The sequence below is a fragment of the Fictibacillus iocasae genome (assembly GCF_042665465.1).
Classification (GTDB): Bacteria; Bacillota; Bacilli; order Bacillales; family Fictibacillaceae; genus Fictibacillus; species Fictibacillus iocasae.
This window is the reverse complement of the sequence record NZ_JBHTCP010000051.1, coordinates 57,547-172,889: the sequence shown is the minus strand read 5'-3', so window position 1 is coordinate 172,889 and position 115,343 is coordinate 57,547. Positions and strand designations below refer to the sequence as shown.

Genomic DNA, 115,343 nt, shown 5'->3' with positions numbered 1-115,343 from the left:
TTGTCTGCCAACACCGGATGCCTGAATCTTGCTTTTTTGCCGGTTTGTTCGTCATAAAGAATGACCGCTGTCTCTCCAGGGGAACCGGATAGCTTTTCAGCAACAGCATGTATGGATTCATCCTTACGGCCAGAAGAGAATTTGACATAAAGGGTTCTTTCATTCGATGCCTTTTTAGGCGGAAGCTTAGAAAGCGGCATCGCTTTTTTGATAATAAGCTGCACCGACTCATTACGCTTTTCCACACTTCCTTCAACAAAAAGCAACTCCCCTTTTTGCAAGACAGCATGATAAAGCTTGTACGTTTCTGGAAACGCCACCGCTTCCGTTTCTCCCGTCTCATCACTGCAGCCAATAAACGCCATCATGTCGCCTTTTTTTGTTTTAATGACTCTGACCTTATCAATCATGGCCCCCATTCGTATCTCTTGATTGGTCTTTACATCACCCATTTGATATACCGGATATGTGTTCCAGTCCTCCAGCAGAGGCCGATGTCTTTCGATAGGATGAGAGGAAAAGAAAAACCCTAGTGCTTCCTGCTCAAAGGCGAGCTTATCATTTTCCGTAAGAGGCGGAACTTCCACATAAGGAGGTTTCGGTAGGGTGTCTTTGTCTCCAAATAGCCTATATTGCTCCTGTGCCTGCAGCGCCTGCACCTTCTCACCATACTCCATTGCAGAATCCAGGGACGCTAGCAGCACGGAACGATCTTTGCCGAAGCCATCCATCGCACCGGCGAAAATGAAGGATTCTAGTGTCCGTTTGTTCACTTTCTTCGTGCTGCAGCGCGCACATAAATCAAACAAATCTACAAAAGGCTTTTCTCTGCTCTTTTCTAAAATGTGCCGGATAGACTGCAGCCCCGCATTTTTTATGGATAGTAACCCGAACCGAATCGCATCGCCTTCCGCCTGAAAGGAAATGCCGCTTCTGTTTACACAAGGCTGAAGTACAGCGATCCCTTTGCTTCTTGATTCCTTTATATACGCATTCAGCTTGTCCGGATTGCCGATGACACTCGACAGCAGTGCTGACATGAAGTCCTGAGGATAATTGGCCTTTAAATACGCAAGCTGATACGAAATGATGCTGTAGGCAACGGCATGGCTTCGGTTAAATCCATAATCGGCAAACATGACGATCAAATCATATAGGGCGTCGGCTGTTTCCTTGCTGTAGCCATTCGATAAACATCCATCAACAAAATGGGCACGCTCACGAAGCAAGATATCTTTTTTCTTTTTTCCTACGGCCCTTCGCAAGAGATCCGCTTCACCGAGCGAGAAGCCGGCAGCTTTTGACGCAATCTGCATGATCTGTTCCTGATAGACAATGACTCCATATGTGGGACTCAATATCGGTTCAAGATCTTCATGCAAATAGCTGACTTGTTTCTTGCCATGTTTACCTTCTATATAAACAGGAATGTTTTGCATCGGACCCGGACGATACAGCGCATTGACTGCTACAATATCTTCAAACTCTGTTGGCTGCAGCTGCTGCAATACGCGGCGCATTCCGTCTGACTCTAGCTGAAACACACCAGTGGTGTCCCCTGCTCCGAGCAGTTCGAACGTCTTCTTATCATCGAAGGGAATTTCATCCAGATGGATAGAAATACCCGTTCGATTTTGAACCGAAGTGATGATTTCTTCAATAAGAGATAAATTTCTCAGTCCGAGAAAATCCATTTTCAGCAGCCCGGCTTCTTCCAGCCATTCCATACTGAATTGCGTCAGTGCGATGCCGCCATGCCCTTCCTGAAGAGGGACATGTTCATGAAGCGGATCAGAGCTGATGACAACTCCGGCTGCATGAGTAGAAGCATGGCGCGGCAGCCCCTCTAAAGTGGCGGCAACATCGACCAGATGCTTCACTTCTTCTATTTCCTTATACGCTTTTTCAAGACCATATGATTCTTTCATCGCATCCTGCAGCGTGATGCCTGGCCGGGAAGGAATCAGCTTGGCTGCTTTGTCCACGAGTTCATTCGGTGTGTCCATTACTCTGCCTGCGTCGCGAAGTGCTGCTTTGGCAGCCAGTGTACCAAACGTAATGATTTGTGCGACATGGTCAGCACCATACTTATCAGCGACGTAGTTCAGCACTTCCTCACGCCGATTATCAGGGAAATCGATATCAATATCCGGCATTGAAATTCTTTCCGGATTAAGAAACCGTTCAAAAAGAAGTCCATGCTTCATCGGATCTACATTGGTTATTCTCAAAACGTAAGCGACGATCGACCCAGCAGCCGAGCCACGGCCAGGGCCTGTTATCATGCCTGTTTCATGAGCAAACTTCATAAAGTCCCAGACAACAAGAAAATAATCTTCAAAATGCATCCGGCTGATGATGGATAGTTCATACTCTAACCTTTCCATCACATCTGCTTTCACTTCTTTGTATCGCTGTTTCGCACCTTCCAGACACGTTTCTTTTAAGAACTCATGAGCAGAAGTTCCATCTGGCAGCGGATACCGGGGCAGCATCGGGATGCCAAGCTGTAGATCAAGCTGACATTTTTGGGCGATCTTTTCCGTGTTATGAACCGCCTCGATTTCATGCGAGAAGCGTTCTTCCATTTCAGATGATGACTTTAAATAATATTCATCAGTGGGCAACGCTATCTTACGGCTGTCCTTTTCCTTCGCTCCGTGCTTGATGCAAAGTAGAACGTGGTGAGCTTTCGCGTCAGATCGATCGATATAATACGTCTCATTCATTGCAGCGAGTGGAACATGGAACCGCCTTGACAGTGAAAGAAGCTCCATGTTGATTGTTTTCTCCCTGCCTGTTCCATGATCCTCGATTCCGATATAAAAATCGTCAGAGAACCAGTCCGTATAAAGAGATAACGTTTCTTCGATTGCTTGCGGATCTTCATTGAGTAAAAGCTGTATTTCGCCTTCAATACCTGAAGATACCGCTAAGAGCCCGTCTCGGTGATGATACAAAATTTCTTTAGGAACGGCACGGGAATTCCCTTTGGTATCACGCATGATATACGTGCTTAGCTTTAACAGGTTGGCATAGCCTGTTTCATTTTTTGCATAAAGAAGGAGATGTCCCGAAGAAGAGGTGACGTTCGAGATCACAGCGGTCTCGATCTCAAGCCCGATAATCGGGTGTATCCCCTTTTCTTTGCACGCTTTATAAAATGCGAGCGCACCGTACATGTTTCCTTTATCTGTGACAGCCAGAGAGGAGAAGCCTAGCTCCGACGCCCTTTCAACAAGATTCTTAAGCCTGCACGAGCTTTCAAGCAGACTGTATTCGGTATGTATATGAAGAGGAACGAACATGGCAGTACCTCACCCCCTTTATTGATTTGTATTCATTATAGTATATCGGCTGGTGACGAGTCTCAATATAAACGCATATGCCGTGCAAGAATACCATACATTGTTAGAAAGGGGGACAAGGATATGGTACGGGATTTCGTCTCTAACATTATTATTGATTTCTTTATTGCTTTTGGCGTGATACTAGGCGGTGCACTCATTGGGGGACTTGCTTCATTTCTCGTTGGCAAAGCACCTATGATGGAAACCGTGGAGCTGGCCAAAAAACTGAAAATCTGGGCGATTGTTGCGGCAATCGGCGGCACCTTCGACACGATTTCGAACTTTGAAAGAGGGCTCGTAGACGGGGCTACATTCGAAATATTTAAGCAGCTGTCGTATATCCTCGTAGCGATGGCAGGCGCCAACTCTGCCATGCTTCTGCTTCAGTGGCTCACACAGGAGAACTTAAGCTGATATGCGAATTCCGCCATATTTTCATAGAAAAGGGTATCAGCGCTTTTTTGCCGGCCTGGTCATCGGCACGATCCTAGGCTGGGTCTTTTTTTTAGTTCAGTTTGGGTTGTCACAGGAAAAATATATCGAAATTATACTGAGCCAAAAAGAAATCATCCGCAATCTCAAAAATTCGCAAAAGCTGATCATTGCTGACAATGAAAAGAACAACGAAGAAGTTGCCAAGAAACTGAAGGTGCAGGAAGTTAAAGTACAGGTGAGCAACGCCGATAAGCTAAAAGCCCCCCAGCTGGATCAGCTAATGGTCAAGCAGCGCGTAACAGAAGAAATGCATCATTTAATCGGACAAGATATTGAGACAGTAGCAAAAAGTGAGCGTTTATTGCGAAAAGCGATTGAAAACAAGACCTTTGTCATCGATGACCACTCTTATCAAGTACGCATTGTGAATTTATTTTTATACACAAAACTTGAGCTCCATATTCACATTTCTCCTCAAATTACTTTGTGATTCTGTTTTTCCGGAGGCTTTATTTTACTATTTGATGACACTTTTACGTTATACATGGAAATAGACAGACTTTTTTTATAAACTACTATATATAAAGAATGGGGGGAAAAGCGGACATGATCATCAATCGCAAAGAACTAGCACGTGCAAAAGTGAAAGAACTGCAAAACGGCTATTCAGCTTTTGCTGAAACGAAGGAAGTAGCTGATTTAATAAAAAAGGAAATTGAAAAATTGAAATTGGACGTCGATGAAGATGTGACAGATGTTGGCTCGTGGTTCATCCCTAAGAAATAGCAAGACCCCCATATGGAGGTCTTTTTTTGTGGCTGCGCGGTGTGATTCCTATTAAGAGACGGGTGTATATTCTTGCACAATTTCTATCAGGCCACGGATGACTTCTTTCGTCTCTTCTGGAGTATAGATGGTTGCACCTGAAGATCGCGGGTGCCCACCTCCGTTGAACTGGCGTGCCAGCCCGTTTACAACAGGGCCTTTTGATCGAATCCTCACCCTGATTTGGTCAGGTTCGTCAACAAAGAAAGCCCAGGCAAGCATTCCTTCTACATGAGAAAAGGCATTCACCAGAAGCGAGGCTTCGCTCACCGACACATTGTATCGTTCTAAAATCTCCTTTGTTAAATGGATGCTCCCCACTCTTCCTCTGCTATGCGTCTGAAAGTTCTCCATCACGTAGCCGGCAAGACGGGCGAGCGGCTCCGACGTTTTATACAGTCCTTCGTACAGTTCATGAACCTCCGCACCCGCCGCGAGCAGCTCGGCCGCATAACGGAATGTTCTCTCGGTTGTATTGGAATAAAGAAATCTTCCCGTATCCCCTACTATTCCAGAGTAGAGAAGCGTTGCCGTCTTCTTAGAAAGGACCAGCCCGTGTTCACGGCCAAAAAGATAGAAATCCATGATCATCTCACTCACAGAGCTTGAGGATGTGTCCACCCATAACAGATCACCATATGGGTCTTCGTTCGGGTGATGGTCAATTTTTATGATTTTCTCACCGCTTGCATAGCGCTGGTCGCTGATTCGGGGAGAATTCGCCGTATCGCAAACAATGACAAGCGCCCCTTCATACATGTCGTCAGTTAGTTCATCCATCCTTACGAGAAAAGTGAGGGAACCGATTTCTTCTCCCGCCATGTATACCTCTTTTTCCGGAAAGCTGTCTTTAATGATCTGAGCCAGTCCCCCCTGTGAACCGAGGGCATCAGGATCTGGTCTGACATGTCGGTGGATGATGATCTTGTTATATTGTTTAATGTTTTCTAAAATGGCTTCCTTCATTGATGCTCTCCTTTCATGAAACATTCTGGCAATGCGGCTAAAAAAGCAGTACAATATAAAGCGGATTACTTAATTGAAATCAATGACAGCTGAGGTGCGATAAATGCCATTATTCGTTATTCTTATCATTCTATCTTTTTCTCTTTATGCCTTCTTTAAAGTGCGGGAAGTACGGGCAAAAAATTTGTATATTAAAGGCTGGAACGCTGCCAAATCCAGACTGGCGTTAGGTTTATTCCTTCTTTCTTTCGGCATGAATGAATTATCAAGCATTGAAACGAAGCTTCAGCTTTGGGTAGCCATTATCTTTGTTATTTATGGTGCCGCCCTGCTGTACACAGGCTTCAAACGATACAAGCACTTTACACCTCTCGCACAAAAGGAAATGGAATAATAGTGATAGAAAAAGCCTTGCCGCCGCGCAAGGCTTTTTTTCTCTATGGCCTGTGATCGATTAATTGAGCCATAAGGAGAGCTTTTCCAACAAGGGTGTCTTCTAAATAAAGCTCAATATCCATTTTGCCAAACTTTCTGCTCATCTCGATGACTTTTGGGGTGATGGTCACGATATTTTCCATCTGCACCGGTTTAATGTAATAGAATGTGACATTTTCAACAACAAGGTCCCCTCTTTTTATCCTTCTAAGTGCCTTGCGTGCAGCCTCCGTCACAAGAGTCATCATCACACCATACGAAACAGTTCCAAGCGGATTGGTCATCTGCGGTGTGATGGTGCAATCATATTTCACATCATATCCTTCTTTTCTTTCTCTCATTTCAGTTGTGACCATGTCATCAAACGTCGCGGCAATCTGCGGCTGTTTCTGCATCATCTGCAGAGCCTTCAGCACATCCTGGCGAGTCAGGATTCCGATTAGTTTATGGCTCGCTGAGATGACAGGAAGCAACTCTATACCTTCCCAAATCATCATATGAGCACAAGAGGCGACAGACGTTTTCTCCGTTACCGTTAACGGAGACCTGGTCATCACTTTCTCAATTGATGTATCGACTGGCACACCGATAATGTCTTTAGATGTAACAACGCCAGTGATCCTCATTTGTTTATCCACCACAGGATAACGGCTGTGCTGCGTCTGCTCGTTTAATTCATGCCATCTCCGGACAGTGTCCTGCTGCCTTAGAAAATACGTGTCATCTATCGGTATCAGGATATCGGAAGCAAGGACGATTTCCTTTTTGATCAGCTGATCTGAAATCGCGCGGTTGATCATCGTCGCGACGGTAAAGGTATCATAAGAGGTAGAGATGACAGGAAGCTTCAGCTCATCAGCAATTCTTTTGACTTCCTCTTCTGTATCAAATCCACCTGTTATTAAAATGGCACTTCCCGCCTTCAGACCGAGCTCGTGTGCGTTCGTACGGTTTCCGACGATTAAAAGGCTTCCAGCTTCTACATATCTCATCATCGCTTCAAGCTTCATCGCACCGATCACAAATTTGTTCAGCGTTTTATGAAGGCCTTCTCTGCCACCCAGCACTTGCCCTTCGACAATATTAACTACCTCTGCAAACGTTAGTTTTTCAATATTTTCTTTTGCTTTCCGTTCAATTCGTATTGTGCCGACTCTTTCAATCGTGCTGACGAGCCCTTGGTTCTCTGCTTCTTTAATGGCTCTGTAGGCGGTACCCTCACTTACTGTCAGGTCTTTTGCCACTTGACGAACAGAGATTTTCGATCCGATTTCAAGCGTTTCAATATGCTGCAAGATTTGTTCATGTTTCGTTGACACCGGCATCACTTCTTTCCAACTGTATCTATCTGTTTCATTGAATTTATTAATACAGATTATACAAGGTTGGAAAGATATTCTCAACCTCCCGTAATTTCCCTGATCCCGCCTTGTATATTTTGACTGCGCTGAACCACTTTGATAACAGGCTTTTTGGCTCGTACAGAAAATTGGCCGGCAGCAAACAGCGCTGCCAATAACAGCCAGCATACTACAAACGTTATCGACATGCCCTCGAACGCTTGAATCATTGTGCTTCTTCCGACATACAGCAAGTAAGCTAACAAAAGAAACTTTAACAATGTGTAATTTGGCATAAAAATAACCTCCCTGCTTTCATATGTATGCCGCATAAGGGAGGTTAGAAGATTATATTGTGATGGTCTCTCCGCTCTCAAGAACCCTTCCTTTCACTTTCAGCTGCTTAACGAAAGCATGAGGGTCCTGCTTGATAGGCGGAAACGTATTATAATGTATCGGTACGGTCAGTTTCGCATTTACCCACTCGGCAGCATCTTTCGCATCCTCAGGCCCCATCGTAAAGTTATCCCCGATTGGAAGAAATGCGACATCAATAGCATTACGTTCTCCAATCATTTTCATATCCGAGAAGAGCGCCGTGTCGCCTGCATGGTAAATCGTCTTTCCATTCATAGTCAAGAGGATTCCAGCTGGCATGCCTGTATAAACTACCGTACCATCTTCTTCACTATAACTGGAGCCATGGAAAGCTTGCGTGAATTTCACTTTTCCCCAATTAAACGCGCGGCCGCCGCCAATATGCATAGCATGTGTTTGCAGCCCTTTGCTCTCTAAGTACTCCGCCAGCTCAAACGGTGCAACAATAAGAGCATTCGTCCGTTGTGCAATCTTAACGGTATCTCCAACATGATCGTTATGGCCATGCGTCAGCAAGATGACGTCGGCTTTTATCTCATCTGATCTGATCGTACATAGCTCGTTTCCACTTAAAAAAGGATCGACCCAAATGGAATGTCCTCCCTCTTCAACATGCAGAACAGAATGTCCGTGATAAGTGATTTTCAACTGCGTCAACTCCTTTACTATGTTGTTCGCTATCCTCTTCTGTTCCCCTTCCCTTTTCTTCATAAAAAAACACATGTAAACAAAAAACATCATCCGGTAAACTAACCAGATGATGTATCCATTTACATGGTTGATAGCAAAAATCCCGCTTCTTTATATTCAAGGCCATGTGCTTCGGCAACAGCGCGGTATGTGACATACCCGTTCAGTGTGTTGATTCCTTGAAGCAGTGCCTCATTATCAAGACAAGCCTTCGAATATCCTTTATTGGCAATTTGCAGTGCGTAAGGGACCGTTACGTTCGTCAGGGCTATCGTAGATGTTCTCGGCACAGCACCTGGCATGTTGGCAACCGCGTAATGCAAGACGCCATGCTTTTCATAGGTAGGATTGTCATGTGTGGTGATTCGGTCGACTGTTTCAAAAATCCCGCCTTGATCGATGGCCACATCGACGATTACAGATCCCGGTTTCATCGACTTAATCATTTCTTCTGTCACCAGCTTTGGCGCACGTGCACCAGGAATGAGTACCCCGCCAATCACAAGATCCGACTCTGCAACAGCAAGAGCAATATTTAGCGGATTGGAAATCAATGTATTGATCTCGGCTCCAAATATATCATCCAGCTGCCTCAGGCGCTCGGGATTTAGGTCAATTATGGTCACATCAGCACCAAGACCCATAGCGATCTTAGCTGCGTTTGTTCCAACGACACCACCGCCGATAATCGTCACTTTTCCTCGTTTCACCCCAGGCACTCCGCCTAAAAGGATGCCCATACCGCCCTTTGGCTTCTCTAAGAACTGAGCTCCGATCTGTGCTGCCATTCTTCCTGCCACTTCACTCATAGGCGTTAAAAGGGGAAGGGTGCGGTTAGGCAGCTGAACCGTTTCATAGGCGATCCCCACTACTTTATTATCGGCAAGAGCCTTTGTCAGTTCAGGTTCTGGCGCAAGGTGAAGGTACGTGAAAAGTATGAGGCCTTCATGAAAATATATATACTCTTCTGGCAGCGGTTCTTTCACTTTCATGACCATTTCCATCGACCAAGCCTGTGCAGCAGAATCCACAATGCTGCCGCCGGCTTGCTCGTATTCTTCATCTGAGAAACCGGAACCTTCTCCAGCACCCCTTTGAATAAATACTTCGTGACCGGATGCCACCAGGTTCAATACCCCGGCAGGTGTCATTGCAACTCGATTTTCATTGTTTTTTATTTCAGACGGCACACCTATTTTCATCAACAATCCCTCCTGTAAGAATACAATTAAGGAAATAACACGGTTCATATGCTGTTGGAAAATTTATGCTGATGCCCTTATTGTTAACATACCACCAATAATTTAAAATAAAAAGTTAATTTATTTTCGGTAACGGTTAATAACGTCACGGCCGCCAGTGACCGATATGACACTGCCTGTCACCATGTCGGAGTCTTCCTCACACAAAAATGTAACAAGCCGGGCAATGTCTTCCCCTGTTCCTGACCGGCCAACGGGCGTTTCCGGATCACGAATTTTTTTAGCATAGGAGATATCTGCTTCTTTCATCTCACCTAGTATATTCCCAGGGCAGATCATGTTTGCCGTGATGCCGAATTCCGCTTCTTCAAGCGCGATGGTTTTGGTGAGAGAGACGAGTCCAACCTTTGCGGCGGAAAAGGCAGATCGGTACATCCAGCCTGGTGCATGGTCTGCATCCTGAAAACCATATGTAACAATGCGGCCGAACCGCTGTTCTCTCATCGTGGGAACGGTCAGCTTAAACAAATAAAACACCGCGCTTAAGTTGCCCGATATCATCTCGTCCCATTCCTCTTCTGTATAATCAGCCAGCTTTTTTCTTGTGAAGATATAAGGGCCGGCGTTGTTGATCAGACAGTCAATCCGCCCGAAGCGAGCAAGTGAGGCGTCCGCAAGCCTCTTTAAATCTTCCTTTTTAGTCACATCACCTTTGACAAAGAGCAGCCTGTCACTATATTGCTCCCAATCAGAACGAAGCTTTTCAACCGTCATTTCATCGCTTCTGTAATTGACAGTCACTGCATAACCTCTCTGCAGCAGATGCTCTGTTACTTTTCTGCCCAATCCCTTCGTTCCCGCTGTTATTAGAGCATGTTTCATCCTAAAGCCTCCCGTTCTCCCTATCCTTTCATTAGTCTACTACAAAAGAAGCTTTTTTACGTGAATAACCCACTTCAGAACATCATGCACTTATCATAATTCTTTGAAGCGGTTGACGTTCATTGATGACCGCCTGCTCGCTCGACCTTTAAGAGGAACTAAATGAATGAATAATGCAGACTCTCCTGACGCTAAGACTTTAAGTCAGCCTTAATTGGACGTATACTTCGTTCCTGAAATTTTTGACTGAGCCCGACATTTTTGTTAAAGAGTTATGCTTTCTTAATGTACATAAAAACCAGCTGACAGGGCCATTCCCTGCAGCTGGCTTTTAGGTTATTGAAGGCTTTCTTCGTCTTCTGTTTTGCTGCGTTTTTCATGCTGATCGAGCATGTCCACCGCACCACTTTGGTAAGAGGCGCTGATCTGCTCATGAACGGTCATTTCTGCCTCTTGATCGAAATCCCATTCATTATTTTGCTTTTCTTTTGCCATTTTTGTGCTCTCCTTCTAAATAAGATGTTCTTATTTTTCGCCGTGAGAGCGGTTATTACCCTATTCAATCGCTGCCAATTCCAGCAAGGTTTCTTCCGCAAGCTTGAGCTGATCCCTTACAGCATCGAAGCCTGTGCCTCCTTCTGAGTTCCGTTTTCCTGCCGCCGTTTCTGGAAGAAGATCGTGATATACATCTTCTTCAAAGAGCGGACTATACGCTTTATACTCCTCAATCGGAACATCCAGTAGATAGATCCCTTTTTGAATGCAGCTGAACACCACCTTGCCGGTGATTTCGTGCGCTTCACGGAAAGGCATCCCTTTTTTCGCTAAATAGTCAGCCAGTTCCGTCGCGTTAGAATAATCCTTGTTTACTGCTTCCTTCATTTTGCCTGTGTTGATCGTAATCTCTTTCATCATGCCGTTGAAAATGGATAAACACCCGGTGATCGTTTCAATGGTATCGAAAACTGGCTCTTTGTCTTCTTGCATGTCTTTGTTATACGCCAGCGGCAATCCTTTCATAATGGTGAGCAAATGCATCAAGCTGCCATATACGCGTCCAGACTTGCCTCTTATGAGCTCCGCCATATCGGGATTTTTCTTTTGCGGCATCATGCTGCTGCCAGTCGAATAGCTGTCACTGATTTCGACGAACTGAAATTCCTGTGATGACCAAAGAATCAGCTCTTCACAAAAACGAGAGAGATGCATCATCAGCAGTGAAGCATTCGAGCAAAATTCAATCGCAAAATCACGGTCACTCACCGCGTCGAGGCTGTTCGGATACAAATCAGAAAAGCCTAGTTCATCTTGAGTCATCTTGCGGTCAATAGGAAATGTTGTCCCTGCGAGCGCTCCTGCACCAAGTGGGGAGATATCTGTGCGCTTCAGACTATCCGTGAATCGCTCTTTATCACGCTTGAGCATCCAAAAGTACGCCATCACATGATGAGCGAAAGAAACTGGCTGTGCTCTTTGCAGGTGAGTGTAACCAGGAACGATGGTCTCAACATGCTGCTTAGCCAGTTTCAGCAAGGTGGTTTGCAGGCTGGTGATATGACTGATGACAGACAACGTTTGTTTCTTCACGTGCAAATGTAGATCTGTCGCCACTTGGTCGTTTCGGCTCCTAGCCGTGTGAAGCTTTCCGCCGATTGGGCCAATTTCTTCTATTAACAGCTTTTCAATATTCAGATGAATATCTTCATACTCTGTCTTAAAAATTAACTCTTGATTTTCGGCACGCTTTTTCAGCACGAGAAGCCCACTTTCAATGACGCTGTATTCTTCTGAGGTTAGAATTTTGCATTTGTACAGCATCTTCGCATGTGCAAGGCTTCCTGTTATATCGACCACGGCAAGACTTTGGTCGAAACCGATTGATGCGGCGAACTCATCGACCCACTGTTCAGGGTGCTTCTCGAAGCGGCCTCCCCATAGTTTTGTCACACTTTCACCTCATTTTTCTGCACCATGCTGCTTACTTTTGTTGGCAAGCCCCATAAAGAGATGAAGCCTTTCGCAGCCTGATGATCGAATTCGTCTTCTGCTGTGTAGGTTGCCAGTTTCTCATTGTATAGAGAGAATGGTGACTTTCTGCCTTCTACGATCGCATGACCTTTAAATAGCTTGACACGCACAATGCCTGTTACATATTGTTGCGTTTCTTCCAAGAATGCGGCCAAAGGCTTTTGCAGCGGGCTGAACCAGAGCCCCTCATAAATCAATTCTGTGATTTTCTTTTCAATAACCGGCTTAAAGTGCGCGACTTCTTTAACAAGTGTTAAATCTTCAAGCTCTTTATGCGCTTTGATCAGTGTTAATGCTGCCGGACACTCATAGACTTCACGAGACTTGATGCCGACTAGCCTGTTCTCGACATGATCAATGCGGCCGACACCATGCTTCCCAGCCAGTAAGTTTAACTCAGCGATCAATGCATCAAGCGCCATATAGTGTCCATCTAAAGACACGGGCACTCCTTTTTCAAAACCGATTTCCACCATCTCCGGCGCATCCGGTGTTTTCTCTAATGGCAGAGTCAGTTCGTATGCCGCTTCAGGCGGAGCTGCCCAAGGATCTTCCAGTATACCGCATTCATTGCTTCTTCCCCATAAGTTCTGATCAATAGAAAATGGATTTTCTGTTTGGATGGGAATGGGGATGTTATGCTGTATAGCATATTCAATTTCTTCTTCACGAGACCATTGCCAGTCTCGCACAGGTGCGATCACTTCGAGTTCAGGTGCGAGTGCCGAAATTGATACCTCAAAACGTACTTGGTCGTTCCCTTTCCCTGTGCATCCGTGCGCAACAGCAGCAGCGCCATATGCCTTGGCTGTTTCCACAAGTTTTTGTGCGATCAGCGGGCGGCTTAGTGCAGAAACGAGCGGATACTTCCCTTCATAAAGTGTGTGTGCTTGAAGCGCCGTCAGTGCAAATGTTTCTGCAAACTCTTTCTTGACATCCAATACGATCGATTCTTCAGCACCAACCGTTAACGCTTTGCTTTGAATGAACGGCAGATCTTTTCCTTCTCCAACATCAAGACACAGTGCAATGACACTGTACCCTTTTTCCTTTAACCACTGAATCGCTACTGATGTATCTAATCCTCCTGAATAAGCTAATACTACTTTCTTTTCTCCCATGAGAAATCCCTCCAGACAATGTATAAAACACTACTTAATTTGAATTTTTATTCATTTAATTGCATAAAAAGCTGAGAACGTTTCGTTCCTTTCATCACATTCACATCTTACCAAACCCATTTCGTTTTTGCAATAATATTCTTTAACGTGAATAAAAATTCCTTTTTAGTCACTTTCATTAAAATTTGTAGCCATTCTCATCAGTGTCCGGTAAACTAGGCTTGAGGTGAAATGTATGAAGGTGACATTCAGGAAAGACCAGCGCTTAGGTATAACTATTCCTGTCTTGCAGCAAGAATGGGAGAATTATTCACCGGATGCACAAGAGGCCATTCTTCTAGAATGGGAAGCCGTTCGAGGCATCATCCCTGATCGAATAAAAGAGATTGAAGGCTATATAGACACCATGCAGATGCAGCTGAACACAGAAGAAAATTTTCAAGTGTCCTGCGATTTAAATGATAAAATTGCAGACCTTGCATCAGTGATTAATGATCTCTGGCTATGGTTTCGCTATAACGGTGCATCCATCAGTAAGCCGCATAACTGAATACATTAAAAACCGCCGGAAGTTCCGGCGGTTTTTTTTATTTGTTCAGCTGCTGCTTGATGTGCTGAAGTTCAGGCAGTATCAGTTTTTCCATAGCAAGCGTGACGGCACCTATGGAACCAGGTATCGCAAAAAGCGCGGTCCTGCCGGCTGTTCCGGCAGCTGCACGGCTCATGATTGCACTTGATCCGATGTCTTCCGTATAGCTGAGCATGCGGAAAATTTCACCAAATCCAGGCAGTTCTTTATCGAACAAAGAGGAGACGGTTTCTATGGTAATGTCACGAGCTGCGATTCCTGTCCCTCCGGTGATTAAGATAACATCAACACGTTTGTCAGCCAGCATTTCTTCGAGCTGCTGCTGCAGCAGAATAGCTTCGTCACGTAAGATGATATGATCGTTAACTGTGTGTCCAGCGTTTTTAAGAAGTTCAACTATCCGTTTTCCGCTTTTATCATTCTCTCGTGTCCTCGTGTCACTGACAGTCACAATGGACGCGTTGACGAAGGAAGGCGCTTCTCTTTTATGCTCAGTGGGTGTGCTGCTCAAAATGTCATACTCCTGTTCTCGCTTAAAAACCGTTTTTGATAGAAACGGTGTGCCATCTCGGTAATTCTTCTGGATTGCTGATAGTTGGATGCTGCACCAAGTGCCATGCCAAACAGAGGAATCCCTTGTACCAGCTTTTTTCTCAGCATGACGATCGCCAACGCTTTGATCCCCTGCTTCAACGGCTGTGACAGCCAGTTAATATCCGCGACTTCATCGTTACCAGCGTAAAAAATCGGGTGGTCTTCTGTTGTAGAAAGCTCATGAAACAGTTCGTCCCATTTTTCTCCTTGATGTTTTTTAGGCAGTGTTGCCATATGAAACACTTTTAACGAGCGCATCATCTCAGCAGGCTTTTGTATGTCAAATCCATAGTGAAGTGCGATAGATTGAACAGAGCGAACACCAAGCGTAACAGCAGCAGGAAAGTCACTTCCTAATAACAGCAGTCCTCCTGTCCCTGCAAGTCCTCCCTGTGCGAGGGACGTGAGCCTGTTTCTCGCAATTTCTTGATCTGCCATGTATATCAGCTGGTCAATCGTGCATTTTTGTAAATCTTCAATTTCATAAATATCCTCACGAAAGGTTCTCGCTTCAGAAAGGATTCGCTTACGGGTATCGAGCTGAAATTGTGAATTTTGAATGAGTGCATGAATGTGGAAGAGTGACGCATCAATCCATTCACTCACCGTTCCTCCCCATTCTGAAGGCAGCTTTTCGAGCTGTGATGACAGCCATTTATCGTATGTTCTGCCAAAGTCGGTCGGTTCGTATGTAAAATAATCATGTTCCCATTCCTGGATGTCACGCCATACTTGTTCATCTCTTTGAGTTCCGTTCACCACATCCGCCTCCTGATCTTTTTTACCATTATACCTTTATAAAGGGAATTGTTAAAAGCGGGGTGATAAAATGAGTAAAGAAAACTTGCCTGAAACCAAGCTTTTTCGTCAGCTCTCGTTGACCTTATCGTTTGTTCATTTGCTTGTTGACTGCGCCACTTTCCTTCACTTTAAAAACGTTACGCTTTCTTAAAGTAGAAAAAAAGAAGCCGTCATCAATGACCGCTTCTTTTTCTTACGTCTTTTATTTGGCTAAGCGAAGTGTATCGCGGGCGATCATCACTTCTTCGTTCGTAGGGATCACGATGACTTTTACAGGAGAGTGAGGGTAGCTGATGAACGCTTCCTTTCCTCTTACCTTGTTAAGTGCTGGGTCCCAGTATACGCCCATGAACTCAAGTCCTCTTAAGACGCGTTCACGCACAGCTGTACTGTTTTCACCGATTCCTGCCGTAAAGATAATGGCATCGATTCCGGCCATTCGCGCCGCATAAGAACCGATATATTTGTGAATTCGGCTCGCAAACACTTCAAGTGCCAATTCTGCGCGCTCGTTGCCGTTTTCTGCTTCATCTTCAATATCGCGAAGGTCAGAGGAGAATCCGGATACACCGAGCATACCGCTCTTGTTGTTCAGAACGTTCAATACTTCTTCAGCAGACTGTCCTGTTTTTTGCATGATATATGGGATCAACGCCGGGTCAATATTACCTGAACGAGTTCCCATCGTTACACCCGCAAGCGGTGTGAAGCCCATTGAAGTATCGATGGATTTTCCCCCTTCAATTGCCGCGATGCTCGCTCCGTTTCCTAAGTGGCATGACAACAGGCGAAGCTGTTCGATCGGACGCCCTAAAAGCTCTGCCGCACGCTCTGATACGTATTTGTGGCTCGTTCCGTGGAAACCGTACTTTCGGATGCCAAAATCTTTGTAATAGTCATACGGAAGGCTGTAAAGGAACGATTTTTCAGGCATAGACTGGTGGAATGCTGTGTCAAATACCGCAACAGCCGGTACATCTGGAAGTACTTCTTTAAACGCGTTGATGCCGACAAGGTTTGCTGGATTGTGAAGCGGCGCCAAGAAAGAAAGCTCTTCGATGTCTGCCAGCACTTCGTCATCGATTAATGCAGAATCATGGAACTTTTCTCCGCCATGAACAACACGGTGACCGATTCCTTCAATCTCGTTAAACGACGAAATGATGTTATGGTTCAGAAGCTTCTCAAGCAGCATCTTAACCGCTACAGCATGATCGTTAATATCTGTAACTTCCTTCACTTTCTCTCCATTCACTTCGATTGTGAAGATCGAATCGCTCATTCCGATTCTTTCTACAATTCCTTTTGTTAGAACCGTTTCTTCAGGCATATCAAGAAGCTGAAATTTTAATGAAGAACTTCCTGCATTGATTGCGATAATTTTAGCCAAACTCGCCATCTCCTTATAAATGAAAAGGGTGAGTGCAAGACGGCCACTCCCCTTACATATGATTTTTGACAATATCCTCCCTTATTTAATCATTCGTTCGTTTATATGACAAGGTGCTGAAACGCTTACATGATATATTCGTTATATTCAGACTTGATTGCGTTTTCAAGCGACACATATATAGCACCTTTTTGAGAAATTAATAAAGAATTCAATGAACTTGTTGATCTATGTTACAGGTGCTGTGTAACAAGACATCGCACGAACAGCCTATAAAAAACAATTAAATACCATAGTGGTAAATATGGTGGTTTATGTTATTACGAAAAGGATGTTTAGCAGATATCCATACTACTGTTTTATGTCAGCTTGTTCGAAAAGGTCTTTATAGCTTTATTATTTGCATAGAAAAAACAGCCAAGCATATGCTTCGCTGTTTATTTTTCACGTTTCCATTCCGTTTTAAACCAATCATCCATCTGCTTCATTACATTGTTGAGCGCTTCTTTGTTTGAGAAAGGCGGAAGCTTCACGAGCATTGCTTGTTTCGGTTTTACCATATCTTCCCCTATCTTTTGTAAAAGAAGGATGCTCTTAGCGTGCGCTTCTGATTTGAACAGTGAAGAGGGAAGCTCAATAAGCCCTAGTACAGCGGCATACTGCTTCAGCCAGTTATGAAGGAGCTCAGACTGTTCACTCTCAAACAGCTTGTTAGGCACAATGAATACGCCAAAACCAGAGCTTTTCACGTACTTCATCGCCTGCTCCATGATGAGATGATGTGCAAACGTGTGTCCTTTTGGATTGTGCACGTCAAAATCCTTAGCTGTCTCATCATCTGGATAATAGCCCACGGGCAGATCGGCTATCGCAAGATCAACCGGTTCAATATAGAGCGGCTTGATTACATCTTGATGAAAGAGCTCGATTCCATGCTTCTGTAAATTTGCACTGCTCCAAGAGAGACGAAGCAGCGTTTCGTCGATCTCCACACCAAATGAAGCAAGTTCTTTTCCTTCAAGAAGATTCATCACTGCTGTCAGCAGGTTTCCTGAACCGATAACCGGGTCGAGCAGTGATATCGCTTTGTCGGTTTCTTTCATTTTTCTGATCAAATACCCTACGAACAAAGCCACAGCATCCGGCGTCATCGCATGATTAGGCTGAATCGCCTCTTTCATGCCTTTGAGGACCGAGAGCTGAAAGGCTTTACGAATTTCTTCGTTTTCATATGAAGACACGTTTACCTTTTTATACTCTTCTTCTAATAACACTTTCAATTTCGTGCTGTAATCTTGAGGCAGTTCTTCGTAAAACAAGTTTTCCCCTGTTTCCGCGAGTGCGGTCAAATAAGGGGTATTATCTTCTTCTTTTATAGCTGAAGCAGTAACGTCCAGCACGGTGAACAGCTTTTCCATATTTTCAAATGTGCTCATCTGTCGTCCTCCTAATACCTACGAAACATTGTAGCAAATTGTGATAAAAGCGCAAGTTGATTGCTGATCCACGCAGAAAGCCCCAGCGGACATCGCGTCTGCCGGGGCTGCATGTTAGTTGGCTGCTGCTGCAGCTTCGATCGCTTTATCGTAATCCGGATGGTCTGTCACTTCACTCACATATTCTGCGTACGTGATTTTGTCTGAACTGTCGACAACGAATACCGCACGAGCTAAAAGGCGAAGCTCTTCAATGGCCGTTCCGTATGCTTTTCCGAAAGAAAGCTCGCGGTGGTCAGACAATGTTTGAACATTTTCAACTCCAGCTGATGCACACCAGCGCTTTTGTGCAAAAGGAAGGTCCACAGAAATTGTTAAGATCTTCACATTTTCAAGCTTAGAAGCGGCTTCGTTAAAACGGCGAGTCTGAGCATCACAAACGCCAGTGTCGACGGAAGGCACGACAGAGATGATTCTGACATGTCCTTTAGAGTCGGCAAGTGTCACTTCTGATAAATCATTTGCCAGTACTTTGAAATCTGGTGCAGCATCTCCTGCTTTTAATGGTGTTCCGATTAAGGTTACAGGTTTCTCTTTGAATGTTACTGACATCGGTATAGCCTCCTTCTATATGTGTATGTACTTCTTCATCATAAATCGGTCATACCGATTGCGCAACTTTTGTGCTGCATATCCAGCAAAAAGGCTGTCCCAATAAAGGGACAGCCCAATTCATTAAAAATCATTCTTCTCGCTTTGTCTTCTCATTTGCTGGCCTTTATTTTTGTTCATCATATGCTGCAGCTTATCGATCACACCTGGTGCGAGATCCAATATTTTTTCGTACAAGTGGGTGCTGTTGTCAAGGTGGATCGTTTTGATGCCATGATTGGAAACAATAAGAAATGCGATCGGTGTGATAGATACTCCGCCGCCGCTTCCGCCGCCAAACGGAATCTTGCTCTCATGGCTTCCTTGTCCGCCGGAGCTGTGTCCTGATGAGGCACCAAATTCCGATCCTCCAGCTGCAAAGCCGAAGCCAACTTTTGAAACAGTGAGGATCACACTGCCGTCAGGTGTCTCTACAGGATCACCGATAATGGTGTTTACATCAATCATTTCTTTCAGGTTTTCCATGGCCGTTTTCATCAGCCCCTGGATCGGGTGGTCGTTCATGTCTCTATTCCTCCTGTCATAGCATTTGAGCTGCGATTAGGTTTTATTCTAGACTGTCGCCGCGCTCTCATTAAGCGTAGCATCACGACAATAGCATGCCCGATTTTAAAGGAGAACATACCTGAGACATGGGTTTTCGTAAACGCATGTGAGAACAGAGGATGCACCTCGATTATAGGCTCCTTTTTCACAGAAAGAAACGTATGAAGCAGGTTGATGAACATGCCTTTCACCGACCAAAGCACCCCTGCCATCTTAGCAGTCGACGACGCATCTCCCGTTCCGATCACAGTCTCCCATTTAAACGAAGACACTCGCACATTTTGCAGAAAGCTCCCAAGTATTGCACCTAGCCTTTTCACATGCTGATATTCCGAATACATATGGTGAAACCGTGAAGCCAGGCGGGTATAGGTCGTTTTCTTTTTCTTCGTTTTTTCTTTATGACGAGAATTGATATCCTTCTCTGTATACCGAATTCCTTCTTCATCAAGTGCTGACCCTGATCCGCTAAAGCTTTTCGTGTGGCTGAATATCCGCCACATCCTCAAGGTGACCGTCATCTCCATGCTGGGCTGCCCGCCGCCCGCTAGATCAAATTCAACCGACACGCGGGAATGCCAAAGGACTATAAAAAAGATCACTGTCGTAAATATAGCCATCGTCCAAAGCATCATCCTCTTCCTTCCTCTTTACATTATGAACAGAGAAAGCCAAAATAAAACCTGCCACTCACGGTGGCAGGCTGATGATCACGATTATTCTTCTTTGTTATAAACGACGTACGTGTCAGCAAAGCGGTCATGAAATCCTTGCTTTCTTTTAGAAAACGCAGCTGCGATATATCCGAGAAAAAGAAATTTACTAATAAACTTTCCGACTACCTCACGGAAAAACAAATCTGGCCACGTAAGTGTTTCGTGTTCTTTCGCGATCACACGAATGTTGAAAACCATTTTGCCCAGTGTCTGGCTGAATACTTTCGTCATGACCATATAATAAGCATACAAAACGATAGCCGCAATCAAGCCCTCCAGGGTAAATATGCCGGCTGGACCGAATGACGGGTTTTCTGTGAAAAAAAAGGGAAACAGGATAAACCGGTTCAAGCTGGATACCACTGCAAAATCCAGCAAGAACGCCCAAAACCTAATCCAAAAGCCAGCATAATGATAGCGCTTCTCTTGTTTCGCAAGTGTCCAAACATGTGCTTCATTCTCCATCTGCTGACACCTCCTATTCTGTATACAAATATTTCAGCTGAGGCGCTTGCTGTTGATTCATCAGCTGCTTGATCCCTAAAAGATCCGCATCGGATCCGGAAAGCTTAGACACCGTCATCTGAAACAGCGATTCGAAGCCGATGCTCATGTCATATTGCACGAGTGTGGCATCATTATCGCCAATTTCTTTTTTCATTCCCAGCACCGCATCATCAAACGTGCCAAGACTGTCGACAAGTCCAAGATTTTTCGCCTGCTTGCCATTATAGATTCTGCCGTCTGCGAGCTTGCGGACATCCGATTCTTCAAGGTCCCTGCCACTGGCGATAACCGAAACAAATTCATTGTATGAATCATCTACCATACTTTGCAATATTTGCTGTTCTTCCTTTGTCATCTCACGCGCAGGAGACAGGATGTCCTTGTGAGGGCCGCTCTTGATCGTTTCCCATTTCACACCGAGTTTCTCGGCAAGCTCACCATAGTTCATTGATTGAATGATCACACCAAGTGAGCCAGTCATCGTGGCAGGATTGGCAAAGATTTTATCAGCAGGTGCTGAAATATAATAACCGCCCGAAGCCGCCATGCTGCCCATTGAAATATAGATCGGCTTGCGGTGTTTTTTTTGTGTTTCTATAATTTTCTTATGTATTTCCGCACTTTCGACGACTCCGCCCCCAGGAGAGTTCACTTTAATGATAATGCCTGCTGCAGCATCATCTCTTGCAGCCTGGTCAAGCATCTTAAGAAACTGGCGGTGATTATATCCAGGACTCTCGAAAAATGAGGAAGCATCTCCACTGTCCTGTATAACCCCTGTAATATCAAGTACGACGATTTTTTGATCAGATTCTCCTTGTTTAATCACGGTCTCAGTAAACTCACCGCCCTCCATTGAAAACAGTCCTTCTTCCATCCCGCCAAATAGTTCACCCGCAGCGAGTGTTCCTAGAAACTGAAACAAAGATGAGCTGATAAATAGTACGGCAGCAATGGCCAATGCGATCCATCTTTTTTTGTTCATGATTATCCTCCTTATGCTGTCTATTGTTCAGTTTACCTGTTTTTCCTTTAAAATTCCATTTGAACACCCAAAAGGATTCTTTCCCTTCATCTCGAACACCCTATAAGAGCACATTATAGAAAATGGAGGGGTATCAGCATGGAAGAGCGCAAACATTTGTATGTGTTTTACAAAGAGGAAGAACCTGTTTCATCCAAGGTCGAAAACATGAAATCCTTAGCTGCACAACAAGGGTTCACCCTGGTCGAGGATCATAAGGAAGCGAACATTATTGCATCAGTTGGGGGAGACGGAGCGTTTTTGCAAGCTGTCCGAAAAACAGGATTTCGAGAAGATTGCTTGTATGTAGGTGTAGGCGCACAAGACATTGGCTTTTATTGTGACTTTCAGCTTGATGATGTAGGCGGTATGCTGCAGGCAATGAACTCCGCGCAAATCGAGGTAAGAAAGTATCCAACGCTCGAGATAACGGTGGACGGGCACTCCAGCTTTCACTGTTTGAACGAATGCTCCATCCGTTCTTCTATTATTAAAACGTTCGTTATGGATGTTTTTATTGATGACCTATACTTTGAAACATTCCGGGGGGACGGGATGCTCGTATCAACACCGACTGGCAGCACCGCCTATAATAAATCTGTGAATGGATCGGTACTTGACCCGATGCTTGCCTGCTACCAAGTAAGCGAAATGGCTTCACTCAACAATAACCAGTATCGAACGCTCGGATCATCATTCGTTCTTAGCAGCGAGAGACAGCTAACGTTTAAAATTTTGCAGGATAACAGCCACTATCCGATCATCGGCATTGATAACGAGGCGCTCAGCATCCAGCATTGTGAAAATTTGCAATTTAAGCTGAGCAGCAAAAAAATAAAAACCGTGAAACTAAAGGACAACTCCTTTTGGCATAAAGTAAGGCGCAGTTTTCTATAATACACAAAGCAGAACAGCCTCCTGAAAGGGAGGCTGTTCTGCTTTGATCAGGCGTGTACGTGATCGCCTTTGAAAGCGATCACATCCTCGACAATGGTATAAAGCACTTTTGTTTGAAGGATGCTGCTAGGCGGAATCTGAAATAAATCGGCATCAAACACCGTAAAATCAGCAGTATAGCCTGGTGCGATAAGCCCTTGTTCATGTTCTTTTCCGATGGCGGCCGCACTGCCTTTTGTATAAAGTCCGATCGCTTCGAACATGGTAAGCTTTTGCTCTGGAGTATACCCTTCATGTGTCTCTTCCGGCTTCCTTCTCGTTACAGCTGCATAAATGCCGAGGAGGGGATTCACCGGTTCAATCGGCGCATCGGATCCTCCGGCACAAATCAGATGATTGTCAAGCATCGTGCGGAACGCAAACGCATTTTTAATACGCTCCTTGCCGAGCCGGTCGATCAGCCAAGGAAAATCTGAGGATACAAAACTTGGCTGAACATCAATGATAAGCGGCAGTTCTTTCATCCGTAATACCAGATCGTCCCTTATTAATCCTGCATGAATGACTCGGTCGCGTTTGCCTTCTGGTGCCGGGCTCTTTTCAAAGGCTCCTAGTACCATGTCTAATGAGTGGTCTCCGATCGTATGAACAGCAGCAGCCATTTTATTGCTTCTGGCCAGCTGCACTAGCTTGAATAACTCTTCCTCTGTATGAATCCTCACACCAGTTGTTTCTGGATCATCGTGATACGGTTCGCTCAGTAATGCCGTTCTGCCTCCAAATGCCCCATCGCTGAATATTTTCAGTGCACCATACTCCACATGCTTTGACGAAAAAGGTTCACTTTCCAGCCAGTCGCGAAAAGCTGCGTGATGCACAAGGAGATGCGCTTTAAAAGGGATCGCCTTTCTGCCTAGCACCTCTTTAAACGCTTCTTCTGCATAGCGGAAGCCGCCATAATAGCTTAGATCTTCAGAATGACCGCCAACGAGTCCTTTAGACAATAAGTCTCGCACCGAAGCTTCCAGTGCCCTATTTAAATAGTGCTGTTCTGCTTGCGGAATAACCGACTTTACCAGCTCTGCTGCTGTATCAAGCAAAAGGCCTGACAGCTCTCCGCTTTCGTCGCGACCAATGATACCGCCGGGTGGATTCTCCGTAGCATGGGTGATGCCGGCCGCCTCAAGCGCTTTCGTATTGGCTAAAAACGCATGGCGGCATATTCTTGACAAAAAAACGGGGCGACCTCCACTGATGTCGTCGAGCTCTTGACGAGTGACGATTTTGACATCTGGAAAGTTGTTCTCGTTCCAACCGTCACCTAAGAGCCATTCATCCTCAGCCAGTTGATCGGCTCTAGTCTTAATCACTTGAAGCAGATCTTTACTCGAAGAAATCACTGACAAGTCGAGCCTTATTAATTTTTCTCCATGTCCGATTAAATGCAGGTGGCTGTCTGTAAGACCTGGAAGCATCATCCCGCCCTTTAAATCCACAACATTTTCGATTTCGTCAATAAAAGCTTCTCTCAAGCGTTGTTCCGGCCCTGCTGCCTGAATGACCCCTTCATGACAATAAACAGACTCCACCGTTTCATTTTCTTTAACCATCGTATAAATAGCACCGTTCACATATAAGGTCCCCAAACTCTCACTTCTCCTTCTGTACTGTATGGCTCTATTGTATGACAAAAACGGCTCCTGTAAAAAAAACAGCTGTCACCAAATAGAAAAGAGCAGGCATCAGCAGCCTGCCTCCTTTCTTTATTGCATTAAAGCTTTCTTCATTTCCTGTTGACGAAGCTCGATTCTCCTGATTTTTCCTGAGGTCGTTTTCGGAAGCTCAGAAATAAATTCTATTCTTCTAGGGTATTTATACGGAGCTGTCAATTCTTTGACATGATTCTGAAGCTCTTTAATCAGTTCATCTGTCACGATTGTGTTCCCATCACGAAGAACAACAAACGCTTTGACAATGCTGCCTCTGATTTCATCAGGGCTTGCAACCACGGCACATTCCTTCACAAGGTGGTGCTTGACAAGTGCATCTTCTACTTCAAATGGGCCGATTGTATATCCAGAGCTGATGATGATATCATCTCCACGGCCTTCAAACCAGAAATAGCCATCCTCGTCTTTCTTTGCTTTATCACCCGTTAAATAATACTCGCCTCTAAAGGCCATCGACGTGCGTTCCCGGTCTTTATAATATTCCTTGAATAAAGCAGGTGAATCTTTATGAACAGCAATATCGCCGACCTCTCCTGCTTTGGCTGGTGCGCCCTCGTCATTGATGACTTCGACCCGGTTGCCAGGAGTCGGCTTGCCCATCGAGCCAGGACGGACTTCCATGCCTTTCATCGTACCGACAAGCAGTGTGTTCTCTGTCTGTCCATACCCGTCACGTACGGTCACACCAAAATGTTTGCTGAACGTCTCGATCACTTCTCGATTGAGCGGTTCACCAGCGGATACAGCACTATGAAGAGTACTCAAACTGTAATGGGAGAGTCCTTCAACCTTTGCCATCAGCCTGTATTCTGTCGGTGTACAGCATAAAACGTTGATTTGCTCGCTATCAAGGATCTCTAAATAAACAGCAGGATCAAACTTTCCATTATAAACGAAACCGCATGCACCCATCCCAAGCGTTGACACAAACGGACTCCAAATCCATTTTTGCCAGCCCGGGCCAGCTGTCGCCCAAACCTTGTCACCTTCTTTAATGCCGAGCCAGCCCTGTGCCGCCGTTCGAATATGGGCATATCCCCAGCCATGCGTATGCACGACGCCTTTGGGATTCCCGGTCGTTCCAGAGGTGTAGGATAAAAAAGCCATATCGTCGCGGTGAGTGTCAGGCGCTACAAAGGAAACGCTTTCATTTTCAGATTCAGCAATAAGATCAATCCATCCAGGTGCCGTCCCTGAACCTGTAAACTTACAGCGCAATGTTGGCAGCTGTTCCTCTATAGCATCTATACTTGAAATATATTGGCTGTCAGCGATTACAGCGCATGCTTCACTATGTTGAATTCTGTAGCTTAGATCTTTCGCACGCAATAGTTCAGAGCAAGGGATCACAGCGATCCCGGATTTCAGGCACGCTAAGTAAACCGCATAAGTTTCAAGCTTTCTCGGCATCAGAATGAGTGCTTTATCCCCTTTTTGCAGTCCGTTTCTTTTGAACGCATTTGCCAATCTCCCAGCTTGTTCAAACAATTCTTTGTATGTAACAGTCGACGTGGTCCCTGAAGCATCCTTCCAAATCAAGGCGGTCTTATGATGATCCGCAGCAAAGCGCTCCATTTCTTGTGATAAATTGTACTTTTCTGGTGCGATTAAGTTCATAGGCTAGTCCTCCTTGTTGTTTCGTGCTATTTTATTATAAAACATTTTAGAAAATTTGGAAAATGGAAGAAATCACAATAAAAGGGCGGGGATTGCCCGCCCTTTATTAGCCATGTTATTCAATTATTTGCGGTATCCGCCAAGAGCTTGAGCAACAAGACGCTTAGTGATTTCTCCACCTACAGATCCGTTCGCACGAGCTGTAGATTCTCCACCAAGGTTTACTCCGAACTCAGAAGCGATTTCATACTTCATTTGGTCGATTGCTTGTTGTGCACCTGGAACAACTAGTTGGTTTTGGTTAGCCATTTTGTTTCACCTCCTTTTAAGTTGGTACACTTAATTTGCGGCAAAAACGAAAAATCATGCTTGGAAATTGTTGTTTATTATTGGGAAGGCAAATCTTAAGAAAAAAAAGCTAAGAACTCACGGAAAACGATCAGTCATCCACAAGCCCGAAACAAAAGAAAAAAACTGTCCAAAAGCCTGTTAGGCCTTCATGGACAGTTTTATCATTGACTGCGGATATTCTTGTTTAATTATAAAAAATATTAACGACACAACTCAAAAAATGATTTAGAATAAATCACTGAATTCTTCTTTTGAATTATTTTCATCCAGCATAACGGTCTCCACTTTTTCCACCGCAGCGGCAATCAATTCATCCAAGTTCTCGATATATTGCTCGAACCTGATTGCTTTTTCTTTCTTGGGCTTTGTTTTCGGTGCAGAAGGAAGAAAAATGGTGCAGCAATCTTCATAAGGTCGAATCGAAATATCGTAGGTGCCTATTTTTTGGGCAAGGTCCATAATCTCAAGCTTGTCCATCGTGATGACTGGACGCAGCACCGGCATATGTGTCACTTCATTGATGGCATACATGCTATGCATCGTCTGGCTCGCGACCTGTCCTAGGTTTTCACCGTTTGCGATAGCAAGACAGTTATTCTTTTCAGCAAGTTGTTCTGCGATTCGCAGCATCACCCGGCGCATGATTGTCATGGAATAACTCGCTGGAATTTTATCTTTGATTATTTTTTGAATTTCTGTGAAATGGACAACATGAAGCTTGATCTTGCCGCCAAAACGTGTCAACTCTTGAGTCAGATCAACCACTTTCTGCTTCGCTCGTTCACTCGTGAACGGCGGGCTGTGAAAATGAAGGCCTTCAATTCTTACCCCGCGCTTTAAGGTTAAGTAGCCTGCTACGGGGCTGTCGATTCCGCCTGAGAGCATCAGCATCGCTTTCCCTCCCACACCGACGGGAAGCCCGCCTGCACCAGGGAACGTGATGCAGCTAATGTATGTTGCGTTTTCCTTCACTTCAATCCGCACATCAATATCCGGTTTATGAACATCTACAGTAATGTTTTCCGTGTTGATCAGGATGTGTGCCCCTACCTCACGGTTGAGTTCTTGAGAACCTACTGGAAAATGCTTATACGCCCGTCTTGCCGAAATCTTAAAGGTTCCTGGTCCTGTGCTTGCTTTCTGGAATGCCTGAAGCGCAGCTCCTTTGATTTTCTCGAGGTCATTTTCGGATTTTACAGCAAGGGAGATCGCATGAATGCCGAACACATCCTGCAATTTTTTTACGACCGGAGCATAATCCTCGCCATTCAAATCAATATTGATGCGGTCAAAAGCTTTTACTGCCGCAACAGCTGGAAAAGCACGCAATTTCTTTTTTACCGTCTCGAATAACTGCGATTCAAAGTGCCTACGATTTTTTCCTTTTAACGATAGCTCGCCATATCTGACGACAATATGATCATAGTTCATGATTTACCTCATCACTTCTCTTAAGTTTTTTACTGCGCTTTTTATGGCATTTACGGCCATTTCCGCTTCATTTATCGTGTTATCGAAAGAAAGACTTATGCGAATAGCGCTTGATGCCAGGCTTTCGTTCACACCCATTGAAAGCAGCACGCGGCTTGGGCCTGCTTTTTTCGAAGAACACGCGGAGCGGGTCGAAACGAAAATGTCCTTCTCCTCAAGTGTATGAATGAACACTTCCGGCTTAATTCCCTCGACCGAAAAGTTTAAAATATGCGGTGCTGTTCCGTTCACAGGTGTATTGATTTTGATGCCTTCAACAGATGATAGAGCATCCATTAAGTAGGCTTGAATCTCTTGAAGCATCTCGCGCTTTTCTTTTGCTTCGTCTAACGTCATCCTCATTGCTTTGGCAAGAGACACGATGCCGGCTACATTTTCTGTTCCAGCACGAACCCGTCCCTCTTGCTCACCTCCGGTAAACAGAGGAGATAAAGTGATTCCGTTTCTAACGAACAGTGCTCCGGTTCCCTTTAATCCATGAAACTTGTGGCCTGAAATGGTACAAAGGTCAATGTTGGCACCCTTTAACCCGAGAGGCACCTTTCCGACTCCTTGCACATGATCTACGTGATAGACAATTTTGGGATGTGCAGCCAGAATCTTTCCGATATCCTCAACCGGCTGAATAACACCTGTTTCATTGTTCACATGCAAAATGGAAACGAGCGTTGTTTGATTGGTTATGCTTTTCTCAAGATCCTCTAATGATATTTGTCCGTTTGGATATACCGGCAAATACGTAACGGAGTATCCAATCGTTTCTAAATAATGAAAGGTTTCATACACCGAGGCATGTTCTGCCATTGTAGTAATCAAGTGCATGCCGCGCTCTTTATGTGCTAATGCTGTTCCTTTAATCGCGATGTTGTTCCCTTCTGTTCCGCCCGATGTAAAAATGACTTCAGAAGGTTCAGCGCCCAAATATGAGGCGATATTTTGCCTTGCTTTGTTAAGAAGCCTTTCTGCTTCTCCTCCTTTGGAATGAAGCGAGGAAGGGTTGGCGAAAAACTGCCTTGAAACAGAAGCGAATGTTTGGACAACTTCTTCATACGGCCTAGTCGTAGCACTGTTGTCAAAATAAATCATAGCCATCCTCCTGATGAATGTTTCCGTGCTTTTTCACATTTTTTAATCATACCATAAACCGCTTGGCCAACCTACCACTTTTCTCTTTATAGCATGCCTAAAAACGTTCTGATTGTGCAGTCAGATATGTATTCATTTCCCAAAAAGCGGTTTAAAATCGTTTGAACTTTATTTCGGATGTATTTGTAAGCTGACATCAAGCGGTTCAGCTTAGGTGAAGGTGTACTTATACAGTGGACTTTTACTTTTTAGCCATGTTGTATCTTTTCGCAAAAAAGCGATGCTCCTTCAATGCTACAAAATCCAAATGAAAGAGGCTGCCCTGTTTTCAGCAGGACGGCCTCTTTTAAACGTGTGCCTTCATATTAATTTCCATTTGTTTCAGTACACCCGGATGTACGCTTTCAACTGCAGAGCCTGCAATTTGCAGCGCATCTTCATACTGGCAGTTGCGGAAGGCGATCTCTGCTTCAATAAGACGGATGGAAACGTTTTGATAGCTGCTTCTAAACCGGTTGCCATATTGTATCAGCTGTTCGGCCAGCTGAGCGGTCTCGATCATCTTAGCTGTCTCTTCATAGCCTTCTTCCACTGCAACGAGTGCCTTTTCAAGCACGTAAGATACTTCGGAGATCTCCAGCGGCTTTTCATCGAGCTTCTTAGACACCTCAATAATATACTCCTCAGCTTTTGCGATGGTCACGAGATAATGCTCAGGGAGGCCGGGAAGGTTGCTCTTTTGCACCATTCGACGTGCTTCCAGCAGTTTTCGGCGCAGTTCTTTTAATTTATCTTTCGTATGCAATTCGTCCTTTCGCAAGTTCAAAAGCATTTCCTGATAAATTTTCTGTGAGCGCTGCAGCTCGTCCAGCTGGCTTTTCATTTCCTCAATCATCTCGCGTATGACTGAGAATGAGTCCTTCTTTGAGACAATGGATTCTTCAATTAAATTAAAACGATTTTGAAGCTTGTTATACAGCTTTTCTATTTTTTTCTGCATTTCCGATTCATTATGATCGATCTGGTATGTGAGAGACACGATGTCCGTCTCCTCGCGCAGGTTCTCCATATTGATTCTCATATCATTCAAGATTTCGGCAATATGCTCTCTTTCTTTTAGAACAAACTGCTTAGATACGACTTCGTTTTCCAATAGCTCATACAGCTGATCCACTTTACTGAACATTTCATCGAGTTCTTTTTGTGAATCCTCCGTCTCGATTCGGTAAATCTTTTCGGTTACATCTGACAAATTGTTAGAAAGCTGCTCGATTTCCTTTTCGATGACAATATGGTTCAGCACATAGCCCTGCTGCTCCATTTCATGAAAGCCTTCTTTCAGGTTGCGAAGCTGGGAAGGAAGGTCTGACTGGACACTTACGAGCAGTTCTGGCACTGCCTGCATCTTAGTTTTTGTTACATGAAGACGGTTGGCGCTTTCGACTAAAATCTGGCGGGCTTCTAGATGGCTTCCCGCGCTCGTAAGCTGTTCAAATTCTTCAAATTTGTGCTGAATGTCTTCAAATTCTTTATCAAAGACAGATGCCGTCTGGCCAAGCGAGCGAAGGTGAGTCAAATAATATTTTTTCGCCTGTAAATACTGCTCCTTAGCCTCGATGATCTGTTCTCTGTTCAGCTCTTCACTCGTGATCAATTCGTTGATTTCTGCCGTAATGATTTGAATTCTAGATGAAATGCTGTCTAACGTGCGTTTTGCCTGGCGGGTAATTTCACGCGCTTTCCCGAACCGGTATTTATCTGCATATTCTTCCGCATCAAATAAATCTTCTTCAAGGCCTGGAAGGATAACGGTCACCATCTCATCCCATTCATTACGCCACGATTCAAATTTTTCTTCCGTTTCACCAATCATGACCAGCCCTTTTACTTTCGCGATTTCATCGGTGAGTGGACGGTTCATAATCTGGATTTTCAACCCTTCAAGGACGTCAATTTCGTTATAGATCTTGCGGCGCGACCATGCACCATATCCAATTAACAAAAGGACAGCGATTACTGCAGCAACGATAGGTAATGTCATAGGTAGCACCCTTTCTCTGTTTCCCCTATAAATATAAAAAGCCAGGCTGGCAGCAGCCAAGCTTACGATTGGTTTTATGTATATCACTGTGTTTTAATGTATTAAATATAACATGTAAACTAGATTTTGAACCAACAAAAATGCAAAATTTGATAAAAATTTTCCATATATAACAAAATTCATGAAAAGGAGTCGGATTATGCGATTTGATGGACATGTACACACACCGTTCTGCCCGCATGGATCGTCTGACACGCTGAATGAATATGCTGAGCGCGCCCTGTCACTCGGCTATTCTGGCATCACCTTTACAGAGCATGCTCCACTGCCATACGGCTTTACCGACCCTGTGCCTGAATCTGATTCAGCCATGAAACGAGAAGATCTTCCCCGCTACTTTCAGGCTTTGAAAGAGATCAAACAGGAATTCAAAGGCCGATTACAAATTTTCACAGGTCTTGAAGTCGATTTCATTGAGGGATTTGAAAAGGAGACCGATGCATTTTTGACAGATGTTCAAGATTATTTGGATGATGCGATACTCTCCGTTCATTTTTTACAGCATAAAGGGAAGTATTGGTGCATGGATTACAGCGAGGATCTGTTCGGTGAAATGGCTTCTGTCTTTGGAAGCGTAGACGACATATATGCCGCTTATTATAAGACCGTGAAGGATTCAGTCCAGTTCCGTTTCTCATCTTTTCAGCCAAGGAGAATCGGGCACATCACACTTGCGCGCAAATTCCATAAACGATATCCAGCTCAACGCACGTTCGCAGAGGACATCTTGTTTATTTTAGAGGAAATAAAAGCGAGGGATTATCAGCTTGATTATAATGGGGCAGGCACGGTGAAGCCAAACTGCCAAGAACCGTATCCTTCTGACTGGGTTGTTCAAGAGGCAGCCAAAAGAAAAATCCCGCTCGTGTATGGTTCTGATGCCCATACCGCTGCGGGATTACATCAAGGTTTCAGTGAGCTGCTTTATCGAGATAAATTAGCCTCCCCATTTTTCCTGGACGGCGCCGAATAAGACATTTGACAGAATGGAAGGTTTCTTTTCTGTCACACATACGAACTTTTCTATCCAGCTTCTGATCCATTTTTGATAATCGCTGTAAAATATGTTTTCTCCGACAGGAAGGTGAAAGACCTCTGTCAAATAAAGCGGCTGCAAAAAGGGCAGCAGCAGCATTTCTTTATATTGAACAGAAAGCAGATCAACAGACTGCCTTTTAAACTCTCGGCGCTTCATTCCTTTTTCAAAGAAGGCGTTCAAATAATATTTTTCTTTTGCCAAGTAGGTTGACATCAGTTCACGGATCAACGTTGAATCAAGGGTCATCTCACGGTGGACGAATCGGGCGAGCTCAAGGTTGTTCTTTTGATAGGAAAGCAGCTGCTCTGTCAGTTCTATTAATGTTCCTTTAGCCGTTTCCTTTGTTGAGGTATGATACACCACCTCAAGCCTGCGGACATAGCCTTCATAAAAGGACATAACGAGTTCTTCTAACAGCCCTTTTTTCCCGCCAAAATGATAGGAAACGAGGGCGATATTCACATTTGCTTTCTGGGCGATCTGCCTGATCGTTGTTCCTTTGAAGCCTTGGCTTGTAAACAGTGAGATCGCTGCATCGCAGATTCTTTCTTTCGTCCCTTTTATTGCGGTCTTCATCGTCTGACACCACCCTTTTTTAAACGCATGCCGTACACTGCCTAAATAGATTTGGACTGTTATGTAATACATTCTTGGGGAGGCGGGCAATACCTTTTCTAATCGCTCGACAAATAAGGCGGCAAATCTGTACACTTCAACATTTTCTGCTAAACTAAACATCATAATATCGACTATATAGGGGGATTTTGTATGTTTAACGTTCAATCGTACAGCAACGACCGATCTGAAGCCTATGAGCTGCTGTTTAAACAGCTAGACGCACTTCTTGAAGGAGAAAAGAATATCACAGCCAACCTAGCAAACGCTGCCGCCTTACTGAACCAATTTTTGGATCGCATTAACTGGGCTGGATTCTACCTGATGGAAGAAAGCTCCTCACAGCTTGTGCTCGGCCCGTTCCAAGGCCTTCCCGCATGTGTCAGAATTCCAATCGGCCGCGGAGTATGCGGTAAAGCAGCACAAGACAAAGAAACGGTAGTCGTGGATGACGTTCACCAATTCCCAGGCCACATTGCCTGTGATGCTGCTTCGCAATCTGAAATCGTCGTTCCGATGGTAAAAGACGGGGTGCTGATCGGCGTCCTTGATATCGACAGCCCTGAAAAAAGCCGTTTTGATTCTGTTGATAAAGAAAACCTAGAAACATTCGTCAGTGTGCTATTGAAGCACCTATAACAAACCGGGGTCCGGTACCTTTACCATTTAGAGCAGGTTTAATGATCCTGTTGGTAAAAGGTACGACCCCTTTATTCATTAAAGAGACCGCACTTCCACGTTTAACGGTGAAGTGCGGTCTCTCAATGTATTATGTGTTTAATGCCTGCTCGATATCTGCCCATATGTCCTGCCAGGCTTCAAGTCCGACAGAAAGGCGAAGCAGCGTTTCACTGATTCCCATTGCTGCCCGGTCTTCCGGAGGAACAACAGCATGTGTCATCGTCGCGGGATGCTGAATTAAGGTTTCAGCATCTCCAAGGCTGACCGCGATTTTAATGAGCTCCAGGGCGTTCATGAACCGCTGCGCATCTTCTTTCGTACCACAAATTTCAAAGCTGATCAATCCCCCTGGACCGTCCATTTGCCTAGAAGCCAACGTATATTGCGCAAACTCTGGATCTCCAGGAAACAGCACTTTTGAAATTCGCGGATGCTTTCTTAGTTGTTTTGCGAGCTCTGCTGCATTGCTGCAATGACGGTCCATCCGAACCGGAAGAGTCTTCATTCCTCGAAGAAGCAGCCAGGCATCAAATGGCGACATCACGCCCCCTATGTCCTTCTGTGTCGTCATTGAAAGATGGCTCATCAATTCCTTGCTCCCGGCAGCTAGACCTCCAATCACATCACCATGTCCGCATAAATATTTGGTTGCACTGTGAATGACAACGTCGCAGCCAAGTTCAAGAGGCCGCTGTAAATATGGAGAAGAGAACGTATTATCCACTACTACGGGTATACCAAACTCTTTTGCTATTTCAGCCACAAGCTTAAGATCCACAAGCTTCATCGTCGGATTGATCGGCGATTCCACATATATTAAAGCGGTTTCTGGCCTGATCGCCGCCCTGATCTGCTCTTCGCCATCCATTGACTGAAAACTGTGACTGACTCCAAAACGTTCCTGCATAAAATGGAGCAGGCCGAACGTACACCCATATACGCCTTCGGAACATAAAATATGGTCACCTGTTTTCACCATGCCCATTAAAACAGCAGATACTGCCGCCATCCCTGATCCAAACGCCAAGCCTTTTTCTGCTTTTTCAAGCGCCGCGATCCGCTGCTCCAGCATCTCGACCGTCGGATTTTGAAGACGTGAATAAATGTATCCTTCTTCCTCGCCTGCGAATCTGCGCTCGCCTGACTGCGCATCAGGAAAAACAAAGGTGGATGTCTGAAAAATCGGCGGTGCCAAGCTCCCGAAATGCTTGAGCGCATCATATCCACTGTGTATAACCTCTGTCTCAAATTTTCGTGAACGTTCTTGTTTTGACTGAATCTCTTCCATCATCGTCAAAGACCTCATTTCACATAATGTAAGCGCTTTCTTTTATTATCATATCCTGTAAAGCAAGGATTGACAATCATTATTGAACGTGTGGTGAGCCTCTTTTTCAGCAGTGCTTGACTTCCACTACTTTACGTCGTATACTGTTCTTTGTGTAAAATAACGCAGCACTGTGTCCATCTGCTGTTTGATTTTGTTCCTTTTTAAAGGTACATCGCGTAGCTTCTCGGCTGCTGAAGTGAAGATGTGTGAAAACAAAATCGGCTGCTGAAAAGGGCGGAGTCACTGTTTCTTGTTTTACTCCAAAACAAAACACGTGAAGGAGGAGACTATTATGTCTCGATACACAGGATCTACGTGGAAAATTTCCCGTCGTCTTGGAATTTCATTAAGCGGAACGGGTAAGGAACTTGCTAAGCGTCCTTACGCTCCAGGTCAACACGGACCAAACCAACGCAAAAAAATCTCTGAATACGGACTTCAGCTTCAAGAGAAGCAAAAGCTTCGCCACATGTACGGAGTGAACGAGCGTCAATTCCGTCGCATTTTTGATGATGCTGGCAAAATGCCTGGTATCCACGGCGAAAACTTCATGGTTCTTCTTGAGTCTCGTCTAGATAACGTTGTTTACCGTCTTGGTCTTGCTCGCACACGCCGTGCGTCTCGCCAGCTTGTAAACCACGGGCACATCACAGTAAACGGAAAGCGTGTAGACATCGCTTCTTACCGTCTTTCTACTGGAGATGTAGTTGGTGTACGTGAAAAGTCACGCAACCTAGTAGCAGTTAAAGAAGCTCTAGAAACAAACAACTTTGTTCCTGACTTCTTGACTTTCGACGAAAACAAGCTTGAAGGCACATTCACTCGTCTTCCTGAGCGTTCTGAGCTCCCAGCTGAGATCACTGAGCAGCTTATCGTTGAATTCTACTCTCGTTAATTGTAACGAAGCAAAACCCCGATTCTATTTGGAATCGGGGTTTTTGTTTTTGTAAACAGATTAGTTAACTTGAAAGAAAACAGTGAAGCCGTTGGCCTCCATTTCAGGCGCACGCTTTCCGCGGGGCAGTCGGTGAGCCCCTTCGTCGCAAGCGCCATTGAAGGGTCTCACCTGACCGCTTGTCCCGCAGGAGTCGGCGCCTTACATTCCAGCCAACTAAGTCGATGAAGAACTCAAGATATAATCAATATTCACAATAACCATTTTCACTTCTATTCAAATCCAAATCTTCTTGACGGTTTAATGAATATTAAAATAAATAAACACTCTACTCTAAAAAAAAAAAACGGAGTAACATTATATAATTTATTGAGGGATTATCATGATTAAAAAAATCGATATAAATAATAGAAAAAAAGCTCAAGAAGTACTAAATGTGCAAATTCCTTCTTACAATATGGAAGCAAAAATTATTGGCACATATGAGATACCTCCGTTAAAAGATACAGTCGATAAGTTACAGCAATGTGGTGAAACTTTCTTTGGCTATTATTCACAAGACAAACTATGTGGTGCAATATCATTTAAAATTGAAAATAATGAAATGGATATTCACCGATTAATCGTAGATCCAAAACATTTTAGAAAAGGAATTGCTCAGAAACTTTTGGAAATCGCTGAAGCACAGAAAGGAATTGAGTCAATAAAAGTTTCAACTGGTTCAAAAAATACTCCCGCAGTTAGATTTTATATAAAGAATAGGTACCAAAAAGTTAACGAAGTCAAAGTAAATGAACTAATTTCCTTAACTCATTTTGAAAAGAAAATTTAAATGTATATATAACAATCAAGTGTATTAAATGGAAGATAAAAAACGACCAAATTTGGTCGTTTTTTACTTTTTGGGGATATTCAATTACAATGCAAGTTCACAAGCTAAAAACTTTTTTACTAATAATTGAAAAAGTGATTTCTTTATTAAAAGGATACCCAATTATTAAGATCAGTCCACTTCCCGCATCATGCTGCTTTGCAGGATGTCGAACCATTGTTCTGTGTTCATGTTCAGCTCTGTTGCTTTGACAGCAGAGGCGATGCGTTCTTTCTTGCCGCTTCCGACGATCGGCATGATGCGGCCAGGGTGAGCGAGTAGCCACGCGTAGGCTGTCTCATCAAGGCTTTCTGCCCCAATTTCAGCTCCTACCTTCTCCATCGTCTTTTTCACCGCAATACTTTGTTCATCACTTCCGGAGAACAAACGGCCGCCAGCAAGCGGTGACCATGCCATTGGCGCGATGCGCTTCTCTAGGCAATGATCCATTGCTCCATTAAAGAAAGAATCCGTATGCAGCACAGATAACTCAATCTGATTCGTAACTAGCTCCACATCACAATAGCTTTGAAGCATATTGTATTGTGACGGTGAAAAGTTGGATACACCGAAATGTCTTACTTTTCCTTGCTTTTTTAACAGGTTAAAAGCTTCAGCCGTTTCTTCCGGGTTCATGAACGGATCAGGGCGATGAATAAGCAAAAGGTCAAGATAATCCGTGTTCATGTTTTTCAGCGAGCGTTCAGCCGAAGTGATAATGTGCTGCTTGCTCGTATCATATGACTTAATGCTATGCTCAGGGCGATTACCAGAAATCAGCTTGATGCCGCATTTGGATACAATCTGGATCTTTTCGCGAAGCTCCGGTTTAAGAGCGAGTGCTTTTCCGAAAATCTCTTCGCACGTGTAACCTCCGTAAATGTCAGCATGGTCGAATGTGGTAATGCCCCACTCGATGCACTGTTCTACAAGCGCAAGCAGTTCTTGATCGCTTAAATTCCATTCTCCCAGTCTCCAGTGACCATGTACGATACGTGAAAATTCCAGGTCTTTTGCTAACGTGATTTTTTCCAACTCTCTCACTCCTGATTGTTTGTCTAGTTGATTAAAAACGAATCAATGTATACTTTTTCTTTCCGCGGCGGATTAGTACAAATTTATCCTCAATACGGTCTGAAGCGCTGATGATGGCATCAAGACTTGTCAAACGCTCTCCGTTGACTGAAATTGCACCGTTCGTAATATCTTCTCTGGCCTGGCGCTTAGAAGGAGATACCTTTGCCGCAACAAGAAGGTCGACTAACAAAACATCGTCTCCTGATTCCATAACGTGTGATGGGAATTCTTTAAATCCTTGCTCAATTTCTGTACCTGTGAGCTCGCTCACGTTTCCGCTGAAAAGGGCTTCTGTAATTTTCAATGCCTGCTCATATGCCTGTTCGCCGTGCACGAGTGTCGTCACCTCACGCGCTAGTGCCTTCTGCGCCTCACGCTTTTCTGGAGCTGACTGAAACGATTCCTCTAGTGCTAAAATCTCTTCCTGTGACAAAAAGGTGAAGTATTTGAGCATGTTCATCACATCGGCATCGGCCGTGTTCACCCAGAACTGGTAAAACTCGTAAGGTGTCGTCTTGTCAGCATCTAGCCAGATGGTTCCAGATTCCGACTTGCCGAACTTAGTACCGTCTGCCTTCGTGATAAGCGGAATAGTCATACCGAACGCTTTTTCTTCTTCCCCCGAACGGCGAATCAATTCCATCCCTGCTGTAATATTGCCCCATTGGTCACTTCCGCCGATTTGCAGCTTGCAGTTTTCTTTTTGATGAAGGTTCAGAAAATCGTACGACTGGAGAATCATGTATGAAAACTCTGTAAACGAAATTCCCGCATCGAGGCGCGTGTTAACAGAATCTTTCGCGAGCATGTAGTTAATCGAAAAGTTCTTTCCAACATCACGCAGAAAACCAATAACACTCAGCTCGCTTAGCCAGTCATAGTTATTGACAGTCTTTGCCGGGTTGTTCTCGGCATTAAAGTCTAGGAAACGCGAAAGCTGATCTTTGATCTTGTTCGACCAATTCACAACTGTTTCTTGTTCATTGAGCGTACGCTCTGCTTTCTTACCACTCGGGTCTCCGATCAGACCTGTCCCGCCGCCTACTAGTGCGAGCGGCTGATGTCCTGCAAGCTGAAATCTCTTCAGCGTGAGAATCGGGAGGAGGTTTCCGATATGAAGGCTGTCTGCCGTCGGGTCGAAGCCGCAGTATAAAGTGACCATCCCGCTTTCTAATTCTTTTTCCAATCCTTCGCGGTCCGTTACTTGATGCAGCAGTCCGCGAAACTCTAAATCGTTTAAAATTGACATATTGTTCTCTCCTTTTTCCGTTTTGCAGGCAAATAAAAAACGCCCCTAAAAAAGGGACGTGATTTCTCGCGCGGTACCACCCTGATTGAGAGCAAAAATCAGCTCTCCGCCTCAACTTGTTAACGGATTAGATCCGTTTCCTGCTACTTTCATATTTGTTCACAGGAAAAGCTCCAGGAGGTAATTCACTTACGCCTTTGTGCTGGTTCACATCAGCCACCAGCTTTCTGAGTCAGGGAGACGCACGCTACTTGTTCCTATCTACGCTTATACGATATTCGCCATTGTTTTCTCATTTTTATCATATTAAGTGAGCACTGTCAATGACAGGGAAAATAATTGAATGTTCAAACGATTGCTTTTCCGCCGTTTTCATTATGGTATAATTAGACGGGATAGGGGGGAATTATGGGATGTCTCAACTAGATTCACTGCGTGAAAAATGGGAGAGTTTGACCCGTTTTTTGCATGAGAAAAACATTATGTATACAGCGAGCCTAACATACAGCATTTTATGGAATACATTTTTAGTACTCGTCGTGCTCGGCTTGCTGGGAGGCACATTTGCTGCCGGAGTGGGCGCAGGATTTTTTGCATCACTCGTAAAGGATGAACCTGTAAGGGCTTATGCTTCTATGAAAAAAGACATTTATAACTATGAAGAGACCAGCAGGGCCTATTTTAGCGGCGGAGAAGATATCGGAGCGATGAAATCCGATTTGGACCGCACAGAAATTCCGCTCGCAAAGGTTTCTCCTTTCGTTAAAAAAGCGGTGATCGCCACAGAGGACGAGTATTTTCACGAGCATGAAGGCGTCGTCCCAAAAGCGATCATGCGTGCGATGTTCCAGGAATTTACCGGATCAGAAGTGAGGTCAGGGGGCAGCACGCTCACACAGCAGCTAATCAAGAACCAGATCCTTACGAATGAAGTTTCCTTTGACAGGAAAGCGAAAGAGATTCTTCTCGCGATGAGACTCGAAAAGTTTTTCAAAAAAGAGGAAATTCTGGAAGCCTACTTAAATGTAGTGCCTTACGGCCGGAACTCTTCTGGAAACAATGTAGCGGGCATCCAGGCAGCCGCACAGGGTGTGTTCGGCGTAAATGCTGACAAGCTGAATCTCGCACAGGCGGCCTACTTAACAGGGCTGCCGCAGAACCCGTTCGTGTATACACCATACGATAACAGCGGCAATGTCAAGCCAGAAAAAGAGCTGCAATATGGCATAAACCGCATGCAAACTGTATTGAAACGGATGTTGACCGGCGGACATATCACTGAAAAAGAGTATTCACAGGCATTGTCTTTTGATCTGCGCAAAAGCTTAACGTCCAATAAGCAGACTTCATTTGAAAAATATCCGTATATTACATATGAAGTGGAAAAGCGAACCGTTGAGATCCTGAGTGAGCTTCAGGCCAAGAAAGACGGTAAAGTGTGGAGCAAACTGAAGCCAAAGGAGCAGCTGGAATACAAAGATAACGCCAGCAAGCAAATGGGCAAAAAAGGCTTGAAAATTTATACCACACTAAACAAAAAAATGTATGAAAAAATGCAGCAGACGGTTAAGAACAATAATCTGTTTCATCCCGCTCTGCATTATTACAAAGAGCAGAACGAAAAAGGCGAATGGGTCACGAAAAGTGAGCCTGAAGAAACAGGCGGCATCCTGATTGAAAACAAAACAGGAGCTATCCTGTCATTTGTCGGTGGACGCGACTTCAACCGTGAACAGGTGAACCACGCTATGAGGGCACCGCGTCAGAACGGATCAACGATGAAGCCCCTGCTCGCTTATTCGTACTCAATGGAGCTTGGGAAGGTACAGCCTGGAACGATTATTCCGGACGCCCCGCTGCAGCTTGGCGATAAATATGTCGGCAACTGGGACGGCAAGTTCAAAGGTCTCCTTTCTGTCAGAGAATCTCTGAAGCAGTCGCGCAACACACCAGCAATTCGAAGCTATTTGCGGGTGAATTCTGTTGAAGCGACGAACAAACTGATTCAGATGGGCTTCTCCCGCATCGCGGAGGAAGACCGCTATATTCCTTCTATGGCTATAGGAGGAATGACGATTGGAGCGACAGTAGAAGAAAACACAAACGCATTCGCTACATTCGCTAACGGCGGACAGTTTGTGGATGCCTATATGATTGAGAAAATTGAAACAAATAAAGGCGAACTTCTGTATCAGCATAAAGCCAAGGCCGTTCCCGTGTTCTCTCCTCAAACATCGTATTTGACCATTGATATGATGAGGGATGTCCTCTCGAGTGGAGGAACAGCAGCAGGCGTTAAGCGAATGCTGTCGTTCTCTACAGACTGGGCTGGAAAGACCGGAACGACGAATGAAGATAAAGATTCCTGGTTTGTTGCCACCAATCCAAATGTGACGCTCGGTGTTTGGCTCGGATATGACCACCCTGCTCCGCTTCAAGGACGGACTGGCCCGAGAAACCAGGCTATATGGGCAGCTCTTGCGAATGATGCGTACAGTATAGCACCAGAGCTAATGGCGCCGAAAAACACCTTCGCTATGCCTAGTGGAATCGTCAGAATGCAAATTTGCGGAATCTCTGGAAAGCTTCCTTCCGATCTTTGCCGCAGCGCGGGGCTCGTAACGAGCGATCTGTTTAATGCTAAGTTCACACCAAATGCCGTGGATGATACGCTTATGCCTGGACGCTACGTTATCGTTGGCGATGAGAAGTATAAAGCACTGGAGAGCACACCGGAAGAATTTACGAAAGTCGGTGTTCTCATTAAAGAGGATTATTTAAAAGAGCTTGGCTTCGACAAGCTGACGGATGAAACAACGAAAAGCAATCTGTTTGAAAACGTTGTTCCAGAAAAAATAATGAATGACAACGGCAGTGCGCCTGCTCCTGTGGCTGGCTCAGCGGCAAACAACGGAAAGCTATCATGGGCAGCGAGCGGTGAAAAAGATGTAATCGGGTACCGTGTCTATCATTCACCTGATGGAAAAGCGCCATTTAAGAAAATAGCCAGTGTAACATCGGATATCACGTCTGCCCCAATACCTTCATCAGGTATCGTGTATGTTACCGCAGTTGATATCGCCGGCAGAGAATCCGGATCCGCAACGAAAGTTACAAGTGGACCAAAACCACCTGCTGAACCGCCGAAACCAGAGGGTGGCAAGCCGGGCACAGGAGATCCGCCTCCAACAGATCCTCCGCCAGCAGAACCGAACAACGGCAACCCTGGAAAGAAAAAGAAAAAGAACTAAAAAAACAGCAGCAGCCGATCCGGCTGCTGCTGTTTTTTTCGGTTCAATTACCTGCTAATCTTCCATGGTTGAAAGGTCACCTGTCGGAAGGTCGAGTTCCCATGCCTTTAATACACGGCGCATAATTTTTCCGCTTCTCGTTTTCGGTAGCTTATCTTTGAACTCAATCTCCCGCGGAGCCGCATGAGCAGCGAGTCCTCTTTTAACGAAAGCACGAATTTCTTCAATCAACTCGTCATTAGGAGTATAGCCGTCACGCAGCGCGATAAAGGCCTTGATGATCTCACCCCGTACAGGATCAGGCTTTCCGATCACGCCCGCCTCTGCTACAGCAGGATGTTCGACAAGCTTGCTTTCCACTTCAAACGGCCCGACACGCTCCCCTGATGTCATGATCACATCATCAATACGCCCCTGGAACCAGAAGTAACCGTCTTCATCCATATAAGCGGAATCTCCTGAAACGTACCAGCCACCTGGAGTAAAATACGACTCATACTTTTGTTCGTTGTTCCAGATCGTATGCATCATGGACGGCCACCCTTTTTTAATCGCAAGGTTGCCCATGCGATATGGCGGGAGCACGTTGTCCTGATCATCGATGATCGCAGCGGTGATTCCCGGAAATGGCTTGCCCATTGATCCTGGCTTGATCTGCATGGATGGATAGTTGCTGATCAATTGTGCGCCTGTTTCCGTCATCCACCAGTTATCATGAATACGCAGGTTGAACACCTTCATGCCCCATCGTACGACTTCAGGATTCAACGGTTCTCCGACACTGAGAATATGCCGTAAAGATGACAGATCAAACTTTTTGAGCACTTCATCTCCAGCACCCATAAGCATGCGGAATGCTGTCGGTGCACTGTACCAGACCGTGACACCATAACGTTCTATCGTAGCATACCAATCTTCCGGGCTGAAGCGTCCTCCGCGGATGACACTTGAAGCACCATTGAGCCATGGACCAAAAATGCCGTAGGATGTTCCGGTCACCCAGCCTGGATCTGCTGTGCACCAATACACATCGTCTTCCTTCAGATCAAGCACCCATTTCCCTGTCTGGTAGTGCTGCAGCATCGCATTATGAACATGAAGCACACCTTTGGGCTTCCCAGTTGAACCCGATGTGTAATGAAGAATCAGTCCGTCTTCCCGGTCCACCCATTCCACCTGAAGATGCTTGTCCGCTTTCTTCATTTGTTCGTAGTAGCTGACGTATGGACCTTCTTCTTTTACATCTTCTCCTACTAAAATAACGGTCTTGAGGTGCGGAAGCTCAGATACCGGCACACGCTCCAGCAATCCAGGCGTCGTGACAAGTACTTTCGCTTCAGAATCCTCCAGGCGATCTCTAACAGCACCCTCCATAAACGCTTCAAACAGCGGGCCGACTATCGCCCCTAATTTAACCGCTCCTAAAAAAGTAAAATATAATTCGGGAGACCGAGGCATGAAGATGAAGACTCTGTCCCCTTTTTCAACTCCAAGCTTCCTCAGCATGCTGCCTGCCTGGTCTGACTTTTCTTTCATTTCTTTAAACGTATACTTTTCATCACGGCTCTGATCAGAAAAATACAGAGCGACTTTGTTTTTTCTGTGGGAGGCTGCGTGGCGGTCAATGGCTTCATATGCCATGTTGATCCTGCCTGTTGCATGCCAGGAGAATTCTTTCTCGACTTCTTTCCAATCGAAATTTTCATACGCTTGGTCATAATTCTGCAGATTAAAGTTGCCTTGAATAATAGGAAGCGCTTCCAGTTTCATATTCAATCTCCTTTCCCTATGTACAGTCAGTTTATTATAACATAATATAACAGAATTTTTTAACTAATTAGAATTGCCGATAAAATGCCTATTTCCTTGCCGCCGTATGCTCTGAGTTTATGTATAATAGAGAAGAATGAAACTTTAGGTGGTGTTCTTGCATGATTCATAGAAAAACGTACAATTGCCTCGTGCTGCCGACCGCTTCAGGTGCCGTGACGATTGAAGGACCCGTCACACCAGAAACGCTCTCTTCCTTGCAGTTTCATAGCGGCTTAAGGGCATTCCGGCCTCATGAGGAGCAGAAGAAGGCACTTATCGAAATAGCTGGACTTGATGAAGGGCGCATCATAATCGCCCGCGTGAAGGACACTGTGGTCGGTTATGTAACGTATGTCCATCCTGATCCATTAGAGCGATGGTCGCAAGGAAACATGGAAAATCTGCTTGAATTAGGGGCCATTGAAGTCATTTCTGAATTCCGCAATTTTAAAATCGGCAAAAATCTTTTAAAGGTATCAATGATGGATGACGCGATGAATGATTATATTATCATTACGACAGAGTATTATTGGCACTGGGACCTGCAGGGCACTGGCCTGAACGTATGGGACTATCGAAAAGTCATGGAGAAAATGATGAACGCCGGCGGGCTGGAATATATGGCAACAGATGATCCTGAGATCTGCTCGCATCCTGCCAACTGCTTGATGGTGAAAATCGGCAGCCGCGTTTCCATGGATCATGTGCAGCAGTTTGACCGGATCCGTTTTCAAAATCGTTTCATGTATTAACAGTTTCCGATAAAGGAGCGGGTAAGATGCTTGTTCGAGCCATCATGGATTCACACGTACCCATTTTCTCAGAACAGACCACGATAACTGATGCTGCATCAAGAATGATGACAGAGCGCAAACGATATTTTGCTGTAAATGACGAAGCGGGAAAATGGAAAGGAATTGTCACAGATTATGATATAAAGAAAGCCTTTACCAGCCAGTCTGCCAATGTATCATCCATTATGAAGAGTGACATGGCCACAGCACATCCTATGGACAATGCTGAGGAGCTTGCCAGCTTGTTTTACCAAGACAGCTTAGAGTATATTCCTGTCATTGAAGAAAACCGTATAATCGGCATTGTGACAGAAAAAGAGATGCTGCATACACTCGTCAGGCTGACTGGCGCCCATCAGCCAAGCTCCAAGCTTGAAATAAAAGTCATCAATAAGGCAGGGCAGCTTGCAGAAGTGGCATCCATAATAAAAGAGCACCACATTAACATACACAGTGTACTCGTCTATCCTTGTCAGAATGAGGCAGAAAAGGTGCTGGTGTTCCGGCTTGCCACGATGAACCCTCTTCCTGTCATACAGCATCTGGAGAACGAGGGTTATCCTGTATTAGGACCGGTGAGATAGATGCAGAAACCTGTTTTTATTTATTCTGAGGAATTGTTGAACTATAAGTTTCATGATACACATCCGTTTAACCAGCTGCGTGTGAAGCTGGCCTGCGAGCTGCTGAAATCAGCCGGCTATTTAACCGATCAAGAAATTGCCGCACCAAGAAGGGCTACTGATGAAGAGATCATGCTTATCCATGACAAAGGCTATGTTGAAGCGGTAAAAAAAGCAGGACAGGGCCAGCTTTCTCAAGAACTGGCGGGCAGCTATGGACTTGGGACAGAAGACACTCCTGCATTTGATGGCATGCATGATGCGGGTGCATGGATTGTCGGGGCTACATTGACAGCTGCAGATCTGGTCATGGAGGGAAAAGCAAATCACGCCCTTTCGCTCAGCGGCGGCCTGCACCATGGATTCCGCGGCAAGGCTTCCGGATTTTGTGTATATAATGACAGCTCGATCGTGATTGAATACATACGGCGTAAATATGGGGCACGGGTACTGTATGTAGACACTGATGCGCACCATGGAGACGGGGTGCAGTGGGCATTTTACGATGACAGTGATGTCTGTACCCTTTCAATCCATGAAACAGGACGCTACTTGTTTCCTGGCACCGGAAATGTTCATGAAAAAGGCCAAGGCTCAGGCTACGGCTTTTCCTTTAATGTTCCCATGGATGCGTTTACAGAGGATGACTCGTGGCTGTACTGCTATGAAACAAGCCTGCTTGAAGTCGCTGACTATTTTAAGCCTGATGTGATCGTGACACAAAATGGTGCTGATGCTCATTGTTATGATCCGCTCACACACCTTTCCGTCACCATGAGAACATATGAAAAGATGCCCCGACTCGCCAAGAAAATTGCGGATCAGTATTGCGGAGGCCGCTGGATCGCCACTGGCGGAGGTGGCTATGATATTTGGCGTGTTGTACCCAGAGCTTGGGCGAACATCTGGCTTGCGATGAAAGAGCAGCAGGCAAGCGGCCCGCTTCCTGCAGATTGGCTCGCATACTGGCGCAGACAGAGCCCGATTGAGCTTCCGCTTACATGGGAAGACAAGCCTGATCTGTATACGCCGATTCCAAGGAAAAGGGAAATCACCGCCAAAAATGAAGACACCCTTTCCAAAACGTTATACAGCATACGAGCATTAAAAAAGAAAAGCAAATAACGATGCTGCCTCCCATCATCATTGCTTTTCCTTCGTTAACCTTTTAACTGCGTCGAATTCACTGCTAAAAAGTTACGTTTTTTAAAGAACAAAAAAGCGCCTAGGCGCTTTTTTATTGCAATGCTTTAATGATACTTTCTGCCATAAATGAAGAGCGTTCTGCCGCAAGCTTTGTAAATTCCGTAAAGCTTGCTGGCGCTTCACCATTGGCTTTATCCGAAATAGACCGGATAACAACAAACGGAACGTCATTTAAGAAACAAGCCTGCGCTACCGCTGAACCTTCCATCTCGATACAATCACCATCAAACAGGCTGCGATATTTTTCAACAATGCTGCGGTCAGCAATAAACTGATCGCCGCTTAATATCTTCCCTTTTCTCACTTGAGGTCCTTCCAATTGTTTCGCTGCAGCTACAGCTAATGCAACCAATTCATTCGATGCAGTAAACTCTGATTCATGCTCAAACATGGGAATAGTGCCCTGCTTAAAATGGGGGCTTAGAGCCGAAGCATCAATATCATGCTGCAGAAGGCTAGTTGAAATGACGATATCCCCTACTTCCAATGCAGGATGCAGTGCTCCAGCCACACCAGTGAAAACGACATGCGTTACTTTGAAGCGGTCAATCAGCAGCTGAGTCGTGACCGCAGCGTTAACTTTTCCTACACCCGACTTGCATAGAACGACTTCTTTATTCTCAAAGGTTCCTTCATAGAACTTAATTTTTGCTTGAGTGCTCTCTCCATACACATCGATCTTTTCTTTCATGAACGCGATCTCTTCGTCCATCGCGCCGATTACTCCGATTCTTACCATTCTTTTCCCCTCGTTACTCTCCGTTTTTCGTTGTGTTTCTGAATTGAATGCGGTGCGGCAGGACGACCGTATGCTCTTCCACTTTTTCCTTGTTCATCAGCTTGGTTAACAGACGCATCGCTACTGCTCCGATATCGTACATCGGCTGAACAACAGTAGAAAGCGTAGGTCGCACCATCGTCGCGAGCCTCGTGTTGTCAAAGCCGATCACTTCAATATCATTCGGGATGGTGAGGCCTCTATCCTGTGCCCCATGAATCACTCCTAAAGCCATCTCATCTGTTCCGACAAAGATGGCCGTTGGCTTTTGTCCGCTTTCAAGGAACGTGTCCACCGCTTCTATCCCCGTATCATACGTGTAATCGCCCACAAAAATGTGCGTCTCGTCCACCTTCTTGCCAGCCTCTTCTACCGCTCTGCGATAGCCCGTAAACTTGTGGTAGCCATTGATTGGATCCTCAAGCGGACCTGTTACCATATGGACCGTCTCATGTCCTTGATCGAACATGTGCTTGACGGCATCATACACCGCCTGCTGGTAGTCGATGTTTACAGATGGGATCTCTTCATTAACGTCCACAGTGGCTGCCATAACAATCGGCACTGCTGCTCGTTTGAATTCTTCGACGTGTTCTTCTGTAATCTTTCCGCCCATGAACACAATTCCGTCTACCTGTTTGCCAAGCAGCGTATTAAGCAGATGTATTTCCTTATCTTTGTTCTGGTCTGAGTTACATAGAATGATATTGTATTTATACATTGTCGCGATATCTTCGATGCCTCGTGCAAGTTCAGCAAAGAAAATGCTGGAAATATCCGGGATAATCACACCGACAGTCGTTGTTTTTTTGCTTGCCAGCCCTCTTGCTACCGCGTTCGGCCGGTAACCCAAACGTTCAATAGCCTCAAGCACCTTTTTTCTTGTTGAGGGCTTCACATTCGGGTTGCCGTTCACAACACGGGATACTGTTGCCATTGATACGCCCGCTTCACGAGCCACATCATAAATCGTTGTATTCAAAATGATCTCTCCTTTAATTCGCAAACCGAAACCTGTCAAGGTTTATGTAATATTAAGTTTTATCATACGCTAAAGTAAGCACTCAGGCAATCGATTGCTCTCTGTTTCACAAGGTTTTTGAAAAAAGTCTGTTCTGTTTTCATAGTGTTTGCGATACGAAGAATAAACATACTCACAAATCAGAGTAAAATAAAAAGCCGCCCCATCATCATGTCGGCATGACATTAGTTTGGGACGGTCTTTTATCCATGCGTTTGGGCCAGAAATGAGCTTATTTGATTAAACCGTTTCCTTCATTCTCAAGAGGCCGGAAGCTTGAAGCTCCAAAATAAAGTCGTCAAATTCCGAAAAATCCATTTGCTGGGCACTATCAGACAATGCTGTCGCTGGATCTGGATGAATTTCAGCCATCACCCCATCGGCACCAATGGCCATCGCTGCTTTAGCTGCGGGAAGAAGCAAGTCTTTTCTTCCAGTGGAGTGCGTTACATCTACCAAAACAGGAAGATGCGTCTCCTTTTTCAAAATCGGAACAGCTGTAATGTCCAGTGTATTGCGAGTGGCTCGTTCGTAGGTTCTTATGCCCCGTTCGCATAAGATAATCTCCTTGTTGCCCTGCGACATAATATATTCCGCTGAATAAATAAATTCCTCAATTGTAGCGGAGAGTCCTCGTTTAAGAAGAATCGGCTTATTCATCTTTCCTGCTTCTTTCAGCAGATCAAAGTTCTGCATATTCCTGGCGCCGATTTGAATGATATCCAAATATTCTGCAGCCGTCTCTAAATCGTATACCGATACCACCTCGCTCACAGCTTTTAACGCATAATCGTCAGCTGCCTTGCGCAATATCTTCAATCCTTCCAGACCAAGCCCTTGAAAATCATAAGGTGAAGTGCGTGGTTTATACGCCCCTCCTCGCAAAAACGATAGACCGTGCTTTTTTACTTCCCTCGCTGCGGCGGCTGTCTGTTCGTATGACTCTACCGCACAAGGACCGGCAATCAGCTGCATGCTTCCCCCGCCGATATACGCTGACCCGAAGGATACAACCGTGTCTTCGCTCTTCATCGATCTTGAAACTAAAAGCTTCTCTTTTTGATCATCTTTCTGTATCTCAAGCCCCGCTTTAAATATTTCTTTAAAAATATGCTGAAGCGCTGTTGTTTGAAAAGGTCCTTTGTTATTTTCCGCGATCCTATCAAGCATATCGCGTTCACGCTCAGGATCGAAACGGTTAACTCCGCTCGCTTGCTTGGCAATGCCTATTTTTTGAACAAGTATCGCGCGTTCATTGATTAAATGCATGATTTGAAGATTTATGGCATCGATTTCATCTCTAAGCTCATCTATCGTATTCAGGGACATGTTTGTTCCCCCCATCGTAGTCTGTGTCGTACCCGTAAGCATCCTTATTATAAAATAACCACTTCAGCTTGTCACGCCTGCGGAAAAAGCAAAGAAAAGCGCAATCCGCAGTGGATTACGCTTTTGCTCCTTCTGTTAGGACTTCCTCCATTTTCTTAACCGTAATCGACCAATGCGAAGCGTTCCAAACAGGACTGCCGCCATTAAAAAGAAAAACTTGCGGAGATTCATGCTTGATCCCTGTATCCTCAGCAATTTTATTGCTTAGCGCACGAGCATCCTGCACGTTTAAATAATAAAACGTTTCCTCTGGATGCTGTGCGGCAAACTTCTCAAATTGTCTGTAGCCTTCATGGCTAACTGGACAAGTCGTGCTGTTCTTCAGTAAAAAGAAGCGATCCGATTCATTAAGAGCATTTGACCAGTCTGTTTCATTGTTCAGCTGTTTTAGCATAAAGAAGCCTCCTTAAGTAAACGACAAGGAAGGCATTGTATGCCTTCCTTGTTATCATTTCATATAAGATGAACTCTAATCAATATTTTTGCTCAGCAAGCTCAGGTGTCCGAAGATCTTCAGCTTCTGGCTGCTCGGTAATTTCTCCGTATATTTCCTCATTCTCTTGCTCGACTTGCCCTTTTTCGCGCCACTTATCGATGTCGCGTCGAATGTTCGTCGTCAATTCCTTTACCTTGCCAGCGACCTGATTAGACTGCTCACTTACAGTCTTAACGATAGAGTTAGACTTTTCGATCGCCAATTGAGAAAACTCGTTTCCTTTGTCTTTCAGAAGAATCGCCTGTTCGTTCAGGTCTCCTCTTAGCTCTTTTCCTGTCTTAGGAGCCAGTAGCAACGCAGATGCTGCTCCAACAATGCCTCCAACAAGAGCCCCAATAATAAAATCCTTGCTGTCAATGCCTTGATTATTATTGCCCATCGTAAACGCCTCCTCTTGAATAGTGGTCAGGCGAAGCTGCTTTGACATGCTGCTTTTTGATTTTCCATTTTTCCCATAGCGTCAAAGCTGCGTTCCCCCATTGAACTGCCTGCTTGATCTGATGAGACTGCTGTTCCGTTCCAATGGAAATCTGGTCCGTCACTTTTCTCACTGATTGATTTACTTTCTGTATGGATGTTCCAAAATCCTGCACAGCCGAGAAAATCTGATTTAGTGAATCTGACTTTTTCTGAACATCCTCTGCTAGCACATTTGTTTTATGTAACAAATCCGCTGTTTCGCGCGTGACTCCTTGAAGCTGGTTTTCTAATCCATCGAGCGTCTTTGCCACGTGATCAAGCGTGAACTGAAGAGATTTAAGTGTTCTTGAAAGGAAATAAACGAGAACGACAAAAGCTGCTGCGATGATTGCTACACTGATTGAAATGATCATATCCATGATGGACACCTCCTAATAATATATTATTTCCTTTTCCCCAAAACTTTTCAAATAAACGTTAAGTATCTTTTTCGGTTAATTTTAGCAAATCCCTTTTTATAGAACATTACAAATTGTTTAAATTAAGTTAAAATAGACTTGTAGGTTTATTTAATTCCAAAAAAGGGGGCTTTTTTTAATGAGAGATCACCGTATCAACACACTCGCTAAAAACCTGATTACATATTCCGTTAACCTTCAAAAAGGGGAAAAGGTTCTGATCGAAAATTTCGGCCTGCAAAAAGAATTAGTCAAAGCACTAGTGAAAGAAGCATACGCTGCAGGAGGCTATCCTTTTGTTCTGTTAAAGGATCATTCCATCATGCGCCAGCAATATATGGAAGCTTCAGAAGAACAAATGGAACTCATCGCTAAGCATGAAGGAGACTTGATGAAGCAAATGGACGCGTACATCGGCCTCCGTGCTGGCGATAACATCAACGAGCTATCTGACGTACCTTCAGAAAAAATGGCTCTTTACGAAAAAACCATCTTCGGCATGCACCGCAACATCCGCATCAAAGAAACAAAATGGTGCGTACTGCGCTACCCAAGCGCATCGATGGCACAGCTCGCCAACATGAGCACCGAAGCATTCGAAGACTTCTACTTTGACGTTTGCACACTCGATTACGGAAAAATGAACAATGCCATGGACGCATTGCAGTCACTAATGGACCGCACAGATAAAGTACGCTTAACTGGACCTGGCACAGACTTGACATTCTCGATCAAAGATATCCCATCAGTAAAATGCGCCGGAAATTACAACATTCCTGATGGAGAAGTCTTTACTGCTCCCGTAAAGGATTCCGTAAACGGCACGATTTCATACAACACGCCATCACCTTACCAAGGCTTCACATTCGAGAACGTGAAACTCACATTCAAAGACGGTAAAATCGTTGAAGCAACAGCAAACGATTCAGAACGCATCAACAAGATCTTCGATACAGACGAAGGCTCTCGCTACATCGGTGAATTCGCGATTGGGGTGAATCCATTTATCCAGCACCCGATGAAAGATATCTTGTTTGACGAAAAGATCGACGGAAGCTTCCACTTCACCCCTGGCCAATCATACGAAGAAGCCTACAACGGCAACGAGTCCAACATCCACTGGGATATGGTAATGATCCAGCGCAGCGACTACGGCGGAGGTGAAATCTACTTCGACGACGTCCTCATTCGTAAAGACGGCATATTCGTCCTGCCCGAACTCGAGATCTTAAACCCAGAAAACTTAAAGTAAAAAAGCAAAAAAAGCTATCATGGAAGTACAAACAGTGGGGTCCGTACCAATCAAGGTTTTTATTATACCAAAGGTCATCATCTCGGTACCGGACCCCTTGTTTAGCTTCGAAGAACATGTTCTCTACTCTCCGCCAAAGAACCTATATCAACCAAAAACCGCCGCAAAGGAAATCTCCTTTTGCGGCGGTTTCTATTATTCGACTGGTGCCTGGCACGCGTCTTCGTATGCTTTTTGGAACTTCTGGATGTCTCCTGCTCCCATAAACAAAAGGACGCCAGTTTCATGCTTTTTTAGTACATCGATCGTATCCTCCGTAATAAGCTGAGCGTTCGGGATCAGCTCCTGAAGGTCGGTAATCGTCAAGTCACCCGCGTTTTCCCGTGCAGAGCCGAAAATATCGCAAAGGTACACATAATCTGCACCCTTTAGGCTTTCTGCGAACTCGGTCAAGAATGTCTTTGTGCGGGTGAATGTGTGCGGCTGGAAAATCGCTACTGCATCACGGTCTGGATATTTATAAGATGTCGCTTCAATTGTCGCTTTAATTTCAGTCGGATGATGCGCATAATCATCGATTAGAATCTGCTGTCCGAACTGTTTTTCTGAGTAGCGGCGCTTTACTCCTCTGAAGGTTTTTAAACGCTCTGCGATAATATCCGTCGGAATGTCCTCATAATGGCAGATCCCGATGACCGCTAGTGCGTTCAGCACATTGTGAGTGCCATAGCCTGTAATCGTGAACGTGCCATAGAAGGTATTGCGGACGAACACGTCAAACGTCGTGCCTGACGCATCACGGACAATATTCTTAGCTTGAAAATCATTATGATCTCCCAATCCGTAAAACACGACAGGAACCTGAGCCTGGATTTTCTGCAAATACGGATCGTCTCCGCATGCGATAATGCCTTTGTTCACTTGCATCGCCATTTGCTGAAACGCATGAAACACGTCATCCACGTTCTTGAAATAATCCGGATGGTCAAAGTCAATGTTCGTCATGATCGCGTAGTCTGGCTCATACGAAAGAAAATGACGGCGGTATTCACATGCTTCAAATACGAAATACTCACTGTTCTCGATTCCTTTTCCTGTTCCGTCACCGATCAGGAAGGCTGTAGGCTTTGCGCCTTCAAGCACATGAGCGAGCAATCCAGTCGTCGATGTTTTCCCATGTGCTCCCGTTACCGCGATTCCGGTAAACTTTTTAACAAAGTCTCCAAGAAAATGATGATAGCGGTGAACAGGCAGACCTAATTCTACCGCTGCCTTCAGCTCCTCATGATCCTCGCCAAATGCATTGCCGGCGATAATCGTCTGATCGGCATGTATGTTCTTTTTATTGAAAGGCAGGATGGACACGCCTCTTTCTTCCAGGCCAAGCTGGGTAAAGATAAGCTGGTCTATATCAGATCCTTGCACGTCATACTTCATATCATGAAGAATCTGCGCGAGTGCGCTCATCCCCGTCCCTTTTATTCCTACAAAATGGTATTGTGTCATGGTAAGACCTCCACAAAAGAACACCTTCTAAAAGGCCTATTTTAATGTATTATATGCCCCGCACTGTGCACTTGCGCATACGGGCTTATTGTACATTATAACAAATTGCTGAGCCGCCGACCAAGCCGGGAAGCTCCTGCCTTTTCACAGTGTCTTTTTTTATACTCTGGTTATTTTGTGCACGTGTAATAAATTTCATGATGGACTTTTTTCTATTCGACGAGCTCAAGTCTTGGGTTCGGCCTATATATGCGGCCCGCCTTCGCCTGATGGCCGTCATGCATTAGCACGTTATCTCCTGTGAAGCCGATGTTGATCTTCAGCAAGTTGCTGCCGACACCATATATATCGACGGGAACCTTCAGTTCTTCAAACCGCGTGATCCGTTCTTTCGTAAATCCTCCGCTCACAACGATTTTTACATGCCTGAAACCTTCTTCATCCAGTGCTCTGCGCAGAGCAAAGATCAGTTCCGGATTAACACCTCTAGGATCAAAGTCACCTAGTACATCCTGGTTTCTGAAGAAATATTGATCAACCATGGTTCTTGACGTATCCACTCGCACACCTTTAAGTGTAGAGCCGAACTCACGCGCTACCTTAAGAGCATCCGTGATGACATCATTATTATAGTCAACAAGGGCGATTAAATCGTCTTCGGGAAATTTTTTGTGATACGCTTTTGTCGCCTCGACAATATCGCCATTAAATATCTGAATCAGCGCGTGCGGCATCGTCCCCATACCGCTTTTGCCCCACCATTCATTCATCGCATGAGTCGCCTGCGCGGACGCACCGCCGATATAGGCCGCATAGCCGTCACCTGCCTGCTGAGCGAAGTGATCATCACGGTCTCCCATAAAAATCACCGGCTTTTGAATACCAGACAAGCTTGCTGCTTTGGCCACATTATATACATTCGTCGCCACCGATGTTCTTCTAGCCAGTATGCCGTCGATTACCCCTTCTAAAAAGCCGAAATTTTGATATGGGCCTTTAATTGTAAGAACCGTTTCAAACGGGGAAATTTTATCTCCGTCCTTTAAGGAATAGATCTCGAGCTCTTCAGGGTTCTTGCCAAACGTTTTGATCAGGGCGATCGCTTCGTCTGTTCCGCAAAGAACGGCATCATTCTTTTGGAAGAATTGCATCGTTACGACATTATCCGGCTTGAACGCCTCGACAATCTCGCATGTTTTCAAAAAATATACAGCGGAGAACCAGCCTTCGCCGGCTCTCTCGTCAAATTTAAAGGTTTTGTTCGTCAGCCTGCTGATTTTACCTTGAAGCTTTAATTCGATCTCTTTCATGAAAAATACTCCTCAATACTTAATAAGACTGAATCTGATTGTCCTACCTTATCATAATAAAGAGCATTTTGGAACACAAGAAAAAGCTGAGGGAGGCCCTCAGCTTCATACATCGGCATAAAGCCGTTCTTCAAACTCCTCAGGCGTGAGGAGGACGTTGCGAGGCTTCGATCCCATCGCTTCGGAAACGAGGCCGAACGCTTCCATCATCTCGATCAGACGGGCGGCACGGTTAAACCCGACACGAAACCTTCTCTGAAGGCTCGAGCTGGATGCAGCGCCTACATCCATCACATAATAGCAGGCTTCTTCAAAAAGATCGTCTTCTTGGTCGATATGCTGCTGTGTCTGGATTAGATCTTCTCTTGAGAATAAATATTGGAGCGGATACTCTTCCTTAACATAAGCAGTGACCGCCTCAATTTCATCATCTGAGACAAAGTTACCTTGAATACGGACAGCTTTGTTTGATCCATTCTCCATGAAAAGCATATCTCCGCGGCCGAGAAGGCGCTCGGCGCCGCTCATATCAAGAATCGTCCTTGAGTCAATCGCAGAGGACACGGCAAAGGCCGCTCTTGTCGGAATATTCGCTTTGATCAAGCCGGTGATGACGTCTACTGACGGGCGCTGAGTGGCGAGCAGCAGATGAATGCCGCATGCCCTTGCTTTTTGCGCGATGCGGCAAATCGCTTCCTCTACATCCTGAGGCGACACCATCATCAGATCAGCCAATTCGTCAATCACTATCACGATATACGGCATCTTGTTCGCATGATGCTGTTCGGCAGTCATTTTATCATTGTAGCGCTTAATATCGCGAACCCCGGTACGGGCAAAATCCTCGTAGCGCCTTTCCATTTCTTCTACAGCCCATTTTAGTGCGGCTGTCGCCTCTTTCGCATCATTGATAACGGGTGTTACAAGATGCGGGATATGGTTGTAAGGAGCGAGTTCGACCATCTTCGGGTCAACGAGCAGCAGCCTTACATCCTGAGGTGACGACTTATACAGAAGACTGACAAGGATGGAGTTGATGCACACGCTCTTTCCTGATCCTGTCGCACCCGCAATGAGTCCGTGCGGCATCTTTTGCAAATCGGTGACAACTGGAGACCCTGATATATCCAGGCCAAGCGCCACCGTTAACGATGATCCGCTTTCTGTAAACGCCTGGTCCTCGATAATTTCTCGAAGGTAAACAGCCCGGCTGACCCTGTTTGGTACTTCGATGCCAATCGTGTTTTTCCCCGGAATCGGTGCTTCGATGCGGATATCCCTTGCCGCTAGGCTCAATTTAATATCGTCCGTCAAATTCGTGATTTTGTTCACCTTAACACCTGGAGCGGGCTGCACTTCAAATCTAGTAACAGACGGCCCTTGTGTTAAGTGCACGACTTTAGCATTTACATTAAAGTTATTTAATGTTTCCTGAAGCAATGTCTCTTGTGATAACAGCCAGCTTTCATCATCCATCTGCGCAGCAGGAGCATGGTTCAAAAAGTCGATAGGGATCAAATGAGCATCCCGCTCCATCGCTGAGCCATCATTAGAAACAAGTGGTTCTTGATGTTTGCTATCCATAGCTGAAGGTTCTTTCTCAGTCTGTTGAACAGAAGGAACGGCCTTCTCAGAAGGTCTCACATTCGGCTTTTCTCTTTTGTCCTTGAGTGCCTGTCTGTCTTTTTTCAACATCATCACATTAAACGGGACATAGGAACCGCCCGGCTTTTTTTGTGCGGCTGGCACGTGCTCGATCGTCGTCTCGTTTGAATTGGAGAGAGGCTCCGTGGTTTCTTCCGATGCATCCACTTCAAGTGCTGGCTCTTTCAAAACGATCGTTTCTTCGGTTTCGGCTGGAGTATCAGACCGTGTGCGATCTGCTTCCTTGTCCTGTGAAATGCCGTCAGTCTCTGCGGTGCGTTCTATAATTGTGACCTGTTCAACTATTCCATGTTCTTTCTCATTAAGAACGAGAACTTGTTCTGGCACTTGTTCTGGCACTTGTTCTGCCACTTGTTCTGGCACTTGTTCTGGCACTTTTTCTGGCACTTTTTCTGGCACTTTTTCTGAAACAGAAAGCTTCTCTTCACTTTGTCCTAGAATTTCCGGTCCACTGTCATCTCGATTTTCCGCAGCTTCTGGAATGTCCAAGATGAGATCTTCTACTATATCTGGGCTTGCCTCGTCTTTAAATGACCAGCCAGGAAAAACGATTTTTTCTTTGTTGCGTTCTTTAAAGCCATATACGGGGGAAGGAATATCGGTTGGAACAAATTTCGATGTGTTCTCGCTGCTGATGATCGGCTTCGATTCAGGCTGGTTATGTATCTGCTGTCGATAGTCTTCCTTTTGCTGATTCTGATTCTTCAAACCGTACACTGGAGATGGAACAGGCTGCGGACGGAATGGTTCTCTGCTGCGAGGGGGGCGTTCCATTCTTTGATCTTCCTTCCGCCTTTCTGCCGGCCGTTCAAATCCCGCACGTTCTTTTCTCACTGCAGCCCGGCTTACTTGTTCCGCTCTGTTCGGCTGTGATTGAAATACTGGAGATCGTTTCTCATTGCTCATACTCAATCTGCGTTCATTTTCCAATCGGGGTTCATCTGGAATAACAGGAAAGCGAAAGTTTCCGGCCGCTGGATAATCGCTCAGCATTTTAGGTCCGGATGCCGCGTTTTTTATCTTTGACGGCCTTGTCTGTTCTGTACCGAACGGCTGTGTCATTTGTTTTGTTTCTGGAATTTGTTTCACTTCCACATACTCTATCTCTTCTTGATCTTTAAAGAAATAGTCCATCATTTTTTTTAGCCAGCTCATTGATCCCACCACCTTTTTCTGTACCGCTGTTCTATTATTGTAGCTAAAAACGGGCCGAATAAATAGTCTGAATATTTTTAACCGGCCAATCGCTGTACACTTCTAATGATTCGTCAGACACACTATGTGATGGTGCCGTATCTAGAACAATTTGCTATGAAAAAAATATTAATCTTGCTTAGTATTTTTACTCTTAGCCAGTATAAAGATCGGCTCCAGCCCGTTCTCATCGTATAAAAAGGATAAAGCTGTTACGGGAACCCGCCCATTGATAAAAAATTGCATTGCCATTTGACCGAGTACATCATAGCCTTGATCATTTTGTATATCGGCTATGATGAGCACATCTTGATGGGGAATCGCAACCGCCATTTTCCCTTTCACTATAGAAAGCATTTCATTTAAGTAAGAGGCGTTAAGTACTCGGCTCGCATCGTAGCCATCATTATGGTTGATAAAATAAAACGTGTTCCCTGCCACTTCATCCTTTTTTGCCTTAACCGGCAGGCGGCGAAGGTTAAAAGCGGACATTTCTCTTATTTGATCCTTTGACAGCTTCAGCTCTTGAGCGTCATCCTCTGTCAGCAGCCGATAGGTGCTGCCAAGATCTTGTGCATAAAAAATATTGGTTTCTGCCGTGTGTTCTTCAAATAAAAGCTTCTTGCCGCCAGATTCAACAGGAAACGAAGTAGAACGAATAACTGGGTAAACAGCCGCTGCCGCATGAACGGCGTCCGATTCTTTACGTGCAAGGGACTGCTCAACATGATAAAGCAGTTCTTCAATGAACGGATCCTTGCGGTTATGCCACTTTGCTGCTAATCCAGACAGTGCAAGGTCTGCCCCTTTTCCCGTCTCAGGATTTTCCGCCCGCAGCACTTCATCCTCTTTTCGATATTCTGTTTTAAACCCTTTTTCACGCAGCCTAGCTTCGAGCAGCCTTTTTAATTTCATAACATCTGACATACGTTTCCCCTCCTGATTACCGTGTAAAATCGGAAAAAACCTCCTGAGACGGGAGGTTTTTTCTACTTTATTATTCGCCTGCTTTAAATTCGCATACTACTTCAGTGCCCAGACCGCCGCGAGCGTTCCAGTTGCCTGTCACTTTCAAGTATTTCGGTTTCAGCAAGCGTGCTAGATCTTCCATGATCTTGTTCGTCGCATGCTCCTGATAGATTCCCACATTGCGGTATGAAGTCAGATAATATTTGAGAGACTTCATCTCAACCAATTCTTCAGTCGGAATGTAGCTGATAATGATATCCGCGAAATCCGGGAGGCCGGACCATGGGCAAACGGATGTGAATTCTGTTGTAGGAATCGTAACAAGTGTGTCTTTCCCAACATACTCATACGGAATTGTTTCAAGGATATCAACGAGAATGACATTTTCATCTTGTATATCGAAGCGAATGCCTTCGTATTTTTTATGGTTTACTTCAACTTTAGCCATGAAGGAAAAACCGCCTTTCAAAATAAAATTAATGTTGTCTGCACTAGACACCATTATAGCACATCAGCGGTGATTAGTCGGCTTTAATTGACAGGTCTGAAATAAACGCCTCGATCTGTTCCTGCGTCTTGCGGTCTTTGTTCACGTAGCGGCCGATTTCCTTGCCATCCTTATAGGCGATAAAGCTTGGAATGCCGAAAATGTCGAGCTCCTGGCATACGTCGATCAGCTTGTCGCGGTCAGCATACAAAAACTGATAGGCACTGAACTTTTCTTCTACTTCCGGCATGAACGGCTTAATAAAAACACAATCACGGCACCAGTCAGCAGAAAATAAAACGATGCTCGCTCCATGCTCTACAGAGGCTAACAATTCTTCTCTTGAATGTACTTCTTTCATCATCATCTACTCCTTTAGCTTCATATCTCCAGGCTTGATGTAGCCTTTTTTCCTCATCCATTCTGATAGTAACAGGGAGATGACGATCGGTCCAATAAAATGAAGCAGCAAAACGGCGATAAACGTTTCCGTTGTAAAGCCCATCGTTCTTAACGTCATGAGAGGCCCGACAAGACCGCTCGTCCCCATCCCAGCACCAGCCGGAATGTTCTCCATCATCAGCCAAACCGTTCCAATCGGTGCAAGAATGATGCCTGCAGCTGTCGGGGGGATAAGGATCAGAGGATTTTTAATCACGTTTGGAAACTGCAATTTGGAGGTGCCGATTCCTTGTGTCAGCCATCCCCCAAATCCGTTATCACGGTAGCTGCTTGTTGCAAAACCTATCATTTGCGCAGCACAGCCTATGGTCGCCGCACCTGCTGCAATTCCTTCAAGGCCGAGCATCATCGCGATTGCCGCGCTTGAAATGGGGCCTGTGAGGGCAAAACCGAGCAGTGTCGCCACAAGCATGCCCATCAGAAGAGGGCGCTGTTCTGTCGCCCACATGACAAGCTCACCGAAATTCTCCATGAACGCCCCGATTCCAGGCCCGACAAATTGAGCGGTCATAAAACCGATCAGGATGGTGACTCCTGGGGTGATAAGAATATCGAACTTCGTCTCTTTGGATACGAGCTTTCCTGCTTCGCACGCCAACACCGCTGCGATGTAGCAGCCGGCAACACTTCCAAGCTCAGCACCAGCAGCCCCTGCGACAGCTGAACCGAACATCACGAGCGGAGGTGCTTTTAATCCGTAAGCGACAGCTGCTCCAATCACCGGTCCCATCAGGCTCATCGCGAGTGTTCCCAATTTTACAAACAGAGGAATATTCAGCTCTTCACCAGCCGTTTTAAAGATCAGGCCGATTACGAGAGACGACATCAAGCCAAGGGCAAAGAAGCTGAATCCTGTGATCACATATTCTTTTATAGAAAGGGAAACACCCTTTTTCTGCAAATAACTTTTCATGCTCGTACTCCTTTTCAATAGTTTACCCTATTGTATTATAATGAAGATTTAACATGTGTAAAGACACCTGTAAAACTTTTTTTATTTATCTGTTAGTTAAAAGGAAGCAATGCTTAGCCGATAAACCATATAACGAATAGACAAACAAATAGCAATAGATTGGGGTATTGACATTGAAACTGACGATTAAAAACAGAATCAGGGTTATGCTGGGTGTAGTGCTGGCAGGTCTTTTGCTGCTTCTTTCCTTTACAGTACTATACATAGTCAGCAGCAATAAGATGGAAAAGGAAAAAAGCGACATTCAAGAAACGCTTCTACTGAGCAGCCACATCACGTCCCAATTTTATGAAATGAGGGCGCGTGAGCAGGATTATTTCCGCTCACCTTCGATTGAGAAAAAAGAAGCCGTGATCGCTACTATTAAAGTTCTTGAAAAGAAAACGAACAAACTGAAAAAGGCTTTGCAATCCAAGGAATCAGCAGAAGCCATTAAAGAAATTGAAGAACAGACAAAAAAATACTCGCAAGCTTACTTGATGACGTCAGGGAAGTCAGAGCAAATACTTTCGCTTCAATCACTTATGAAGGATACTTCATCGTCTTTTGCCGAAAAAATAAAAAGCATGAATGACAGTAAGCTTGAAAGACAGCTTCTCATCATGCAGGCAGCAGAAAAGGATGCCCTTCTAAACCCAAGTGCAGAGGCTGTTTCTGTGTTCAAAGAGAGTGCGAGCACGTTTGATCTCATGCTTGATGGTTCCTCTCTTTCTGCAGACGAGCTGTCCGAGTTCAAGACGAAAACGTTAAAATACACTAGTTCGGCTGATACGATATTAAATTTAAGCCGTAATATTGAAGAATCGATCAAGATGTTTGAAGGAACGGCCATTACTGTAGAAAACGGCATGCAAGGCATTGATCTGCTGCTTCAAAAAGAAAGCAAAGAGCAGACAGCCTCACAAAAAGAATCGCAGCTTTGGCTTACGCTGCTGCTCACAGGGATAAGCATCATGATCGCCGCTGCACTGATCGCCGCTGGAATCTGGCTGATCCGGACTATCATGTCATCGATTTCCCTGCTTAAAGAAGGAAGCTCGATCATTGGTGATGGTAACCTGAGTCACCGTGTTACTTTAAAACAACAGGATGAAATGAGCGAGCTGGCAGACACATTCAACAACATGGCTTCAAAGGTACAAAAAGCCATGATTGAGGTGAAGGATGCCGCAGAGAAAATGAGTTCTTCTTCTCAGAACCTTGCAGCCGTGTCAGAGGAGACGACGGCTCAGACCGAAGAGGTTGCTTCAGCTGTTATGCAAGTATCTGAAGGAGCCCAAAGCCAGGCTCATCACCTTCAGGAAAGCACGCTACTGCTCACAAACGTTACAGTGGCCATTGAAAAAACGAAGCGCTTAGGTCTCGAAATTTCAACAGAAGCAGAAAACGCAAAGAATGAAGGAGCGAAAGGGAAAGAAACCGTTACCCTTTTAAACGAGCACTCACAAAAATTCCTTGTGCTTGCTAACAACCTGATCGAAGAGATTCAGCAGGCAAGCCGACAATCCAAGCAAATTACATCTATCGTGGAAACGATCCAAGAAATCGCCGGCAGCACGAACCTATTGTCACTGAACGCGGCGATCGAGGCAGCACGTGCAGGTGAAGCCGGACGCGGGTTTGCGGTTGTGGCAAGCGAAGTACGCAAGCTTGCTGAACGCTCAAAAAGCGAAGCCGAGCGAATTCAGCAGCTAGTTACGGGCATGTCAAAGCAAATGCAAAACCTGGCCACAGAAGCGTCACTGTTTGAACAATATCGGGTAGAGCAGGAGAAATCAGTCAAAGAGACAGAATCGGCTTTCTCTTCTATTGCCGGAAATATTGGCGGCATTCACCATAAGCTGGCGAGTGTTGAAGAGGCGGTCGCCCTAGTTGAGCGAGCCAATCAATCGCTAGCTGAAAAGATGCATGAAGTAAGCGCGATTTCCGAAGAGTCCGCAGCCATGACGCAACAGGTTAGTGCATCAGCTGCACACCAAAGAGAAGCCATTATGCAAGTGAATATAGCTGCTGAAGAGCTGCAGACTGTTGCCGCCGTTCTTGAAGAAGAAGTGAGCCAGTTCCAGCTTGGCGAAAGCGAAACGCATTCCGCGAACGAAACAATTGAAGTCGCGGATGGTTCACCCTTTATCTCTGAAGCAGCCGCTGCTGCTGAGGATGAAGAGGTAGAGAATGAAACGGACAATGATGAAAATCAGAATGAAGATGTTCAGAATGATGATGAAATGAAATAAAATAGAAACAAAAGCACCGCCCAAAAGATTCTCCAACTAACCTTTTGGCGGTGCTTTTTTATATGCTGCATGGATCAGTCATTTCCACTTAAAGAAGTATATTTTTCATGCTGTTCATAAGTAGCGGAAAAGTAATGGCTGCCTGTACCGTCTTGTTTGGCAACAAAGTAATAATAGTGATGTGCATCCGGATTTGCTGCAGCTCTCAGTGACTCGTAGCCGGGGTTAGAAATAGCAGTAGGAGGCAGGCCATCTTTAGATAGGTGTTATACGGACTTTTCACTTTCAAATCAGCGATCCGCAACCTTGCTTTTGGTTTACGAAGCAAATATTGCACCGTTGCGCATGATTGCAGCTTCTGCCCCTTTTTTAACCGGTTTTGAAATACACCGGCTATGATGGGTCGTTCTTAATCGAGCAAAGCTTCTTTTTGAATGATAGAGGCTAATATCACGGTATCCTTCAGCTTTTCTTTCTTAATATTCAATTCAGCTGTGTGTGTTAAGAATCGGCTCACCGCCTGACGGACAACGGTTTCTGCACTCGTTCCCTTCTTAAAATAATACGTCCCTGGAAAAAGGTAGCCCTCTAGTACAGGCAGATTTTCTTTTTCGTTTTCTTGCAGGCTGAGCTTGTCTGCCTGTTCTTTCGAAAGAGTTTCCTGCTTATGAACGGCACGGTTGAACTCCTGCTTTTTAGTGATTCCGAGCGAGTTCAACTTCTCTCCAATTTTCACCGCAGTATCGCCTTCCGAAATGATTAGTTTTTGGCCTTCTCTTTCATTATTCATCTGACCTAGGTCAGTATAAATCTCTTTATAAGAAGCATCGATGAACAGGGTATGATGGCCCGGAACGATTCTTTTCTCTTGGTTTCCAAGCTTGCCGTACGCGTAAAATATCTCCTTGCTTTTGATAACTCCTTTTTCTTCTAAAAGAGACGCAATATCATAAAGACTTTGCTGTTTGCTGGTGGTAATGCTGACTTCTTCGTTCGCTTCTTCTGATGGAACTAATGTGCTGACATATAAAGCTGAAAATAAAAGCAGTAAAATAATAATCAATACGATCTTCGCTTTGCCGGAGAGCTTGCGATCCATGTTATTCACCTGCTTTTCGTTTCGCTGATAAAAAAGCCCATACAGCAGCAGCCACGCCACCCGCAGTATCGGAAATTAAATCAACCATCGTATCACTGTTTCCTCCGCCCTGCAGCGTCATGTTAAAAAGCTGGTCAAAGCTGAACTCATAGATCTCCCACACCACTCCGCCAAATACCGCAAACGACAATACGAACCAAAATGGCAGCCATGACGAAACGAGCGGCCTGGCTTCGCTCTTTGTCATCCTTTCATACAACGCGACAGCCAGAAAACCGAGCAGCACACCACTTAATAAATGAAGAAACGTATCCCACCAGCCCAGCCCATAAAAACCTAAAATCGAACCTAAATATTGAGAAGCAAATAAAAAAACAATATAGGAAACCATAAGCGGCATATTGAATTTTACTTTTGTGAATTTCGCGAGGACGAGTGGAACTGCTCCGCAAAGTATGCCTGCGGCCGCTACCTGCCAGCTATGCGCGTTGCCTTTTTGAAAATATACGACAAACATTGCTGCCATGAAGAGTGTATAAGCCAAGCTGATGATCAGTATCACTTTTCTATTCATAACCTTTGCACCTCAGAAGCCTTTTAGTTACCTATAGAATGTGCAGTCCCCTTTAAAATATGAAAAGCCTCAGCATCAGAAAGAAAATCAGGAGCTCCGCATGGTTTGCGAAGCTCCTGTTTTTCATATGGTTGGTTTTTCTTGAGTACTGTATTCGTATTGCCCAACTAGCATAATGGCGATATGACGGAACATTTCACTTCTTGTCATCCTTTTGGCAGTGAAGATGCCAACTGCCCCTTCCTTCTTTCGTACATGATCATCCTTAGTCAGCCGAGCCATAACCGTTCCCAGTTCAGCTCCTGCTTGCAATCCTTCAGTGACCGCCTCAGGAAGCTTAATTCGTGCTCCAGCTGCCGTAAAGACTTCTCCGCTTACAACGGCCAGTGCCCCCCAGTTCGTCACATACATCCCATCTTCCATCATCATCACTCCGCCCTCGAGTCCGATGCCGATGTCCGCGCCTTCTTGAACGCAGGCAAGAGCTCGATTGACCGCACCAGCTTTCGTTTCTTCATCGCTTAATGGCTGAGGTGACACGCCAGAAGGAACGTCATACGATCTGACAGGAAGATGAGCTAAACCGCTGTCATGGATTCCTGCTTCCACCGCTTTTACTTTCGCAGGATTACTAGATCCTATTCCTATGATCTTTGCCTGCATCAGCTGTTCTCGATGATCGTGTTCAGCGTTGTAGCATCTGCCGTTTTCACGAGCTTCATTAACAGCTCTTTTGCAGCTGAATAATCGTCTACATGGATAATAGAAGCAGCTGTGTGGATATAGCGCGAGCAGATGCCAATGACAGCCGACGGAACGCCCTGGCCAGAAATATGCACGTTTCCAGCATCAGTGCCGCCTTGAGAGACAAAGTATTGATAAGGAATGTTATGTGCTTCGGCTGTATCCAGTACAAATTCACGCATCCCTCTATGCATGATCATACGCGGGTCGAGTATGCGCAGCAGTACACCTTTTCCGAGCTGTCCGAACTCCTGGCGGTCGCCTGTCATATCGTTCGCCGGACTCGCATCGAGCGCGAAGAACAGATCTGGCTGGATCATGTTAGACGCCGTAATTGCTCCCCTTAAGCCTACTTCTTCCTGCACGGTTGCTCCCGCATAAAGTTCGTTTGGCAGCTCTATACCTTCGAGCTCTTTTAGAAGCTCGATCGCAAGACCCACCCCGTAACGGTTATCCCAGGCTTTCGCCATAATTTTCTTGCTGTTCTTCATCGGAGTGAACGGGCAGAGCGGCACAACAGGCTGTCCCGGACGCACACCCCACGATTCTGCTTCTTCTCTGGAATCCGCGCTAATATCCACATACATGTGCTTAAAGTCGAGCGTTTTATTGCGCTGGTCGGGTGTCAGCAAGTGCGGAGGAGTGGAACCGATCACGCCATCAACCGCTTCTCCCTCCGTTGTGATCACCTGCACACGCTGAGCAAGGACGGTCTGGTTCCACCACCCTCCGAGCGGCTCTATACGAAGCATTCCGTTCGGTGTGATCTTCGTGACCATGAACCCGACTTCATCCATATGGCCGGCCACCATAATTTTCGGTCCGTTTCCTTTTCGCACTCCAAAAATACTGCCGAGGCGGTCTTGTATAATTTCATCGCAATAGGGCTCTATTTCCTTTTTAACAAAATTTCGAACCTCGCGCTCAAATCCTGAAACTCCAGGCATTTCGGTCAGTGTCTTAAATAAAGAAAGCGTTTTCTGATTCATTAATATAAAACCCCTTTCAGCCTATGTACGTTTTCATTGTACATTCACCAAAAGGGGATTTCCACTCACATGTCACATTTAACGATATACTATCGGATCTTGGCTTCCTGCTTCGTTAAAGCCTTTTAAACGAAGCTGGCAGCTGTCGCACACACCGCACGCTTCCTCAAGGCCATTGTAACAGGACGTTGTCAGCTCATAAGGCACATTCAGCTTCAGGCCCCATTCTATCGTTTCTTTTTTCGTTTTGTCGATCAGCGGTGTCGCGATTTGAATACGTGAGCCAGTCACTCCCGCTTTTGTGGCAAGGTTCACCGTTTCTTCCATGCTTTCAATAAATTCAGGACGGCAGTCTGGATAGCCGCTGTAATCGACCGCGGATACTCCAGTATAGACCGCTTCGGCCCCGATCACTTCCGCGTACGCACTTGCGAGAGAGAGGAAGATCATGTTTCTTGCCGGTACATAGGTGGACGGAATGCCTTCCTCTGCTTGCTCCGGCACGTCTATATTATCGTCAGTCAGTGCGCTTCCGCCAATCTGCTTCAAGAAATCAAGATCCACGATGCGATGGTCGCTCACTCCATAATAGGCTGCCACTTTTATCGCTTGCTCGACTTCTCGATTGTGACGCTGGCCGTAGTGAAACGTGATCGGATACAGGTCATAACCCGCTTTCTTAGCAATACCCATGCATGTAGTGCTGTCCAAGCCTCCGCTCAGGACGATGACTGCTTTTTTTGCCATGATTATACCCCTCTTTCTTCTGGGTCCCAGATAATTTTATGAAGCTGAAGGCTGATTTTTGCGTTAGGCAGCGGATCCGCCAGTAGTTTTTCCACAAGCTTGCGCGGGTGCATCGTCTCCCACACAGGAGAAAGGGAAATCTGGCCTTTTTCATATAAGCTGTTCACGGTTTTCTTCGTGATTTCAAAATCCTCATCAGAGCCGACGACAAATTTAATTTCATCCTGCATGCCAAGCTCTTTAAAGTTGCTATGGTCCATTTTGTCCATTTCACCCGAAGCTGGGAGTTTATAATCCATCACGAACCGCATCTTTTGCTTTAATTCAGGATGAGACTGCCTTAACTGTTCAAACGGTGCAAGATTAATCGCCCCGTTCGTCTCAATATGGATATCCAAAATATGTTCAAGATCAGCCATACCTAAGAGCAGTGCCGCTGATTTTTCCCGGTGGATAAGTGGCTCTCCGCCTGTAAAGCAAATCCTCTCAGCCTTAAAGCTTTTGATTTTCTCCAAAATCTCTTGAATCGTCGCTTCGAATTCAGGCTTGGCAGGTGCATAGCTATACGGTGTATCACACCACGTGCAGCGCAGGTTGCAATGAAACACACGGACGAACACCGTCGGATAGCCGGCTGCCAGACCTTCTCCTTCGACGGTCTCGAAGATCTCGACCATCGGCAGCTTCCATTGCATCCATTCATTTTTTACGGGAAGGTTAAAAGTTTTCATCAATCGACCATCCATTCCCGTTTTAATGTCGCATAGCTCGTTGGTGTTTCATATAAGACCAATTCCTCTAACCGGTGCCCGAGCTTTTTCAATCCTTCTGCTTCAAGCCTTTCGTCAAGCTGCTCCCATATCCAGACAATCATGTTCTCAGCAGTCGTGTTCATGTTTGGCAGCACTTCGTTTAAATAACGGTGATCGAGTTTGCTATCGATCACTTCTTTATAGATGCGCTTGATGTCGCCGAAATCAACCGCGATTCCTACTTCGTCCACATAGCCGCTGATCGTGATGACCAGCTTGTACGTATGGCCGTGCAAATTCTTGCATTTGCCTTCATAATGGTGAAGATGGTGAGCCGCGTCAAACGTGAACTCTTTCGTGACGGCCACTCTTCTATTGTGATACTTCAGTTCTTCTTTCTTTATATCAACATTAAATGTTTGTACCTTCTCAGGAATCTTAAATTCCATTGTGCGTACACCCTTTCTGAAAAAAGAAAGCGCCGCAAATAAAAAACTCTCTGCTAAAATGAACAGAGAGTGCCATATATCGTATCTGCACGCTCCCTAGTTTTGTTTAAAGAGGGGCGGGAATTGCGAACCCTCTTCCTCATCAAGTAATATTAACAAAAAAGGCAGGAAATTTGAAGAACTACTTTTGATATACTGATATCAGATAATAAGAAAGGCAGGAAAAGAAGATGAAATGGAAAACATTGCTTGCCGCAGGGGCAGCCGGAGCACTAGCCGGATATTGGGTAGTCAAAAAACAGCGGGAGCCGCTTTCTCCTGAAAAGGTATTAAACAAAGTAAAGCAAGCCATTGCGCCTGAATATGCCGTAAGCGGAACATGGATTCAATACAAGCCCGAAACCATCACCCGTTTCGGATTGCCTTACACCGTCTACAAAGGCGGCTTCTCCCAAATTCACCCGCAAAAAAAACACGTCCACCACGAATTCACAGCCGACGCAGATACGGGTGTCATATTAGAATTAAAGAATAATTAAATGGAGTGGTCATTCTATGCGAATTTTTTCTGAGTAGCTTTCCTTTTCTAGAGTCATCAGAGAAACAATATGCTGCCAAATGACTCAATCGTCAAGTTGCCGCGGCTACTCACTCCTTGAGGTCGCGTGAGCAAGTATTCCATAATTCAAAGACTTTCAAATCTCTTTTCTCTTGGTCAGCTTTGAATTCTTCATTGATTAAGTTGATTGAGTGAAAGGTGCCGACTCCTCGAAAAAGAACTTCACTTTTTCTTGCGTTTGATGTCTTGTTACACAGCTTTCCTTATCCTGCGTGTGGGAGTGAGAAGGTGAGAACTTCCAAAGGCGCTTGGCGGCGGCTAGCCCCTCGAGTCAGAAGGATGAATGGTCCAGTAAGGCAAAGAGCGCCTTACTTGCCCCTTCACCTTCTGCTGGTCGGGGCTGGACGAGCCATTCCTGCTTTTCGCCTCACCCCTCTGGATAAGCGTGCACCTGTAACGGAGATCAACACTTCTTAGAATCCTAAAACAGACAAAAAAACAGCCTCAAAGGGCTGTTTTTTTGTCTTATCGGTAAGTTGCCTGCTGGTTGTAGATGTTGTTTTCCAGCTTCCATTTTGTTGACAAATACTGGCGCTTTTCCCAAACCGTAAGAATGTACAACGGCACAAGAAGAATGATGGAGAGAAGCAGAGTTACCACGATCCAATCCATGTGAACACCTACATCTACTTTATGCGATTTGCTGTACTTTACGATATCAGGGTTCGCTTTCGCTACACCTTGCTCTGTAAGCATCTCGTTTTTATCAGGATTAAAATACACCATCTCTTTATGCTCAAAGCTGAATACGTTATCGCGCACCGTCTTGTACGTCGCAACTGCACCTACTATTTCCGTTGCTTCGATTTCTGAATCTTGGTTAGAAAATGTCTGCACGTCGGAGAAGGATAATGAGCCCTCTTTAAAATCCTTATGCTTTTCTTTTAACCCTTTTTCAATCGCTGACGTCATTTCTTTTGAAGCTTCTGCAGCAGAAGCGCCCGTTGCAAACATAAATACTAATGCAAAAAGTGAAAGCAGTGACATTAATTTCTTCATGTGTGTTGAATCCCCTTTCTTTTGCAAAATCCATAACCATTTTACCACATTTTTTGACAATGGCTAGGAATTCTGTGATGGAAATTTTAAGGAAGTGTACTGCTTGACCGCTTGATTCCTTCCTGTACTTTTCCGTCCTCTGAAAATGTAACCGCCCTGTAAATGGCATCATGATAAAAAATGTACCATCTGCCCGGCCTTATCCATTGCTGTTTAGCATGAATAGAATTCATCGGATAATCATCATATGCCAGCACCCAAAGAGGATTATAATGCGCGTGTGTTGGGAGAAGGTCCCCCATATGAATGATTTCCTCATCACCTAGCGTAAGCCTGATTACGGAGTGGCCGTCACTATGACCTCCCGTATGAAACATCTCAATTCCTTCTAATGGTGAGATGCTTTTGGAGAATGTTTGCACCTGATGCTCGATTGGCTCCCAGTTCTCTTTCCAGTATGTATTCTTTGACCGGATGTTCGGTTTTCGCAGCTCGTCCCATTCCACTTTACTCGTATAAATGACAGCGTTTTCAAAAACTGAAACGAGCTGTCCTTCCTTCCACTCTGTCAAGCCGGATGCATGATCAAAATGCATATGTGTCATCAAGATGATATCAATGTCTTCTGGCTTCAATGACAGCTTCGCCAAGCTTTCCTTTAAGGAGGACTCCTCGCTCACGCCATAGTTTCGGCGCTGTTTATCATTCAGCTTGCCGCTGCCTATACCAGATTCAATTAAGATGTTTTTTCCGTGTGCTTGGAAAAGGATCGGTTCGGTCCGCAGTTCGATCTGGTTCAGCTCGTTCACCGGATACTTCCGGCTCCACAACGGTTTAGGCACAACACCGAACATTGCTCCGCCATCCATGTTCGTGACCCCGCCGTCCAGCCAGTGAAAGGCTATACCGCCAATTTCAAATACGTCCACTTCTACTCACTCCTGTCGTTTTGTTATCGACAATAAGTGTATCAAAAAAAGAAGGGGTCCGGTACTATTTGCCATCATCCGCGCTGCTGCGCCGAGTAAAAGCAAATGGTACCGGACCCCAGAAACTATAAAACATTATTTGAATTCTGCCTCGAGCCGGTAGATGCGGAAGCCTTTTTCCGAAAATTTTTCTTCATACTCGGTCATCACATTATTTTCAAAATCACTGTTATGAAGGTCGAGGCTTACGTTCTTCAATGTCATTCCGTATTTTGAAATGCTATGAAGTGAATATTCAAATAAACCTTGATTATCTGTTTTAAAATGAATTTCACCATTGCTGTTCAGCGCTCTTTCGTATTGAGAAAGAAAGAACTCGGACGTGAGGCGTCTTTTCTCGTGCTTGGATTTTGGCCATGGATCGGAGAAGTTAAGATAGATGCGGTCAAGCTCTCCTTCTTCAAAAAAGTCGCTCAGCCTTTCTGCATTTTCCCGGATAATGCGAACATTCGGCACACCTGCATCAATAATACGGTCTAGTGCTGTAACAAGGATGCTGTCATAAATCTCCATACCCATATAGTTCACTTGCGGGTTTTGAATTCCCATACCTGTAATAAACCGGCCTTTACCCGTTCCTACTTCTAAATGAATTGGGTTGCCGTTCCCAAAATATTCGCTCCACTTGCCTTTCCATTCAGAAGGATTGACAGGCGAAATGTCTGGGTGGCTCAATAATTTATCTTTAGCCCAAGGCTTAAATCGCTGACGCATAGCACTAGCTCCTTTTTAATAAACTGACTTGGTCATTTTAACATGAAGTCATGCCAAACGAAAGATGGCGGTCACACACATGTTTTTCGGCAAGGAAGGAAAAATAAAAACACCGCGTTATCACGGTGTCGGCAAATTTTAAATCAGAAAGGAAGAAAACAGATGCCACTTGACCATAATCATCAGCTGTCACTATTGCGGGACATTCTGCAGGACCATCTCACGGACTGCAACGGTTCTTCGGCAGAATGCGCCCAGCTTGAAAGGCTCGCTTCATCTCTCGGTGCCAATGTCCGTATTCACGATGACATCAGAAGTGCGATGCTTTCGATCAATGATTACAGCCATACCGGCATTTCGCATGATCAGCTTGACGAACATATTAAAAGCCACGCCCCCCACATTGAGGGCTGGCTTGATACACTAAATTCTCATCATCATGACTGAGTAAAAAGCTTATTTAAAGCATAGGTGAATGCTGGCTTAAAAGGCTGCAGAGCGACAGTTCCGTCTCTGCTGCTTTTTCTGTATCCCCTTTGGTTACATGCTGCAGGTGCATGAATACGGTCTGTGCGGTTACATACCAGTGCATTCGTTTTTCAAGATCAGGAGACAAGGTCATATTATAATCGGCAAGCCACTCTTCCCATTCCTCGCGTGGAATATAGCTGTATAGAAGCATGCCCAGATCCAAAGCAGGATCAGCGACCATCGCCCCGTCCCAATCGATCAGAAACAGCTGGCTGTCCTTGCTGAGCATCCAGTTGTTATGATTCACATCGCAATGGCATACCACTTTTTCTTCAGACTGAATCTGGCTTTTGTCTTCCATTAATCTGGCTATTGCCTCTTTTACAAGCTGAGAGCGATGCTGGATGCGCCCAGACTCTTTTTGCAGGTCGGCAATGATTAGTTCTGGCGTAAGCGGCATCTTGCCAAGCCGTTTAAGCATCTCGAGCAGTTCGTTGGAGCTGTGGATTTTCCCTAACAGCCTGGCAACATCACTGTTTTTCATTTCAACCGATTTCAGTTCACGGCCGTCCAGCCACTGCTGCGCCGAAATGACGTCACCGTTCTCAAGCCGTTTCGTCCATAGCAGCTTTGGGACAATTCCTTCAGCCGACAGTACCGCTAAAAAAGGAGAAGAATTGCGTTTTAAGAAAAGTCGCTGCTCTTCATGCTGGGCGATATATGCCTCACCTGTTGCTCCTCCAGCGGGATAAAGCCGCCATTCTTTTCCTAAAACATGTTCCAATGCCTTCACCTTCTTCCATCCCTAACCTGTACGTGTAATTGAATTCCGAATACCTCTACGAATTCACTATTTTATCATAATTCGACAAGAAAAGTATATCTAAAAAATCATGTTGGATTCACTCTTTATAAAAAATACCATAAGACAAAGGATTCAGCGTGACTTTGCTGCCCTGTAGCGTTATAGAATGTGCTGTGCCCGCAGCAATATGCCAACCGCTGCTGTTTTCTGGGAGCTGAACTTCTGCTGTTATTTCTCTTCCGTTTATAACTAAAGCAGCCTCACTCCATTCTTCAGTATTTTTCACTTCGCTGCTTTTAACGCAGTAGACAACCACCCCATTTGATCCATCCTGCAATAAGCGGCAGCGGCCGGCGATTTCTTTGTTATCCGACAATCGGAATGATGACTGGCTGCGCCTGATTTGCAGAAGGGCTGCAAGTGTTTCTGTGCTTTCATAAAAACGGTCTCTTCTACTCCAATCCAGCCAATTAATTTCATCGGGGGATGCATAACTGTTTTCAAATCCATGCTTCGTTCTAAAGAATTCCTGGCCGGCATGAATGAATGGCACACCTTGAGAAAAAACAGCAAGCACGAGGGCAAGCTCCTGTCTCCTCAGGCGCCGGCTTTCCTCTTCGTGGGGATGAAGGATGGACAGCCAGTCATACAGTGTGTGATTATCATGGCACTCAACAAAATTGATTGATTGTGATGCATCAAAAAATGGAGCATCTGGCCCGCACGATCCTAAGAGTGCACTCGACAAAGACTTAAAATTCCCGCTGATAAAACCGAATTTTTCTGAAAAAAACACACTTCCTTTAATGTTGTCCCGAAAGGTGTCATTAAAAAAGGAATACTGCGGCAGCTCTTTTGCAGCCTTTATGCTCGCTTTGTCGCCATCATCAAGCAGCGTGTTCATCTCCCAGCCTTCACCGAGCAAGAACAACGAAGGATTCACCGATAGCATCTCCTTGGCGGCTGCTTTCATCGTTTCTTTGTCGTGTATTCCCATCAGGTCGAACCGAAAACCGTCCACCTTATATTCGTCCAGCCAATAGCATAGTGAATCAATGATAAATTTGCGCATCATGTATCGTTCTGAAGCGGTATCGTTTCCGACTCCCGTTCCGTTTGAAGGGCGCCCTCCTTGATCGAAACGGAAATAATATCCAGGCACGAGCTTTTCAAACGATGAGCTTTCACGAACGTACACATGGTTGTAAACAACATCGAGTATGACACGAAGCCCGTTTTCATGAAGTGATTGGATGGCTTGCTTTAATTCGTTTACTCGAGACAGTGCGTCATCTGGCTTCGTTGCATACGATCCCTCAGGCGCGTTATAATTTTCGGGGTCATAGCCCCAGTTATAGACCGACCCTTGATCCCGTTCATCCACACTGCCAAAGTCAGCTACTGGCATGAGCTGGACATGAGTGACACCCAGCTTTTTCAGGTAATCGATGCCCGTTTCAAGCTGCTTCTGTGTCTTCGTGCCCGCCTCTGTAAAGGCGAGGTATTTTCTCTTATTTGTCATCCCAGAATCTGGGTGTGATGAGAAATCCCTCACCTGCAATTCATAGATGACAGAATCGGTTTTGCTAATCGGCAATGGGCGATTGTGTTCTCTCCAGTTATCAGGATTGGTTTTCGCTAACGAAAGAACCAGCCCTTTTTCACCGTTTGCTGTTACGCTTTTCGCATACGGATCGACAGCTTGAAAACGTTTGTGATTCACCTTTCCAGAATAGACATAGCTCGCCGAATGACAGTCACCAGACACATGTGCGCTCCAAACCCCTTTATCATCCCGTATCATGGGAATCGTCTGGGGCAATCCTGAACCATTCCTCCAAAGCAATACATTCATTTCTGTGCTGACTGGAGACCATACTTTAAATGTTGTCTCTTGTTCAGAATACAAAGCCCCCAAACTTCCGCTGTAGCTGAACCTTTTCTCAAATTCTGCCGTCCTGACCACACTTCCCAGAAGAAGAGGTACCGAAGCGAATCCGGGTCCAGCAATATAGTATTCTTTTCCCGCATCGAGCGGTTTATCAGTGGTCATATAGAAAATAAGTGTTTGCTCCACCCATTGTTCGGAAATGCGCTTGAGCGGCGTTTTATTCTGGCCATCTAGCAAATAGAACACCGCTTCTCTGGATATTTCTTCATGAAGAAGAACGGTGATCATCGTGAACGTATCCAAATAAGCGTAAGGCTCTTGCAATGATTCTTCTGTCATGTTTTCACTCCTGCCTTTCTGTTTCTCCTATATCATATTGGGACGGTTGGGAAGATGTTAAACATGGACAAAAGAAAAAGGCGGCAGCTTTCAATGCCGCCTTGTATGTATTTTCGTCACAGCTTCAATCGGGCTGCGGTTGGCTCTGCACTCACCTCAACCGGGGTCGTTCCTGCGTGCTCTCCATCCGCATGAATCATCATCGGAATATCGGATGATAATGTGAATTGCCGTCCTTTTAACAGAGTTACCCCTTTTTGATGGATATGTGATCCTGAAAATACGGTAATAAAAAGAAGGAGAAGCCTTTTCCAGGACATATCATGGACGATGCACAGTTCAAGGAGCCCGTCTGAAGGATCCGCATCCGGGCATATTTTCATGCCCCCTCCGTAGTACGGGAGATTCCCAGCCGCAACGAGCCACACATTGGAGAACACATAGTCGGCTCCATCGATCTGCATGGACACCTCTCGCGGTTTATATTTTGGAAGGACACTGAATAATGCCAGAACATAAGACAGCGTTCCTAGGTGCAGAAAGTGAAACAGCTTCTTATATGGCGCATCATCTGCCTTTTTAGAAACTTCTCCATCAAGCCCGATACCGATAGCGCTTACAAAAAAGCGAGGTTGCCCGCCTCTTCCGATCAGTTTCACTTTTCCAAGATCAAGCTTTGTTTCCCGCATTTTCCCTTTCAATCGGGAAAAATGCTGCTTCACGCTTATCCGTTTCTTATACAATCCTCGGATAATGTCGTTCCCTGATCCACCGGAAACAAACGTTAACGGAATATGACGCTTTTCACTAATGCCATTGGCCACTTCATTAATGGTTCCGTCTCCGCCTACAGCAACGATTGCTCTTATTTCATCACTGTTAATATAAGAAATCTTTTTTGCGATCTCAACAGCATGACCTTGATATTCTGTAAAGTGGCTGCGATATGGCACTTGTGCCGCATCAAGCATTTTCTTCAGTGCACGCCACGCTGTACGTGCTTTTTTGTTGTGTCTATTTATAATAAAAAAATATTTTTGCTTCATCTGTCAGCCCTGATCCTTGTATATGTATTTTTTAGACTTTATTCGACAGAATCGGCATTTATTCCTTCTTTTTCCTCTCCGTCTTCTCCATGCTGCTCTTCAACCATTTCTGGCTCTCGGTATAAAGAATTCGTAACACAGCTAGAAAGTAGTGCGGAGACAAACCTCAGCTGCTGGCTTTTAACAGGAGCACGATCTTTTTTGATGTTCTCCAGCCACTCATTGAATTCCCTTTTATCAATATATAAGACCTTCCTCCAGTCAGGCTCCACATCCATATAAGCCTCTTTTGATAGGAAGGCTTTTTTCAAGGCTAGCTGGGAAGGAGACGCTTTCAGAACAGCTGAAACCGCTTGAGTCATTCTCTGCATGGAGATGTGGGGATTGATTAACTTTTGGCCACCCTCGGTGCTAAGCCAGAACCGCTTGCTTTCTTCTGTCAATATTCCCTCTTCCTCAAGCCAGACAATAAGCCAGATGTCTGCCGGTCCAACGATTATGATGTCCAGCTCAACCGGTGCATTCATGGCTGTGACGATCGGTTTGTAAAAGACAAAATAGTTGTCAGGAACCTGCTCAATTAAATAGCGAAGTATCACGTCCTTTTCAAACGAAGGATCCAATCTAGAAACCTCTCCAACTGTCGAACTCGCCCATTTCAGCTGAAAAGAGTAAAGTTCATCGTTATGCTGCTGCCGCTTCTCCTCTGCAGTCAGCTCCAGCTTTTCCAGATTCTCCTCATTGACGAATTCAGGCAATTCTTCCTTGCCTCTCGTAAATAAGCGTCTCCATATCCCTGTTTTTTTTTCTTCCGAAGCTTCTTCTAATTCCACAGCTTCAAACCTTTCGTTCCCTTCATCTGCCAGTCTGTCTTCCCGCCTTTTTTTCTTCAGTCGGATAAAAGCTGACTGGTAGTGGTATAGGTTCTTTTCATAGCGCGATACGCAATCCTGTATTTTAACGAGATGTGCCATTTTGATTCTCCTAACTATTTTTTAACGGGTACGTTTTCATAACATGATACTTTGGTTCTTTGCCCAATACCGTCTCAAACAGAACGAAATGATTTGCCGGTGCTGCGATCACTTTTTCAGGAATCGGCCATAATTCATTCACCGTCTTCAACAGCGGCTCTGCTTCAGGATCATACGTTCTTGCCAGCGTGATGTGTGGAGAAAAGGGCCTCTCTTCTATCTGAAAACCGCTTTTTCTGCACAGCTCCGCTAGCTGTGACTGCAAGCATTCTAGTGCCGCGTTCTTTTCTATTCCCGCCCAAAGGATTCGCGGCTGCATCGGCCTGCCATAGCTTCCTAAACATTGAATTCTAAGCATGAAAGGCTTGCAAGAAACATGGTTCATAATCAGCGAAGAAAGCTTCTCCAGCTTTTTATCATCCGCTTTTCCTAAGAATACAAGAGTCAGATGATAGTCTTGCGGATGCACCCATTTACTCATAGCGATTGTACGTTTTATCCGTTCGCTTAGCTGGAAGAGCTCTTCTTTCACGTGCAGTGTCAGCGGCAATGCCAAAAATACATGTCTGTCCATTTTCACGCCTCAGCTTTCATTATCGTTATTTTAACAGAGTAATCCACAAAATGGATTCATTTCCTCGCCCATTATTCTTTGTTATACTAAAACAAACTTTTCTAAACTAAAAAGGCAGGTCCTATTATGAAAGTCGTGGAAAACATGGCCGATTTGATCGGTAACACCCCTTTCGTGAGGCTGAACAAGCTCCCCGATCCGAATGGCGCAGATGTCTATGTGAAACTAGAATATTTTAATCCGAGCCGAAGCCTGAAAGACAGGGCAGCTTACAACATGATCTTACAAGCAGAGAAAGCCGGTCTCTTGACTCCCGATTCTGTCATCATTGAACCAACTTCCGGCAACACTGGCATCGGGCTCGCCATGAACTGTGCAGCCCGCGGGTATCGATCCATTATCGTGATGCCTGATACGATGACAGAAGAGCGCATCAGTTTATTAAAAGCATACGGATCTAAGGTCGTTCTGACACCAGGCGACGAAAAAATGCCAGGTGCCATTCAAAAAGCTAAGGAACTAGCCGCAAGAATTCCAGGCAGCTTCATCCCGATGCAGTTCGAAAATCATGCGAACCCGGATGCACACCGCCATACTACAGCTGTTGAGATCAAAGAGGCGGCTAACGAGATCGGCCTTTCTTTTACTGCCTTCGTCGCTCCAGCTGGTACGGGCGGAACGATCACGGGAACGGGCGAGATGCTGAAGGATTGGTTCCCTGATTTAACTGTACATGTCGTGGAGCCTGCAGGTTCTCCTGTCCTATCCGGAGGCAAGCCTGGCAAGCATAAGCTAGTCGGCACCAGCCCCGGTTTCGTGCCTCCTATTCTCAATACGAGTGTGTATGACGAGATTCTGCGTATTGAAGATGATGACGCCTACACGATCACACGACGGCTTGCGGCCGAAGAAGGCATCCTTGTTGGCCCATCCTCTGGTGCTTCTGTTTATGCGGCATTAAAAATTGCGGCCAGAAGAAAAAAAGGAGAAGTGGTAATCTGCATCACGTGCGACTCAGGAGAACGCTATCTGTCTTCTGACCTTTTTCAGTTTTCATAACCATCAGTTGTCCGGTACGAAACCATGTAAAAACTGCCCTATTCCGAAGTTGACGGAATAGGGCAGTTTTTTACTTTGATACGATGATGGTGGAAGGTGCTGCCTTTTGCTGCGGCATTTTATGCAGCACCAAAAGGATGAGAAAACCGGCAATCGACATGATCCCAAAAAATAGATACGTAGCAAATATGGAATAAGAATCGATCAGCATGCCGCCAATGATTGTGCAGAACCATGAACCAACGCCATTTCCGATCGCTGTATAAAGAGCAACGGCTGTCGCCCTTGCTTCAGAAGGTGTATGATTCCGCAAATATTCCATCGCGGCTGGAATGAACAGTCCGACACTGAAGCCCTGTACGACCGTTGTTGCCATCACTACCGCAAGCGAGGGCTCAAAAAAGTAGAACGTCCACCTAGCCGCAGAAAGAAACGAAGCAAACATCATAATAGGCATGATGCCCCACTTCCTGAATGCGCCTCCCGCAAACTTCATGAAAGGCGCCTCGCTCCCTGCTGATAAAAGGAAGGCGATGCCTACCCCTGTTAACGTGCCGCCGATTTCCTGAATGTAGAAGCCAAAATAAAAATTATTCGCAAAAATCGGGCCGAACACTAAAAACACAGACAGCAGAAAAAGCATGAAAGGAGGCATTTTCGCAAGCTGTTTGATGCCAGAACGAAGGTTTCCTTGCAGCCGCTGATTCTCGCGCGGCATCGCTCTTACAAGAAAGAGCGTCAGCAGCAGGGCACCTGAAAATGAAAAGAAAATAGCCTGAAGGCCAGCAGCCTCTGACAGCTTGCCGACGATGAGCACACTCACCGCAAATCCAATCGCACCATACAGCCGGTAATTGCCATACTCTTTGCCTGTTCTGTGAACATAATTCAGAAGAATGCTGTCTGATACGGGTACAATGGCACTTTGAAAGAACGAAAACACGATCAACAGCAGAATAAGCCAAACATAGTCGTTCAGATACATAACGGCAAATCCTAACAACGATGTCAGCAAGAGACTGCATGCCAGAATCCCTCTCGGACGCTGGGTATAATCTGTAATCATTCCCCATAACGGCTGTGCAAAAATCATCACGACAGGACTAATCGACAGCAGTGTGCCAATCTCCGTTCCAGACAAGCCCGTATCTTTAAAATAAACACCCAGCAGCGGAAACAAACTGCCGAACGAAAAAAACACAAGCAAATAAAACAATTTCATATTCAAGGACGTTCCTCTGTTCTCCACCACGATGTCATGCCCCTTCTCTCTGTATAATGAAATGGCTATTTAGCCAATTCGTAAATCGCATGGGCATAAATAGCTGCCGCTTCAAACAAGTCCTCCACAAACATATGCTCATCCTTTTGGTGAGCGACATCTTTTCTTCCTGGGAAAAGCGCTCCAAAAGCAACTCCGGAATTAAGCGCACGAGCATACGTGCCCCCGCCTATCGCAATCAGTTCCCCCTCTTTTCCAGTCTGCTCCTTATACACCTTTTTCAGTGTCTGAATGAGAACATGACTTTCTTCTACATAATTTGGCGCTTTATTTTCTTTGACTGTCACAGCCCACCCTGCCTCTTTCACACTTTCTTCAAGCTGGTGAATGGTTTGCTCCCCTTTATGTGTTACAGGAAAACGGATATTGAGCCCGACTGTCGCTTTTTCTTTAGAGTATTCCATGATTCCTGGGTTTACCGTAAGCTTTCCGCTCGCTTCATCTTCAGCAGAAATACCAAGATGGAGACCATAGTGATCACCATTTAGACCCTCAGAAATCAATTGGAGAAATTCACCGCCCGCACCATCAAAGGAAAAACGTGAAAGGAACGCAGCAAGCATCGTTCCTGCATTCACCCCTTCTTCTGGTGTGCTGCCATGTGCAGACACGCCTTCTAACAGCAGATGGACGACGTCTCCTCTAATTTCACCTTTTCCATGCAGCTTTTCCTGTGACAGAAACGACATAAAATCATCGATTACAATCCCTGAATCTGAAACGGTAACCGAGGCTTCTGCAGCGTCAGGCACCATGTTCAAACGTCTGCCGGAGATGAAGGAGAGCAAGCCTTCTCCACCATCAGAAACGGGCTTCGTCAGCAAAACGTCAATAATGCCTTTTTCTGCGTTAATGATCGGAAAATCCGCATCCGGTGCAAATCCCATGATCGGCATCTCTTCATGCTTGAAATAATGATCTACGCATCTCCAGTCACTTTCCTCGTCTGCCCCGATGATCATCCTTACGCGCTTAGAAAGCGGAAGCTTAAGCTCCTGAATAATCTTCATTCCATAGAACGCAGCCATCGTCGGCCCTTTATCATCGATGGCTCCGCGAGCAAAAATTTTACCATCTTTTATTTCTCCGCCAAATGGATCAACTGACCATCCGTCACCCTCTGGGACAACATCTACATGGCAGAGAATGCCGATCAAGTCTTCTCCTTCACCGATTTCCAGATGCCCTGCAAATCCGTCCAAATTTTTGGCTGTCATCCCGCTCTTTTCTCCAAGATTCAGCATAAAATCGAGTGCCTCTTTCACGTTCGGTCCGAAAGGCGCACCCTCGCTTTTCTTTTCCTCGTCCAGCAAGCTTTTTATTTGAAGCAGCTTTTGCGTATCGTGCAGCAATTCTTCTTTGCGTTTTAATACCTCTTCTTTCCAGTTAACATGTTGCATGTGTAGAGCTCCTTCCTGCAAGTACAGCGAATATGTAAATTCTCTTCCTATTCTACATGAAATATCGGCTGTGCAAAACCCAATCACAACCTATAGATATATCTTGCCAAATTTCAGCCTATATAGTATACTATCCCGTAAATAGGAGGTGTGGGTATACGGGGCTAGAGTTTTTACGTACAACAGTATGCACTAAAGCTGCGTTGCCGTTTCACTTATTCCATTACAGACAGCATGAATTTTTACTCAAACAGGCCTGCGCAGCGGAGAATTCTTTAAACGAATCTTCGCTTTTTGTGTTTTCAGAAAACTTAACATTATTGTAAAATGCACTTCATACTTATTTCATATTACATGAGTAAAATGGTTAATAAGCATTGTAATTTATCAATAAGGAGTGGTTTTTTGAGTCCTTCAACTGACAGGATGCTGAATCGTGTAAAAGCAATGTATCTTTTTATTCGCAAGAATGGAACAGTCACAACACGAGAATTAGTTGAAGAATTTGGAACAACACAACGGACCATCCAGAGAGATTTGAACGTGCTTGCGTACAACAAGCTTGTCAATAGCCCGGGAAGAGGGCTTTGGGAAGCTACCGCTAAGAAAGTGAAAGTATCTTAAATCAATAATAAATAACCCAGCCTGCTGTCAGGCTGGGTTTTCTTTTAATTGGACCAAGAACGATGGCACGGTTATTGCTTTTGCATCAGCGTCTCAGGCTCAGATTGCAGCCTCCATTCCTGTGCGGCCCAGTTCGGCTTGCCATCAAGCTGAATGGTCTTCGTTCCCTCTCCCATCAACTGTTTCCAAAAGCCGCCGGTAACAATCCAACCTTCAATTTTACCACTGTTCACATTCAGGACACCATCCGTTATCTCGCCAAGATCTTTTCCATCAGGATGAATAACCTTCAGCCCTTTATAGCTTTGCCAAGACGTTCCCGATACATCAAGAGATTTTTGGCGTTCGCTGCCTTTATAGATAACGGTTTCCTCTTCCATTTTCTCAATTTCCGGCCAAGGCACATAATAGGTGTCCTTTTGCGCGGCTGAGAAATCCTGCTCGTCAATCATTCCGGCTGACGGAAGGTTGGAATCATTCATACCCGTGACCCATGTGCCTGCTTTGTTTATGAGGCCGTCATTAAGCGGTCTGCCCTTATCATTCTTCATCGTATCAACATGGTAGATAAGATAGCTGATTGAAGTGTTATCCTCCCTAAAGACGACGTCGTCTACTTTGTGTTCTGTATTTCCTAATTCTGCATGCTTAATTTTCATTCCGATAAGTTCTGATATTTTCAGCATGAGTGTGTCTCCTTTTTATTAGGAGGTTACCCTTTCCTGTTTATAGAGAAACACCGCTTGATCGAAGCATTTCAAGCTCTGCTTCTGAAAGTTCTCTATATTCTCCTGGCTGCAAAGACGGATCAAGCTCCAAGGTTCCCATCTTCATACGCTTTAGGTACTCCACTTTTTTTCCTACAGCCAGAAACATGCGTTTAACTTGATGAAATTTCCCTTCGGATATGGTGATCGTTATCTTCGATTCATTGTCACTCACTTCGAGTATGTTCAGGATGCCTGGCTTTGTCACATAACCGTCATCAAGCTCTACCCCTTCTGCAAAGGACTGTACATCCTCTTCCGTCACAGCACCGCTGATTTCAGCAAAATAGGTTTTTGGTACATGCTTTTTCGGAGAAAGCAAAGAATGAGAAAGCTGTCCGTCATTCGTCAGCAGCAGCAAACCTTCCGTATCGATATCAAGCCGCCCTACCGGAAATGGGTCAAACTGCTTATATTCTTCCGCTATCAAGTCAACGACCGTTTCATGAAAATTATCCTCTGTAGCCGAGATCACACCGTCTGGCTTGTTCATCATCAAATAAATGAATTCACGGTAAACGATTTCCTCGCCATGAACAGCCACTTTATCAGCTTGAGGGACAGCCTGTTTCTTTCCGTCTTTCACTGTTATGCCGTTGATCGTTACAGCGCCGCCTTTAATCAGCTGCTTTACTTCCTTTCTTGAGCCAAACCCTGAATTAGAAAGCCATTTATCGAGTCTCATGTCATATCTCCCCACAATGAATAATTACCTATATTTTTTCTAAAAATTTGATTTATTTCCATGTAAACGGGTATTTTAGTACTATAGGAGGAATCGCAATGAAGAAAAAGATCGGCCTGCTGGCAACTGCCCGAAAAAAATTGCCGCACCCGGCTGAAGCGAAGGACCTATACATAAGCCCGCTTTTTCAGAAATCCTTAAGCTACGCCGAGGGGAATTATGATGATTACTTTTTTTACAGCGCCAAGCACGGATTGCTAACAAAAAAACAGTTTATTGAGCCTTACAATGTAACCATTAAATCTTTTTCACCGAGTGAAAAAAGAGCGTGGGCAGCTAAAGTTGTGGAAAAGCTGCAAGAATTCGCCCCGCCGCGGACGACAGAAATCCACCTTCATGGCGGCTGGGTTTACCGAGAGTTTCTCGAGCCTGTCCTCAAAGAAGCCGGGTATGCCTATGAAGTGCCGCTTGAAGGTTACAGCATAGGGAAGCAGCTGAAATGGTATGATGATCAACATGCTGCAAACAAAAAATGAACAGAGGGTGTCTCCTGCAGCGTGCAGGAGACACCCTCTATTTCTTTCGCGCCAAATGAGGCTGAATCCTTTACTTACTCATGCTGCTTTTCTTTTTTCCCGCGCTTTCCTATAAAGGAAAACTTCTCTCCGAGAACGATGTTCATCAGGCCCGAACGATAGCTCAAGAACAAGTAAACCGCTCCTCCTGCAATGATTCCAGCCGCAAGCGTAAGCATTGTTTCTATCCTGCTGTATTCCGCTCCATAAAACGATTCGAGTCCGTTTTTGACTCCAAGCGTACTTAACGCCATAGCAATCGCAAAAATGAGCATCAATACCGTTCTTCTAAACACCCATTTATAGGAAAACCCTCCGTACTTTCTAATGATATAAAGATTGAAAATAAAAGAAACCGTAAATCCTATGTTCGTAGCGACGATGGATCCAATCCCTTCGAATAAGGCAAGCAGCGGTGCGTTCAGCAAAACCTTCACTCCAAAACCGAGCATCAGGCTGACGAAGGCAAATTTCTGTTTGTTCAATCCTTGCATGATGGCCGCTGTCACTGAAAACAGTGCGAACAAAATAGCAGTAGGTGCATACCATTCAAGAAAATATCCGCCAAACTCCATACTCTTTGTTCCAAACAGGGCTCCATAAGAAGGGACACCAAGAACAGAAAGACCGATCGCTGCAGGCATTGTCAAGAACAGCACCATTTGAAACGTCTGGGTGATTTGCTTATTGAGTGCCTCTCTATTATTTTGTACATAAGACTGTGTAATGACCGGAATGAGTGTCAGTGCGAGCGCAGTGGCCAAAGAAACGGGAATCATCACAAGCTTATGGACGATCTGTGTGATGATCGCGAAAACCGATTCAGCTTTTGCCGGGGTGTATCCCGCTTTATCAACAAGCACGTTCACAATCGTGAACTGATCCACCATCTGATAGATCGGAATAGCCAGTCCCACTGCGACGAAAGGAATCGCATAAGCGACTGTTTCTTTATACATCGCAGCAAGTGATACGTTAGAGTTCGTTTTATTCTCTGCGTACATTTTCTTTAAGTGCGGGCTGCGCTTTTTCCAATACCAGAGCAGCACGATGAGACCTGCAATCGCTCCAAGAGTGGCAGCAAAGGTAGCTAGCCCGACAGCTTGAGTGGTTGTACCATCAAGCACGTTCATGATCACCCAGGCGCCGATCAAAATAAAGACGATTCGGACAATCTGTTCGACAACCTGTGAGACAGCAGTCGGTCCCATCGATTGAAACCCTTGAAAATAGCCGCGTATCAAGCTCATCGAAGGAACGATTATGAGTGCCGTGCTGACCATTCGAATCACGAAAATAATATCTTCTAGCGAGTTGCCGTTCTCACCGTGCTTCACGATGATCTTTCCCGCTAGAAACGGCGCGCTGCTGTACAGCAGCAAGAACGCAGCGGTTCCGGTCAAGGTCATGATTAGCAGGCCGGATTTTAACAGCCTCCTCCCTGTCTCATAATCTCCCATGGCGTTATACTTCGAAACGAATTTCGAAACAGCGAGCGGAATGCCCATTGTTGAAATGCTGAGCAAAATCGTATACGGATTATACGCGTATCCATAGAGTGCGATCCCGCCTTCATGAACGAGTGCAGTAAACGGTATAATATAAATCAGGCCGATAAACTTTGAGAAAAAAGTAGCGGCAGTTAAAATCAATGTTCCTCTTAACAAACGAGACATTCTTTCATCTCCTACTTCATCCAGTTAAACAATATTAGTATTGTAACACAATCCCTCCACATCCAACCTGTTTTTTAGCCTGTTCTTATCCGCCAGGGGTGCGGACATTTTTCACCGTTTGTGCTATCGTTGTATTGCTCTTACTAAAATGAAAGTTGGGATTTTTACCATGAAGTACGATTGTATTATTATCGGCGGCGGACCTTCTGGGCTTATGGCTAGTGTGGCAGCCGCATCACAAGGAGCTAGCGTACTCTTGCTCGATAAGGGCGATCAGCTCGGACGGAAGCTGGCCATCTCTGGCGGCGGACGCTGCAATGTAACTAACCGCCTGCCCGTTGAAGAAATCATTAAGCACATTCCCGGAAACGGCCGTTTTTTATATAGCGCGTTCTCTTTATTCAATAATGAAGACATCATAACCTTCTTTGAAGAATTGGGCATACAGCTGAAGGAAGAAGATAATGGAAGAATGTTTCCTGTCTCGAATAAGGCAAAGGATGTGGTGAACGCTCTACTTGAAAAGATCAAGTCACTTGGCATCACGATCCGCACAAATGCTCCTGTTAAAACCATCCATTATCAAGACGGAGCAGTGGAAAGCGTGGAACTGAGAAGCGGTGATGTGCTCCGAACCCGTTCCATCGTGATCGCTTCAGGCGGTAAGTCCGTCCCGCATACCGGATCTACCGGTGACGGGTACGCTTGGGCAGAAAAAGCCGGCCATACGATCACAGAGCTGTATCCGACTGAAGTACCGATCGTCTCCAACGAACCGTTCGTCAAAAGCAAGGAGATGCAAGGTCTGGCACTTCGTAACATTGAGCTTTCTGTTTGGAACCCTAAAGGAAAGCTGATTAAAGCACATAAGGGAGACATGCTGTTCACCCATTTTGGAATTTCTGGCCCAGCAGTCCTTAGGTGCAGCCAGTATGTAGTAAAAGCGCTGAAAAAATTCGGAACAGACTCGATCGAGATGCGTGTTGACTGTTTCCCGGAAATGAATGAAGAAAACCTTTTTCAGCACGTTAACACACTTCTTGCAGAAGAACCCAAAAAAGCAGTAAAAAACATTTTAAGAAATCTTCTGCCGGAGCGATATCTTCTCTTCTTGCTGCAAAAGGCGGAAATCGATCCTTCTACTGCTGCGGATCAGCTCTCAAAACAGCTGATCCGATCTTTTGTAAAACAGATCAAATCGTTCTCGTTTTCGGTGTACGGCACCTTGTCGATTGAAAAAGCTTTCGTAACAGGAGGTGGAGTAACAGTAAAAGAAGTCGATCCTAAAACGATGGCATCAAAGAAGCAAGAAGGGCTTTACTTCTGCGGTGAAGTATTGGACTTGCACGGCTACACAGGGGGCTACAACATCACGGTCGCTTTTGTTACCGGCCACTTGGCAGGGACGAACGCCGCAATGTTTGCGGGAACAGCTCATTAGAAGGTAAAACAGGACCTGCTGATCAAACTTCAGCGGTCCTGTCTTTTTTTATATAAAATTAAAGCAGAGTAAGAGTAGATCGTATCCTCTTCATCACAGCAGCAGATTGATGTCTCAAATTGTATCTCTTTTATATCTAAATTAGGCTCGTCTTCCAGAAATGCATTGATCTCCGCTTCTAGATCTTGTTCATGATCCTCATCAAACAATTTCACCTTCCACATAGACAGCCCCCCTTTCACCTATTATTCTTGAGCAGGTGACTGCTTTCCTTTGACAGAAATGAGGAGGTTTTGACGAATTGTGGCCCATTCGCGTCCTCTTAGAAAATATTGAGGAAATATAAAAACAGGCTGTAACCTTGCCTTAACAGCCTGTTTGAAATAGTCTATTCGTTTAGCAGGATCCATCATCCAACCTGCTGTGGTTTTTTTGTTAGAAATTCCTGTTCAATTACGGCTGGATCCAGCGGTTTGCTAAAGAAATAACCTTGTCCTTGCTGACAGCCCTGACTCATCAGATATTCGACCTGTTCAGCAAGCTCTATGCCTTCAGCAATGACATTAAATCCTAGATTTTGTCCCATGTTAATGATCGTCCTGACAATGGCATCGCCTTTAGGGCTGGAGCCTATGTCATCTACAAACATTTTATCGATCTTAAGCGTATTAACAGGCAGATGCATTAAATAGGAAAGCGAGGAGTAGCCTGTTCCAAAATCGTCAATTGAAATGGAAACTCCCATTTCTCTCAGCTTGTTGAGTACCGGCAATGTTTCATCAATGTTCTGCATCGTGCTTTCTGTGATCTCCAACTCCAGGTTATCCGGCTTTAGTCCGTTATCGTTAAGTGCCGCTTCAATAATTCTAATAAACGCTCCGTCAATAAGCTGTTTAGCTGAAATATTTACCGCAACAAGCAGCCCTTCATAGCCTTTGTCATGCCAAACCTTTGTTTGGCGGCATGCTTCTTGAACGACCCACTCTCCGATTGGAAGAATTAATCCTGTTTCTTCTGCCACTGGAATAAACTCTACCGGTGAAATCAAGCCTTCTTTTGGGTGTTCCCATCTGAGCAGTGCTTCCGCTCCGATCACTTTCCCTGTCGAAAGCTCAAATTGCGGCTGATAGACTAGTTTAAATTCTTTATTTTCTATTGCTTTATGAAGACCGTGTTCGACTTGAAGCTTCTTTTTGACCCGTTCGTTTAAATGGTCTGAAAAAAACTGGCTATTGTTTCTCCCTCTTTCCTTTGCCAGATAAAGAGCAGAATCCGCATTTTTGAGAAGGGTTTCCACGTCTTCTCCGTGTTCAGGAAAGACACTGATCCCAATGCTCGGAGAGGAATACATCTCCTGTCCTCCAAGAAAAAAAGGTGACTTAAACGAATCGATGATCATACTTGTCGTGTTGTTGAGGATTTCGCTTTCTGTATGCTCAAGAATAATGATAAATTCGTCACCACCGCGCCTGAAAACTTCTCCTGCCTCACCGACTGCCTTCTTTAAAAGCTTTGCGACTTGCTGCAGGAGCCTGTCTCCAAAACTGTGGCCCAAGGTATCGTTCACGACCTTAAACCGGTCCAAATCCAGAAGAAGGATGTTGACGCTTTTTTTCAAGATGCGTGCCTCGATCAACTTCGCTTCAATGCGTTTCATAAAACCAGTCAAGTTAGGAAGACCCGTTAGTTCGTCAAAAAAAGCGAGCTGGTTAATCGTTTGTTCAGATTGCTTTCGGGGAGTGATATCAAAAAGAACGGAATGAAATTCGATTAAGCGGTTGTCAGCATCTAAAAACGGGATACCTCTGTCCTGAATCCAGCGGATATCTCCGTTCGGACGAATGATGCGGTATTCGCTCGTAACAATTTCACCGTTCGCGATCTTTTTAGCTCTTTCTTCAATGACAGGCGCATCATCTTCATGTATCACTTTTCGCCACAATTGAACATCGGTAAAAAATTGGTTCATCGAAATGCCATACAGCTTTTCAATTCCTGGCGAAATCATCAGCTTGTCCGTTTGAAGGTTATGTGACCAAATCGCCACATCAATGCTGTCAAAGATATTTTGCAGACGCTCTCGGTTTACCTTTAGTTCTTCATGTGTTTCTTTATGCAGCTTGATTTCATTCTTCAAACTCTCCAGTGAATCGTTCTTCTTTTTCAGCATCATGTACAGCATAACGAAAATAAGAAGCATCGTCACAAGATTCAGCAAGATTTCCGCCTGCCTGCTTATCGTAGGCAGCAGTCCGACCTCGACTGCTATATGTAAGCCGTATAGGAAGGCTATTCCTGCAAACCACTTTATTTTGTCTGGCAAATAAGCATTCATGGTAGCCTCCGAAAAATTGTTATACATTACTATCGGCAGATGTATTGACTTGTTTAATTTAGTGGATGTGCAAGGGTTACGGGGATGCAAAAGAAGGTTTGGTTGTTTAATTGGGTTCAGACTGATAATGATTTTGTCTGGTTTGCTTCTTGGCGAAGCGAGGGCGAACATGTTCTCTGTTGTCTACCTGAGGTACGGTACCGAGATGATGACCTTCGGTATCTTGGAAACCTTGATGTGTACCGGACCCCTTAGGGAAAGTCTTGCAGACACAAAAAGAAGGATCCCCGGAATGGGCATCCTTCTTTTTCCTTCAGTTAGAATCAGCTGTTATGATCTCCGTAGGCGAGCATGCCTCCTTCCATGTTTTTTACTTTATAGCCTTGGTCCAAAAGGAATAGAGAGACATTTTCACTGCGGCGTCCTGATCGGCAGATGATGATGTGCTCTTTATCCTTATTGATTTCACTAAGACGGTCTGGAATTTCACCCATCTTGATATGAACGGCTTGTGGAATCTTCCCTTCTGCCACTTCTTCGTCTTCGCGAACATCGATCAGTGAAATGTCTTTACCTTCTTTAATCAGTTGTTTCACTTCTTCTGGTGAGATGATTTGTAGTTCCATGTTTCTTCCTCCTTAGTTGGCGACGATATTGACAAGTTTTCCTGGAACAACGACTACTTTGCGAATGGTCTTTCCTTCAATACCGGCTTGGACTGTTTCTTCCTCTAAAGCCGCTTTTTCCATTTCGTCTTTTCCGAGGTCTGCTGAGATGGTGAGTTTTGTTTTAAGCTTTCCGTTTACTTGCACGACGATTTCTACCTCGTTTTGCACTAGTTTTGCTTCATCCCAAGCTGGCCATGTTTCGTAAGCGACTGTGCCGCTGTGTCCGAGCTTCTCCCATAGTTCTTCACCCATGTGAGGAGCGATTGGAGCAAGCAGCTTGACGAAGCCTTCCATCATGGATTTAGGAAGGACGTCCTGCTTGTTCGCTTCGTTCACGAACACCATCATTTGAGAGATGGCGGTGTTGAAGCGAAGGGCTTCGAAATCCTCTGTTACCTTTTTCACTGTTTGATGGTACGTGCGTTCGAAAGCTTCTGATCCTGCTGCATTTTTTATGTGGCTGTGAAGCTTTTCTTCTCCTTCTGTCACGAACAAGCGCCACACGCGGTCCAAGAAGCGGCGTGCTCCGTCAAGTCCTGTCGTGCTCCATGCAATCGACGCGTCTAGCGGTCCCATGAACATCTCATATAAACGAAGCGTATCGGCACCGTGCGAGGCGACGATTTCATCCGGGTTCACGACGTTGCCTTTGGATTTGCTCATTTTCTCGTTTCCTTCACCGAGAATCATCCCTTGGTTGAACAAGCGCTGGAACGGTTCTTTTGTAGGAACAACACCCAAATCGTAAAGCACTTTATGCCAGAAACGAGCATATAGAAGGTGAAGAACCGCATGTTCAGCACCGCCGATATAAATATCCACAGGCAGCCAATGCTTTAGTTTTTCAGGATCTGCTAACGCTTCGCTGTTTGTCGGATCGATATAACGAAGGTAATACCAGCAGCTTCCTCCCCATTGCGGCATCGTGTTTGTTTCACGGCGTCCTTTTTTCCCTGTTTCCGGATCTGTCACGTTCACCCACTCTGGCAAGTTGGCAAGCGGCGATTCGCCTGTGCCTGATGGCTTGATGTTCTTCATCGGGGGCAATACGAGCGGAAGTTCTTCTTCCTTCACTGCTGTCATCGTGCCGTCTTCCCAGTGAATGATCGGAATCGGTTCGCCCCAGTAGCGCTGGCGCGAGAACAGCCAGTCACGCAAACGGTAAGTTACTTTCTTCTCACCTTTACCATTAGACTCTAGCCACTCGTTCATCTTTTCGATCGCTTCTGTTTTACCAAGACCGTTTAAGAAGTCTGAATTCACATGTGATCCGTCGCCTGAGTATGCCGCTTCATGCACATTGCCGCCTTCCACGACTTCAACGATCGGAAGCTGGAATTTCACGGCAAATTCGTGGTCACGCTCATCGTGAGCTGGAACCGCCATGATCGCTCCTGTGCCGTAGCTCGCGAGCACATAATCAGCGATCCAGATTGGCAGCTTATCGCCCGTAACAGGGTGAATCGCATATGCACCCGTGAACACACCGCTTTTTTCCTTCGCAAGCTCAGTGCGTTCTAGGTCTGACTTCGTTTCAACCTGCTTTTGATACGCTTCAACCGCACCGCGCTGTTCTTCTGTCACGATTGCACTAACCATTGCGCTTTCTGGAGCAAGCACTAAGTATGTCGCACCATATAAAGTATCCGGACGTGTCGTGAATACGGTAACTTTTTCATTGTGACTGTCTACCTCAAACGTGACTTCAGCACCTTCAGATCGTCCAATCCAGTTGCGCTGCATGTCTTTCAAGCTTTCCGGCCAGTCAAGCTCTTCAAGATCCTCAAGCAAGCGGTCTGCGTATTCCGTAATTTTCAGCATCCATTGTTTCATCGGCTTACGCACGACCGGGTGCCCGCCGCGTTCACTTTTGCCATCGATGACTTCCTCGTTCGCGAGCACCGTGCCGAGAGCTTCACACCAGTTTACTGGCACTTCTGCCACATAAGCCAAACCTTTTTTATAAAGCTGAAGGAAGATCCACTGTGTCCATTTGTAATAATCAGGATCAGTCGTGTTCACTTCGCGGTCCCAGTCATACGAGAAGCCTAGCTCTTTGATCTGGCGGCGGAACGTGTTGATGTTCTGTTCAGTGAATTCCGCTGGATCGTTCCCCGTATCAAGCGCGTACTGCTCAGCAGGAAGTCCGAAGGCGTCCCAGCCCATTGGATGAAGGACGTTATAGCCTTGCATGCGCTTCATGCGGGACAGGATATCTGTTGCCGTATAGCCTTCCGGGTGCCCTACGTGAAGACCGGCACCAGATGGATAAGGAAACATATCCAAGGCGTAGAATTTCTTTTTACCAATCTCGTCTTCTGTTTTGAACGTTTTATGGTCTTCCCAATAGGACTGCCATTTTTTCTCGATCTTTTTGTGGTTGTAATACATGATTTTTCCTCCTTAAAATATAAAAAGCCTTCCGCCCCTAAACTAAAAATTAGGGACGAAAGGCTGTGAATAACATACACATGTTCCGCGGTACCACCCTGATTAACGCTACGTTCAGCGCTCACTCATGATAAGCCTTAACGCGGCATACGGCAGGCCTTACTGTTAGTTCACGCCCGCAACTAAAGGATGAGTTCACATACGAATTTGGGATTGGCTTGCACCTTCCGCCAACTCTCTACACCCTTTTCGCTTGCTACTGCTTCCTGATCATCGTTATTCATTAAAATTATGATGTTAATTTGTATTGTATGAAGCATTCCTACAATTGTCAAGGACACCTTGCATTTATTTTCGCCTGAAATCGTTCTACATAAACAGCGGCGAGATGATTTTGTAAAGCGTGTTAATAACAAATGGAACGCCCATATCAAAAATAGGGTAAATCACGTACTGATCAAGCGGTGTCAAGACAATCACCAAGAACAAGATGGCGCCGTAAGATTCATAGCGCATCATTTTCGTCCGGATACGGTCGGGAGCTAAATCTTCTAAAATACGGTACCCGTCAAGCGGCGGAAAAGGAAGAAGGTTAAACAAGAAGAGCACGATATTCAGCTGCAGCATTGTTCCGAGCAGTGACGAAACAAATTCAGCTCCTTTTCCAGATAAGGGAATCAAGGACGTCGCATCAAAAACAAAGAGCAGCACATAAGTAAATAAGGCGATCAGCAGGTTGCTTAGCGGACCGGCAGCCGATACAAGAATGCTGTACAAATGCGGCCTTTTGAAGTTCCTTCTGTCAACCGGGACAGGACGCGCCCATCCAAAACCGACGATTAAGATGAGTAGCGCACCGAGCGGATCAATGTGCGCAGCTGGATTAAACGTTAACCGTCCTTGGTTCTTTGCGGTATTGTCGCCGCATTTGTAGGCTGTATACGCATGCGCCCATTCGTGGACCGTAAAAGCGACGACAAGTGAAATAATAATAAATGGCAGTTCTTCTAATGAAAATCTAAAAAACCCATCCAATAGTCCGTCTCCTCTTTATTCGTAGTCTATTGTTTGATTTCACTGACAGAGATTGTCGCCTTATTTAATAGCTTGCGGTCATACTGCTGTGTGAGCACAAAAGAAATCAACAAGAACAGCATTAATACATAAAACAATACGGCAATATTGAAATGGTCGACGAGAAGACCGCCGAATAGCGGCGCGATCATCCGGCCTGCCGTCGCGGTGCTGTTGACGACTCCCTGGTAAAATCCAGCTCTTCCTGCTGGAGCAAGCTCTGCAGCAATGGAAGGTATGCCTGGCCAAACAAGCATTTCTCCAATGGTCAGTATAATCATTCCTGCCAGAAAACCAGAAAAGCTCGCTGCCTCCGCGATGACAAGAAAGGAGACAATAAAGATGGTGTAACCAACCATCATCTGAGCCTTTATCGATGGAATAAAGCGACGCAGCAACGGATTAACGATAGGCTGGCCAAGAACGATCAGCGCTCCGTTTACCGTCCAAAGCAGGCTGTAGAGCTTCACACTGATCCCCATCTCCTGTGTATGGGCAGCGATAGAGGACGGCCACTGGGCATAAGCGATCCAGGCAAAGAAATATCCTGTACACAATAACAGCAATGCTTGAAAGCCGCGCTGTTTTATCAATGAGGCAGACTCTTTTCTGATAGATTCCGCAGCAGGTGCAACAGCCCTGTCCCCGTCCATGTTTTTAAAGCTGAAAAGGACGAGCATGAAGAACGAAGCCAGCAACGCGGCGTTGCATATAAATGAAAGAGTAAAAGAATAGGAGGCGGCCATCCCACCAAGCGCAGCTCCGCCCGCCACTCCGGCATTCTGCGCGATATAAATGGCATTAAAAGCCTTTCTTCCTCCTTCTTTCCAAATCGTTCCCGCCATCGCATACATCGATGGAAATGTGATGCCTGTGCTGAAGCCAATCACGAATAATAGAATCGCATAGATGTAGAAAGAATGAAAAAAGATTAACAGGACAGAACAGACTAACGTGATGGACACACCGCCAAGAATTGTGCGGTAGCCGCCAAACCGGTCAAACATTGTGCCGCCAATCAAGTTTCCGAGTATTCCTGCCCCTGCGTTAAGCATCAGGACAACTCCCGCTGCTGTCAGTGTCTGATCAAGGTGATTGACCATAAAAATGGTGTTGACCGGCCATAAAAATGACGAGCCAGTAACATTTAAAACCATACCAATAATAAGAAGCCAAACACGAGCCGGCATTTTCATAAGCTGTTCCTCCTTGCTCCTTAAGTATTGTAGAATGTTTTGTGAAAGATTACAATTTTTGTTTACCGAGGAGAGTTTGTCAGCAAATTTCTGTACATGCTACAATGCAATATGGTGCTGTATAGCATCATTGAAAGGAGTCTTACCTATGGTTCATTTACAAGAACAGCCAGCACACTTTGGCGGCAAACCTTACTATACATGGAACGAACATTTGAAACAGCACTTTGGGGAAAAAATTATCAAAATTACACTCGATGGCGGGTTCGACTGCCCGAACCGTGACGGTAAAGCGGCATACGGCGGCTGTACGTTCTGTTCACAGAGCGGTTCAGGCGATTTTGCCGGCGACCGCCGTGACGATATCATCACCCAGTTTGAAACTGTTAAGAAACGCATGAACCGAAAATGGAAAAAAGGGAAATATATCGGGTATTTCCAAGCGTTTTCCAATACCTATGCACCGGTCGAAAAATTAAAAGAACTGTATGAGACCGTTCTTGAACAAGAGGATGTGGTGGGGCTTTCCATCGCCACCAGACCTGACTGCCTGCCGGACGACGTGGTCGAGTATTTAGCAGAATTGAATAAACGTACGTACTTATGGGTGGAGCTCGGCCTGCAAACCGTCCATGAACGGACGGCACAGCTCATTAACCGGGCACATGATTATGAGGTGTATGTGCAAGGTGTGAAGAAGCTCCGAAAGCATGGCATTTCTGTATGTGCTCATATCATAAACGGCCTTCCGCTTGAAACACCCGAGATGATGATGGAGACGGCGAAAGAAGTTTCTAAACTTGATGTGCAGGGCATCAAGATCCACCTGCTGCACCTGCTCAAGAAAACGCCGATGGTCAAGCAATATGAACAAGGTCTTGTAGAGTTCCTCGATTTTGATTCATATATTAAAATCGTTTGCGACCAGCTTGAGATCCTTCCACCTCAGATGATGATTCATAGACTCACAGGTGACGGACCGCAGGATTTATTGATTGGACCAATGTGGAGCAGCAATAAATGGAGCGTGCTGAATGCAATCGAAGACGAACTGAAGCGGCGCAGCAGCTTTCAAGGCAAGTACTTCTGCGCAGAAAAGGATAAGGTGAGGTAAATGAACGTATCCGGTATCCTGCCATTCGCTCGAGAACTTTTGGCCAAAGCGGCGGGAGATGGCGACATAATCATAGACGCGACTTGCGGAAACGGCCATGACACGTTGTTTCTTTCCAACCTTGTCGGTGCAAAAGGGCATGTATATGCTTTTGACGTTCAGGCTAAGGCGATAGAGAACGCTGCGCGACGACTTGCTGAACACGGAACACATGAGAATGTTACTTTTTTTCATTGCAGCCACAGTGAGCTTGGGAACCGAATTCCTTCTGACCTCACTGGGCAATTGGCTGGAGCGGTGTTTAATCTCGGTTATCTGCCCGGAGGGGATAAAGAGATCACAACCGCGGGACACTCGACCATTGAAGCAATCACGCAGCTGCTCGCCCTCATGAGAAATGGCGGCATAATTGTACTCGTCATCTATCATGGACATGAGGAAGGAAAGGTCGAAAAAGAAGAGGTGATGTCTTTCGTATCTTCTCTAGATCAAAAGCAAGCACACGTGCTGCAGTACCAATTCATCAATCAAAAAAACTCACCGCCGTTTATTGTCGCGATTGAAAAGAGATAAACACTTGATGTTTCATAGGAACAACAAAAGCTGTCTAATGCGTTTGTCAAAACGCCCTAGTCAGCTTTTGTTATTTTATAAAGAACTTCTCGAATTAAGCAACAATATTTACGAAAACAGCTATTTATTATCCTTCTCATTCATCTTAAATGAGCTGATGATAGTCTCCAAATCGATTGCCATGTTGGAAAGCTGGCTGACCGATTGTTGGATTTCTTGCATAGAAGCGACCTGTTCTTCGGCAGAGACCGCTGTTTTCAACGTATATTCTGATGAATTCCGTGCAACGTCTGCCATATCCTGTACAGATGCAGCCACTTCTTCTGAGCCTGCAGAAATTTCTTGGCTTGTGGCTGAAATTTCTTCTATCTGAGCTGCCATTCTGTCCATGGAGTCTACTATATCTGTAAACTTTGCTTTTGAACGGTCGGTGATTTCCATTCCGCTAATCACGTTTTGGCGTACTTCGTTCATTGCCGTCACAGATCGTTCGGTTCCGTCTTGAACCTCTTTTACAATGGCACCAATTTTCTGGGCCGACTGATTTGTTTCATCAGCGAGCTTTCTGACTTCGTCGGCTACGACTGCAAACCCTTTACCCGATTCTCCCGCTCGCGCAGCTTCAATTGCTGCGTTTAATGCAAGCAGATTCGTCTGGCCTGCAATATCAGAAATGATATTTACAATATCATCGATTTCTTTAGATAAATTATTTAAAATGCGAATGCGTTCATCTGTCACATCAACCGATTGTTTTATCTCGTCCATTTGGTTTGCTGTTTTTTCAACAAACACAGCACCTTCTTCTGCCTTCGCAACAGTATCAGAAGTCATTTCCGAGAGAGATGCCGAGCTTTCCGCAATACGTGCAATGCCGATTGATGTTTCCTCTACAGCTTGTGCACTTTCTATAGACATTTGCATTTGATTATCCGATCCGGCAGCCATTTCTTTCATAGACTTGCTCATTTCCTGACTTGCTGCAATTGTCTGGTCCGCACTCGCCGAGAGCTGCTGAGAGCTTGATGCTACTTGCTCAGAGCTCATGGCCAAGGTTCGGATCACATGCTTTAGATTGCCTGCCATTTCAATAAACGCTTCGTTTAACTGGCCAACCTCGTCCTTCTGTTCAATAGAAGCGATCTTAACCGTCAGGTCACCCTTGGCAATTCGGCTGGCGTTTTCCGCCAGCTTTTTAATTGGAACTGTAATTCTTGCCGTATATCTTCGAGTGATGATTCCTGTAACCAATAGCAGAGAAAGGCTGCCGATCAGCGCTGCATAAATAACAAAAGAAATCTGCTCTTTAATATGCGCTGTTTTCTGCTCATGCTGCTGGTTGGCTTCTTTTCTTAATAGATACATATCATTTAGCATACCTTTTGTCCGCAATGACTGTACCTTTGCTTCATTTGTATTTTTTTCAGCCAAAGCTTTCTTACTCGCATTTTCCAATGAATTGAATTTCTTGGAAATGACCGTAAGTTTTTTCTGATATGATTTTCCTGACAAACTTTTCTGCAGCATAGACAATTTGCCGCTCGTCTGCTTTAAGCCTCCCTTTACCACTTCACCGTTCGCCTCTGAAGGTAAAAAAGAGTAAATTCCTAATGCTTGCTGAGTATACGTGATATCTGAATTCAGGCTCTCGATTTTTAATAAATTGCTTACGTCATTTTCGCTGGCTGACTGGACTTTCATCATTTGCACGATGATAAAACCAATCATTAAAACAGCCAATACGAGTGGAATAAGTGCATTTAACAACAGTTTTTTTCTGAGGTTCATGGTCATACTTCCTTTACTAGTAATCGGTCGGAACGTTTATTTTTCCTGATTCGATGCTTTTTTTCATTTCTTCTAGCTTAGATTTTTCTTCTTCTGACAGTGAGATGATACGAATATCAGCCATGCCGACTCCATTTTCCTTTAAGCCCAGTTCAGCTCGTTTCGTAAGCTTGCCTTTCTGCAAGTCTTGAATACTGCTGTATATGGAGTGGTCGATTTTTTTCACCATAGAAGAAACAACAGATTTTTCAGCGAGAAAGTATTGATCAGAGTCAACCCCGAATGAGTACACTTGCTTTTCCTGAGCTGTGTTTAATACACCTAGACCTGTCAGTCCTGCCGCTGGATAAAGATAATCTGCACCTTGATCAATCATGTCTGCTGCGAGTTTAGCACCTATTTCCGGCTTTCCAAAGTCACCCGCATACTGAATGATAACCTTGGTATTTGGATCGGCAGCTTTAGCCCCTTCCAAGAATCCGGCAGCAAATTTCCGAATCAATGGAACGTCCATTCCGCCGATAAAACCGATCGTATCCGTACTGGACTTCATAGCAGCAAGGTACCCAACCAAGTAGCTTCCTTGTTCTTCTTTAAAATTAATCGTGTATACATTCTCCAGCTTTGATTGAGAATCGATCAGAAGAAATTTCTGTTTCGGAAATTCCTTAGCCACTTTTTCCATCGGTTCCTGGACCATGAAGCCAAGTCCTATTACGATATCGTTTCCTTCCTTAGCCAGCTGCCTTAAACCATTTTCATAGGATTTTGTTTCGCTAAGCTCTTTATAATCAAATAAGATGCCCAGTTCGTCCCTCGCTTTCTCAAGTCCAGCAAAGCCAGCATCACTGAATGACTGGTCACCTAAACCAACGTCAGACAGCATGATGCCTACCTTCATTGGTTTCTTTCCTTTTTCTGTTTCTCCTGAACAGCCCGCAATGGCGGACATAACTAAAATAAAGATGAACGCGGTAAATAGTTTCTTCATTTATGTTCCTCCTAGATGAAAGAATAATCTATTGAATAACATAGACTCTTATTACTATCGTGTGGTGGAAAATAAAATGAAGTGAGATCGGACAGATTATTAAAATAACACAATTTAGAAAAATCAGACCTTATGTTTTTCACAAATTCCCCTATGACCAAAAGCCTTACCCAATAACAAAAAAGAGGGGTTCCATTTGAATGGGAACTCCTCTTTTTTATTAACCTCTATTGATGAAGCACGACATTTAATAAGAAGGCTTCAATTTCTGATATATGCGGCGGTTCATGTAAAAAAATAAGGAAACCGTCCCTCCTAGCCGCACTAGCTTGGACGCGGCCTTTTTGACAGCTGGGCACTCCTTTACCTTTTGGTCAGACAGATAGATTCCGAGCAGACCGCGGTGGATGAGCCGGTGGAATCGTGAATGAGGGAGAACAGCAAGGCTTTTATCTGCCTGTGTGATAAAGTAAGTTAGCCTTTCAAGCATCTCTTCTTTAGAGCTATAGTAGGAGCAAAAGTTCAAATCTCCTTCTATCCTGTCCTCATCCTGATCAATAAAATAATCCAAAAGGATATGCAGCCCTTGCACCCAAGGAAAATAGCCAGTCTTGATCTGGGAAGCGTGTTTTTCTGTAAAGCCTTCACAAAAAGCATAGCTCACTAGAGAGAAGATACCGAGCGTCGAACCGGCACAGGCGGAAAACTCATACCAGCTCATCTGAGGCAATCCGGCTTTATGTGCATCAAACCATTTTTTCAGGCGCGTTTCCCGTTCTTGTTTGATCACGTGCTTATGTATTTGCAAATCGCAATAAATGGAAGCGAGTTCAAGCAAGCTGCCGGCTATTTTCTCATAACCGCAAAGATTCTGCAGGACACCTTGGCAGCATGACACAAGCTTGTGCAAATACCCGCCATCCTCCTGCTCATCTCGAAAACGGTAATAATTTCGTGCAGGCGCCCCTGGTGTGAGGGCATCCTCCATGGATTCATGAAGAGCAGAGAAGTCTTTGTCATCGAGTGATGTGCTGCGGTCGCAAAGGTTGTCCAAATAATCGCTGATTGTCTGATAGGCGACAATAAATTGAATCGCTTGATCTTGAAACCTGCCGGCAGGAAGAGCCAGTATGGCTCCTCCTTCGCAATGAAAGGTTTTGGAACAGATACTTGCGAGCGCCTGCCTGCGCAGCTCTGGATCGGGTATACATTCCGCTTTTCTCTGCCATTCGTTCAAACAAGAATGAACGGCAGGAAAGATCCGTTTATACACGGTATACATTAACGCAATCGGGTGGGTCGGGACAGAAATCATGCAGCATGCTCCTCTGCTTGTTGTTTACTTCTTTACCTTCCCCCTTGTTCCGTTAACTATGCAAATGCAGGAACTTCTCTAAATACGTGTACACATGCTCACGCTCGGGCTCGTTCAGCACCTCATGATAAAGATCTGGAAACTCTTTGAAGCTTCTTTCGCCAAGATCTATCGCACTGAACCACTGTCTAACCGAATCTTTATCGACGATCAAATCGTTGCCCGCCTGCAGGACAAGGAGCGGCACGTCAGGAAATCTCTTGTATCCTTCCATCGCTGCTTTCATCGCTAAAGTCAATTCACGGTACCACCGGACAGATACTTTCTTGACAAGCAGCATATCGCCTTCATCACGCATGCGCATCTCTTCGTTTCTTGTCCCGCTGCCTGGCGGAAGATTCGTCGAAAATTTAACAGAAGGCGCAATTTTATTCAGCACAAGGGAAAGTGCTTCTTTGCCTTTAGATGGCGGGTTCACGAGCCCAAGACAAGGAGACGATAGAACAACCGCTGTGACGGGCATTTCTTTTTCCATCAAAGAACGGATGACGGCAAGCCCTCCCATGCTGTGACCGAAAAGGAAGACAGGAAGGCCAAATCCTGCAGCCGTGTGAACCCATCCTTCAATTTCTTGGATATAATCATTAAAAGAGTTAATATGACCGCGTCTTCTTGTCGTCGTACCTTGGCCGGGTAGGTCTCCCATCACACAATGGTAGCCTGATTCATTCAGCCTTCTGATCACCCATTCATATCGCCTGTGATATTCTCCCGCTCCGTGAACGAGCACAACCGTTCCTTTACTATGTTCTTTGCTTGATTTCCAAGTCCACATGTTATAACCCCCTTCTCTTACCTCTAACCGTTTGCTACACTTTTAACGTACTTAATCCTTTTAACGATAGGAAGTGCCTGTATGATTTATCCTTATCATGATAAAAAACCTGTCATTTCAAGCAGCGCATTCATCGCCGATTATGCGACAATCACAGGAGATGTTACGATTGGAGATAACAGCTCCATCTGGTTCAACACAGTAATACGCGGTGACGTGTCACCTACCATCATCGGTGCCAGAGTCAACGTCCAAGATAACTCTGTCCTCCACCAAAGCCCGAACCGGCCGCTTATCCTAGAAGATGGCGTTACGGTAGGCCATTCAGTTATCCTGCACAGCTGCACGGTAAAAAAGAACGCGTTGATCGGCATGGGCTCTCTTATACTTGACGGAGCTGAAGTGGGGGAAGGGGCATTCATCGGCGCAGGAAGCCTCGTTCCTCCTGGTAAAGTGATTCCGCCGGATACCCTAGCTTTCGGCAGACCGGCTAAAGTCATACGAACCCTGACCGATGCTGACAGAGCGGATATGGCGAGGATACGCCGCGAATATGAAGAAAAAGGCCAATATTATAAGTCTATCCAGAAGCCGGAGCGTTAAATTCAATCAAGTTGCCGTCCGGATCACTGACGAACACTTGATGCCAGGGTGTTTTATTGCGGGGGGTGTCTTTATACACAGCCCCTCCTTTTTCAAGCCTGAGGATAAGCTCGGACATATTCTTCACCCTGACAGCAAAATGGCCGTCACGGCTGTCAATGGCTGTGGAATTCCTGCGTGCTGATCCTGTTTCATGCACGATTAAATGAAGCTGAGTACTTCCGATCCTATACCATTCGCCAGGAAAGTTAAATTCCGGCCGCTCTGATGACACGTTGAACCCCAGTACATCCTCATAAAAGACTTTCGCTGCCGTCAAATCCCGGACAAGCAGAGACACATGGTGAATGCCTTCGTACATATCTATTCCCCCTGCGGCTAACTTTTAGTGTATATCATTCTATCACAATGCGTTCTTGTATGAGAAAGCTGACCTTCATAAAAGTCATACAATTCCTTAAAACTGCCATAACACAAACTTCGTATCATGAACATAACGTCATGAACAGGGGGTCTTTCAATGATCAAGATGATGGGCTGGATCTATGAAAAAGAATGTGTATTCTTCAGACTGATCAATGACAGGATGCAGCACAGGATGTTTGATGCTTATTTCCGACGCATCACCCATGCAGGTGGGGCTACATTTTCCATCCTATCCGTGATCCTTCTCGCTCTCTTTATGCCTCATGATCAAAAGCCAGCAGCGTATGCATGCATGTTTTCTTTGCTGGTAAGCCATCTTCCTGTCGCTGTCGCCAAAAAATGCTATCCGCGCAAACGTCCTTATCTCGCATTGCCTGGCACACGCACAACAGAAAATCCGCTAAAGGACCACTCGTTTCCGTCCGGACATACGACGGCTGTTTTCTCCGTCGTTACACCGCTGGCTCTGCTATTTCCCATAACATGTATTTTCTTGCTTCCGCTTGCTGTCTCTGTTGGTTTATCTCGCATGTACCTCGGCCTGCATTACCCGACTGATGTCCTCGCAGGCTTCGTGTTAGGCACAAGCTCAGGTTTCTTTTCACTGTTTTTAATGAAAGTGTATGCTGTTCCATACTTTTTATAAAACAGGAGGCTGAACGAATGAAGCTGGCTTTATTTACAGACACGTACGAACCGCAAGTTAATGGTGTCGCAAAAACCCTTTCAAGACTAACTTCCTTTCTGCAGTCACAGCACGTTGACGTTATGCTTATTTCTCCTGTACTTTCCCAGGACGGCCATTCGATGCAGACATGCGCATTGCCGAGCATGCCCTTTTTTCTCTACCCGGAATGCCGTATCGCCGTTCCCAACAAGTCAGCTCTTGAAAAAGCTCTTCATTCATTTCAGCCCGATCTACTTCATGTGGCTACACCGTTCAACACTGGATGGTGCGGTCTGCATTATGGCAAGAAATCCGGCACTCCAATGGTCGCTTCTTATCATACCCACTTTGATAAGTACTTGGCCTATTACCGTTTAGATTTTTTCTCTCCCCTGCTTTGGAAGTACATGAGATGGTTTCATGAGCCATTTCAACGAATCTTCGTCCCTTCGGCTGAAACCCAATCAGCCCTTTCTTCACACGGTTTTTCAAATATTCATATTTGGTCCCGCGGAGTGGATTGCACACAATACTCCCCCTCTAAACACAACGCAAGCATAAGAGAAAAATACGACATTGAGGAGAAGTATCTCTTCATGTTCGCTGGCAGGCTCGCTCCAGAAAAGGACCTGGATACATTAACAGAAATCATCACTTCGCTTCCTCCTCCCCTGCAAGAAGAGGTTCACTGGATCATCGTCGGCGACGGTCCTTGCTTCAAGGAGATGAAACAGCGCCTTCGAAGCTCTAAAGCAACCTTCACCGGTTATTTATCAGGGGAAGAGCTCGCTAGTACATACGCGTCTTCTGACTTGTTTGTTTTTCCGTCCTCCACCGAAACGTTCGGTAATGTTGTCCTTGAGGCAATGGCTTCTGGAACACCTGCACTTGTTGCAGATAAAGGCGGGGTAACAGGAATTGTCACTCATGGTGAAACCGGTATGATCTGCGAGAGCCGCAACGCCCAGTCTTTTGTTGAATCCATCCAAACAGTATGTGCACACAAAGCCTTTCTGGAAAAAATGAGCACAAACGCCCGCAAGTATGCTCTGTCTCAGTCGTGGTCTACCATTTTAGGCGGACTGCTGATACAATACGAAGAAGTCCTTTTTGAGAAACGAAAAAGCTATACCGCATAAGGAGGGTGAAGCGTATGAAAGCAGGGATAATTGGTGCAGGTTATGTTGGGCTCGTGACGGCTGCTTGTTTTGCATCAAGAGGATTGGACATCATGGTCCACGACACCTCAAAAGAAAAAATTGCCACATTAAATGCTGGAGGCTTGCCGATCTTTGAACCCGGCCTTGAAAAACTCCTTACTGGACATACCATCTCTTTCACCAATTGTGTGAAAGAGCTCGTAGAAACATGCCGATATATTTTCCTATGCGTCGGAACACCTCAAGGAGCAGATGGCGAAGCGGATTTAAGCTATTTACAGAGCGCGGTAGAAGCGATTTGTCATTATACAGAAGCAGACAAGTACATTATTATTAAGAGCACCGTCCCTCCAGGCACAGCTCGAAGAATGGAAGAGCTCTCCCGATCACTGAACAAAAACTGTAAGCTGACCTTCATCAGCAATCCTGAATTTCTGCGTCAAGGAAGTGCGGTCCATGACTTTCTATATCCAGACCGGATCATCGTCGGATCAGATAAGCCACTATCGGGTGAAGAAGTGCTTTCTCTTTATGAAAAGTGGGATTGCCCAAAACTGCTGATGAGCCGAGAAAGTGCAGAACTGGCCAAATATGCAGCCAACTCGTTCCTTGCCATGAAAATCTCCTACAGTAACATGATCGCCTCTCTTGCTGACCGGGCAGGTGCATCCATCGATGACATTCAGGCTGCCATCGGATCGGACAGCCGTATCGGAAAAGACTTCTTAAAAGCAGGCGCAGGCTTCGGCGGCTCGTGCTTTCCTAAAGATCTGAATGCCATGCTTCACATCGGGAGAAAGCATGGAACGGAACTGCCGCTCATTGAAAACACCCTTGCCCTTAACGAAAATCAGCCAGCAGCCGTTGTTAGCAAAATAAAAGCAGCATTGAAAGAATTAACAGATAAACGAATAGCTATTCTAGGGCTTTCTTTTAAGCCGATGACTGATGATGTGCGCTGTTCTCCTGCGGTCTCTGTCGCTGAACACCTTCTGAATGAAGGGGCTAAAGTGATTCTTTACGACCCGCTCGTCCGGCATAATCCTGTTCATCGTGCGGCAAAAGGAGCGAGTTTGAAAGAAAGTTTAAAGCAATCCGACGCAGCCGTCATCATGACAGATTGGCCGGAATTCAGACAGCTTCTGCAGCCTGACATGTTAAATACACTTAAAAGAAAAATCATTATAGACGGACGCAATATGTTTAGGATCGAAGAAATTGAAATGCTCAGCAAAGAAGTATCTATGTATTATGCCTCAATCGGAAGACCCTTGCATGACTCACTGACTGCTAAAAGTGTGTGAAAGCCAATGGGTGGATCTCCGCTCCAGGGTTGTGCCTGTAACGGAGATCCACCACTTCTTAGAATTCTAACAAGAAGGATGAGAGCCAGTTCACCTTGCATTCACGCCGAGTGAATTTTTTGGAAGGAATTAAACAGGTCACACCTCCCCTCCCGACGGCTTTTGCGCCATTTTTCTGATTTGAAATATCTTAAAATTTACCGCGTGTGTTTTTATTCCGATCGTAAACATACGCGCCGCTTTTAACAGCTTGCGCGCCAATTTTAAAGCATCATGACTATAAAAAAAGCCACGTGATTTAAAAAATCGCGTGGCTTTTTCATATGAGTATTAAGCGTTCGCTTGTTCTTTAAGCGCTGCTGCTTTGTCTGTCTGCTCCCAAGGAAGCTCGATGTCTGTACGTCCGAAGTGGCCGTAGGCAGCTGTCTGCTTGTAGATCGGGCGGCGAAGGTCTAGCATCTTGATGATGCCTGCAGGACGAAGGTCAAAGTTGTTGCGTACAAGCTCAACCAAAACTTCTTCATCCACTTTGCCTGTTTCAAATGTGTTAACAGCGATAGATACTGGCTGAGCCACGCCGATCGCGTAAGCTAGCTGAACTTCAACTTTGTCAGCAAGGCCTGATGCGACGATGTTCTTCGCAACATAACGTGCCGCGTATGCCGCAGAACGGTCAACCTTTGTTGCATCCTTACCAGAGAATGCACCGCCGCCATGGCGAGCGTATCCGCCGTAAGTGTCAACGATGATCTTGCGGCCAGTCAAGCCTGCATCACCTTGAGGTCCGCCGATTACGAAGCGGCCAGTTGGGTTGATGAAGTATTTTGTGTTCTCGTCGATCAATTCAGCTGGAACCACTGGCTTGATTACTTTTTCTTTAACATCCGCTTGAATTTCTTCAAGTGTGTTTTCAGGGTGGTGCTGTGTAGAGATAACGATCGTGTCGATGCGCACTGGCTTGTCGTTCTCATCGTATTCAACCGTTACCTGCGTTTTCCCATCAGGACGAAGGTATGGAATCTCTTCGCTCTTGCGCACTTCTGTCAAACGGCGTGAAAGCTTGTGAGCAAGTGAGATCGGAAGCGGCATAAGCTCAGGTGTTTCGTTGCAAGCATATCCGAACATGAGACCTTGGTCGCCTGCTCCGATCGCTTCGATTTCCTCATCCGTCATGGAACCTTCACGCGCTTCAAGTGCCTGGTCAACACCCATCGCGATGTCAGCAGACTGCTCGTCGATAGAAGTCAGAACAGCACATGTTTCAGAGTCAAATCCGTATTTCGCACGGTCGTAACCGATTTCTTTCACCGTTTCACGGACAACTTTAGGAATATCAACATACGTAGACGTTGTAATTTCACCTGCAACAAGAACAAGTCCTGTTGTTACAGACGTTTCACACGCAACACGCGCATTAGGATCATGAGTTAAAATCTCATCAAGAATAGCATCTGAGATCTGGTCACAAATTTTATCCGGATGTCCTTCTGTAACAGACTCGGATGTGAATAAACGGCGGCTTACTTTTTTAGACACTTGAGGTCCTCCCTTAAATTGAAAAAGATAGATACGGTACTTTATTCCTCTATATAACTAACATATATATTCCGCTGACTGATTTAGGGCATAAAAAAAACCTTTCCCTGTTTAAGAAGCGAGGGAAAAGGATTCCATTCCATGCCTTCACCTCTTATTCTCAAGGTATTCACCTTGCAGGTTAGCACCTTCTCACTCAGAAGTTCTGAGTGCAGGTTGCTGGGTTTCATAGGGCCTGTCCCTCCACCTACTCGGAATAAGAGTAGCCGTTCGGAGATTATAATAGCGCAGTTGACCACTAGTGTCAACAGCTGCGATCTGGTAAATTCAGTCGCGTTCCTTTCTATAGCAGGCTCTTCAAAACAGAGCGGTCTTTCCTTTTAGGTGTTTCTTTCAATTAACAGAACCTTTTAATAATAACTTGCCTATTTTAAGAACTTTTTACGATAAAAACGATAAAATAGTATACATTATTTAAATCAATGTGTTATACTAATTAAGATAAAAACTTAGGATAAAGGATGGTATCGCCTTATATGAATACTGTAGAATCCACGAATTCTTTGAATGAATTGGTAAACAGCCCGCAAACACATATGAACCTGCCAGTACCTGTTCTTGTAGAAAAAGCTTTGCTCCGTAAAGAAGGATTATTAACTTCCACAGGAGCGCTTCGTGCGACTACCGGGAAATATACAGGCCGTTCTCCAGAAGATAAATTCATTGTGGAAGAAACATCCAGCAAAGCAAAGATCGATTGGGGAAAAACGAACAAACCTTTTTCTTCCGAAAAATTTGAAAGCCTTTACAAAAAGGTGCTCGCTTATCTTGGAAATAAGGAAGAGCTCTTCCTTTTCAGAGGCTACGCTGGTGCAGACCATGCTTACCGCCTTCCTATCCAGGTAATTAACGAGTACGCATGGCATAACTTATTCGCGCACCAGATGTTCGTAAGACCGAACAACTTGGAAGAAGCAAAAGCCATCGATCCGGGCTTTACGGTCATTTCGGCTCCTGGATTCTTTGCAAATCCAGCTGAAGATGGCACAAACTCTGAAACTTTCATCATTATATCATTTGAGAAGCGGATTATCCTAATTGGCGGTACAGAATATGCCGGAGAAATAAAAAAATCCGTGTTTTCTGTCATGAACTACCTTCTTCCGGAAGAAGGCATCCTTTCTATGCACTGTTCAGCAAACGTCGGGACTGAAGGCGATGTTGCCCTTTTCTTCGGCCTTTCAGGGACAGGTAAAACAACACTCTCAGCAGATCCTAACCGCCGTCTGATCGGTGACGATGAGCACGGCTGGGCGAATACTGGCGTGTTTAACATCGAAGGCGGATGCTATGCAAAATGTATCAACTTGTCCAAAGAAAAAGAGCCGCAAATCTGGAACGCCATCCGATATGGCAGTGTTTTAGAAAACGTGGTTGTGGACAGCGATACACGCTTGAGCGATTACGACGACTCTTCACTGACAGAAAATACACGGGCGGCTTACCCTGTTGACGCGATTCCTAATGTCATGATTCCTGGAGTAGCCGGCCATCCCAACACGATTATCTTTTTAACAGCAGACGCGTTTGGTGTTCTTCCCCCAATCAGCAAACTGACAAAAGAGCAGGCCATGTATCATTTCCTTTCTGGATACACGAGCAAGCTTGCTGGAACAGAGCGAGGCGTCACGTCTCCTCAGGCGACGTTCTCCACATGTTTCGGAGCTCCGTTCTTGCCGATGGAAGCAACGGTTTATGCCGAGATGCTCGGGAATAAGATCGATCAGCATGAAGTGAACGTATACTTAGTGAACACAGGCTGGAGCGGCGGAGAGTATGGCGTCGGCAGCCGGATGAACTTGGCTTATACACGCGCGATGGTGCAGGCGGCGCTGATTGGTGAGCTTCAAACGGTCGAAACAGTGGTGGATCCAATTTTCGGCCTTCACATTCCGGTCCACTGCCCTGGTGTTCCTGACCAAGTGCTTCAGCCTTCCAAGACATGGGCGGACCAAGCAGAATATGAAAAGAAAGCAAAAGAGCTCGCCGCAAAATTCAAAGCCAATTTTGAAAAGTTTTCAAACGTATCACAAGCCATCAAAAATGCAGGACCAATCGCATAAGAGCCAAAACAAGCTGCCGGAGTTTCCGGCAGCTTGTTTTAATCATTTTACAAAAGCATCTATTTCTTATTCCAATGTGCAGGATGCTTCAGCTGCTCTGGAAGTTTCGTAGATGCGTCTCCTTTTGCTGCATTAACCTGCGCTTGGGTAAGAAATAGGCTTCCTGTCAAGTCTGCTCCTCTAATGTCAGCATCACGCAAATCTGCCTCAATCAAGTCACAGAACCTCAGATCTGCGTTTCTTAGATTAGCGGCAATGAAGTATGCCCCCCGTAGATCCGTGCCTTTAAATTGGCGTGCTTAAGATTGGCACCCATCAAATCAGCATGCCTGCCCACCTTGTGCTTTCTTTTCCCGACTTGACTGCTTTTTATCCGATAAGGAGACCTTACCTTTTCGCTCGTCTTTAGAAGCCCTTCATTGACATTTATCCGGAGTAAATGGACATCCTGCTGCAGCAATTCTTCCGCACTGAGCATCGTCATTCGTTCTATAGTTTGATAGTGGCTCTCGAGCTCTTTGTATAGCGACGAAGCTTCAGGTCTCGTCAGCGATTCTGCCAAATACCAGAGCATCTCGTGAAGCTGGTGCATGACAGGCAGCACACGGAACATAAGCTGTGCCGTTTCCTTGTTAAGGCGCCAGTCGTGTCCCGAAAACGTCTGCTGCGATACCTTCTGTCCGGCACCAAAACAGTCAAAGACCGAACAGCCTTTGTAGCCGCTCGTTCTAAGATGGCTGTGAATCGAACAGCTGTTATCACCAAGAAGATTGCGGCAAGGCTCACCTCCATTCTTATTAACGGGAAAATCAGCAGACGCCGCAAAGGGCAGTGCCACACAGCAAAGGCCAAAACAGTTTTCACAGTCCGGTCTTAAATCATCCGCTAATGAAAAATCTCGATTAGTATCCAGAGTAGTCACCATAGAAATACCTCTTTTTCCATTTTAAGTTAAGGATATCAAAGAATTTCATTTTTTCGTTAATTTACCAATAAAAGGTTGTTAACGACATCAATGTCATTTATAATAATGACATTGATGTCGATTTTATTTTACTGAAGGAGGGAACATGTATGAGCAGCACCAAGCCGTTATTGTCACTTGCGCCTTACCGTTATTTAATTTCTGCACAGCTCATTTCCAATCTTGGAGACTGGCTGTCCATCATGGCAATTTTCACAATGGCCGGGCTTAAATGGAACGCTACACCGCTCGAGATGTCTCTTATTCTGTTGTCACTCGCTGTCCCGATGACCGTTCTCGGACCGGTTGCGGGAGTATTAGCAGACCGCACAGAACGGAAAGTGCTGATGATCGGATCAGATCTTGCCAGGGTTTTCGTCATGTTATTATTCATTTCCGCTTCAGAAGTTTGGCATGTTTATATTCTGATGTTCTTACTCGGTGTTTTCTCGGCGCTTTTTAATCCCGCTAAAAACGGGAAGCTGAAGGAAATCGTACCTGATGAACATATGCAGCAAGCTAACTCAATCAGCTCAATCATTGAGAACGGAACAAAGATCGTAGGTCCTGCTGCAGGCGGCGCGCTCATGACGTTCATAGGCACTGATGTGATTTACATGATCGATGCCGCAACTTTCTTGCTGTCAGCACTGCTGCTTATGAAGCTTCCTGTACGAAAACATAGCAGGAAGCAGATTGATAAAGATAAAGTGAAGACGGCATTCTGGAGCGAGCTGTCAGAGAGCCTGACGTTTATAAAAGGTGTTCCCTTCATCTTTTACGGGCTGTTTTTAACGTTTGTCGCGATGTTCGTGATCCAACTTGCCGATTCTCAGTTTGTCACGCTTTTTCGCGAATTAAAAGAAGTGTCGCCCAGTCTTCTTGGCGCAGTGATGACTTCCTCAGGAGCAGGCTTTCTTGTTTCCGGGCTTCTTTTAAGCAAGCTTGAAATAAAAAAGCCAGCGGCCGCCATGGCTGCGGGCATCATCGTCTTGGGCGCGGGGTTTGGTCTTGTCGGATACCTGACCTACCTGCAGGCACCTTCCCCTTATTTCTGGGCATCGGCGGTTGTGTTTGCCACAACATTCGGAGCAGGCTTCATGTTTATCCCGTTTCAGACAGGCGTTCAGCAAAAAACACCTGTAGAGATGAGCGGCCGTGTGTTTGGCACGGTTGGAAGCGTGACGATGTTTGCAGCGATCATTGGTCCGCTCGCAAGCGGCATCATCGGCAACATGACAGGTGTTCTTCCACTCTTTTTGACTTCAGGTTTTGGCCTCGTCTTCATTGGTATGGTAGCATTAATATTAAGACGGCATTTGGAAAAGGATGAAGAACATGGCACCGAAAGTATCCGAAGAGCACAAGGAACAACGACGACTTAGCATTTTAGACGCGGCAAAAGAGATTTTTACTGTGAAAGGATATAACGCTTTTGTCATGCAGGACGTAATTGAGGCGACAGGTATGAGCAGAGGCGGCGTCTATCAATATTTTTCAAATAAAGAGGAGCTATTTCTGGCTGTTCTGGAACTGTCACAAGAACGTTCAAAAAAAGAGATTAACGACATCATCGAAAGTTCCAAGCCAATATGGGAAGAATTGAAGGAGATGGCAGAAGAGTTCAACGATATACAAGAAGGCGATTACAGCTTTGGAGCAGCTCAAATAGAATTTAATCTGGCAGATCGTCATTTGCCTCACAAGCAAGAATTTATGAAAAAAAGGATGAAATGGGCGATGACTCTCTACACAGACCTGTTTAACGAAGGAGTCAGCCGCGGTGAGTTCTCTCCTAAAGTGCCTCTTGAGCACATCGCCAGTTATCACATTACCTTTTTAGATGGATTAAGTATCGAAAGAATCTTCCTGAAAGCACAAGAGCTCTCCATTAATGAACAGATTACGTTGTTTCTCTCTCACTTAAAGACGATGTTAGGTGTAAAGGAAGCTTAATAAAAATAACTAAGGAGCCCATTAAAAACGGAGCTCCTTTATTTATTATGACTCTTCATCCACTCACATAGCGCACGTGTGATTTTCCGGTTCTCAAGCGGCGGGAACGCATGGTGAAACTGCGGGTATATCCATGCTTCGTGAGGTTTGTCGAGTTCAGTCAAGCACCTCTTCAGTGTGAGTGTATGCTCGACAGATACATTGTCGTCCCGCATCCCATGAATCATAAGCAATGGAACGTTCAACTTCTCACAATCATAGACTGGGGATCTCCATCTATACCTTTCCTGAAATTTTTCTGGCGTCCCGCCGATGACCCGCTTCATCATCCGCCTCATGTCTTCTCTTTCTTCATACGTTAACGCCATATCGGTCACCCCGCCCCACGTTACGGCAGATTTTATTTCGGGGTATTTTATCGCTGTGAACAGCGCCATCGGTCCGCCTCTCGAAAAGCCGAACACATGCATGTCCTCTGAATCGACGTTCGGCAATTGCTTCAGCAGCTCTAAAGCTGAAAACGCATCTTCACGGTCATCACCAGCAAAATCCTCGTTTCCCTCGCCACCTTCATTTCCACGGTAATAAGGCGCCATAACAGCAAATCCTTGAGAAGCAAACTGGACGATTCGAGGAATGCGCACCATCCCGACTTTCTTAATGCCGCCTCTTAAATAGATCAGTCCGGGAAATGGGCCGCTGCCGTTCGGCAATGCGAGTAAGCCTTTCACCTTCAGTCCGCTGCTCATGTAGGTCACTCTGTACAACCTTATACGAGGATTGGGCGAGGGAAAACGCTGCTTCTCGATTATCGTGCCGTTTTTCATGGAACCCTCCTTAGAAGTAGGCAAACACACATTTCAATCTTGTTACATAATGTATCGCATAAGGCTGTTATCAGCTTACCTTTATGTACGAGGAGGATCTGTATGAAGCGGAATAGGTTGAAAAAATGGTTCGTGTTCCTCAGCATCGCCGCGATGTTCTCATCCTTGCTGCTCGGCTGCAACAATGACAGTGATTCGCTCAAGAAAGTGCGCGTGGCTGAGGTAACACGGTCTATCTTTTATGCTCCCCAATATGTAGCGATTGAAAAAGGCTTTTTTAAAGAAGAAGGCCTTGATGTTGAGCTTACCACGACTTGGGGTGGAGATAAAACGATGACGGCTCTTCTTTCCGGTGGAGCGGACGTCGCACTTGTCGGATCGGAAACTTCGATTTATGTATACGCCCAAGGCACGAAGGATCCCGTCATCAACTTCGCTCAGCTTACACAAACAGACGGCACCTTTCTTGTAGCAAGAAAGAAGCCGGAATTCTTCTCTTGGGACCAGCTGAAAGGCTCGACATTCCTCGGCCAGCGCAAAGGAGGAATGCCGCAGATGGCTGGAGAGTTCGGCTTAAAGAAGCATGGCATTGATCCGGCAACTGATTTAACGATGATCCAGAACATTGATTTTGCCAATATCGCGAACGCGTTTGCATCTGGCACGGGTGATTACGTCCAGCTGTTTGAACCCACAGCATCTCTCTTTGAACAGAAAGGCATCGGCTATGTGGTCGCATCATTTGGTGCGGAATCAGGTAAAATTCCTTATACCACATTTATGAGCAAGGAAAGCTATTTAAATGAAAACAAAGAAACGATGGAAAAGTTTACGAGAGCGATTTATAAAGCCCAGCTTTGGGTCGAGAACCATTCTGCAGAAGAAACGGCTAAAGTGATCGCGCCCTATTTTGAGGATACCCCGGTTGAGCTGATCGAAACCGTAGTAGACCGGTATAAGAGCCAGCACAGCTATGCGCTGAATCCGATTTTGGACGAAGAGGAATGGAATAACCTACAGGACATCATGGATGAGGCGGGCGAACTTCCTAAACAAGTAAAGCATGATGTTCTCGTAGATACGAAGCTTGCGGAAAAAGCTGTCAAATAGACAAAAGTAAGGAGGTAACAACGTGGCCTTCCTGCAAATCAAATCGGCCGGGCAGATCTATTTCACGAAGCATTCGGCCACTCCTGCACTTGAAGACATCTCGCTGTTGGTGAAAGAGGGCGAGTTCGTCTCCCTTCTCGGCCCGAGCGGATGCGGCAAATCCACATTGCTCTCCATCATCGCTGGGCTGCTGCAGCCAACAAGCGGAAGCGTGCTATTAAAAGGAGAAAAAGTAACAGGGCCTCACCCTAAAATCGGCTACATGCTGCAGCAGGATTATTTGTTTCCATGGAGGACGATTGAGGAAAACATTCTGCTCGGCTTAAAACTGAAAAAGGAATTAACACTCGATAAAAAAAGTGATGTGTTTGAGCTTTTAAAACAAACGGGACTTTCCCATACTCGCAGCTTATATCCGTCTCAGCTTTCGGGCGGCATGCGGCAAAGAATTGCCCTTGTAAGAACGCTCGCCACAAAGCCTCAGCTCCTTTTGCTTGATGAGCCGTTCTCCGCTCTTGATTACCAGACAAAGTTAAAACTTGAAGACTTAGTATCTGATACGCTAAAGAAGCATCAGAAAACAGCTGTGCTCGTCACACATGACATCGGTGAAGCCATAGCGATGAGTGATACGATCGTCCTTCTCTCAACAAACCCTGGAAGGCTGTTCCGAACGTTTCATGTACCTGCCTCATTACGAAGGCTTACTCCTTTTGACGCGAGGCAGCATGCGGACTTCCCTCTTCTATTTCAGCAAATTTGGGAGGAGCTGGAACAAATTGAACAAAATGACCATGAGTAGTGCACATGCCGAGTTTTTAAAACAGGCAAAAAAAGAAACCCGTG

Annotated in this window: 109 protein-coding genes, 2 pseudogenes, 1 riboswitch and 2 other annotated features (2 of these 114 only partly in view); of the genes and pseudogenes, 34 read left to right on the top strand and 77 right to left on the bottom strand. The window is 45.2% G+C overall.

All coding sequences use genetic code 11. The features are described 5' to 3' along the window. Positions 1-3,308, bottom strand: partial view of a DNA polymerase III subunit alpha gene (locus tag ACFQPF_RS17265; protein ID WP_379751265.1) — the 5' portion only. 64 nt of this gene lie to the left of the window's left edge; the window shows 3,308 of its 3,372 coding nt (coding positions 1-3,308); its start codon is at positions 3,306-3,308; its stop codon lies beyond the left edge, outside the window. A 123-nt stretch (positions 3,309-3,431) separates the two neighbouring features. On the opposite strand from ACFQPF_RS17265, the gene ACFQPF_RS17260 reads away from it, so the two are divergent. From ACFQPF_RS17260 to ACFQPF_RS17250, 3 genes are all read left to right on the top strand, one after another. Continuing rightward, positions 3,432-3,764, top strand: a complete 333-nt coding sequence (locus ACFQPF_RS17260; protein ID WP_379751263.1) for a YtrH family sporulation protein — start codon at positions 3,432-3,434, stop codon at positions 3,762-3,764. Between the two features lies 1 nt (position 3,765). Further along, positions 3,766-4,275, top strand: coding sequence for a sporulation membrane protein YtrI (gene ytrI, locus ACFQPF_RS17255; protein WP_379751261.1), 510 nt, complete (start codon positions 3,766-3,768; stop codon positions 4,273-4,275). Positions 4,276-4,391: 116 nt separating this feature from the next. Further along, positions 4,392-4,571, top strand: a complete 180-nt coding sequence (locus tag ACFQPF_RS17250) for a YtzJ family protein (RefSeq protein ID WP_379751259.1) — start codon at positions 4,392-4,394, stop codon at positions 4,569-4,571. A gap of 51 nt (positions 4,572-4,622) precedes the next feature. On the opposite strand, the gene ACFQPF_RS17245 is transcribed toward ACFQPF_RS17250, so the two are convergent. After that, entirely contained in the window at positions 4,623-5,576 is a 954-nt protein-coding gene (locus ACFQPF_RS17245; protein WP_379751257.1) for a DHH family phosphoesterase, read from the bottom strand. Positions 5,577-5,679: 103 nt separating this feature from the next. Here ACFQPF_RS17245 and ACFQPF_RS17240 point away from each other — a divergent pair, with 103 nt between their 5' ends. Continuing rightward, positions 5,680-5,970, top strand: a complete 291-nt coding sequence (locus ACFQPF_RS17240) for a YtpI family protein (protein WP_379751255.1) — start codon at positions 5,680-5,682, stop codon at positions 5,968-5,970. 43 nt (positions 5,971-6,013) lie between these two features. Here the strand turns inward: ACFQPF_RS17240 and ACFQPF_RS17235 are convergent, their stop codons facing one another. The 8 genes from ACFQPF_RS17235 to ACFQPF_RS17200 form a co-directional block, all read right to left on the bottom strand. After that, positions 6,014-7,330 (bottom strand): DRTGG domain-containing protein, encoded by a 1,317-nt coding sequence (locus tag ACFQPF_RS17235; protein WP_379751253.1) that lies wholly within the window; start codon positions 7,328-7,330, stop codon positions 6,014-6,016. An 80-nt stretch (positions 7,331-7,410) separates the two neighbouring features. Beyond that, a complete protein-coding gene (locus ACFQPF_RS17230) occupies positions 7,411-7,647 on the bottom strand; it encodes a hypothetical protein (protein WP_379751251.1) in 237 nt (78 codons plus the stop codon). A gap of 52 nt (positions 7,648-7,699) precedes the next feature. Continuing rightward, positions 7,700-8,377: a metal-dependent hydrolase gene (locus ACFQPF_RS17225; protein WP_379751249.1), complete on the bottom strand. Its 678-nt coding sequence runs from the start codon at positions 8,375-8,377 to the stop codon at positions 7,700-7,702. A 122-nt stretch (positions 8,378-8,499) separates the two neighbouring features. After that, a complete protein-coding gene (gene ald / locus ACFQPF_RS17220) occupies positions 8,500-9,621 on the bottom strand; it encodes an alanine dehydrogenase (protein ID WP_379751247.1) in 1,122 nt (373 codons plus the stop codon). 120 nt (positions 9,622-9,741) lie between these two features. Beyond that, positions 9,742-10,503 carry an SDR family oxidoreductase gene (locus ACFQPF_RS17215; protein WP_379751245.1) on the bottom strand — a complete coding sequence of 254 codons (762 nt, stop codon included), beginning with the start codon at positions 10,501-10,503 and terminating at the stop codon, positions 9,742-9,744. A 336-nt stretch (positions 10,504-10,839) separates the two neighbouring features. Next, positions 10,840-10,998, bottom strand: a complete 159-nt coding sequence (locus ACFQPF_RS17210) for a hypothetical protein (protein WP_379751243.1) — start codon at positions 10,996-10,998, stop codon at positions 10,840-10,842. 60 nt (positions 10,999-11,058) lie between these two features. After that, a complete protein-coding gene (gene argH, locus ACFQPF_RS17205) occupies positions 11,059-12,450 on the bottom strand; it encodes an argininosuccinate lyase (RefSeq protein WP_379751241.1) in 1,392 nt (463 codons plus the stop codon). Next, entirely contained in the window at positions 12,447-13,652 is a 1,206-nt protein-coding gene (locus tag ACFQPF_RS17200) for an argininosuccinate synthase (RefSeq protein ID WP_379751239.1), read from the bottom strand. Before ACFQPF_RS17200 ends, argH begins: the two co-directional genes overlap by 4 nt. A 235-nt stretch (positions 13,653-13,887) precedes the next feature. Here ACFQPF_RS17200 and ACFQPF_RS17195 point away from each other — a divergent pair, with 235 nt between their 5' ends. Next, the gene (locus ACFQPF_RS17195; protein WP_379751237.1) at positions 13,888-14,202 is read left to right on the top strand and encodes a hypothetical protein; all 315 of its coding nucleotides are present in this window, start codon (positions 13,888-13,890) and stop codon (positions 14,200-14,202) included. Positions 14,203-14,239: 37 nt separating this feature from the next. Here ACFQPF_RS17195 and ACFQPF_RS17190 read toward each other — a convergent pair whose 3' ends face one another. From ACFQPF_RS17190 to sppA, 9 genes are all read right to left on the bottom strand, one after another. Continuing rightward, positions 14,240-14,752, bottom strand: a complete 513-nt coding sequence (locus ACFQPF_RS17190) for a MogA/MoaB family molybdenum cofactor biosynthesis protein (protein ID WP_379751235.1) — start codon at positions 14,750-14,752, stop codon at positions 14,240-14,242. Beyond that, positions 14,749-15,594, bottom strand: a complete 846-nt coding sequence (locus ACFQPF_RS17185) for an EcsC family protein (RefSeq protein ID WP_379751233.1) — start codon at positions 15,592-15,594, stop codon at positions 14,749-14,751. Before ACFQPF_RS17185 ends, ACFQPF_RS17190 begins: the two co-directional genes overlap by 4 nt. A gap of 244 nt (positions 15,595-15,838) precedes the next feature. Continuing rightward, entirely contained in the window at positions 15,839-17,026 is a 1,188-nt protein-coding gene (locus tag ACFQPF_RS17180) for an acetate kinase (RefSeq protein ID WP_379751231.1), read from the bottom strand. 437 nt (positions 17,027-17,463) lie between these two features. Then, positions 17,464-18,462, bottom strand: coding sequence for a class I SAM-dependent methyltransferase (locus ACFQPF_RS17175; protein ID WP_379751229.1), 999 nt, complete (start codon positions 18,460-18,462; stop codon positions 17,464-17,466). A gap of 114 nt (positions 18,463-18,576) precedes the next feature. Beyond that, positions 18,577-19,074, bottom strand: a complete 498-nt coding sequence (gene tpx, locus ACFQPF_RS17170; protein ID WP_379751227.1) for a thiol peroxidase — start codon at positions 19,072-19,074, stop codon at positions 18,577-18,579. 123 nt (positions 19,075-19,197) lie between these two features. Beyond that, positions 19,198-19,638 carry a GerW family sporulation protein gene (ytfJ, locus tag ACFQPF_RS17165; protein ID WP_379751225.1) on the bottom strand — a complete coding sequence of 147 codons (441 nt, stop codon included), beginning with the start codon at positions 19,636-19,638 and terminating at the stop codon, positions 19,198-19,200. Beyond that, positions 19,635-20,315: a DUF2953 domain-containing protein gene (locus ACFQPF_RS17160; protein WP_379751223.1), complete on the bottom strand. Its 681-nt coding sequence runs from the start codon at positions 20,313-20,315 to the stop codon at positions 19,635-19,637. Before ACFQPF_RS17160 ends, ytfJ begins: the two co-directional genes overlap by 4 nt. Positions 20,316-20,396: 81 nt before the next feature. Continuing rightward, positions 20,397-20,861, bottom strand: coding sequence for an RDD family protein (locus ACFQPF_RS17155; RefSeq protein WP_379751221.1), 465 nt, complete (start codon positions 20,859-20,861; stop codon positions 20,397-20,399). Between the two features lie 13 nt (positions 20,862-20,874). Beyond that, positions 20,875-21,888 carry a signal peptide peptidase SppA gene (sppA, locus tag ACFQPF_RS17150; RefSeq protein WP_379751219.1) on the bottom strand — a complete coding sequence of 338 codons (1,014 nt, stop codon included), beginning with the start codon at positions 21,886-21,888 and terminating at the stop codon, positions 20,875-20,877. A gap of 138 nt (positions 21,889-22,026) precedes the next feature. Between sppA and ACFQPF_RS17145 the strand changes: the two genes are divergently transcribed. Continuing rightward, positions 22,027-22,824 carry an NAD kinase gene (locus ACFQPF_RS17145; protein ID WP_379751217.1) on the top strand — a complete coding sequence of 266 codons (798 nt, stop codon included), beginning with the start codon at positions 22,027-22,029 and terminating at the stop codon, positions 22,822-22,824. Between the two features lie 47 nt (positions 22,825-22,871). Here ACFQPF_RS17145 and ACFQPF_RS17140 read toward each other — a convergent pair whose 3' ends face one another. From ACFQPF_RS17140 to ezrA, 6 genes are all read right to left on the bottom strand, one after another. Next, positions 22,872-24,470, bottom strand: coding sequence for an amidohydrolase (locus ACFQPF_RS17140; RefSeq protein WP_379751215.1), 1,599 nt, complete (start codon positions 24,468-24,470; stop codon positions 22,872-22,874). A gap of 117 nt (positions 24,471-24,587) precedes the next feature. Continuing rightward, complete coding sequence (gene mbcS / locus ACFQPF_RS17135) at positions 24,588-26,171, bottom strand: acyl-CoA synthetase MbcS (protein ID WP_379751213.1); 1,584 nt, start codon at positions 26,169-26,171, stop codon at positions 24,588-24,590. Between the two features lie 123 nt (positions 26,172-26,294). Further along, positions 26,295-26,480, bottom strand: a complete 186-nt coding sequence (locus ACFQPF_RS17130; protein WP_094252352.1) for an alpha/beta-type small acid-soluble spore protein — start codon at positions 26,478-26,480, stop codon at positions 26,295-26,297. A 267-nt stretch (positions 26,481-26,747) separates the two neighbouring features. Beyond that, the gene (thiI, locus tag ACFQPF_RS17125) at positions 26,748-27,956 is read right to left on the bottom strand and encodes a tRNA uracil 4-sulfurtransferase ThiI (RefSeq protein WP_379751309.1); all 1,209 of its coding nucleotides are present in this window, start codon (positions 27,954-27,956) and stop codon (positions 26,748-26,750) included. Beyond that, positions 27,957-29,099, bottom strand: coding sequence for a cysteine desulfurase family protein (locus ACFQPF_RS17120; protein WP_379751211.1), 1,143 nt, complete (start codon positions 29,097-29,099; stop codon positions 27,957-27,959). A gap of 346 nt (positions 29,100-29,445) precedes the next feature. After that, a complete protein-coding gene (gene ezrA / locus ACFQPF_RS17115) occupies positions 29,446-31,140 on the bottom strand; it encodes a septation ring formation regulator EzrA (RefSeq protein WP_379751209.1) in 1,695 nt (564 codons plus the stop codon). Between the two features lie 199 nt (positions 31,141-31,339). Between ezrA and hisJ the strand changes: the two genes are divergently transcribed. Further along, on the top strand, positions 31,340-32,173 hold the full coding sequence (gene hisJ / locus ACFQPF_RS17110; RefSeq protein WP_379751207.1) for a histidinol-phosphatase HisJ: 834 nt from the start codon (positions 31,340-31,342) through the stop codon (positions 32,171-32,173). On the opposite strand, the gene refZ is transcribed toward hisJ, so the two are convergent. Continuing rightward, on the bottom strand, positions 32,138-32,815 hold the full coding sequence (gene refZ / locus ACFQPF_RS17105) for a forespore capture DNA-binding protein RefZ (RefSeq protein WP_379751205.1): 678 nt from the start codon (positions 32,813-32,815) through the stop codon (positions 32,138-32,140). The two genes, hisJ and refZ, sit on opposite strands and share 36 nt — an antisense overlap. Before the next feature lie 192 nt (positions 32,816-33,007). Between refZ and ACFQPF_RS17100 the strand changes: the two genes are divergently transcribed. After that, positions 33,008-33,493, top strand: coding sequence for a GAF domain-containing protein (locus tag ACFQPF_RS17100; RefSeq protein ID WP_379751203.1), 486 nt, complete (start codon positions 33,008-33,010; stop codon positions 33,491-33,493). 130 nt (positions 33,494-33,623) lie between these two features. Here ACFQPF_RS17100 and megL read toward each other — a convergent pair whose 3' ends face one another. Further along, the gene (gene megL, locus ACFQPF_RS17095) at positions 33,624-34,826 is read right to left on the bottom strand and encodes a methionine gamma-lyase (RefSeq protein WP_379751201.1); all 1,203 of its coding nucleotides are present in this window, start codon (positions 34,824-34,826) and stop codon (positions 33,624-33,626) included. Positions 34,827-35,157: 331 nt separating this feature from the next. Between megL and rpsD the strand changes: the two genes are divergently transcribed. Continuing rightward, a complete protein-coding gene (gene rpsD, locus ACFQPF_RS17090; protein WP_379751199.1) occupies positions 35,158-35,760 on the top strand; it encodes a 30S ribosomal protein S4 in 603 nt (200 codons plus the stop codon). Between the two features lie 382 nt (positions 35,761-36,142). After that, on the top strand, positions 36,143-36,592 hold the full coding sequence (locus ACFQPF_RS17085; protein WP_379751197.1) for a GNAT family N-acetyltransferase: 450 nt from the start codon (positions 36,143-36,145) through the stop codon (positions 36,590-36,592). Positions 36,593-36,763: 171 nt separating this feature from the next. On the opposite strand, the gene ACFQPF_RS17080 is transcribed toward ACFQPF_RS17085, so the two are convergent. Further along, positions 36,764-37,666 (bottom strand): aldo/keto reductase, encoded by a 903-nt coding sequence (locus ACFQPF_RS17080; RefSeq protein WP_379751195.1) that lies wholly within the window; start codon positions 37,664-37,666, stop codon positions 36,764-36,766. Between the two features lie 31 nt (positions 37,667-37,697). After that, complete coding sequence (gene tyrS, locus ACFQPF_RS17075; RefSeq protein ID WP_379751193.1) at positions 37,698-38,957, bottom strand: tyrosine--tRNA ligase; 1,260 nt, start codon at positions 38,955-38,957, stop codon at positions 37,698-37,700. A 49-nt stretch (positions 38,958-39,006) separates the two neighbouring features. Continuing rightward, positions 39,007-39,230 (bottom strand) — a binding site (T-box leader). Between the two features lie 140 nt (positions 39,231-39,370). Between tyrS and ACFQPF_RS17070 the strand changes: the two genes are divergently transcribed. Then, positions 39,371-42,208 (top strand): transglycosylase domain-containing protein, encoded by a 2,838-nt coding sequence (locus ACFQPF_RS17070; protein ID WP_379751191.1) that lies wholly within the window; start codon positions 39,371-39,373, stop codon positions 42,206-42,208. Between the two features lie 54 nt (positions 42,209-42,262). On the opposite strand, the gene acsA is transcribed toward ACFQPF_RS17070, so the two are convergent. After that, entirely contained in the window at positions 42,263-43,978 is a 1,716-nt protein-coding gene (gene acsA, locus ACFQPF_RS17065; protein ID WP_379751189.1) for an acetate--CoA ligase, read from the bottom strand. A 161-nt stretch (positions 43,979-44,139) separates the two neighbouring features. On the opposite strand from acsA, the gene ACFQPF_RS17060 reads away from it, so the two are divergent. Genes ACFQPF_RS17060 through ACFQPF_RS17050 form a run of 3 tightly spaced genes read left to right on the top strand, consistent with a single transcriptional unit; the run spans position 44,140 to position 46,562 of the window. After that, a complete protein-coding gene (locus ACFQPF_RS17060) occupies positions 44,140-44,772 on the top strand; it encodes a GNAT family N-acetyltransferase (protein WP_379751187.1) in 633 nt (210 codons plus the stop codon). 26 nt (positions 44,773-44,798) lie between these two features. Beyond that, positions 44,799-45,398: a CBS domain-containing protein gene (locus ACFQPF_RS17055; protein ID WP_379751185.1), complete on the top strand. Its 600-nt coding sequence runs from the start codon at positions 44,799-44,801 to the stop codon at positions 45,396-45,398. Then, on the top strand, positions 45,399-46,562 hold the full coding sequence (locus ACFQPF_RS17050; protein WP_379751183.1) for an acetoin utilization protein AcuC: 1,164 nt from the start codon (positions 45,399-45,401) through the stop codon (positions 46,560-46,562). It abuts the gene before it with no gap. A gap of 112 nt (positions 46,563-46,674) precedes the next feature. On the opposite strand, the gene ACFQPF_RS17045 is transcribed toward ACFQPF_RS17050, so the two are convergent. From ACFQPF_RS17045 to ACFQPF_RS17020, 6 genes are all read right to left on the bottom strand, one after another. Next, positions 46,675-47,382, bottom strand: a complete 708-nt coding sequence (locus ACFQPF_RS17045; RefSeq protein WP_379751181.1) for a 5'-methylthioadenosine/adenosylhomocysteine nucleosidase — start codon at positions 47,380-47,382, stop codon at positions 46,675-46,677. Positions 47,383-47,395: 13 nt separating this feature from the next. Continuing rightward, positions 47,396-48,403, bottom strand: coding sequence for a catabolite control protein A (gene ccpA, locus ACFQPF_RS17040; RefSeq protein ID WP_379751179.1), 1,008 nt, complete (start codon positions 48,401-48,403; stop codon positions 47,396-47,398). Positions 48,404-48,682: 279 nt separating this feature from the next. After that, positions 48,683-49,771, bottom strand: a complete 1,089-nt coding sequence (locus tag ACFQPF_RS17035) for a bifunctional 3-deoxy-7-phosphoheptulonate synthase/chorismate mutase (RefSeq protein ID WP_379751177.1) — start codon at positions 49,769-49,771, stop codon at positions 48,683-48,685. A gap of 115 nt (positions 49,772-49,886) precedes the next feature. After that, on the bottom strand, positions 49,887-50,225 hold the full coding sequence (ytxJ, locus tag ACFQPF_RS17030; protein WP_379751175.1) for a bacillithiol system redox-active protein YtxJ: 339 nt from the start codon (positions 50,223-50,225) through the stop codon (positions 49,887-49,889). A gap of 79 nt (positions 50,226-50,304) precedes the next feature. Beyond that, positions 50,305-50,706 (bottom strand): YtxH domain-containing protein, encoded by a 402-nt coding sequence (locus tag ACFQPF_RS17025; protein ID WP_379751173.1) that lies wholly within the window; start codon positions 50,704-50,706, stop codon positions 50,305-50,307. Next, entirely contained in the window at positions 50,696-51,166 is a 471-nt protein-coding gene (locus ACFQPF_RS17020) for a DUF948 domain-containing protein (RefSeq protein ID WP_379751171.1), read from the bottom strand. Before ACFQPF_RS17020 ends, ACFQPF_RS17025 begins: the two co-directional genes overlap by 11 nt. A gap of 178 nt (positions 51,167-51,344) precedes the next feature. On the opposite strand from ACFQPF_RS17020, the gene ACFQPF_RS17015 reads away from it, so the two are divergent. Then, positions 51,345-52,457 (top strand): aminopeptidase, encoded by a 1,113-nt coding sequence (locus ACFQPF_RS17015; protein WP_379751169.1) that lies wholly within the window; start codon positions 51,345-51,347, stop codon positions 52,455-52,457. A 195-nt stretch (positions 52,458-52,652) separates the two neighbouring features. On the opposite strand, the gene murC is transcribed toward ACFQPF_RS17015, so the two are convergent. From murC to ACFQPF_RS16980, 7 genes are all read right to left on the bottom strand, one after another. Next, on the bottom strand, positions 52,653-53,963 hold the full coding sequence (gene murC / locus ACFQPF_RS17010) for a UDP-N-acetylmuramate--L-alanine ligase (RefSeq protein WP_379751167.1): 1,311 nt from the start codon (positions 53,961-53,963) through the stop codon (positions 52,653-52,655). A gap of 212 nt (positions 53,964-54,175) precedes the next feature. Next, a complete protein-coding gene (locus ACFQPF_RS17005) occupies positions 54,176-55,273 on the bottom strand; it encodes a nicotinate phosphoribosyltransferase (protein ID WP_379751165.1) in 1,098 nt (365 codons plus the stop codon). A 105-nt stretch (positions 55,274-55,378) separates the two neighbouring features. Next, on the bottom strand, positions 55,379-58,093 hold the full coding sequence (locus tag ACFQPF_RS17000) for a DNA translocase FtsK (RefSeq protein ID WP_379751163.1): 2,715 nt from the start codon (positions 58,091-58,093) through the stop codon (positions 55,379-55,381). Positions 58,094-58,261: 168 nt separating this feature from the next. Then, positions 58,262-59,059, bottom strand: a complete 798-nt coding sequence (locus tag ACFQPF_RS16995; protein WP_379751161.1) for a DUF1444 family protein — start codon at positions 59,057-59,059, stop codon at positions 58,262-58,264. Positions 59,060-59,129: 70 nt separating this feature from the next. Continuing rightward, positions 59,130-59,549: a preQ(1) synthase gene (queF, locus tag ACFQPF_RS16990; protein ID WP_379751159.1), complete on the bottom strand. Its 420-nt coding sequence runs from the start codon at positions 59,547-59,549 to the stop codon at positions 59,130-59,132. Between the two features lie 73 nt (positions 59,550-59,622). After that, the gene (locus ACFQPF_RS16985; RefSeq protein WP_379751307.1) at positions 59,623-59,949 is read right to left on the bottom strand and encodes a thioredoxin family protein; all 327 of its coding nucleotides are present in this window, start codon (positions 59,947-59,949) and stop codon (positions 59,623-59,625) included. A 6-nt stretch (positions 59,950-59,955) separates the two neighbouring features. After that, positions 59,956-60,963, bottom strand: coding sequence for a PTS sugar transporter subunit IIC (locus ACFQPF_RS16980; RefSeq protein ID WP_379751157.1), 1,008 nt, complete (start codon positions 60,961-60,963; stop codon positions 59,956-59,958). A gap of 173 nt (positions 60,964-61,136) precedes the next feature. Here ACFQPF_RS16980 and ACFQPF_RS16975 point away from each other — a divergent pair, with 173 nt between their 5' ends. Beyond that, on the top strand, positions 61,137-63,257 hold the full coding sequence (locus tag ACFQPF_RS16975; protein WP_379751155.1) for a methyl-accepting chemotaxis protein: 2,121 nt from the start codon (positions 61,137-61,139) through the stop codon (positions 63,255-63,257). A 74-nt stretch (positions 63,258-63,331) separates the two neighbouring features. Here the strand turns inward: ACFQPF_RS16975 and mltG are convergent. From mltG to queD, 7 genes and pseudogenes are all read right to left on the bottom strand, one after another. Then, a pseudogene (gene mltG, locus ACFQPF_RS16970) lies at positions 63,332-64,356 on the bottom strand (endolytic transglycosylase MltG). Between the two features lies 1 nt (position 64,357). Then, entirely contained in the window at positions 64,358-64,930 is a 573-nt protein-coding gene (locus tag ACFQPF_RS16965; protein WP_379751153.1) for a DUF2238 domain-containing protein, read from the bottom strand. A 123-nt stretch (positions 64,931-65,053) separates the two neighbouring features. Then, positions 65,054-65,593, bottom strand: a complete 540-nt coding sequence (locus tag ACFQPF_RS16960) for a DUF84 family protein (protein WP_379751151.1) — start codon at positions 65,591-65,593, stop codon at positions 65,054-65,056. Continuing rightward, positions 65,593-66,663: a M42 family metallopeptidase gene (locus tag ACFQPF_RS16955; RefSeq protein ID WP_379751149.1), complete on the bottom strand. Its 1,071-nt coding sequence runs from the start codon at positions 66,661-66,663 to the stop codon at positions 65,593-65,595. The genes ACFQPF_RS16960 and ACFQPF_RS16955 overlap by 1 nt, the downstream gene beginning before the upstream one ends. Before the next feature lie 78 nt (positions 66,664-66,741). Then, positions 66,742-67,410: a 7-cyano-7-deazaguanine synthase QueC gene (gene queC, locus ACFQPF_RS16950; RefSeq protein ID WP_379751147.1), complete on the bottom strand. Its 669-nt coding sequence runs from the start codon at positions 67,408-67,410 to the stop codon at positions 66,742-66,744. A gap of 2 nt (positions 67,411-67,412) precedes the next feature. Beyond that, entirely contained in the window at positions 67,413-68,141 is a 729-nt protein-coding gene (locus ACFQPF_RS16945) for a 7-carboxy-7-deazaguanine synthase QueE (protein ID WP_379751145.1), read from the bottom strand. Beyond that, entirely contained in the window at positions 68,141-68,611 is a 471-nt protein-coding gene (queD, locus tag ACFQPF_RS16940; RefSeq protein WP_379751143.1) for a 6-carboxytetrahydropterin synthase QueD, read from the bottom strand. Before queD ends, ACFQPF_RS16945 begins: the two co-directional genes overlap by 1 nt. Positions 68,612-68,841: 230 nt before the next feature. Between queD and ACFQPF_RS16935 the strand changes: the two genes are divergently transcribed. After that, on the top strand, positions 68,842-69,150 hold the full coding sequence (locus tag ACFQPF_RS16935; RefSeq protein WP_379751141.1) for a PepSY domain-containing protein: 309 nt from the start codon (positions 68,842-68,844) through the stop codon (positions 69,148-69,150). Between the two features lie 545 nt (positions 69,151-69,695). On the opposite strand, the gene ACFQPF_RS16930 is transcribed toward ACFQPF_RS16935, so the two are convergent. The 3 genes from ACFQPF_RS16930 to trmB all read right to left on the bottom strand — a co-directional run bounded on the left by ACFQPF_RS16930 (position 69,696) and on the right by trmB (position 71,932). Beyond that, entirely contained in the window at positions 69,696-70,229 is a 534-nt protein-coding gene (locus ACFQPF_RS16930) for a hypothetical protein (protein ID WP_379751139.1), read from the bottom strand. A gap of 86 nt (positions 70,230-70,315) precedes the next feature. Beyond that, positions 70,316-71,158, bottom strand: coding sequence for a YtnP family quorum-quenching lactonase (locus ACFQPF_RS16925; RefSeq protein ID WP_379751137.1), 843 nt, complete (start codon positions 71,156-71,158; stop codon positions 70,316-70,318). 135 nt (positions 71,159-71,293) lie between these two features. Then, positions 71,294-71,932, bottom strand: a complete 639-nt coding sequence (gene trmB / locus ACFQPF_RS16920; protein ID WP_379751135.1) for a tRNA (guanosine(46)-N7)-methyltransferase TrmB — start codon at positions 71,930-71,932, stop codon at positions 71,294-71,296. Between the two features lie 162 nt (positions 71,933-72,094). Between trmB and ACFQPF_RS16915 the strand changes: the two genes are divergently transcribed. Then, positions 72,095-72,379: a YtzH-like family protein gene (locus tag ACFQPF_RS16915; protein ID WP_379751133.1), complete on the top strand. Its 285-nt coding sequence runs from the start codon at positions 72,095-72,097 to the stop codon at positions 72,377-72,379. Between the two features lie 13 nt (positions 72,380-72,392). Here the strand turns inward: ACFQPF_RS16915 and ACFQPF_RS16910 are convergent, their stop codons facing one another. From ACFQPF_RS16910 to thpR, 5 genes are all read right to left on the bottom strand, one after another. After that, positions 72,393-73,187, bottom strand: a complete 795-nt coding sequence (locus ACFQPF_RS16910; RefSeq protein ID WP_379751130.1) for a phosphotransferase — start codon at positions 73,185-73,187, stop codon at positions 72,393-72,395. A 118-nt stretch (positions 73,188-73,305) separates the two neighbouring features. Next, positions 73,306-75,438 (bottom strand): type I pullulanase, encoded by a 2,133-nt coding sequence (gene pulA, locus ACFQPF_RS16905; protein WP_379751128.1) that lies wholly within the window; start codon positions 75,436-75,438, stop codon positions 73,306-73,308. A 116-nt stretch (positions 75,439-75,554) separates the two neighbouring features. Continuing rightward, complete coding sequence (locus tag ACFQPF_RS16900; protein ID WP_379751126.1) at positions 75,555-76,484, bottom strand: diacylglycerol/lipid kinase family protein; 930 nt, start codon at positions 76,482-76,484, stop codon at positions 75,555-75,557. 38 nt (positions 76,485-76,522) lie between these two features. Beyond that, complete coding sequence (locus tag ACFQPF_RS16895) at positions 76,523-77,458, bottom strand: hypothetical protein (RefSeq protein ID WP_379751124.1); 936 nt, start codon at positions 77,456-77,458, stop codon at positions 76,523-76,525. Positions 77,459-77,468: 10 nt separating this feature from the next. Next, positions 77,469-78,032 (bottom strand): RNA 2',3'-cyclic phosphodiesterase, encoded by a 564-nt coding sequence (gene thpR, locus ACFQPF_RS16890; RefSeq protein WP_379751122.1) that lies wholly within the window; start codon positions 78,030-78,032, stop codon positions 77,469-77,471. A 126-nt stretch (positions 78,033-78,158) separates the two neighbouring features. On the opposite strand from thpR, the gene cysK reads away from it, so the two are divergent. After that, positions 78,159-79,091, top strand: a complete 933-nt coding sequence (gene cysK, locus ACFQPF_RS16885; RefSeq protein ID WP_379751120.1) for a cysteine synthase A — start codon at positions 78,159-78,161, stop codon at positions 79,089-79,091. 70 nt (positions 79,092-79,161) lie between these two features. Here the strand turns inward: cysK and ACFQPF_RS16880 are convergent, their stop codons facing one another. Continuing rightward, positions 79,162-80,343, bottom strand: a complete 1,182-nt coding sequence (locus ACFQPF_RS16880) for an MFS transporter (protein ID WP_379751118.1) — start codon at positions 80,341-80,343, stop codon at positions 79,162-79,164. Positions 80,344-80,378: 35 nt separating this feature from the next. Next, positions 80,379-81,773, bottom strand: coding sequence for a dipeptidase PepV (gene pepV / locus ACFQPF_RS16875; RefSeq protein WP_379751116.1), 1,395 nt, complete (start codon positions 81,771-81,773; stop codon positions 80,379-80,381). Positions 81,774-82,178: 405 nt separating this feature from the next. Between pepV and ACFQPF_RS16870 the strand changes: the two genes are divergently transcribed. After that, positions 82,179-82,397 (top strand): DeoR family transcriptional regulator, encoded by a 219-nt coding sequence (locus ACFQPF_RS16870; protein WP_094252405.1) that lies wholly within the window; start codon positions 82,179-82,181, stop codon positions 82,395-82,397. Between the two features lie 71 nt (positions 82,398-82,468). On the opposite strand, the gene ACFQPF_RS16865 is transcribed toward ACFQPF_RS16870, so the two are convergent. Both ACFQPF_RS16865 and ACFQPF_RS16860 read right to left on the bottom strand, forming a co-directional pair. Further along, positions 82,469-83,083, bottom strand: coding sequence for a PRC-barrel domain-containing protein (locus tag ACFQPF_RS16865; RefSeq protein ID WP_379751114.1), 615 nt, complete (start codon positions 83,081-83,083; stop codon positions 82,469-82,471). A gap of 40 nt (positions 83,084-83,123) precedes the next feature. Further along, entirely contained in the window at positions 83,124-83,849 is a 726-nt protein-coding gene (locus ACFQPF_RS16860) for a pseudouridine synthase (RefSeq protein ID WP_379751112.1), read from the bottom strand. A gap of 98 nt (positions 83,850-83,947) precedes the next feature. Here ACFQPF_RS16860 and ACFQPF_RS16855 point away from each other — a divergent pair, with 98 nt between their 5' ends. Continuing rightward, on the top strand, positions 83,948-84,385 hold the full coding sequence (locus tag ACFQPF_RS16855; protein ID WP_379751110.1) for a DUF6884 domain-containing protein: 438 nt from the start codon (positions 83,948-83,950) through the stop codon (positions 84,383-84,385). A gap of 74 nt (positions 84,386-84,459) precedes the next feature. Here the strand turns inward: ACFQPF_RS16855 and ACFQPF_RS16850 are convergent, their stop codons facing one another. Beyond that, positions 84,460-86,100, bottom strand: coding sequence for a putative polysaccharide biosynthesis protein (locus ACFQPF_RS16850; RefSeq protein WP_379751108.1), 1,641 nt, complete (start codon positions 86,098-86,100; stop codon positions 84,460-84,462). 169 nt (positions 86,101-86,269) lie between these two features. Here ACFQPF_RS16850 and ACFQPF_RS16845 point away from each other — a divergent pair, with 169 nt between their 5' ends. Further along, entirely contained in the window at positions 86,270-87,541 is a 1,272-nt protein-coding gene (locus ACFQPF_RS16845) for a BaiN/RdsA family NAD(P)/FAD-dependent oxidoreductase (RefSeq protein ID WP_379751106.1), read from the top strand. A gap of 29 nt (positions 87,542-87,570) precedes the next feature. Here the strand turns inward: ACFQPF_RS16845 and ACFQPF_RS16840 are convergent, their stop codons facing one another. The 6 genes from ACFQPF_RS16840 to ACFQPF_RS16815 all read right to left on the bottom strand — a co-directional run bounded on the left by ACFQPF_RS16840 (position 87,571) and on the right by ACFQPF_RS16815 (position 95,199). Beyond that, positions 87,571-87,765 (bottom strand): sporulation protein Cse60, encoded by a 195-nt coding sequence (locus tag ACFQPF_RS16840; protein ID WP_379751104.1) that lies wholly within the window; start codon positions 87,763-87,765, stop codon positions 87,571-87,573. Between the two features lie 185 nt (positions 87,766-87,950). Continuing rightward, positions 87,951-89,876, bottom strand: a complete 1,926-nt coding sequence (locus ACFQPF_RS16835) for a putative bifunctional diguanylate cyclase/phosphodiesterase (protein WP_379751102.1) — start codon at positions 89,874-89,876, stop codon at positions 87,951-87,953. A gap of 323 nt (positions 89,877-90,199) precedes the next feature. Then, positions 90,200-90,502, bottom strand: a complete 303-nt coding sequence (locus ACFQPF_RS16830; protein ID WP_379751100.1) for a rhodanese-like domain-containing protein — start codon at positions 90,500-90,502, stop codon at positions 90,200-90,202. 12 nt (positions 90,503-90,514) lie between these two features. After that, on the bottom strand, positions 90,515-92,935 hold the full coding sequence (gene leuS / locus ACFQPF_RS16825) for a leucine--tRNA ligase (RefSeq protein ID WP_379751098.1): 2,421 nt from the start codon (positions 92,933-92,935) through the stop codon (positions 90,515-90,517). Between the two features lie 48 nt (positions 92,936-92,983). After that, positions 92,984-93,218, bottom strand: a binding site (T-box leader). An 86-nt stretch (positions 93,219-93,304) separates the two neighbouring features. Then, positions 93,305-93,970: a site-2 protease family protein gene (locus ACFQPF_RS16820; RefSeq protein ID WP_379751096.1), complete on the bottom strand. Its 666-nt coding sequence runs from the start codon at positions 93,968-93,970 to the stop codon at positions 93,305-93,307. 26 nt (positions 93,971-93,996) lie between these two features. Then, complete coding sequence (locus ACFQPF_RS16815; protein ID WP_379751304.1) at positions 93,997-95,199, bottom strand: MDR family MFS transporter; 1,203 nt, start codon at positions 95,197-95,199, stop codon at positions 93,997-93,999. A gap of 154 nt (positions 95,200-95,353) precedes the next feature. Between ACFQPF_RS16815 and mnmL the strand changes: the two genes are divergently transcribed. Then, on the top strand, positions 95,354-96,319 hold the full coding sequence (gene mnmL / locus ACFQPF_RS16810) for a tRNA modification radical SAM protein MnmL/YtqA (RefSeq protein WP_379751094.1): 966 nt from the start codon (positions 95,354-95,356) through the stop codon (positions 96,317-96,319). After that, positions 96,320-96,892: a tRNA 5-(aminomethyl)-2-thiouridylate-methyltransferase MnmM gene (gene mnmM / locus ACFQPF_RS16805; RefSeq protein WP_379751092.1), complete on the top strand. Its 573-nt coding sequence runs from the start codon at positions 96,320-96,322 to the stop codon at positions 96,890-96,892. A gap of 120 nt (positions 96,893-97,012) precedes the next feature. On the opposite strand, the gene ACFQPF_RS16800 is transcribed toward mnmM, so the two are convergent. The 4 genes from ACFQPF_RS16800 to ACFQPF_RS16785 all read right to left on the bottom strand — a co-directional run bounded on the left by ACFQPF_RS16800 (position 97,013) and on the right by ACFQPF_RS16785 (position 101,821). Beyond that, positions 97,013-98,680, bottom strand: a complete 1,668-nt coding sequence (locus ACFQPF_RS16800) for a methyl-accepting chemotaxis protein (RefSeq protein ID WP_379751090.1) — start codon at positions 98,678-98,680, stop codon at positions 97,013-97,015. A 16-nt stretch (positions 98,681-98,696) separates the two neighbouring features. Beyond that, a complete protein-coding gene (locus ACFQPF_RS16795; protein ID WP_379751088.1) occupies positions 98,697-99,671 on the bottom strand; it encodes a BMP family lipoprotein in 975 nt (324 codons plus the stop codon). A 247-nt stretch (positions 99,672-99,918) separates the two neighbouring features. Beyond that, a complete protein-coding gene (locus ACFQPF_RS16790) occupies positions 99,919-100,983 on the bottom strand; it encodes a tetraprenyl-beta-curcumene synthase family protein (protein ID WP_379751302.1) in 1,065 nt (354 codons plus the stop codon). A 55-nt stretch (positions 100,984-101,038) separates the two neighbouring features. Then, positions 101,039-101,821 (bottom strand): alpha/beta hydrolase, encoded by a 783-nt coding sequence (locus tag ACFQPF_RS16785; protein WP_379751086.1) that lies wholly within the window; start codon positions 101,819-101,821, stop codon positions 101,039-101,041. A gap of 81 nt (positions 101,822-101,902) precedes the next feature. On the opposite strand from ACFQPF_RS16785, the gene ACFQPF_RS16780 reads away from it, so the two are divergent. Continuing rightward, a complete protein-coding gene (locus ACFQPF_RS16780; protein ID WP_379751084.1) occupies positions 101,903-102,424 on the top strand; it encodes a gamma carbonic anhydrase in 522 nt (173 codons plus the stop codon). Here ACFQPF_RS16780 and ACFQPF_RS16775 read toward each other — a convergent pair. Further along, positions 102,402-102,785 (bottom strand): VOC family protein, encoded by a 384-nt coding sequence (locus tag ACFQPF_RS16775; RefSeq protein ID WP_379751082.1) that lies wholly within the window; start codon positions 102,783-102,785, stop codon positions 102,402-102,404. The two genes, ACFQPF_RS16780 and ACFQPF_RS16775, sit on opposite strands and share 23 nt — an antisense overlap. A gap of 159 nt (positions 102,786-102,944) precedes the next feature. Between ACFQPF_RS16775 and ACFQPF_RS16770 the strand changes: the two genes are divergently transcribed. The 3 genes from ACFQPF_RS16770 to ACFQPF_RS16760 are packed head-to-tail and all read left to right on the top strand — an operon-like array spanning position 102,945 to position 105,981. Then, entirely contained in the window at positions 102,945-103,496 is a 552-nt protein-coding gene (locus ACFQPF_RS16770) for a phosphatase PAP2 family protein (RefSeq protein ID WP_379751080.1), read from the top strand. Positions 103,497-103,513: 17 nt separating this feature from the next. After that, on the top strand, positions 103,514-104,656 hold the full coding sequence (locus ACFQPF_RS16765; protein ID WP_379751078.1) for a glycosyltransferase family 4 protein: 1,143 nt from the start codon (positions 103,514-103,516) through the stop codon (positions 104,654-104,656). Between the two features lie 14 nt (positions 104,657-104,670). Further along, positions 104,671-105,981, top strand: coding sequence for a UDP-glucose dehydrogenase family protein (locus ACFQPF_RS16760; RefSeq protein WP_379751076.1), 1,311 nt, complete (start codon positions 104,671-104,673; stop codon positions 105,979-105,981). Positions 105,982-106,311: 330 nt separating this feature from the next. On the opposite strand, the gene metK is transcribed toward ACFQPF_RS16760, so the two are convergent. Then, complete coding sequence (gene metK / locus ACFQPF_RS16755) at positions 106,312-107,517, bottom strand: methionine adenosyltransferase (RefSeq protein ID WP_379751074.1); 1,206 nt, start codon at positions 107,515-107,517, stop codon at positions 106,312-106,314. A 151-nt stretch (positions 107,518-107,668) separates the two neighbouring features. Further along, positions 107,669-107,780: riboswitch (SAM riboswitch) on the bottom strand. A 273-nt stretch (positions 107,781-108,053) separates the two neighbouring features. Here metK and pckA point away from each other — a divergent pair. Beyond that, positions 108,054-109,640, top strand: coding sequence for a phosphoenolpyruvate carboxykinase (ATP) (gene pckA / locus ACFQPF_RS16750; RefSeq protein ID WP_379751072.1), 1,587 nt, complete (start codon positions 108,054-108,056; stop codon positions 109,638-109,640). Positions 109,641-109,699: 59 nt separating this feature from the next. Here the strand turns inward: pckA and ACFQPF_RS16745 are convergent. Beyond that, a pseudogene (locus tag ACFQPF_RS16745) lies at positions 109,700-110,565 on the bottom strand (pentapeptide repeat-containing protein). Positions 110,566-110,714: 149 nt separating this feature from the next. Between ACFQPF_RS16745 and ACFQPF_RS16740 the strand changes: the two are divergent. Both ACFQPF_RS16740 and ACFQPF_RS16735 read left to right on the top strand, forming a co-directional pair. Then, entirely contained in the window at positions 110,715-111,989 is a 1,275-nt protein-coding gene (locus ACFQPF_RS16740) for an MFS transporter (RefSeq protein WP_379751070.1), read from the top strand. Beyond that, entirely contained in the window at positions 111,943-112,560 is a 618-nt protein-coding gene (locus tag ACFQPF_RS16735) for a TetR/AcrR family transcriptional regulator (RefSeq protein ID WP_379751068.1), read from the top strand. The genes ACFQPF_RS16740 and ACFQPF_RS16735 overlap by 47 nt, the downstream gene beginning before the upstream one ends. Before the next feature lie 38 nt (positions 112,561-112,598). Here ACFQPF_RS16735 and ACFQPF_RS16730 read toward each other — a convergent pair whose 3' ends face one another. Continuing rightward, positions 112,599-113,387: an alpha/beta hydrolase family protein gene (locus ACFQPF_RS16730; protein WP_379751066.1), complete on the bottom strand. Its 789-nt coding sequence runs from the start codon at positions 113,385-113,387 to the stop codon at positions 112,599-112,601. 102 nt (positions 113,388-113,489) lie between these two features. Between ACFQPF_RS16730 and ACFQPF_RS16725 the strand changes: the two genes are divergently transcribed. The 3 genes in view from ACFQPF_RS16725 to ACFQPF_RS16715 are tightly spaced (at most 22 nt apart) and all read left to right on the top strand, a layout consistent with a single transcriptional unit that may run on beyond the window. Next, positions 113,490-114,497 (top strand): ABC transporter substrate-binding protein, encoded by a 1,008-nt coding sequence (locus ACFQPF_RS16725; RefSeq protein ID WP_379751064.1) that lies wholly within the window; start codon positions 113,490-113,492, stop codon positions 114,495-114,497. A 22-nt stretch (positions 114,498-114,519) separates the two neighbouring features. Next, positions 114,520-115,299, top strand: coding sequence for an ABC transporter ATP-binding protein (locus tag ACFQPF_RS16720; protein ID WP_379751062.1), 780 nt, complete (start codon positions 114,520-114,522; stop codon positions 115,297-115,299). Continuing rightward, positions 115,286-115,343, top strand: partial view of an ABC transporter permease gene (locus tag ACFQPF_RS16715; RefSeq protein ID WP_379751300.1) — the start only. It continues 737 nt past the right edge of the window; 58 of the gene's 795 nt are visible here — the first part of the coding sequence; its start codon is at positions 115,286-115,288; the stop codon falls past the right edge of the window. Before ACFQPF_RS16720 ends, ACFQPF_RS16715 begins: the two co-directional genes overlap by 14 nt.

Bases quoted from the DNA above. Each gene is read 5' to 3' on its own strand.
- ACFQPF_RS16930 (WP_379751139.1), bottom strand. From the start codon at position 70,229: ATGAAGAAATTAATGTCACTGCTTTCACTTTTTGCATTAGTATTTATG.
- ACFQPF_RS17120 (WP_379751211.1), bottom strand. From the start codon at position 29,099: ATGATTTATTTTGACAACAGTGCTACGACTAGGCCGTATGAAGAAGTT.
- ald (WP_379751247.1), bottom strand. From the start codon at position 9,621: ATGAAAATAGGTGTGCCGTCTGAAATAAAAAACAATGAAAATCGAGTT.
- ACFQPF_RS16845 (WP_379751106.1), top strand. From the start codon at position 86,270: ATGAAGTACGATTGTATTATTATCGGCGGCGGACCTTCTGGGCTTATG.
- ACFQPF_RS17020 (WP_379751171.1), bottom strand. From the start codon at position 51,166: ATGGATATGATCATTTCAATCAGTGTAGCAATCATCGCAGCAGCTTTT.
- queD (WP_379751143.1), bottom strand. From the start codon at position 68,611: ATGGAATTTAAGATTCCTGAGAAGGTACAAACATTTAATGTTGATATA.
- ACFQPF_RS16915 (WP_379751133.1), top strand. From the start codon at position 72,095: ATGCCACTTGACCATAATCATCAGCTGTCACTATTGCGGGACATTCTG.
- ACFQPF_RS16935 (WP_379751141.1), top strand. From the start codon at position 68,842: ATGAAATGGAAAACATTGCTTGCCGCAGGGGCAGCCGGAGCACTAGCC.
- ACFQPF_RS16835 (WP_379751102.1), bottom strand. From the start codon at position 89,876: ATGAATGCTTATTTGCCAGACAAAATAAAGTGGTTTGCAGGAATAGCC.
- ACFQPF_RS16770 (WP_379751080.1), top strand. From the start codon at position 102,945: ATGATCAAGATGATGGGCTGGATCTATGAAAAAGAATGTGTATTCTTC.
- ACFQPF_RS16780 (WP_379751084.1), top strand. From the start codon at position 101,903: ATGATTTATCCTTATCATGATAAAAAACCTGTCATTTCAAGCAGCGCA.
- ACFQPF_RS16855 (WP_379751110.1), top strand. From the start codon at position 83,948: ATGAAGAAAAAGATCGGCCTGCTGGCAACTGCCCGAAAAAAATTGCCG.
- ACFQPF_RS16735 (WP_379751068.1), top strand. From the start codon at position 111,943: ATGGCACCGAAAGTATCCGAAGAGCACAAGGAACAACGACGACTTAGC.
- ACFQPF_RS16775 (WP_379751082.1), bottom strand. From the start codon at position 102,785: ATGTACGAAGGCATTCACCATGTGTCTCTGCTTGTCCGGGATTTGACG.
- ACFQPF_RS16955 (WP_379751149.1), bottom strand. From the start codon at position 66,663: ATGAATCAGAAAACGCTTTCTTTATTTAAGACACTGACCGAAATGCCT.
- ACFQPF_RS17130 (WP_094252352.1), bottom strand. From the start codon at position 26,480: ATGGCTAACCAAAACCAACTAGTTGTTCCAGGTGCACAACAAGCAATC.
- hisJ (WP_379751207.1), top strand. From the start codon at position 31,340: ATGCGATTTGATGGACATGTACACACACCGTTCTGCCCGCATGGATCG.
- ACFQPF_RS17240 (WP_379751255.1), top strand. From the start codon at position 5,680: ATGCCATTATTCGTTATTCTTATCATTCTATCTTTTTCTCTTTATGCC.
- ACFQPF_RS17245 (WP_379751257.1), bottom strand. From the start codon at position 5,576: ATGAAGGAAGCCATTTTAGAAAACATTAAACAATATAACAAGATCATC.
- acsA (WP_379751189.1), bottom strand. From the start codon at position 43,978: ATGAAACTGGAAGCGCTTCCTATTATTCAAGGCAACTTTAATCTGCAG.
- ACFQPF_RS17100 (WP_379751203.1), top strand. From the start codon at position 33,008: ATGTTTAACGTTCAATCGTACAGCAACGACCGATCTGAAGCCTATGAG.
- ACFQPF_RS17250 (WP_379751259.1), top strand. From the start codon at position 4,392: ATGATCATCAATCGCAAAGAACTAGCACGTGCAAAAGTGAAAGAACTG.
- ACFQPF_RS17230 (WP_379751251.1), bottom strand. From the start codon at position 7,647: ATGCCAAATTACACATTGTTAAAGTTTCTTTTGTTAGCTTACTTGCTG.
- ACFQPF_RS17005 (WP_379751165.1), bottom strand. From the start codon at position 55,273: ATGAAAGAGATCGAATTAAAGCTTCAAGGTAAAATCAGCAGGCTGACG.
- ACFQPF_RS16785 (WP_379751086.1), bottom strand. From the start codon at position 101,821: ATGTGGACTTGGAAATCAAGCAAAGAACATAGTAAAGGAACGGTTGTG.
- leuS (WP_379751098.1), bottom strand. From the start codon at position 92,935: ATGTATTACAACCACAAAAAGATCGAGAAAAAATGGCAGTCCTATTGG.
- refZ (WP_379751205.1), bottom strand. From the start codon at position 32,815: ATGAAGACCGCAATAAAAGGGACGAAAGAAAGAATCTGCGATGCAGCG.
- ACFQPF_RS16980 (WP_379751157.1), bottom strand. From the start codon at position 60,963: ATGAAAAGTTATTTGCAGAAAAAGGGTGTTTCCCTTTCTATAAAAGAA.
- ACFQPF_RS16850 (WP_379751108.1), bottom strand. From the start codon at position 86,100: ATGTCTCGTTTGTTAAGAGGAACATTGATTTTAACTGCCGCTACTTTT.
- ACFQPF_RS17035 (WP_379751177.1), bottom strand. From the start codon at position 49,771: ATGTCCCTGAATACGATAGATGAGCTTAGAGATGAAATCGATGCCATA.
- pckA (WP_379751072.1), top strand. From the start codon at position 108,054: ATGAATACTGTAGAATCCACGAATTCTTTGAATGAATTGGTAAACAGC.
- ACFQPF_RS17215 (WP_379751245.1), bottom strand. From the start codon at position 10,503: ATGAAACATGCTCTAATAACAGCGGGAACGAAGGGATTGGGCAGAAAA.
- ezrA (WP_379751209.1), bottom strand. From the start codon at position 31,140: ATGACATTACCTATCGTTGCTGCAGTAATCGCTGTCCTTTTGTTAATT.
- ACFQPF_RS16900 (WP_379751126.1), bottom strand. From the start codon at position 76,484: ATGAAGCAAAAATATTTTTTTATTATAAATAGACACAACAAAAAAGCA.
- ACFQPF_RS17260 (WP_379751263.1), top strand. From the start codon at position 3,432: ATGGTACGGGATTTCGTCTCTAACATTATTATTGATTTCTTTATTGCT.
- murC (WP_379751167.1), bottom strand. From the start codon at position 53,963: ATGACACAATACCATTTTGTAGGAATAAAAGGGACGGGGATGAGCGCA.
- ACFQPF_RS17195 (WP_379751237.1), top strand. From the start codon at position 13,888: ATGAAGGTGACATTCAGGAAAGACCAGCGCTTAGGTATAACTATTCCT.
- ACFQPF_RS17025 (WP_379751173.1), bottom strand. From the start codon at position 50,706: ATGGGCAATAATAATCAAGGCATTGACAGCAAGGATTTTATTATTGGG.
- ACFQPF_RS16760 (WP_379751076.1), top strand. From the start codon at position 104,671: ATGAAAGCAGGGATAATTGGTGCAGGTTATGTTGGGCTCGTGACGGCT.
- ACFQPF_RS17055 (WP_379751185.1), top strand. From the start codon at position 44,799: ATGCTTGTTCGAGCCATCATGGATTCACACGTACCCATTTTCTCAGAA.
- ACFQPF_RS17085 (WP_379751197.1), top strand. From the start codon at position 36,143: ATGATTAAAAAAATCGATATAAATAATAGAAAAAAAGCTCAAGAAGTA.
- ACFQPF_RS16815 (WP_379751304.1), bottom strand. From the start codon at position 95,199: ATGCCGGCTCGTGTTTGGCTTCTTATTATTGGTATGGTTTTAAATGTT.
- sppA (WP_379751219.1), bottom strand. From the start codon at position 21,888: ATGAACAAAAAAAGATGGATCGCATTGGCCATTGCTGCCGTACTATTT.
- ACFQPF_RS16995 (WP_379751161.1), bottom strand. From the start codon at position 59,059: ATGTCAGATGTTATGAAATTAAAAAGGCTGCTCGAAGCTAGGCTGCGT.
- ACFQPF_RS16800 (WP_379751090.1), bottom strand. From the start codon at position 98,680: ATGAACCTCAGAAAAAAACTGTTGTTAAATGCACTTATTCCACTCGTA.
- ACFQPF_RS16765 (WP_379751078.1), top strand. From the start codon at position 103,514: ATGAAGCTGGCTTTATTTACAGACACGTACGAACCGCAAGTTAATGGT.
- pepV (WP_379751116.1), bottom strand. From the start codon at position 81,773: ATGCAACATGTTAACTGGAAAGAAGAGGTATTAAAACGCAAAGAAGAA.
- ACFQPF_RS17200 (WP_379751239.1), bottom strand. From the start codon at position 13,652: ATGGGAGAAAAGAAAGTAGTATTAGCTTATTCAGGAGGATTAGATACA.
- rpsD (WP_379751199.1), top strand. From the start codon at position 35,158: ATGTCTCGATACACAGGATCTACGTGGAAAATTTCCCGTCGTCTTGGA.
- ACFQPF_RS17050 (WP_379751183.1), top strand. From the start codon at position 45,399: ATGCAGAAACCTGTTTTTATTTATTCTGAGGAATTGTTGAACTATAAG.
- ytrI (WP_379751261.1), top strand. From the start codon at position 3,766: ATGCGAATTCCGCCATATTTTCATAGAAAAGGGTATCAGCGCTTTTTT.
- ACFQPF_RS17145 (WP_379751217.1), top strand. From the start codon at position 22,027: ATGGAAGAGCGCAAACATTTGTATGTGTTTTACAAAGAGGAAGAACCT.
- queC (WP_379751147.1), bottom strand. From the start codon at position 67,410: ATGGCAAAAAAAGCAGTCATCGTCCTGAGCGGAGGCTTGGACAGCACT.
- ACFQPF_RS17015 (WP_379751169.1), top strand. From the start codon at position 51,345: ATGAGAGATCACCGTATCAACACACTCGCTAAAAACCTGATTACATAT.
- ACFQPF_RS16840 (WP_379751104.1), bottom strand. From the start codon at position 87,765: ATGTGGAAGGTGAAATTGTTTGATGAGGATCATGAACAAGATCTAGAA.
- ACFQPF_RS16865 (WP_379751114.1), bottom strand. From the start codon at position 83,083: ATGCTGAAAATATCAGAACTTATCGGAATGAAAATTAAGCATGCAGAA.
- ACFQPF_RS17000 (WP_379751163.1), bottom strand. From the start codon at position 58,093: ATGAGCTGGCTAAAAAAAATGATGGACTATTTCTTTAAAGATCAAGAA.
- ACFQPF_RS16725 (WP_379751064.1), top strand. From the start codon at position 113,490: ATGAAGCGGAATAGGTTGAAAAAATGGTTCGTGTTCCTCAGCATCGCC.
- ACFQPF_RS16740 (WP_379751070.1), top strand. From the start codon at position 110,715: ATGAGCAGCACCAAGCCGTTATTGTCACTTGCGCCTTACCGTTATTTA.
- megL (WP_379751201.1), bottom strand. From the start codon at position 34,826: ATGATGGAAGAGATTCAGTCAAAACAAGAACGTTCACGAAAATTTGAG.
- trmB (WP_379751135.1), bottom strand. From the start codon at position 71,932: ATGCGTCAGCGATTTAAGCCTTGGGCTAAAGATAAATTATTGAGCCAC.
- ACFQPF_RS16730 (WP_379751066.1), bottom strand. From the start codon at position 113,387: ATGAAAAACGGCACGATAATCGAGAAGCAGCGTTTTCCCTCGCCCAAT.
- ytfJ (WP_379751225.1), bottom strand. From the start codon at position 19,638: ATGAACGACCACCCGATCCAGGGGCTGATGAAAACGGCCATGGAAAAC.
- ACFQPF_RS16985 (WP_379751307.1), bottom strand. From the start codon at position 59,949: ATGAAAGAAGTACATTCAAGAGAAGAATTGTTAGCCTCTGTAGAGCAT.
- ACFQPF_RS17070 (WP_379751191.1), top strand. From the start codon at position 39,371: ATGTCTCAACTAGATTCACTGCGTGAAAAATGGGAGAGTTTGACCCGT.
- ACFQPF_RS16895 (WP_379751124.1), bottom strand. From the start codon at position 77,458: ATGGCACATCTCGTTAAAATACAGGATTGCGTATCGCGCTATGAAAAG.
- mbcS (WP_379751213.1), bottom strand. From the start codon at position 26,171: ATGAACTTAATCGCACCAGAAAAGTACAATTTATCACAAGAAATGGAG.
- ACFQPF_RS17210 (WP_379751243.1), bottom strand. From the start codon at position 10,998: ATGGCAAAAGAAAAGCAAAATAATGAATGGGATTTCGATCAAGAGGCA.
- tyrS (WP_379751193.1), bottom strand. From the start codon at position 38,957: ATGTCAATTTTAAACGATTTAGAGTTTCGCGGACTGCTGCATCAAGTA.
- cysK (WP_379751120.1), top strand. From the start codon at position 78,159: ATGAAAGTCGTGGAAAACATGGCCGATTTGATCGGTAACACCCCTTTC.
- ACFQPF_RS17175 (WP_379751229.1), bottom strand. From the start codon at position 18,462: ATGAGCACATTTGAAAATATGGAAAAGCTGTTCACCGTGCTGGACGTT.
- ACFQPF_RS16945 (WP_379751145.1), bottom strand. From the start codon at position 68,141: ATGAAAACTTTTAACCTTCCCGTAAAAAATGAATGGATGCAATGGAAG.
- ACFQPF_RS16795 (WP_379751088.1), bottom strand. From the start codon at position 99,671: ATGAAGAAACTATTTACCGCGTTCATCTTTATTTTAGTTATGTCCGCC.
- ACFQPF_RS16960 (WP_379751151.1), bottom strand. From the start codon at position 65,593: ATGCAGGCAAAGATCATAGGAATAGGATCTAGTAATCCTGCGAAAGTA.
- ACFQPF_RS17160 (WP_379751223.1), bottom strand. From the start codon at position 20,315: ATGATGCTTTGGACGATGGCTATATTTACGACAGTGATCTTTTTTATA.
- ytxJ (WP_379751175.1), bottom strand. From the start codon at position 50,225: ATGCTAAAACAGCTGAACAATGAAACAGACTGGTCAAATGCTCTTAAT.
- mnmL (WP_379751094.1), top strand. From the start codon at position 95,354: ATGGTTCATTTACAAGAACAGCCAGCACACTTTGGCGGCAAACCTTAC.
- ACFQPF_RS16965 (WP_379751153.1), bottom strand. From the start codon at position 64,930: ATGAATAGAAAAGTGATACTGATCATCAGCTTGGCTTATACACTCTTC.
- pulA (WP_379751128.1), bottom strand. From the start codon at position 75,438: ATGACAGAAGAATCATTGCAAGAGCCTTACGCTTATTTGGATACGTTC.
- ACFQPF_RS16860 (WP_379751112.1), bottom strand. From the start codon at position 83,849: ATGAGACTCGATAAATGGCTTTCTAATTCAGGGTTTGGCTCAAGAAAG.
- thpR (WP_379751122.1), bottom strand. From the start codon at position 78,032: ATGGACAGACATGTATTTTTGGCATTGCCGCTGACACTGCACGTGAAA.
- mnmM (WP_379751092.1), top strand. From the start codon at position 96,320: ATGAACGTATCCGGTATCCTGCCATTCGCTCGAGAACTTTTGGCCAAA.
- ACFQPF_RS17060 (WP_379751187.1), top strand. From the start codon at position 44,140: ATGATTCATAGAAAAACGTACAATTGCCTCGTGCTGCCGACCGCTTCA.
- ACFQPF_RS17045 (WP_379751181.1), bottom strand. From the start codon at position 47,382: ATGGTAAGAATCGGAGTAATCGGCGCGATGGACGAAGAGATCGCGTTC.
- ACFQPF_RS17155 (WP_379751221.1), bottom strand. From the start codon at position 20,861: ATGGAGAATGAAGCACATGTTTGGACACTTGCGAAACAAGAGAAGCGC.
- tpx (WP_379751227.1), bottom strand. From the start codon at position 19,074: ATGTCAGTAACATTCAAAGAGAAACCTGTAACCTTAATCGGAACACCA.
- ACFQPF_RS16830 (WP_379751100.1), bottom strand. From the start codon at position 90,502: ATGGAACTACAAATCATCTCACCAGAAGAAGTGAAACAACTGATTAAA.
- queF (WP_379751159.1), bottom strand. From the start codon at position 59,549: ATGGCTAAAGTTGAAGTAAACCATAAAAAATACGAAGGCATTCGCTTC.